This is a genomic window from Ammoniphilus resinae (assembly GCF_017873965.1).
In the GTDB taxonomy this organism is placed as follows: Bacteria; Bacillota; Bacilli; order Aneurinibacillales; family RAOX-1; genus Ammoniphilus_A; species Ammoniphilus_A resinae.
The window spans coordinates 57672-173014 of the sequence record NZ_JAGGKT010000008.1 but is presented as its reverse complement, the minus strand read 5'-3'; the positions used below and the strand labels follow the sequence as shown (position 1 = coordinate 173014).

At 42.4% G+C, this 115343-nt stretch carries 120 protein-coding genes, 2 pseudogenes, 1 riboswitch and 1 other annotated feature (1 of these 124 only partly in view); of the genes and pseudogenes, 80 read left to right on the top strand and 42 right to left on the bottom strand.

Annotation, left to right across the window (positions count from 1 at the left end):
* The first annotated feature begins 91 nt into the window (after window positions 1-91).
* Window positions 92-270 (top strand) — a binding site (T-box leader).
* Between the two features lie 61 nt (window positions 271-331).
* Together tyrS and J2Z37_RS14285 are read left to right on the top strand one after the other, a co-directional pair.
* Window positions 332-1588 (top strand): tyrosine--tRNA ligase, encoded by a 1257-nt coding sequence (gene tyrS / locus J2Z37_RS14290; RefSeq protein ID WP_209810949.1) that lies wholly within the window; start codon window positions 332-334, stop codon window positions 1586-1588.
* Window positions 1589-1743: 155 nt separating this feature from the next.
* Window positions 1744-3867: a sensor histidine kinase gene (locus J2Z37_RS14285; protein WP_209810948.1), complete on the top strand. Its 2124-nt coding sequence runs from the start codon at window positions 1744-1746 to the stop codon at window positions 3865-3867.
* 94 nt (window positions 3868-3961) lie between these two features.
* Here J2Z37_RS14285 and rpsD read toward each other — a convergent pair whose 3' ends face one another.
* Window positions 3962-4561, bottom strand: coding sequence for a 30S ribosomal protein S4 (rpsD, locus tag J2Z37_RS14280; RefSeq protein WP_209810947.1), 600 nt, complete (start codon window positions 4559-4561; stop codon window positions 3962-3964).
* Window positions 4562-4837: 276 nt separating this feature from the next.
* On the opposite strand from rpsD, the gene J2Z37_RS14275 reads away from it, so the two are divergent.
* Complete coding sequence (locus J2Z37_RS14275) at window positions 4838-5437, top strand: histidine phosphatase family protein (protein WP_209810946.1); 600 nt, start codon at window positions 4838-4840, stop codon at window positions 5435-5437.
* 23 nt (window positions 5438-5460) lie between these two features.
* On the opposite strand, the gene J2Z37_RS14270 is transcribed toward J2Z37_RS14275, so the two are convergent.
* The gene (locus J2Z37_RS14270; RefSeq protein WP_209810945.1) at window positions 5461-6273 is read right to left on the bottom strand and encodes an endonuclease/exonuclease/phosphatase family protein; all 813 of its coding nucleotides are present in this window, start codon (window positions 6271-6273) and stop codon (window positions 5461-5463) included.
* A 256-nt stretch (window positions 6274-6529) separates the two neighbouring features.
* Here J2Z37_RS14270 and J2Z37_RS14265 point away from each other — a divergent pair, with 256 nt between their 5' ends.
* From J2Z37_RS14265 to J2Z37_RS14220, 10 genes are all read left to right on the top strand, one after another.
* Window positions 6530-6886, top strand: a complete 357-nt coding sequence (locus tag J2Z37_RS14265) for a DUF4260 family protein (protein ID WP_209810944.1) — start codon at window positions 6530-6532, stop codon at window positions 6884-6886.
* Between the two features lie 59 nt (window positions 6887-6945).
* The gene (refZ, locus tag J2Z37_RS14260; RefSeq protein WP_209810943.1) at window positions 6946-7575 is read left to right on the top strand and encodes a forespore capture DNA-binding protein RefZ; all 630 of its coding nucleotides are present in this window, start codon (window positions 6946-6948) and stop codon (window positions 7573-7575) included.
* A gap of 135 nt (window positions 7576-7710) precedes the next feature.
* A complete protein-coding gene (locus tag J2Z37_RS14255) occupies window positions 7711-9924 on the top strand; it encodes a septation ring formation regulator EzrA (protein ID WP_209810942.1) in 2214 nt (737 codons plus the stop codon).
* A gap of 704 nt (window positions 9925-10628) precedes the next feature.
* Window positions 10629-10811, top strand: a complete 183-nt coding sequence (locus J2Z37_RS14250) for an H-type small acid-soluble spore protein (RefSeq protein ID WP_209810941.1) — start codon at window positions 10629-10631, stop codon at window positions 10809-10811.
* A gap of 50 nt (window positions 10812-10861) precedes the next feature.
* A complete protein-coding gene (locus J2Z37_RS14245) occupies window positions 10862-11071 on the top strand; it encodes a DUF1540 domain-containing protein (protein ID WP_209810940.1) in 210 nt (69 codons plus the stop codon).
* 118 nt (window positions 11072-11189) lie between these two features.
* Window positions 11190-11546, top strand: coding sequence for a DUF4190 domain-containing protein (locus tag J2Z37_RS14240; protein WP_425340323.1), 357 nt, complete (start codon window positions 11190-11192; stop codon window positions 11544-11546).
* 127 nt (window positions 11547-11673) lie between these two features.
* Window positions 11674-12435 carry an AzlC family ABC transporter permease gene (locus J2Z37_RS14235; RefSeq protein ID WP_209810939.1) on the top strand — a complete coding sequence of 254 codons (762 nt, stop codon included), beginning with the start codon at window positions 11674-11676 and terminating at the stop codon, window positions 12433-12435.
* Window positions 12428-12730, top strand: coding sequence for an AzlD domain-containing protein (locus tag J2Z37_RS14230; protein ID WP_209810938.1), 303 nt, complete (start codon window positions 12428-12430; stop codon window positions 12728-12730). The genes J2Z37_RS14235 and J2Z37_RS14230 overlap by 8 nt, the downstream gene beginning before the upstream one ends.
* A gap of 23 nt (window positions 12731-12753) precedes the next feature.
* Window positions 12754-13860, top strand: a complete 1107-nt coding sequence (locus tag J2Z37_RS14225; protein ID WP_209810937.1) for a site-2 protease family protein — start codon at window positions 12754-12756, stop codon at window positions 13858-13860.
* Between the two features lie 15 nt (window positions 13861-13875).
* On the top strand, window positions 13876-14034 hold the full coding sequence (locus J2Z37_RS14220) for a hypothetical protein (protein WP_209810936.1): 159 nt from the start codon (window positions 13876-13878) through the stop codon (window positions 14032-14034).
* Window positions 14035-14079: 45 nt separating this feature from the next.
* Here the strand turns inward: J2Z37_RS14220 and J2Z37_RS14215 are convergent, their stop codons facing one another.
* The gene (locus J2Z37_RS14215; protein WP_209810935.1) at window positions 14080-15210 is read right to left on the bottom strand and encodes a CapA family protein; all 1131 of its coding nucleotides are present in this window, start codon (window positions 15208-15210) and stop codon (window positions 14080-14082) included.
* Window positions 15207-15386: a hypothetical protein gene (locus J2Z37_RS14210; RefSeq protein WP_209810934.1), complete on the bottom strand. Its 180-nt coding sequence runs from the start codon at window positions 15384-15386 to the stop codon at window positions 15207-15209. The genes J2Z37_RS14215 and J2Z37_RS14210 overlap by 4 nt, the downstream gene beginning before the upstream one ends.
* Window positions 15387-15528: 142 nt before the next feature.
* Between J2Z37_RS14210 and J2Z37_RS14205 the strand changes: the two genes are divergently transcribed.
* Complete coding sequence (locus tag J2Z37_RS14205) at window positions 15529-16245, top strand: FadR/GntR family transcriptional regulator (protein ID WP_209810933.1); 717 nt, start codon at window positions 15529-15531, stop codon at window positions 16243-16245.
* A 159-nt stretch (window positions 16246-16404) separates the two neighbouring features.
* Here the strand turns inward: J2Z37_RS14205 and J2Z37_RS14200 are convergent, their stop codons facing one another.
* Window positions 16405-17436 (bottom strand): LysM peptidoglycan-binding domain-containing protein, encoded by a 1032-nt coding sequence (locus J2Z37_RS14200; protein WP_209810932.1) that lies wholly within the window; start codon window positions 17434-17436, stop codon window positions 16405-16407.
* Window positions 17437-17670: 234 nt separating this feature from the next.
* On the opposite strand from J2Z37_RS14200, the gene J2Z37_RS14195 reads away from it, so the two are divergent.
* A complete protein-coding gene (locus J2Z37_RS14195) occupies window positions 17671-18819 on the top strand; it encodes a cysteine desulfurase family protein (RefSeq protein ID WP_209810931.1) in 1149 nt (382 codons plus the stop codon).
* Between the two features lie 6 nt (window positions 18820-18825).
* Complete coding sequence (thiI, locus tag J2Z37_RS14190; protein WP_209810930.1) at window positions 18826-20037, top strand: tRNA uracil 4-sulfurtransferase ThiI; 1212 nt, start codon at window positions 18826-18828, stop codon at window positions 20035-20037.
* Between the two features lie 83 nt (window positions 20038-20120).
* Here the strand turns inward: thiI and J2Z37_RS14185 are convergent, their stop codons facing one another.
* The 5 genes from J2Z37_RS14185 to J2Z37_RS14165 form a co-directional block, all read right to left on the bottom strand.
* Window positions 20121-21443 (bottom strand): ferrous iron transporter B, encoded by a 1323-nt coding sequence (locus J2Z37_RS14185; RefSeq protein WP_209810982.1) that lies wholly within the window; start codon window positions 21441-21443, stop codon window positions 20121-20123.
* 59 nt (window positions 21444-21502) lie between these two features.
* A complete protein-coding gene (locus tag J2Z37_RS14180; RefSeq protein WP_209810929.1) occupies window positions 21503-22291 on the bottom strand; it encodes a FeoB small GTPase domain-containing protein in 789 nt (262 codons plus the stop codon).
* A gap of 25 nt (window positions 22292-22316) precedes the next feature.
* Window positions 22317-22559 carry a FeoA family protein gene (locus J2Z37_RS14175; protein WP_209810928.1) on the bottom strand — a complete coding sequence of 81 codons (243 nt, stop codon included), beginning with the start codon at window positions 22557-22559 and terminating at the stop codon, window positions 22317-22319.
* A 361-nt stretch (window positions 22560-22920) separates the two neighbouring features.
* Complete coding sequence (locus J2Z37_RS14170) at window positions 22921-23745, bottom strand: metal ABC transporter permease (RefSeq protein WP_209810927.1); 825 nt, start codon at window positions 23743-23745, stop codon at window positions 22921-22923.
* Window positions 23746-23766: 21 nt separating this feature from the next.
* Window positions 23767-24507, bottom strand: coding sequence for a metal ABC transporter ATP-binding protein (locus J2Z37_RS14165; protein ID WP_209810926.1), 741 nt, complete (start codon window positions 24505-24507; stop codon window positions 23767-23769).
* Window positions 24508-24735: 228 nt separating this feature from the next.
* Here J2Z37_RS14165 and J2Z37_RS14160 point away from each other — a divergent pair, with 228 nt between their 5' ends.
* Window positions 24736-25863 carry a two-component system sensor histidine kinase NtrB gene (locus J2Z37_RS14160; RefSeq protein WP_209810925.1) on the top strand — a complete coding sequence of 376 codons (1128 nt, stop codon included), beginning with the start codon at window positions 24736-24738 and terminating at the stop codon, window positions 25861-25863.
* Here J2Z37_RS14160 and J2Z37_RS14155 read toward each other — a convergent pair.
* Complete coding sequence (locus J2Z37_RS14155) at window positions 25860-27092, bottom strand: hypothetical protein (protein WP_209810924.1); 1233 nt, start codon at window positions 27090-27092, stop codon at window positions 25860-25862. The two genes, J2Z37_RS14160 and J2Z37_RS14155, sit on opposite strands and share 4 nt — an antisense overlap.
* A 104-nt stretch (window positions 27093-27196) precedes the next feature.
* Between J2Z37_RS14155 and J2Z37_RS14150 the strand changes: the two genes are divergently transcribed.
* The gene (locus J2Z37_RS14150; protein WP_209810923.1) at window positions 27197-27772 is read left to right on the top strand and encodes a TVP38/TMEM64 family protein; all 576 of its coding nucleotides are present in this window, start codon (window positions 27197-27199) and stop codon (window positions 27770-27772) included.
* Window positions 27773-27838: 66 nt separating this feature from the next.
* Window positions 27839-28192: a DUF3905 domain-containing protein gene (locus J2Z37_RS14145; protein WP_209810922.1), complete on the top strand. Its 354-nt coding sequence runs from the start codon at window positions 27839-27841 to the stop codon at window positions 28190-28192.
* Here J2Z37_RS14145 and J2Z37_RS14140 read toward each other — a convergent pair.
* Window positions 28152-29012, bottom strand: coding sequence for an SGNH/GDSL hydrolase family protein (locus J2Z37_RS14140; RefSeq protein ID WP_209810921.1), 861 nt, complete (start codon window positions 29010-29012; stop codon window positions 28152-28154). The two genes, J2Z37_RS14145 and J2Z37_RS14140, sit on opposite strands and share 41 nt — an antisense overlap.
* Window positions 29013-29123: 111 nt before the next feature.
* Here J2Z37_RS14140 and J2Z37_RS14135 point away from each other — a divergent pair, with 111 nt between their 5' ends.
* Entirely contained in the window at window positions 29124-30449 is a 1326-nt protein-coding gene (locus J2Z37_RS14135) for a pyrimidine-nucleoside phosphorylase (RefSeq protein WP_209810920.1), read from the top strand.
* Between the two features lie 94 nt (window positions 30450-30543).
* Here J2Z37_RS14135 and J2Z37_RS14130 read toward each other — a convergent pair whose 3' ends face one another.
* Window positions 30544-30948 carry a GNAT family N-acetyltransferase gene (locus J2Z37_RS14130; RefSeq protein ID WP_209810919.1) on the bottom strand — a complete coding sequence of 135 codons (405 nt, stop codon included), beginning with the start codon at window positions 30946-30948 and terminating at the stop codon, window positions 30544-30546.
* A 253-nt stretch (window positions 30949-31201) separates the two neighbouring features.
* On the opposite strand from J2Z37_RS14130, the gene J2Z37_RS14125 reads away from it, so the two are divergent.
* Complete coding sequence (locus J2Z37_RS14125) at window positions 31202-31372, top strand: XapX domain-containing protein (RefSeq protein WP_209810918.1); 171 nt, start codon at window positions 31202-31204, stop codon at window positions 31370-31372.
* A gap of 94 nt (window positions 31373-31466) precedes the next feature.
* Window positions 31467-32618, top strand: a complete 1152-nt coding sequence (locus tag J2Z37_RS14120; RefSeq protein ID WP_209810917.1) for a THUMP domain-containing class I SAM-dependent RNA methyltransferase — start codon at window positions 31467-31469, stop codon at window positions 32616-32618.
* Between the two features lie 189 nt (window positions 32619-32807).
* On the opposite strand, the gene J2Z37_RS14115 is transcribed toward J2Z37_RS14120, so the two are convergent.
* The 3 genes from J2Z37_RS14115 to J2Z37_RS14105 form a co-directional block, all read right to left on the bottom strand.
* Window positions 32808-33305, bottom strand: a complete 498-nt coding sequence (locus J2Z37_RS14115) for a DUF2165 family protein (protein ID WP_209810916.1) — start codon at window positions 33303-33305, stop codon at window positions 32808-32810.
* Between the two features lie 147 nt (window positions 33306-33452).
* Window positions 33453-34991, bottom strand: a complete 1539-nt coding sequence (gene zwf, locus J2Z37_RS14110) for a glucose-6-phosphate dehydrogenase (protein ID WP_209810915.1) — start codon at window positions 34989-34991, stop codon at window positions 33453-33455.
* Between the two features lie 28 nt (window positions 34992-35019).
* Window positions 35020-36318 (bottom strand): bifunctional folylpolyglutamate synthase/dihydrofolate synthase, encoded by a 1299-nt coding sequence (locus J2Z37_RS14105; RefSeq protein ID WP_209810914.1) that lies wholly within the window; start codon window positions 36316-36318, stop codon window positions 35020-35022.
* A 118-nt stretch (window positions 36319-36436) separates the two neighbouring features.
* Between J2Z37_RS14105 and thrS the strand changes: the two genes are divergently transcribed.
* The gene (thrS, locus tag J2Z37_RS14100; protein WP_209810913.1) at window positions 36437-38365 is read left to right on the top strand and encodes a threonine--tRNA ligase; all 1929 of its coding nucleotides are present in this window, start codon (window positions 36437-36439) and stop codon (window positions 38363-38365) included.
* 40 nt (window positions 38366-38405) lie between these two features.
* Here thrS and J2Z37_RS14095 read toward each other — a convergent pair whose 3' ends face one another.
* From J2Z37_RS14095 to J2Z37_RS14075, 5 genes are all read right to left on the bottom strand, one after another.
* Window positions 38406-38987, bottom strand: a complete 582-nt coding sequence (locus J2Z37_RS14095) for a manganese catalase family protein (protein WP_209810912.1) — start codon at window positions 38985-38987, stop codon at window positions 38406-38408.
* A gap of 30 nt (window positions 38988-39017) precedes the next feature.
* Window positions 39018-39371 carry a spore coat protein CotJB gene (locus J2Z37_RS14090; protein ID WP_209810911.1) on the bottom strand — a complete coding sequence of 118 codons (354 nt, stop codon included), beginning with the start codon at window positions 39369-39371 and terminating at the stop codon, window positions 39018-39020.
* A 201-nt stretch (window positions 39372-39572) separates the two neighbouring features.
* Window positions 39573-40295, bottom strand: coding sequence for a demethylmenaquinone methyltransferase (locus J2Z37_RS14085; RefSeq protein ID WP_245203810.1), 723 nt, complete (start codon window positions 40293-40295; stop codon window positions 39573-39575).
* A gap of 182 nt (window positions 40296-40477) precedes the next feature.
* Window positions 40478-40906, bottom strand: coding sequence for a protein-tyrosine phosphatase family protein (locus J2Z37_RS14080; protein WP_209810909.1), 429 nt, complete (start codon window positions 40904-40906; stop codon window positions 40478-40480).
* A gap of 221 nt (window positions 40907-41127) precedes the next feature.
* Window positions 41128-42171 (bottom strand): ABC transporter substrate-binding protein, encoded by a 1044-nt coding sequence (locus J2Z37_RS14075; RefSeq protein ID WP_209810908.1) that lies wholly within the window; start codon window positions 42169-42171, stop codon window positions 41128-41130.
* 271 nt (window positions 42172-42442) lie between these two features.
* On the opposite strand from J2Z37_RS14075, the gene J2Z37_RS14070 reads away from it, so the two are divergent.
* From J2Z37_RS14070 to J2Z37_RS14060, 3 genes are all read left to right on the top strand, one after another.
* Complete coding sequence (locus tag J2Z37_RS14070; RefSeq protein WP_245203809.1) at window positions 42443-43132, top strand: TerC family protein; 690 nt, start codon at window positions 42443-42445, stop codon at window positions 43130-43132.
* Between the two features lie 80 nt (window positions 43133-43212).
* Window positions 43213-44340: an MGDG synthase family glycosyltransferase gene (locus J2Z37_RS26030; protein WP_209810907.1), complete on the top strand. Its 1128-nt coding sequence runs from the start codon at window positions 43213-43215 to the stop codon at window positions 44338-44340.
* A gap of 71 nt (window positions 44341-44411) precedes the next feature.
* A complete protein-coding gene (locus J2Z37_RS14060; RefSeq protein WP_209810906.1) occupies window positions 44412-44609 on the top strand; it encodes an alpha/beta-type small acid-soluble spore protein in 198 nt (65 codons plus the stop codon).
* A gap of 61 nt (window positions 44610-44670) precedes the next feature.
* On the opposite strand, the gene J2Z37_RS14055 is transcribed toward J2Z37_RS14060, so the two are convergent.
* Window positions 44671-44808 carry a hypothetical protein gene (locus J2Z37_RS14055; protein WP_209810905.1) on the bottom strand — a complete coding sequence of 46 codons (138 nt, stop codon included), beginning with the start codon at window positions 44806-44808 and terminating at the stop codon, window positions 44671-44673.
* A gap of 115 nt (window positions 44809-44923) precedes the next feature.
* On the opposite strand from J2Z37_RS14055, the gene J2Z37_RS14050 reads away from it, so the two are divergent.
* Both J2Z37_RS14050 and ytfJ read left to right on the top strand, forming a co-directional pair.
* Window positions 44924-45589 carry a DUF2953 domain-containing protein gene (locus J2Z37_RS14050; protein ID WP_209810904.1) on the top strand — a complete coding sequence of 222 codons (666 nt, stop codon included), beginning with the start codon at window positions 44924-44926 and terminating at the stop codon, window positions 45587-45589.
* On the top strand, window positions 45562-46011 hold the full coding sequence (ytfJ, locus tag J2Z37_RS14045; RefSeq protein WP_209810903.1) for a GerW family sporulation protein: 450 nt from the start codon (window positions 45562-45564) through the stop codon (window positions 46009-46011). Before J2Z37_RS14050 ends, ytfJ begins: the two co-directional genes overlap by 28 nt.
* Before the next feature lie 57 nt (window positions 46012-46068).
* Here ytfJ and pyc read toward each other — a convergent pair whose 3' ends face one another.
* Complete coding sequence (gene pyc, locus J2Z37_RS14040) at window positions 46069-49524, bottom strand: pyruvate carboxylase (RefSeq protein ID WP_209810902.1); 3456 nt, start codon at window positions 49522-49524, stop codon at window positions 46069-46071.
* Window positions 49525-49691: 167 nt separating this feature from the next.
* Here pyc and J2Z37_RS14035 point away from each other — a divergent pair, with 167 nt between their 5' ends.
* From J2Z37_RS14035 to J2Z37_RS14025, 3 genes are all read left to right on the top strand, one after another.
* Window positions 49692-50231: a hypothetical protein gene (locus tag J2Z37_RS14035; protein WP_209810901.1), complete on the top strand. Its 540-nt coding sequence runs from the start codon at window positions 49692-49694 to the stop codon at window positions 50229-50231.
* Window positions 50232-50346: 115 nt separating this feature from the next.
* Window positions 50347-51045, top strand: a complete 699-nt coding sequence (locus J2Z37_RS14030) for a response regulator transcription factor (RefSeq protein WP_209810900.1) — start codon at window positions 50347-50349, stop codon at window positions 51043-51045.
* The gene (locus J2Z37_RS14025) at window positions 51035-52399 is read left to right on the top strand and encodes a sensor histidine kinase (RefSeq protein WP_209810899.1); all 1365 of its coding nucleotides are present in this window, start codon (window positions 51035-51037) and stop codon (window positions 52397-52399) included. Before J2Z37_RS14030 ends, J2Z37_RS14025 begins: the two co-directional genes overlap by 11 nt.
* A gap of 61 nt (window positions 52400-52460) precedes the next feature.
* Here J2Z37_RS14025 and J2Z37_RS14020 read toward each other — a convergent pair whose 3' ends face one another.
* Complete coding sequence (locus J2Z37_RS14020; protein ID WP_209810898.1) at window positions 52461-52925, bottom strand: C40 family peptidase; 465 nt, start codon at window positions 52923-52925, stop codon at window positions 52461-52463.
* A gap of 186 nt (window positions 52926-53111) precedes the next feature.
* Between J2Z37_RS14020 and J2Z37_RS14015 the strand changes: the two genes are divergently transcribed.
* The 5 genes from J2Z37_RS14015 to J2Z37_RS13995 all read left to right on the top strand — a co-directional run bounded on the left by J2Z37_RS14015 (window position 53112) and on the right by J2Z37_RS13995 (window position 57847).
* Window positions 53112-54008 carry an RluA family pseudouridine synthase gene (locus J2Z37_RS14015; RefSeq protein WP_245203808.1) on the top strand — a complete coding sequence of 299 codons (897 nt, stop codon included), beginning with the start codon at window positions 53112-53114 and terminating at the stop codon, window positions 54006-54008.
* Window positions 54009-54132: 124 nt separating this feature from the next.
* Window positions 54133-55212 carry an ABC transporter substrate-binding protein gene (locus J2Z37_RS14010; protein WP_209810897.1) on the top strand — a complete coding sequence of 360 codons (1080 nt, stop codon included), beginning with the start codon at window positions 54133-54135 and terminating at the stop codon, window positions 55210-55212.
* A gap of 287 nt (window positions 55213-55499) precedes the next feature.
* Entirely contained in the window at window positions 55500-56459 is a 960-nt protein-coding gene (locus J2Z37_RS14005; protein ID WP_209810896.1) for an ABC transporter permease, read from the top strand.
* Window positions 56452-57246, top strand: a complete 795-nt coding sequence (locus J2Z37_RS14000; RefSeq protein WP_209810895.1) for an ABC transporter ATP-binding protein — start codon at window positions 56452-56454, stop codon at window positions 57244-57246. Before J2Z37_RS14005 ends, J2Z37_RS14000 begins: the two co-directional genes overlap by 8 nt.
* Before the next feature lie 37 nt (window positions 57247-57283).
* Window positions 57284-57847: a YkvA family protein gene (locus tag J2Z37_RS13995; protein WP_209810894.1), complete on the top strand. Its 564-nt coding sequence runs from the start codon at window positions 57284-57286 to the stop codon at window positions 57845-57847.
* Window positions 57848-57871: 24 nt separating this feature from the next.
* Here the strand turns inward: J2Z37_RS13995 and J2Z37_RS13990 are convergent, their stop codons facing one another.
* A complete protein-coding gene (locus J2Z37_RS13990; protein ID WP_209810893.1) occupies window positions 57872-58330 on the bottom strand; it encodes an N-acetyltransferase in 459 nt (152 codons plus the stop codon).
* Window positions 58331-58657: 327 nt separating this feature from the next.
* Here J2Z37_RS13990 and J2Z37_RS13985 point away from each other — a divergent pair, with 327 nt between their 5' ends.
* The gene (locus J2Z37_RS13985; RefSeq protein WP_209810892.1) at window positions 58658-58831 is read left to right on the top strand and encodes a hypothetical protein; all 174 of its coding nucleotides are present in this window, start codon (window positions 58658-58660) and stop codon (window positions 58829-58831) included.
* A gap of 65 nt (window positions 58832-58896) precedes the next feature.
* On the opposite strand, the gene J2Z37_RS13980 is transcribed toward J2Z37_RS13985, so the two are convergent.
* Window positions 58897-59343: a GNAT family N-acetyltransferase gene (locus J2Z37_RS13980; RefSeq protein ID WP_209810891.1), complete on the bottom strand. Its 447-nt coding sequence runs from the start codon at window positions 59341-59343 to the stop codon at window positions 58897-58899.
* 71 nt (window positions 59344-59414) lie between these two features.
* Window positions 59415-59612: a twin-arginine translocase TatA/TatE family subunit gene (gene tatA / locus J2Z37_RS13975; protein WP_209810890.1), complete on the bottom strand. Its 198-nt coding sequence runs from the start codon at window positions 59610-59612 to the stop codon at window positions 59415-59417.
* A gap of 159 nt (window positions 59613-59771) precedes the next feature.
* Between tatA and J2Z37_RS13970 the strand changes: the two genes are divergently transcribed.
* The 4 genes from J2Z37_RS13970 (at window position 59772) to J2Z37_RS13955 (ending at window position 62015) form a co-directional block, all read left to right on the top strand.
* Window positions 59772-60701, top strand: coding sequence for a hypothetical protein (locus J2Z37_RS13970; RefSeq protein WP_209810889.1), 930 nt, complete (start codon window positions 59772-59774; stop codon window positions 60699-60701).
* A gap of 84 nt (window positions 60702-60785) precedes the next feature.
* Window positions 60786-60974 (top strand): hypothetical protein, encoded by a 189-nt coding sequence (locus J2Z37_RS13965; protein WP_209810888.1) that lies wholly within the window; start codon window positions 60786-60788, stop codon window positions 60972-60974.
* A 131-nt stretch (window positions 60975-61105) separates the two neighbouring features.
* Window positions 61106-61405, top strand: a complete 300-nt coding sequence (locus tag J2Z37_RS13960; protein ID WP_245203807.1) for a 4a-hydroxytetrahydrobiopterin dehydratase — start codon at window positions 61106-61108, stop codon at window positions 61403-61405.
* A gap of 94 nt (window positions 61406-61499) precedes the next feature.
* Complete coding sequence (locus tag J2Z37_RS13955) at window positions 61500-62015, top strand: DUF3907 family protein (RefSeq protein ID WP_209810887.1); 516 nt, start codon at window positions 61500-61502, stop codon at window positions 62013-62015.
* Window positions 62016-62048: 33 nt separating this feature from the next.
* Here the strand turns inward: J2Z37_RS13955 and J2Z37_RS13950 are convergent, their stop codons facing one another.
* Together J2Z37_RS13950 and J2Z37_RS13945 are read right to left on the bottom strand one after the other, a co-directional pair.
* Window positions 62049-63467, bottom strand: a complete 1419-nt coding sequence (locus J2Z37_RS13950) for a S8 family peptidase (RefSeq protein ID WP_209810886.1) — start codon at window positions 63465-63467, stop codon at window positions 62049-62051.
* Between the two features lie 65 nt (window positions 63468-63532).
* Window positions 63533-64354, bottom strand: coding sequence for a metallophosphoesterase (locus tag J2Z37_RS13945; protein ID WP_209810885.1), 822 nt, complete (start codon window positions 64352-64354; stop codon window positions 63533-63535).
* A 191-nt stretch (window positions 64355-64545) separates the two neighbouring features.
* Between J2Z37_RS13945 and J2Z37_RS13940 the strand changes: the two genes are divergently transcribed.
* Window positions 64546-65079, top strand: coding sequence for a MarR family transcriptional regulator (locus J2Z37_RS13940; protein WP_209810884.1), 534 nt, complete (start codon window positions 64546-64548; stop codon window positions 65077-65079).
* A gap of 12 nt (window positions 65080-65091) precedes the next feature.
* Here the strand turns inward: J2Z37_RS13940 and J2Z37_RS13935 are convergent, their stop codons facing one another.
* Window positions 65092-65952: a hypothetical protein gene (locus J2Z37_RS13935; protein ID WP_209810883.1), complete on the bottom strand. Its 861-nt coding sequence runs from the start codon at window positions 65950-65952 to the stop codon at window positions 65092-65094.
* Between the two features lie 167 nt (window positions 65953-66119).
* Between J2Z37_RS13935 and J2Z37_RS13930 the strand changes: the two genes are divergently transcribed.
* From J2Z37_RS13930 to J2Z37_RS13920, 3 genes are all read left to right on the top strand, one after another.
* Window positions 66120-67649 (top strand): fumarate hydratase, encoded by a 1530-nt coding sequence (locus J2Z37_RS13930; protein ID WP_209810882.1) that lies wholly within the window; start codon window positions 66120-66122, stop codon window positions 67647-67649.
* Between the two features lie 141 nt (window positions 67650-67790).
* Window positions 67791-68864, top strand: a complete 1074-nt coding sequence (locus J2Z37_RS13925; RefSeq protein ID WP_209810881.1) for a M42 family metallopeptidase — start codon at window positions 67791-67793, stop codon at window positions 68862-68864.
* Between the two features lie 17 nt (window positions 68865-68881).
* Window positions 68882-69397 carry a hypothetical protein gene (locus J2Z37_RS13920; RefSeq protein ID WP_209810880.1) on the top strand — a complete coding sequence of 172 codons (516 nt, stop codon included), beginning with the start codon at window positions 68882-68884 and terminating at the stop codon, window positions 69395-69397.
* A 436-nt stretch (window positions 69398-69833) separates the two neighbouring features.
* On the opposite strand, the gene J2Z37_RS13915 is transcribed toward J2Z37_RS13920, so the two are convergent.
* A complete protein-coding gene (locus J2Z37_RS13915) occupies window positions 69834-70328 on the bottom strand; it encodes a peptidyl-prolyl cis-trans isomerase (protein ID WP_209810879.1) in 495 nt (164 codons plus the stop codon).
* Between the two features lie 243 nt (window positions 70329-70571).
* On the opposite strand from J2Z37_RS13915, the gene J2Z37_RS13910 reads away from it, so the two are divergent.
* Together J2Z37_RS13910 and J2Z37_RS13905 are read left to right on the top strand one after the other, a co-directional pair.
* Entirely contained in the window at window positions 70572-70865 is a 294-nt protein-coding gene (locus tag J2Z37_RS13910; RefSeq protein WP_209810878.1) for an Fpa/YlaN family protein, read from the top strand.
* A gap of 180 nt (window positions 70866-71045) precedes the next feature.
* A complete protein-coding gene (locus J2Z37_RS13905) occupies window positions 71046-71303 on the top strand; it encodes a DNA alkylation repair protein (protein WP_209810877.1) in 258 nt (85 codons plus the stop codon).
* Between the two features lie 45 nt (window positions 71304-71348).
* Here J2Z37_RS13905 and sleB read toward each other — a convergent pair whose 3' ends face one another.
* The gene (sleB, locus tag J2Z37_RS13900; RefSeq protein WP_209810876.1) at window positions 71349-72080 is read right to left on the bottom strand and encodes a spore cortex-lytic enzyme; all 732 of its coding nucleotides are present in this window, start codon (window positions 72078-72080) and stop codon (window positions 71349-71351) included.
* Between the two features lie 245 nt (window positions 72081-72325).
* On the opposite strand from sleB, the gene J2Z37_RS13895 reads away from it, so the two are divergent.
* Window positions 72326-72715, top strand: a complete 390-nt coding sequence (locus J2Z37_RS13895; protein WP_425340322.1) for an Asp23/Gls24 family envelope stress response protein — start codon at window positions 72326-72328, stop codon at window positions 72713-72715.
* 46 nt (window positions 72716-72761) lie between these two features.
* On the opposite strand, the gene ftsW is transcribed toward J2Z37_RS13895, so the two are convergent.
* Window positions 72762-73916 carry a putative lipid II flippase FtsW gene (ftsW, locus tag J2Z37_RS13890; protein ID WP_209810875.1) on the bottom strand — a complete coding sequence of 385 codons (1155 nt, stop codon included), beginning with the start codon at window positions 73914-73916 and terminating at the stop codon, window positions 72762-72764.
* A 187-nt stretch (window positions 73917-74103) separates the two neighbouring features.
* On the opposite strand from ftsW, the gene J2Z37_RS13885 reads away from it, so the two are divergent.
* Entirely contained in the window at window positions 74104-74526 is a 423-nt protein-coding gene (locus J2Z37_RS13885; protein ID WP_209810977.1) for a CBS domain-containing protein, read from the top strand.
* Window positions 74527-74894: 368 nt separating this feature from the next.
* Window positions 74895-75497, top strand: coding sequence for a hypothetical protein (locus J2Z37_RS13880; protein ID WP_209810874.1), 603 nt, complete (start codon window positions 74895-74897; stop codon window positions 75495-75497).
* Between the two features lie 87 nt (window positions 75498-75584).
* On the opposite strand, the gene J2Z37_RS13875 is transcribed toward J2Z37_RS13880, so the two are convergent.
* Both J2Z37_RS13875 and J2Z37_RS13870 read right to left on the bottom strand, forming a co-directional pair.
* Window positions 75585-76970: a hypothetical protein gene (locus tag J2Z37_RS13875; RefSeq protein WP_209810873.1), complete on the bottom strand. Its 1386-nt coding sequence runs from the start codon at window positions 76968-76970 to the stop codon at window positions 75585-75587.
* Between the two features lie 102 nt (window positions 76971-77072).
* Window positions 77073-77507, bottom strand: coding sequence for a protease complex subunit PrcB family protein (locus J2Z37_RS13870; RefSeq protein WP_209810872.1), 435 nt, complete (start codon window positions 77505-77507; stop codon window positions 77073-77075).
* 123 nt (window positions 77508-77630) lie between these two features.
* Here J2Z37_RS13870 and J2Z37_RS13865 point away from each other — a divergent pair, with 123 nt between their 5' ends.
* The 13 genes from J2Z37_RS13865 to J2Z37_RS13805 all read left to right on the top strand — a co-directional run bounded on the left by J2Z37_RS13865 (window position 77631) and on the right by J2Z37_RS13805 (window position 86693).
* On the top strand, window positions 77631-79454 hold the full coding sequence (locus J2Z37_RS13865) for a helicase-associated domain-containing protein (protein WP_209810871.1): 1824 nt from the start codon (window positions 77631-77633) through the stop codon (window positions 79452-79454).
* Between the two features lie 71 nt (window positions 79455-79525).
* The gene (locus tag J2Z37_RS13860) at window positions 79526-79981 is read left to right on the top strand and encodes a YlbF/YmcA family competence regulator (protein WP_209810870.1); all 456 of its coding nucleotides are present in this window, start codon (window positions 79526-79528) and stop codon (window positions 79979-79981) included.
* Between the two features lie 124 nt (window positions 79982-80105).
* Complete coding sequence (locus J2Z37_RS13855) at window positions 80106-80441, top strand: YlbG family protein (RefSeq protein ID WP_209810869.1); 336 nt, start codon at window positions 80106-80108, stop codon at window positions 80439-80441.
* 66 nt (window positions 80442-80507) lie between these two features.
* The gene (locus J2Z37_RS13850; RefSeq protein WP_209810868.1) at window positions 80508-81683 is read left to right on the top strand and encodes an LL-diaminopimelate aminotransferase; all 1176 of its coding nucleotides are present in this window, start codon (window positions 80508-80510) and stop codon (window positions 81681-81683) included.
* A 93-nt stretch (window positions 81684-81776) separates the two neighbouring features.
* Complete coding sequence (locus tag J2Z37_RS13845) at window positions 81777-82865, top strand: GspE/PulE family protein (protein WP_209810867.1); 1089 nt, start codon at window positions 81777-81779, stop codon at window positions 82863-82865.
* Window positions 82855-83886, top strand: a complete 1032-nt coding sequence (locus J2Z37_RS13840) for a type II secretion system F family protein (protein ID WP_209810866.1) — start codon at window positions 82855-82857, stop codon at window positions 83884-83886. The genes J2Z37_RS13845 and J2Z37_RS13840 overlap by 11 nt, the downstream gene beginning before the upstream one ends.
* A 19-nt stretch (window positions 83887-83905) precedes the next feature.
* Window positions 83906-84292 carry a competence type IV pilus major pilin ComGC gene (locus J2Z37_RS25850; protein ID WP_280922214.1) on the top strand — a complete coding sequence of 129 codons (387 nt, stop codon included), beginning with the start codon at window positions 83906-83908 and terminating at the stop codon, window positions 84290-84292.
* The gene (locus tag J2Z37_RS13830; protein ID WP_209810865.1) at window positions 84289-84720 is read left to right on the top strand and encodes a hypothetical protein; all 432 of its coding nucleotides are present in this window, start codon (window positions 84289-84291) and stop codon (window positions 84718-84720) included. The genes J2Z37_RS25850 and J2Z37_RS13830 overlap by 4 nt, the downstream gene beginning before the upstream one ends.
* Window positions 84707-85051: a hypothetical protein gene (locus J2Z37_RS13825; RefSeq protein WP_209810864.1), complete on the top strand. Its 345-nt coding sequence runs from the start codon at window positions 84707-84709 to the stop codon at window positions 85049-85051. The genes J2Z37_RS13830 and J2Z37_RS13825 overlap by 14 nt, the downstream gene beginning before the upstream one ends.
* A complete protein-coding gene (locus J2Z37_RS13820; protein ID WP_209810863.1) occupies window positions 84988-85455 on the top strand; it encodes a competence type IV pilus minor pilin ComGF in 468 nt (155 codons plus the stop codon). The genes J2Z37_RS13825 and J2Z37_RS13820 overlap by 64 nt, the downstream gene beginning before the upstream one ends.
* Before the next feature lie 9 nt (window positions 85456-85464).
* Window positions 85465-85851: a hypothetical protein gene (locus tag J2Z37_RS13815; RefSeq protein ID WP_209810862.1), complete on the top strand. Its 387-nt coding sequence runs from the start codon at window positions 85465-85467 to the stop codon at window positions 85849-85851.
* A 101-nt stretch (window positions 85852-85952) separates the two neighbouring features.
* Window positions 85953-86471, top strand: a complete 519-nt coding sequence (locus J2Z37_RS13810) for a shikimate kinase (RefSeq protein WP_209810861.1) — start codon at window positions 85953-85955, stop codon at window positions 86469-86471.
* A gap of 45 nt (window positions 86472-86516) precedes the next feature.
* On the top strand, window positions 86517-86693 hold the full coding sequence (locus J2Z37_RS13805) for a YqzE family protein (RefSeq protein ID WP_209810860.1): 177 nt from the start codon (window positions 86517-86519) through the stop codon (window positions 86691-86693).
* A 187-nt stretch (window positions 86694-86880) separates the two neighbouring features.
* Here J2Z37_RS13805 and J2Z37_RS13800 read toward each other — a convergent pair whose 3' ends face one another.
* The 3 genes from J2Z37_RS13800 to J2Z37_RS13790 form a co-directional block, all read right to left on the bottom strand.
* A complete protein-coding gene (locus J2Z37_RS13800; protein WP_209810859.1) occupies window positions 86881-87642 on the bottom strand; it encodes a hypothetical protein in 762 nt (253 codons plus the stop codon).
* Window positions 87643-87765: 123 nt separating this feature from the next.
* Window positions 87766-88626 (bottom strand): YqhG family protein, encoded by an 861-nt coding sequence (locus tag J2Z37_RS13795; RefSeq protein ID WP_209810858.1) that lies wholly within the window; start codon window positions 88624-88626, stop codon window positions 87766-87768.
* A complete protein-coding gene (locus tag J2Z37_RS13790) occupies window positions 88623-90311 on the bottom strand; it encodes a DEAD/DEAH box helicase (protein WP_209810857.1) in 1689 nt (562 codons plus the stop codon). Before J2Z37_RS13790 ends, J2Z37_RS13795 begins: the two co-directional genes overlap by 4 nt.
* 297 nt (window positions 90312-90608) lie before the next feature.
* Window positions 90609-90697: riboswitch (glycine riboswitch) on the top strand.
* 142 nt (window positions 90698-90839) lie between these two features.
* On the opposite strand from J2Z37_RS13790, the gene gcvT reads away from it, so the two are divergent.
* From gcvT to J2Z37_RS13760, 6 genes are all read left to right on the top strand, one after another.
* A complete protein-coding gene (gene gcvT, locus J2Z37_RS13785) occupies window positions 90840-91937 on the top strand; it encodes a glycine cleavage system aminomethyltransferase GcvT (protein WP_209810856.1) in 1098 nt (365 codons plus the stop codon).
* A complete protein-coding gene (locus J2Z37_RS13780; RefSeq protein ID WP_209810855.1) occupies window positions 91938-92312 on the top strand; it encodes a glycine cleavage system protein H in 375 nt (124 codons plus the stop codon).
* Window positions 92309-93658 carry an aminomethyl-transferring glycine dehydrogenase subunit GcvPA gene (gene gcvPA / locus J2Z37_RS13775; RefSeq protein ID WP_209810854.1) on the top strand — a complete coding sequence of 450 codons (1350 nt, stop codon included), beginning with the start codon at window positions 92309-92311 and terminating at the stop codon, window positions 93656-93658. Before J2Z37_RS13780 ends, gcvPA begins: the two co-directional genes overlap by 4 nt.
* A gap of 4 nt (window positions 93659-93662) precedes the next feature.
* Window positions 93663-95108: an aminomethyl-transferring glycine dehydrogenase subunit GcvPB gene (gene gcvPB, locus J2Z37_RS13770; protein ID WP_209810975.1), complete on the top strand. Its 1446-nt coding sequence runs from the start codon at window positions 93663-93665 to the stop codon at window positions 95106-95108.
* A gap of 507 nt (window positions 95109-95615) precedes the next feature.
* A complete protein-coding gene (locus J2Z37_RS13765) occupies window positions 95616-96455 on the top strand; it encodes a lipoate--protein ligase family protein (protein ID WP_209810853.1) in 840 nt (279 codons plus the stop codon).
* A 138-nt stretch (window positions 96456-96593) separates the two neighbouring features.
* Window positions 96594-99272, top strand: a complete 2679-nt coding sequence (locus J2Z37_RS13760) for an S-layer homology domain-containing protein (RefSeq protein ID WP_209810852.1) — start codon at window positions 96594-96596, stop codon at window positions 99270-99272.
* A gap of 22 nt (window positions 99273-99294) precedes the next feature.
* Here the strand turns inward: J2Z37_RS13760 and J2Z37_RS13755 are convergent, their stop codons facing one another.
* From J2Z37_RS13755 to dat, 3 genes are all read right to left on the bottom strand, one after another.
* Window positions 99295-99738, bottom strand: a complete 444-nt coding sequence (locus tag J2Z37_RS13755; RefSeq protein WP_209810851.1) for a RidA family protein — start codon at window positions 99736-99738, stop codon at window positions 99295-99297.
* Window positions 99735-100949, bottom strand: coding sequence for a pyridoxal phosphate-dependent aminotransferase (locus J2Z37_RS13750; RefSeq protein WP_209810850.1), 1215 nt, complete (start codon window positions 100947-100949; stop codon window positions 99735-99737). Before J2Z37_RS13750 ends, J2Z37_RS13755 begins: the two co-directional genes overlap by 4 nt.
* A gap of 160 nt (window positions 100950-101109) precedes the next feature.
* Window positions 101110-101958 carry a D-amino-acid transaminase gene (gene dat / locus J2Z37_RS13745; RefSeq protein ID WP_209810849.1) on the bottom strand — a complete coding sequence of 283 codons (849 nt, stop codon included), beginning with the start codon at window positions 101956-101958 and terminating at the stop codon, window positions 101110-101112.
* 203 nt (window positions 101959-102161) lie between these two features.
* On the opposite strand from dat, the pseudogene J2Z37_RS13740 reads away from it, so the two are divergent.
* The 4 genes and pseudogenes from J2Z37_RS13740 to J2Z37_RS13725 form a co-directional block, all read left to right on the top strand.
* Window positions 102162-102824, top strand: a pseudogene (locus J2Z37_RS13740) (adenosylcobalamin-dependent ribonucleoside-diphosphate reductase); the annotation flags it as partial.
* Between the two features lie 230 nt (window positions 102825-103054).
* Window positions 103055-103918: an LAGLIDADG family homing endonuclease gene (locus J2Z37_RS13735; RefSeq protein ID WP_245203816.1), complete on the top strand. Its 864-nt coding sequence runs from the start codon at window positions 103055-103057 to the stop codon at window positions 103916-103918.
* A gap of 69 nt (window positions 103919-103987) precedes the next feature.
* Window positions 103988-105865, top strand: a pseudogene (locus tag J2Z37_RS13730) (adenosylcobalamin-dependent ribonucleoside-diphosphate reductase); the annotation flags it as partial.
* 414 nt (window positions 105866-106279) lie between these two features.
* A complete protein-coding gene (locus J2Z37_RS13725; RefSeq protein ID WP_209810846.1) occupies window positions 106280-107569 on the top strand; it encodes a metallophosphoesterase family protein in 1290 nt (429 codons plus the stop codon).
* 44 nt (window positions 107570-107613) lie between these two features.
* Here J2Z37_RS13725 and J2Z37_RS13720 read toward each other — a convergent pair whose 3' ends face one another.
* Window positions 107614-107766, bottom strand: a complete 153-nt coding sequence (locus tag J2Z37_RS13720; protein ID WP_209810845.1) for a hypothetical protein — start codon at window positions 107764-107766, stop codon at window positions 107614-107616.
* 357 nt (window positions 107767-108123) lie between these two features.
* On the opposite strand from J2Z37_RS13720, the gene J2Z37_RS13715 reads away from it, so the two are divergent.
* From J2Z37_RS13715 to J2Z37_RS13685, 7 genes are all read left to right on the top strand, one after another.
* Window positions 108124-109836, top strand: a complete 1713-nt coding sequence (locus J2Z37_RS13715; RefSeq protein ID WP_209810844.1) for a LytS/YhcK type 5TM receptor domain-containing protein — start codon at window positions 108124-108126, stop codon at window positions 109834-109836.
* The gene (locus J2Z37_RS13710) at window positions 109833-110591 is read left to right on the top strand and encodes a LytR/AlgR family response regulator transcription factor (protein ID WP_209810843.1); all 759 of its coding nucleotides are present in this window, start codon (window positions 109833-109835) and stop codon (window positions 110589-110591) included. The genes J2Z37_RS13715 and J2Z37_RS13710 overlap by 4 nt, the downstream gene beginning before the upstream one ends.
* A gap of 138 nt (window positions 110592-110729) precedes the next feature.
* Window positions 110730-111281, top strand: a complete 552-nt coding sequence (locus J2Z37_RS13705; protein WP_209810842.1) for a DUF8052 family protein — start codon at window positions 110730-110732, stop codon at window positions 111279-111281.
* On the top strand, window positions 111278-112927 hold the full coding sequence (locus J2Z37_RS13700; protein WP_209810841.1) for a carbon starvation CstA family protein: 1650 nt from the start codon (window positions 111278-111280) through the stop codon (window positions 112925-112927). Before J2Z37_RS13705 ends, J2Z37_RS13700 begins: the two co-directional genes overlap by 4 nt.
* Before the next feature lie 31 nt (window positions 112928-112958).
* Window positions 112959-113318: a hypothetical protein gene (locus J2Z37_RS13695; protein ID WP_209810840.1), complete on the top strand. Its 360-nt coding sequence runs from the start codon at window positions 112959-112961 to the stop codon at window positions 113316-113318.
* Window positions 113319-113698: 380 nt separating this feature from the next.
* Window positions 113699-114838, top strand: a complete 1140-nt coding sequence (locus J2Z37_RS13690) for an MBL fold metallo-hydrolase (RefSeq protein WP_209810839.1) — start codon at window positions 113699-113701, stop codon at window positions 114836-114838.
* 23 nt (window positions 114839-114861) lie between these two features.
* Window positions 114862-115343 carry the 5' portion of a DsrE/DsrF/DrsH-like family protein gene (locus J2Z37_RS13685; RefSeq protein WP_209810838.1) on the top strand. The gene runs 1 nt beyond the window's last position, so only the first 482 of its 483 coding nucleotides appear in the window; it begins with the start codon at window positions 114862-114864; its stop codon straddles the right edge of the window (only 2 of its three bases are visible, at window positions 115342-115343).

The window sequence follows — 115343 nt, the reverse complement described above, 5'->3', positions numbered from 1 at the left end:
ATTCTCATATTATAGCATAAGACGTCATAATAGGTGAGAAAGTTGCATTTTTCGATGCTTTATGGTAAAGATAATGTAATGTCATTGTTTATATGTAACGATGAAGGGTCTTCAGTATTTTCTATATCTTGTGTTGCAGAGAAGCGGTGGTTGGTGCAAACCGTTCAGAGTATAGAAGAGAAATACACCCCTGAGTTATACTTGTTAAGTGGAAGAATAGGATTCTATTCTTCAATTAGGGTGGTACCGCGAGAGCCTCTCGTCCCTATGTGGATGAGTGGCTTTTTTTGTTTTTTCAATAACAAAAATAAGAAGGGTGATTCAATAAGACATGGAAAAGAAAAGGGAGCTAACCGTAGAGCAGCAAAAAGAAGTGGAGCGGCAGCTGGAGATCATTCGCAGAGGGGCAGCGGAGATTGTTCCGGAAAAAGAATTGGTGGAAAAACTGGAGAAATCGGTTTTGGAAGGAATTCCTTTAAAGGTGAAACTAGGCTTGGACCCTTCTGCACCTGATTTGCATGTGGGACATACCGTAGTGCTCCACAAGCTTCGTCAATTTCAGGAATTGGGCCATCAGGTTCAACTGTTAATTGGAGATTTCACCGGGAGGATTGGTGATCCAACTGGTAAATCAGAAACCCGCAAGCAATTAACTGAAGAGGATGTAAAACGGAATGCCAAAACCTATGTAGAACAATTTGCAAAGGTGATGGATGTGGATAAAATTGAAATTTATTATAACAGCAGCTGGTTAGGAAAAATGGATTTTGCTGATGTTGTTCGCCTAGCATCAAATGTAACAGTGGCTCGGATGTTGGAACGAGATGATTTTACAAAACGTTACCAGTCTGGGCAGCCCATTAGTGTTCATGAATTTTTCTATCCGCTTATGCAGGGCTATGATTCGGTTGCGCTGAAGAGTGATATTGAATTGGGAGGAACCGATCAAAAATTCAATTTACTGATGGGACGACAGCTGCAAAAGGAATATGGTGAAGATCAGCAGATTGCGATTATGATGCCGATTCTGGAAGGACTCGACGGCGTTCAGAAAATGAGTAAAAGTCTAGGGAATTACATTGGAATCAATGAACCGGCTAACGAGATATATGGAAAAACGATGTCTGTTCCAGATGACTTGATGTTGAAGTACTATGAATTAGTGACGGACCTTAGCAATGATGAGATAGCTGCATTGAAAAGCGGATTAGCCGATGGCAGCATTCATCCAAGGGATGCGAAAATGAATCTGGGAAAAACCTTTGTTACGATGTTTCACGGGCAGGAGCAGGCGGAGGAGGCTGAAGAGCATTTTAAAACGGTTTTCCAACAGCGTACATTGCCTTCCGATCTCCCTGAAGTCGAAATCTCTTCCGAATCTCTGATAGATGGACAGTTGTGGGTTGCGAAGTTACTTGTGGAACTCGGGTTGACTTCCTCCACTGGAGAAGGACGACGGATGGTTCAGCAAGGGGGAGTACGAATTAACGAAGAAAAGGTAGAGGACGTAAATGCGCAGATTGCTGTGCAAGAAGGCATGGTTGTACAAGTAGGAAAAAGAAAGTTTGCTAAGGTTTTAGTAAAATAAGTAAAATGGAAAGCACGGGCGGTCAGCCTGTGCTTTTTTTGTAAAATTTTCACAGAAGATTGAAAAGGATTTGATTGTCTTTAAAAGAATTAATTTTATAAGTATAAATAAAAAAAAGTGAATGAAAAATAGTATTATTTTAGGAGTTTACAATCATGTCGAGATTAGGTAACTTGCTTTCGATTGTTTTTCTCATCGCGGTGTTTGTTGAGTGCAGTCAAGCCACTCTAATAGCTAAGGAAAAGAACGTTTCTGAAGCGATGATAGATTTATCTGGGTGGGAAGTCTCAGAAGGGATCGTGAATCTGAATGGGGTTTGGGATCTTTATTGGAATCAACTCGTTGCTCCAGAACAAATAAACGGTTTGCAAGAAAAGCCGTTGAAAGTGCATGTCCCATCCGTCTGGAGAAGCGCAAATACGGAGAAACAGCCACTTTCTAACATGGGTTATGGCACCTACCGACTCCGCATGATTCTTCCCGCTGATGAGCCCTCTCAGCCGCTTGCTCTCTACGTGGGAGGGGTAGCCACCTCCTATCGTTTGTGGATCAATGGAGAACTTCATGCCGTAAATGGGGCAGTGGGTACCTCGCTGCAAACCATGGTACCCTACAACTTGCCTAAGGTCATTACCTTTGTCCCACAGCCTGGTAGCAATGAGCTCGTCATGCAGGTATCGAATTTTGTTCAGCGAAAAGGGGGGATATGGGAACCAGTCCGTCTTGGAAGTACTGAACAAATCAGAGCGGAACAACTGTTTAGCTTTGCTTCTGAAGTTTTTATTATCGGTTGTTTAATTGTTATGGGACTCTATCATTTAGGATTATATGTCGGAAGAAGAAAGGAATTGTCTGCACTTTATTTCGGGGGCCTATGTCTTGCTGTTGCAGTTAGAACCTCCGTATTAGGGGAAGCCGTCCTGCTCAATCTTTTTCCTAGCCTTTCCTGGGAATGGGCCGTGAAGTTAGAATATGGATCGATTTTCGTGGGGATGCACATGCTGACCATATTTGTCTATAAAGAGTACTTGGATATGAAAGGTCTGATGGTTAAAATATCCGCTGTCATTCATTCCAGTTTGATCCTTCTTATCCTGTTAGCACCTGCGAGAATCTATACTCATTTGATGCTTCCTTATCAATTATTGGTGATTGCCCCAGTCTTGACTGTTTTGCTTATTATTTTCCTGAGGACTGCCCTAAAAAGGAAAATAGATTCCATTATTAATATGGTTGGGTTTATTTTCTTTTCCACAGCAATCATTGCAGATATTTTATTTTATAATCATCTCATTCCATATGGGGATTTTGCTCCATATGGGCTACTCATTCTATTGTTCTCGCAATCTATCCATTTATCCTTAAAATTCTCCCATACAGCAGAAAAGGCCGAGCGTCTGTCAGTTGAATTAATTGTTGCCAATGAAACACTGGAACAAAAAATTAAGGAGAGAACGATTGAGCTTCGTCGTTCTAATGAGGAACTGTCAAGGATAAATGATCAGTTGTTCCGAAACGAGCAGTTTCGCCGTCAACTTTTATCGAGTATTTCTCATGAATTAGGAACCCCTCTCACCGCAATACGGGCGCTTTCGAGCGCTGTGGCTGATGGGTTGGTTGAACAGGACTACAAGAAATACGCAAAGCGCATTTATGAGCGGACAGAATTGTTGGAACGATTAATCAATGATTTAGTGGAGCTTACTAAACTTGAAACGGAACTGACTTCTTTCCAATTTCAGAAGGTTGATATTACTTCCTTTTTTCATCACCTATACAGCTGTTATGAGATGGACATGCTAGAACGTGCCGCCCAATTCACTTGGGAGTCGCCTACATATAAGGAGCTAAAAGAAAAAGGCACAGCTTTTGCATCAATGGACATCCATCGAATGGAGCAAGTCATTGTAAATATTTTGTCAAATGCTAAAAAGTTTATACCCGATGAGGGAATAATTGAAATGAAAGTGGAGCTTTGTGAGCATGATTTAGGAACAGCGGAGGCTGTTGTAAGCATTACGAATAATGGCCCACTAGTTCCGGAAAACGAACTGGAAGCAATTTTTGAACGGTTTTACCGTTCAAAAGAAAGTAAGCATGCGATAAAAGGCTCTGGTCTGGGACTTTCCATATGCAAAGAAATCGTACGATCACATCAGGGAAGCATAGCTGCAAAAAATATACCCTGCATAGGGTTTTGCATCTACTTTACGATTCCGGTGTGGTTTGAACGGGAGGAGGGTATGGAGAATGATGAACATTTTGCTGGTGGAAGATGACATGCATATGAGGAACTATGGGGATGGGACAAAGTAGGGAATCCGCGAACCGATAAAAAAATCGGCCGCCCACAGGGCCGACCGATTCTTCATCTTAACGAGAGTAGTACTCAACGATTAGAGTTTCATTAATTTCTGCATTCATTTCTTCACGTTCTGGAAGACGAACATAAGTACCTTCCAAAGTTGAATCATTGAAGCTTAGATAGTTTGGAAGATAAGTGCGTGCAGCAAGAGCATCCTTGATGATTTCAAGGTTTTGGCTCTTCTCGCGAACACCAATCACATCGCCTGGTTGTACACGATAGGAAGGAACATTTACTTTCTTTCCATTAACGGTCACATGACCATGAACGACTAATTGACGAGCTGCAGGGCGGCTAGCAGCTAAACCTAAACGATACACAAGGTTGTCCAAACGGGATTCAAGCAATTTCATAAAGTTCGCACCAGCTACCCCAGGCATCTTAGTTGCTTGAGTAAATAGCTTTCGGAATGGCTTTTCGTTCATTCCATACATATGGCGAAGCTTTTGCTTTTCTTGTAATTGAATTCCATATTCGCTTAACTTACGACGATTGTTTTGTCCGTGCTGTCCTGGAGGATAGTTACGCTTAAGATCCTTACCAGTTCCATCAAGGGAAATACCTAAACGACGAGCTAATTTGTGACGAGGTCCTGTATAACGAGACATGAATCATTTCTCCTTTTAGTTAGATTTTTAGGTGTTAACTTCCAGTGAATTAGTTTGCTCTTCCAGCATGCAATTCGAACGGTAGCGTTTTCGCAGCATGTACCATGGGGAAAGTCAGCCGCGTCCCGATGGGAACAAACTATAGAGGGTGTTTCACTGTTTTTACCTAAAATCGTTGCTACCCTAAAACACACATAAGTTATATTATATTATTTTAATAATCGATGTCAAGATGTTAAGATAAAGAGATAAATAGCAGATTAAAGGAGCTTTGATATGATTACCCATTTTTATTTAGTACGGCATGGTGAAACGGATTGGAACAGATCGCAAAGGTTGCAAGGACATACTGATATTCCGTTGAACGAGATAGGTAGGAAGCAAGCGGAGAAGATTGGTAAAAGGATGGCAAGTCTTCCACTGCAAGTGATCTGTTCTAGCGATTTGGAGAGGGCAAGAAAAACGGCGGAAGAAATCTATAAATATCATACCTCAAGTGTATTTACCATCTCTAAAGAGCTTCGGGAGCGTTGTTACGGCGAGTGGGAGGGTATGACCTTTGATCAGATTCAAGCCAAGTTTCCGGACCACCAAAAAGGGAAGGTTCTAGATGCAAACTATGGGATTGAAACGCTAGAGGAGCTGAAAGCCAGAGGAAACAGAGAGCTGCAGCGGTTAGCCGAAAAATACAGAGGACAGCACATAGCTGTGGTTAGTCATGGAGGCTTCATTAATGCGGTGCTGCATTTGTATAGCAACGGTGTACATGGAACAGGGATAACAAAGATGGGGAATACAGCGTTTAATCATCTGATCTTTGAGAAAGAGGCCTGGATGATTCATACGGTGAATGATACGACACATCTGAGCGAATAAAAAAACACAAGAGCGGAAGAACGCTATTGTGTGGAAAGAATTAGGGAATACATAAGCGGATTATGATCAGAGATGGTGGATGAATCCGATAAAGCGCTTTCAAAAGTGAAGCCGTTTGTATATAAGATGTAGTCCAATTGCGTTTCTTTATTTTTATGTTTATAAGTCGTTAGGTTAAAATGGCTCTCGCGTACAGGATCGATAAAAACAGAACGTAAAGATTGGATGGGAATTTCCGTAGGTTTAGTGTTGAAATCTCCCAATAGAAGTTTTGGCATGGGGCCGTTTGCAATCAGTGTGTTCAGCGATGCTACTTGGTCTACTCTTTCTGTATAAGGAAGGCCTAAGTGTGTGGCGTAAACATCAATGTTTTGGGTTCCGGTATTGATCTGGGCGCGAACCAGCCCTCTCGATTCACTCTCACTTGGCAATTGGTAATATTCATATTCAATGATCGGAAATTTGCTCAGAATGGCATTGCCGTAGGAACCAATAACAAAATTCAGATTAGGAACAAACAAATAGTTCATTTCTAATTGCTTGCCAATGACCTCAACTTGATTTTCAAAGTGGGAACGTGGGAGATGGTAGTCAACTTCTTGGAGAGCTAGGATATCAGGGTCCAGCTTTTTTATCTCCTGAATGATTGTATCCAACTCTATTTTCCCATCATCTGTTCGGGCACCTCGAATGTTGTATGTCATCACCTTGAGGTTCTTAACAGAATTAAATCCATGGGCATATTCATTGTTTAGAATACACTGATCTGAGGAGATATAAAGGGGAATTGCCAAATATACCAATAACCCAACCAATTGAGCAAGAAATTTTTTCATGACATCCCTCCCTCAGCAATTTCCTTTTAAAGTCACCTATTCGGAATCTTTTAATATAGTCCAATGGTACCAAATTTACTGAAAAATTAAAAGAGGTATTAATTACCATATTATTTTTAAAATATAAAAAATAGTATGTACTCTTTGGGGTAAAATGGAATAAAATAGAAGAGAGCCCTAAAGAACAACTAAATGGTTTGTGAAAGAGGGTTATCTCAACGTAGTTCACAAGCCACAGAAGAAGGAGGGGATGAACATGGAAAGAGTGTTATATCGTTTGGAAAACGCTTTCATTGGTATTGTGGCACTATACGTGTTTTTGATCTATGGGACGACGTGGACTACCTTTCTATGCTTTCTGGTCTTGCCCAAGGTAATTTCGTTACTTCCGATTTCTAGTTTCGGGAATGAAAAGGGTTCCAAGGCTTTTTATGTTCTTCAGTCCATGCTCCACTCCTATTCTACCGTTGCGATCGTAGCAATGATCAGCTTTTTGTTTCTGAATATTCTGTTCTGGTCTATTGCTGGCTGGGTTATTCACATTGCTATCGATCGGGTGATAAAATATAAAGAAAAAACAATACCCCATCCCCTGTTTGAAGTTAGGGGATAAAGAACCCTCCCAGCGGCTTGTCCATTGGTGAGTGATTAGAATTAAGGGGGGAGATCATCATGAGTAAATCTGTTAACCAAACAAAAGCATCTATTGTTAAAGCCGCAATATCCCTTTTTGCTGTCCAAGGTTTCGGAAGCACCTCGATTCGCGAGATTGCTGATACAGCCAAAGTCAATTCAGCTCTAGTAAGCTATCATTTTAAAAACAAACAGGGAATATTGGAATGGATGATGATAGATTATTTTGAGAAGCTGTTTACTAAATTGCAGCCTGTTACACAAGGTGGAGAAGAACAAGAAGAAAGCTGTTTTCAACAGTTGATCGACTCTCTCGATACATTAATTGGGTATCAAGCCGAAAATATGGAGGTTTCCGCAATTATTCTTCGTGAACTAAGTGTTGATTCCATGCTTGTGCGCGAAGTTATGAGTACATATATGGCGAGGTTAAAAGCTCATTTTGCCACCCTCCTTGAGACAGGTATGGAGCGCGGGGAATTTGATTGTGACCTGGACGTCGAAATGCAGCTCATCCACATGATGGGGGGAATGTTTTTCCCTTATTCTAATCCACAAATCATGCGGGAACTTTTTTACGTTGAACCCATGTCACCTGAGTATCGACAAAGATATATCGGTTTTTTGTCGAAGGTTTGGGGATATAAGTTGAAAAATGATGAATTCTGATGAAAAAAGTTTCTGGTCAAGCAGGAACTTTTTTTGCATTAAAAGAATATATGTAGATGGCTTAATGAGAGCTACCATTGAAATTGATAAAAGTGGTCGCTCTTCACATGCAAAAAGATGAAGGAGAATCACCCGATGTTAAAGAGATCGTTAATCATATTTTGTACAAGTTTTTTTGTTTGGACAAGTACGATCATGGCAGAGGAATTTCCACCTCAGAGCAATGCCGTGGTTCAGGACAGCCAAAATATAATAGATTCCTCTCAAGTGGAGCAATTAAATGAAATTGTAAGTAAACTTCCTGAAAAATATAAAGTCGTAATTATTCCTGCAACCGAAGAAGTTACCACACAGGAGTACGCGGACCAATTATTTACGCATTATAATATGTCGGATCATGAAATGCTACTTGTCTTGAATATGGACAAAGATGAACTTGCGGTTCATGCTGGGGGATACTTTTCAGAAAAGGGCTTAACCGGTCAAATCGTGAAGGATCAAGTAGATCATATTTTTGTCCCCTATGCCAAACAAAAGTCTTATATGACTGGTCTTTCAACGTTGCTTCAGCAGTTCAGTAGCACCGTGAAAAACGGGGGACAAGCTCAAACTTCGAGTTCTAACACAGAGGCACAAGGGAAGGAAACCGAAGAACAAGCCTCTTTACCAGCCTGGCTTTATTACCTAGTTGGTGTCATTTTGCTTATTTTGTCGATAGGTTTGTACAGTTTTTTCCAAAGAAGAAGACTCTTCAAAGAAATGGATGAGATTGAAGATTGGTTAGATACAATCGAGGATAAAGTGAAAAAGCTGGATGGGGATATTCCTGAAAATCCAAAGGGACAAGCCAATCAAGCCTCAGCCATCATTGAGCGAGTTCGCAGGGATGCACTCCCAACTGCTGAATTTAACCTTCTAGAGGCTGAAGCGTTATGTGATCGTTTCCGTTATAGAAGGGCAGCACAAATCCTGCAAAAAACCAAAGACCAATTAGCTCAAGCAGAAAATGATATTAGTCAATTTCATAGCAAGATGTTCCAATCCATGGTAATGTTGGAAGAATGTGAGCGACTAGTGGATGAAATTAAGAAAACCCTGACTGTGGTAGGACGGAAGCTGGATGAAGCAAAATTCCAATTTGGTGTTACTTTCCCAGGGCTATCGGAAAAACATCAGCAAGTGGAACAGTGGATCAAAACAGAAGATTCACAGTTGGAAGAGGATGTTGCCCAATGGCTTGAGCAACTGAAGGAAAGAAAACTTATTCTGATTGAAATTTTGAAGGAAGTAGACGAATTCCCACAATTGAAAAATGAAGTGGCTGTTACTATTGAGAAGGACTTGCGAGAATTAAGGGCGGGCCTTCTAGAGATGGTAGACAACGGGTACCGCATTCCTTTGGAACATTTTACAGGACAATTGGACGAGCTGATGAAACAGTCCGATTTGTTAAACACAAAAATTAAGGAAGGAAAGCTGGAAGGACTTGCCGGGGAAATTGTGCAATTAAAAGAAAAGATTGACCTGCAGTATGACCAGATGGAAGAAATCGTTACGAAAAAAGCGCTTGTTCAGCATTATCTCGAAGAAATGCCTGCATTCCTTGCTTCTCTTGATGAAGAACGTGAAAGCTTGAAAGAGGAGTTGGAGGAATTGTCGCTTCGTTACAGTATAAGTGAAGGAACTGTGTTTAATTATTATGTGGACCTTGAGCGGGTTTGTAAAAGTGTAGCTGATCAATTGTTCTTAGTCGAACAAATGAAGAATGGCGATGATATGGAATTTATTCAGGCTGCTGACTTGCTTGATACAACCAATCAGGAAATCGAAACGCTCTTACAAAAAAGGGAAGAGGCCTACCAAGAACTGGATGAGCTGCGCAAAGGGGAGTACGATGCCCAGGACACTGTGATGATGCTGCACACAGAGATCGTGCGGATTGAACAACAGGTTAGAAGGGAAAATTTACCTGGCACCCCTCCAAAGCTAATGGAATTGATCTATGAAGGGAAAAAGGCTCTCTTCGAGATTGAGATGGCTCTTAATCAAGTACCGTTAGAATTGCATCGCGTGAATGGATTGGTACGGGATGCCAAGGAATTTAATAAAATGTTGGTTGAATTTGCTAATAAGCTGTTTGAATATTGCCGTCAAGCAGAAGAAAAAATACAGCAAACGAATCGTTTTCGAAGCCAATGGAAAGATGTTAACCAATTGCTCCAGGAAGCAGAGCAGGCATTTCGTGAACTGGATTTCGAAGCGGCGTACTCATTAGCATCAGAGGCTGAACAATTAGCTGCAGAATACGATGAAGGGATTCATCGAATCGCTTTTCGTAGAAAAAAATAGGCCGTAACAAAAAAGAGAATCCCCATGGATTCTCTTTTTTAGCTTTATCTCTAATCTGAAAGCATTCCAATTAAAATTGCTCCAAGAATAATAACTCCAAATGAACCTAGCAAAAAATTAATAAAATGATTCCTTACAGACTCTTTAATCAACTGAACGGGAGAATGGAAAGAGGCCCCGCAATGGGAGCAGCCATTATTTTTAACGGATGCACTTAAACATACTTTGCAAACCATATTGTTCACCTTATCTATACAAATTTTCAACTCCCCTATTTTATTGCAAATGAACAGTAACTGCAATACCTTTTATCCCACCATCTATTGGGACAATGGAACCCGATTGGATAAAGGGGAGTTACAGAATCTCTAGGAAAAATAATGCTTAAGGGTATTCATAAAGATATCTGCACGGTCCTTATATTTTTGATCCCCCAAAACTTTGTAAAGTTGCATGTAATGATTGTATGAATCAAGCAAAGAATCAATAAGTTGACTCTTTTTTACGTTGGATAATTTAATAGCCCCCAATTAAATCAACCTCACTTTTACAAAAGTTCTACTATTTGTATTTTGGGCAAAATGGGTAGGATATATACCAAATGTTGGGGACTTTGAAGCGTATAAATTGGAAAAAACGGTAAAAAATAACCCTATCATTCTAAGAATGAAAATGCACCGCGTGAGAATAAGGAGGAGATTACTGTGGATGTAACACGTGCGCAGCAAATTATTGATTCCGAACAAAGGATCGATGTCCAATATGAAGGAGCTTCAGTATGGATCGACAGGGTGGATGCGCAAAATCAAACTGCACAGGTCCATATGGAAAGTGATCCAAGTGATAAAATAACTGTCGAAGTTCAGCAATTAAGGGAAGTTCACTAGTCGAATAAAATGTCTGCCTAGGGAAATTCTAAGTGTGGAGGTGATGGCAAATGCCACAAGTAGAAGTCAAATGCTCCGTTTCTAACTGCACTTTCTGGGCAAATGGAAATAATTGTGCTGCACCTGAGATCATGGTCGAAGTAGACCGTCATGCAAATTTCAATTCCGAATTTGCAGGTGAATTGGGTGTTCAGACTGAGCATCAGGATAAGGCCTCAAACTCCGCAGAAACATGTTGTCGTACCTTTAGAGCGAAATAGTTAGTTAAAAGGTTAAAAACACCTGGAAACCCAGGTGTTTTTTCCTTTATTTTCACAGGATATGCGGTGCAATGAAAACAAACCCTATAAGTACCCTAAACAGAAAAGAGGGATCTGGTTGAATATGGATCATCGAGAGCCTAATGACGACAGGAATTTCCAAGAGGAAACTGCCGCCGAGTTAGCCCCTCGTGTTCTTCCTGCAACGCGAGAGGAACGAGATGTCGATGATTATACAAGACCGATTGAAGTAATTGAGGAAAATGAAGGAGGGGGAACCACACTAGGTGTTGTAGGCTTGGTGTTGGCCATTGCTTCCCTATTTTTTCTTCCCTTTTTACTGTCCTTGATAGGGATTGGTGCTGGCTATTTCGCCTATAAACGCGGAGCTACGGGCTTGGGAAAATGGGCGATGGGGATTGGGATTGTCTCCCTAATCGGTTCGATGCTATTTGCACCATTCATAGGGTATTAAGGAGTTAAGGAAGCCTTAGGCTTCCTTTTCTTTTTTCCCTCGATACAATTTCAAATTCCCACATCAAATTGGTTTCTCATGTATAATAAAATAATATTAAAAAGGAGCCATCTTGGAGGAGTTACACATGCAAGTGAATAAAGATGTCTTAGTACCATCGACAGCCCCGATCGCAAATAATAAAAAAGCGGAGTTGCTTGCCGGGCTAAAGGCGGGCCTTCCTATTGCCCTTGGGTATATTCCGATTGCAATTGCCTTTGGGTTGCTGGCCAAAGCAACAGGCATCCCCAATCATATAAGCCTTATGATGTCATTTTTTGTTTATGCCGGGGCAAGTCAATTTGTCGCGGTGAATCTACTGGGCCTTGCAGCCGGTTATTCGGAAATTATCCTAACGACATTCATTCTGAATTTGCGGCATATTTTAATGAGTGCATCCCTTAATCAACGCATTCTTCAGCCAGCAGAAAAGGGAATACTGGCTGTCTTGTCGTATGGTATAACGGATGAGACATTTTCTGTTGCATCCCTTCAGAAGAAGCAGAAGCTGTCCGTCTATTTCTTGTTGGCTTTAAATCTTGCAGCCTTTTTAGCTTGGAACATTGGTACCGCGATGGGGATTTTTTTGGCTGAAGGGCTTCCCGAAGAATTAAAAAGCAGCATGGGAATTGCCTTGTATGCCATGTTTGTTGGTTTGCTCGTGCCGTCCTTGGGTAAATCCAGACCGATCCTTATTGTATCTTTGCTCGCAGCTGTGCTTCATAGTATTTTGCATTGGATCCCATTCTTTTCGAATCTTTCAACAGGGTGGGCCATTGTTCTATCCACAGTGCTTGCCGCTTTAGCGGGAAGTTTGTTGTTTCCGGAAGGGGGTGAAAAGGGTGAATAATTTATGGTTGCTTGTTTTAGGGATGGGGGCAGTAACTTTTTTACCGAGACTTCTGCCCATGATTCTGCTGCAGAATGTTTCACTCAGCCCTTTTCTCAATCGATTTCTGCAGTTTATCCCTTTTGCCGCATTGGGTGCCTTAATTTTCCCGGGGATCCTGGAGTCGACGGGCAATCCGTATTCTGCTGTTGCTGGAACTGTAGTGTCTGTGATATTAGCGCTTTTCCGTGTTAATATAATGTTTGTAGTCGTCGGTGGTATTCTTGGTGTGTTTTTGTGGGAGCATTTCATGTAACTAAAAGATGGATGGTGGGATCAATGAACCGTTCCAATAAGAAGATGGGATGGAAGTCTCTCGGTGGAATTCTAGCATTTTTAGCCTTCTTTGGTGGGAAGCTAAAATTTTTACTGCCCTTATTAAAATTGGGGAAATTCGGCGGAACGATTTGGAGTATGGCTTTAATGGTTGGTGCGTATGCGCTAATTTATCCGTGGTCGTTTGCCATTGGTGTTGTCGTCATGATTTTCATTCATGAAATGGGGCATGTGATTGCAGCAAAACGTAAAGGAATCCCCGTTTCAGCACCTGCTTTTATCCCTTTTCTAGGCGCTTTGATAACGATGAAAAAACAGCCAGTTGACGCGGCAACTGAGGCTTACTTGGCATTTGGTGGACCGCTGATTGGAACTGTTGGGGCTGTGGCCGCGTTTTTTCTTGGTGTCGGCTTAGAATCACCCGTTCTATTATCGATTGCGCAAATTGGCTTTTTTCTAAATTTGATTAATCTAATTCCCATTCATCCTTTGGATGGAGGAAGAATTGTTACCGCGATTTCCCGCTGGCTGTGGGTGGTTGGTTTGATCGGTGGTTTGGTTGTGATTATTTACCTGAAGGCGCTCATTTTCCTTCTTTTCTGGGCGATGTTCGCATGGGAGCTTTACAAGAAATATGTTCGGAAAAATAGAGCAGAACCGGAAGAATTACGACAAAGTAGGACAAAGGTAACCATTTCTGTACCAAAGAATTACTTTATGGAAAGCGGATTACCCTTCCCAGCCGAAGCCCATGAACGCGATCTTGGTTTCGTTCAGTTATGCACTATTAATACAAAGGAAGAGATCTGCTACCTGTTCTATCCAGGAATCGGAAAAATTGCAGAGCTGCCATTTCCTCAGGGCATCGTTGTGCAGGCCAGGCTGCATGGGACAGTGGAGGAGTCAGATGAACTTAAAATGACCATCCTACTTACCTTTGTGATTTATCCAGAACTACAAACAGGCCTCATCCAATCTGAAGAATATTACGAGGTTCCGGTGAAAGTACGGTGGGGATATGGAATTGCCTATTTCGGACTCGCTTTATTTTTAGGTTGGATGATGCTCCAAACCTATTCTGCGATCCTCCCTCCTCCTATTGTGGGGTAGGGAGGGAGGAAGGTTATGAAGGACAAAACTGGGTCGAGATCTGACCGGAAAGTCCTTCATCGGGTTATGAAGGACAAATCCTGGTCGGGATCCGGTCGGAAAGTCCTTCATCGAGCTTATGAAGGACAAATCCTGGTCGGGATCCAGTCGAAAAGTCCTTCATCGAGCTTATGAAGGACAAATCTTGGTCGGAACTTGATCGAAAAGTCCTTCATCCCGTTACCTAGATTTCTCAAAAACCCCTTCCTTCCAATTTCCCTCTTTAGAAAGCCTCTCCAGCCTTTGCATGATCTCCTCTTTCTGGACACCAGTCGCCAAATGAACAGCCCCACCCTCAATAAACATCGGAATAAATTCTGGGGTGATCACATCATCTAGTAATGAGACTTTTAAAATCCCTGATTGACGTCCCTCCGCAACCCGACTCGTGGTGAAAATAAAGTTTCCGAGACTGTACGCAATGAGTTTGTCTTTATACCATTCAAGCCCTTGTAAAACATGCGGGTGGCTGCCGATCACAAGATCAACACCACGATCAATTAAACCATGGGCTAGCTCTACTTGATATGGCAGGGGCTCTTCCGCGAGTTCTTTTCCCCAGTGAAGCAAGACAATGGTGTAATCACTTTTCCCGATAATGGGTTCTACTGCTTGATAGACCAACTCCGGATCGTAGGCACTTGCCATCCCAGGTGTATCTTTTCCAGCATGCCAATTTGCCTCGGCAAGTACGCGGCTAAATCCAAAAACGCTAACTTTTTTACCCTTCACTTCAACCGTGACGGGGGAATAGGCTTCCTGCGTATTTTTCCCCCCTCCCACAAAAGAGACCCCAGCCTGATTTAAAAAATCGAATGTATCAAGGAAAGCATCTATCCCATAATCCAAGGCATGGTTGTTTGCCACGGTAACAATATCCACTCCGGCTTTTTTCAATGCTTCGGCCATCCTCGGATCGCTTCGATAAGTATATTCCTTATCTTTTGCCGATCCCCGCTTGCTCAAAGGTGTTTCCAAATTTACCATGGTTAGGTCACTGTCTTGAAAAATGGGAGCAGCATCTGTAAAGGGGTAATCCATTCCTTTCCGCTCGACAATTCCTGCCACTCTCCCTGCCATCATCGTGTCACCTGCAAAAGTTAAAGTGATCGGGTCAGGTTTCTCGAATATAACAGTGGGCTCTGCCTGTTCTGTTTTCTGAGGTTCTGCCGGTTTTTCGACGTTTTCTATAGAAGGTTTTTCTTCGTTGAGGGAAGCACTAGTAGCAACAGGTGGTTTGCTAGCTATCTCCTGGGTTGATGAACAGGCAGTCAATAGTGTCATGAAAAACAAAAGTAGTACTTTTTTCATTGAGTTTCTCCTTCTCCTGTGGTTTGTGTACGATGATGCACAGGATGTGCAAACTTCTGCGACTTACACTTCTGTCCTACGGCGATTTGGCTTGTAACCGTTGTCCCCGAAGGGGGCGTTGCGACAGGACGTTGCGGTTTTAGCAGAAGTTCCTCCCTCACATTCACAAACCACATAGTTGGCCTTTAGGGCTTTTCATATATGTTCTTCTCCCATTATGCTTAAAAAAGTGTGGATTGTACACAATGGATCTGGATGTGGTAAACTATAGATAGTCATCAGATGATCTGTTCCTTATGGGGAAACATGGAGGTAAGGATGAAGCCATCATTTAAAGTTAGAAAAACCTATGAGGAAGTAGCTGATTTTGTACGTGAACAGATTATTTCCGGAGTGTATAAACCTGGGCAGAGACTTCCCTCGTTGCGCGAATTGGGGGAAATGCTCGGTGTAGGACAGTCTACTATTCGGGAAGCCATTGGTTCCTTAAAAACGATGGGTCTTGTTTCTATTCGACAAGGAGAAGGGACCTTTGTTACAAAGTTAGAAACCAACGAATTGTTAGCTTCTTTAGAAACAACACGCCCACTAACCAAACAGGATCTGTTATCTTTGTTAGAAGTGAGAAAAATTCTAGAGACGGATATCGCTCGCTTAGCCTCACAAAGAAGAAGCCATGAAGATTTGACGCAGCTCAGGGCTGCTTTGGCGGAATTAGAGGCCTTTGATCCGTTGAATGATGAAGGTAATTTTGGCGGAGATGCGGATAAGAATTTCCATGATGCTATTGCTAAGTCTGCTCATAACGAGATCCTGCAGTCGCTCATGAACTCCATCTCGGAGATGATGGAACGTTCCATTAAAGTGAACAGAGAACAAATGTTTAAACTTGCTGGGATTCATGATCGGCTTTTGGAAGAACACCAAAACATTTTTCGAGCGATTGAGGAGCAAAATCCAAATGAGGCAGAGAAATGGATGCTGGAGCATCTCAATGGAGTAGAGGACTTTTATATGAAGAAGTTGTTGGAATAAGGGAGCGGATAACGAAGAAAAAATCCCCGAGAATCTACTCAAGGACAAATCCGAAGCTATTTCGAAGCGGAAAGTCCTTGAGAGGCTTGCTCAAGGACAAATCCAAAGCTTTTATGAAGTGAAAAGTCCTTGATCCCCCTAAAAAAAGGGTTATCCCCCTTACCACCTCACCGCAGCTGCTACACGAATCGCCTGTTGATGGCTTACATCTAACTTTCCATCGTTATGTCTCGTGCTGTTTAAGAAGTGGATATCAAAGTGTCCGGCAAAATCATTATCCATAATGTATTCAATAGTAGAATGTGGCATGGAACTTGCGGAAGCTGCTAGTGTTCGCTCACCAACCTGAAGGAGAACGGGACGAACATTCCATGAATATTCACCATTCCAAACCTCTTTCATGATCGCGGCATCTTCTTTGGTGAGTGGTTCGGAATCGGCGTGGTTGGCACCAATTGTCCGTTTTACGTACCACGATTTTTTCGTTGCGACATCTGTCATTTTGGTTACGGTTCCAATCGGGAAGACATATTGGGCTTCTGTCCACCAATCCAACCATTCAACAGATGAGGAAGCGCTTACTTTGACAGGTACGTGATGGATCGCCACTTTTACTTTTTGTCCAATATTAAGAATGCTTGATTCAGTCATGTTATTGAGCTGCAAAAATTCCTGAAAGGGGATTCCGAATTTGAGGGCAATCGTCCAACCGGTTTCCCCTTTTTGTACGGTATAGGTTTGATATTCCACCCACGGTTTTGCTGCTGAACTTGAGGAAGTAGCAGGTACTACGGAGTCCACAGAAACACTCTGTTGAGGGATCTTCAACTCTTGCCCGATCAATAGGTTATTAAAATCAGTGATTTGGTTCAGCGCAACGATCTTATCGATGGTTGTCCCATATTTCTCGGCAATCTTCCACAGCACGTCCCCTTTTTGGATTTTGTAGGAAATTGTTTTTTCGGGAATAACTAAGGCTTGTCCAATCCTGATTTCATCCGACGTAAGATGGTTTGCTGCTTTAATCTGATCAACGGTTGTTTCATATTTCTCAGCAATTTTCCATAACATATCCCCTTTTTGCACTGTATACGAGTTGTTCTCGGCGCCAGCCACTGCGGTGCCAGACCAAAGTAAAGCAGTACAGAGAAAACCTGAACGAATCCATTTCTTCCACGGTTGTTTCATCATGTTGTGCAAATCCTTTCTACATGGTTTCCTTTTCCTTTCCTCATTGTACTATCAGGAAAGGTTTGGTTTCATTGTATAAATATTGGAAACCCAAACACTCCATTGCTATCTCTTTAGAACAAATTATGGTAACATAAATTTTAGGCTTTTTTTGTGGATCTAGGGAATTCTATACATAATCCTCTGTACGTTCTCCACAAATTATACCCGTCTTTTTTTCAGGAGGTGGTTTGGGTGGTTTACTTAGATAATGGGGCTACAACAGCGCCCTATCCTGAAGTAGTGGAAACTATGAAGGAAGTTCTTCAAACTTATTATGGGAATCCATCTTCCCTTCATCATTTGGGCGTTCAATCAGAAAAGGTATTAAAACAGTCCCGGGAATTGACTGCTAAGTTTCTTGAAGTGAGCCCTGGGGAGATTGTATTTACCTCTGGAGCGACCGAAAGTAATAATACGGCGATTAAAGGGATTGCCTTTCAATATCAAAATCGCGGAAAGCATATCATCACATCGGCTGTCGAGCACCCGGCTGTGCTCGATGTTTGTAAGCAGTTGCAAGATATCTTTGGTGTTCGCCTAACTGTGCTGCCGGTTGATAGCAAAGGAATGGTGAGGCTTGATGACCTAAAGCAAGCAATTACCGATGAGACGATTTTAGTTTCCATTATGTTTGTAAATAATGAAGTAGGAAGCATCCAGCCGATTCAAGAGATTGGAAACTATTTAAAAAGCTTTCCGAAGATCTTTTTTCATGTGGATGCGGTTCAAGCTTTCGGGAAAATTCCAGTGAAACCGGAAACATTGGGAATTGACCTGCTTTCCCTATCCGCTCATAAATTCCACGGGCCTAAGGGCACAGGAATCCTCTATGTTCGGAAAGGGACCCAATTAACCCCCTTGCTTGTTGGTGGGGGACAGGAAGCTAAATTCAGGCCAGGTACGGAAAATCTGGCGGGCATAGTAGGAATGGTGAAGGCGATGCGGCTCACCCAGCAGAAGCTGAAAGATCAACCAGATGCGTTAAAAAGAATGCGAAATCGATTGGTTGAAGGCTTGCAGGGATTAGAAGGATGCTATATCAATTCGCCTGAGGAAGGGGCACCACATATTCTCAACTTGTCTGTTCCTGGAGTGAAATCGGAAGTGTTGCTTCATTCCCTCGAGGACAAAGGCATCTATGTCTCTACGAAATCAGCCTGTTCATCAAAGCTGGACCGGCCTAGCCGTGTCCTCATGGAAATGGGCCTTGGCGAAGAACGCGCACGAAGTGCCCTGCGAATCAGCTTATCCTATGAAAATACAATCGATGAAATGGATTATTTTATTACTACGATGAAACAGGTTGTACCCCAGTTAAAACAAATGTTGAATGTGAGATGAGTTTAGATGGTCCAATACGATGACATATTGATACGATACGGTGAAATGGCCCTGAAGGGAAAAAATCGGGGAATGTTTGAAAAACAGTTGGCAGATAATATTCGACGAGGGATCCACGATTTCCCAAAGGCAAAAGTGGAAACAGCCTATGGAAGAATGTACGTGGCGTTAAACGGCGAACCTTATGATGGAGTAGCGGAAAGAATAAAAAAGATTTTCGGAATTACCTCTCTTAGTCCAACCAAAAGAGTCGAGAATTTTACACTGGAATCCATTCAGGAAGCTTCCCTTTCTTTGATGAAAGATATTGATCCAGCACCTAAAACGTTTAAAGTAGAAGTAAAACGCACGAATAAACGTTTTCCGCATCGTTCCATGGAAATGAATCATCTGGTGGGAGGATTCATTCTGAAAAATATGGACGGGATCAAAGTTGATGTCCATCAACCGGAAGTCCTGTTGAAAGTAGAAATTAGAAATGAAGGTGCTTTTCTTACCTGTGTGAATGTTCCAGGATTCGGTGGATTACCCGTAGGAACAGGCGGAAAAGCGATGCTTCTGTTATCGGGGGGAATTGACAGTCCAGTTGCTGGATGGTTAACGATGAAAAGGGGCATGCGGATCGAGGGAATTCACTTTGAAAGCCCGCCCTTTACAAGTGAACGAGCTAGGCAAAAGGTGTTAGACCTTGCTGGGATTATCAGTGAGTACGGAACAGGGGAAATGAGAGTTCATATGGTTCCCTTCACAGAGATTCAAACGGAAATCCGTCAGAAATGTCCCGAACATTATTTAATCACTATTATGCGGAGATTTATGATGAGGATCGCTGAGGCTATTGCAAAAAAGCAAAAGGCGTTGGCCTTATCTACCGGTGAAAGTCTTGGACAAGTGGCCAGCCAGACCATTGAAAGTATGCATACGATCAACAATGTGACCAACTACCCCATTCTTCGCCCGCTCGTGACGATGGATAAATCAGAGATTATGCAGATCGCCCATAAAATAGGGACATATGAAACATCTATTTTACCGTTTGAGGATTGCTGTACGATTTTTGTACCGAAGTCACCTGTGACCCGACCGACAGTGGAGAAAGCCAGTGAATTCGAACGTGTGTTAGATATCGAAAGGCTTGTACAGGATGCCGTGGAACGGACGGAAGTCGTTAAAGCTTCATCCAAAAAGGAGGAACAGGAGCAATTCGATTTATTCTGATCAAAAATAAGGAAAGAGAAATAATGAAAGCCTGCAAACGCAGGCTTAAAGTTTGTTCTTCTGTATATGGCCCATAAAGAATTTTATACCCAGCCGAAAAATCGTACAATTTGGGCGACTAGGAAGGTAACTCCAACAGCAATACTCGTGGGGATTAATACGGCCAACAGCGTCCATTTTTTACTTTTTGTTTCTTTAGCAATGGTATAGATCGTTGTTCCACATGGATAATGCAGCAAAGAGAACAACATCATATTCAAAGCTGTTAACCATGTCCAGCCATGATTAACCAAAAGATCTCTAAAGGAATTTAGGCTATCAAATTCCATCATGCCACCCGAAGCCATGTAGCCCATGATAAGAATGGGGAGGACAATTTCATTGGCAGGAAGTCCTAATATAAATGCCATAAGGATATAGCCATCCAGACCCATCGCATAGCCAATGGGTTGGAGAAAATTCGCGATGTGGGCGAGAATGCTGAGTTCACCTAACTGAATGTTTCCCAGTAACCAGGTAATAACGCCTGCCGGAGCGGCCACAATCACGGCCCGGCGCAATACAAACCAGGTCTTATCCATCATGGAGCGAAGGATTGTTCTCCCAAATTGGGGTCTTCGATAAGGCGGAAGCTCTAAAGTGAAATTAGACGGAATTCCCTTTAAGGCTGTTTTGGATAATCCCCAAGCCACTGCAAGGGTAACAGATATCCCAATCAATACGAGCACAACAACCATGGCCGCAGCCACGATGGTACTGTATGCAGACCCTACTGCTCCGCCCATAAAGATGGCAGCCATCACAATCAGGGTAGGCCACCTGCCATTGCATGGCACAAAGTTGTTCGTGAGGATCGCAATCAATCTTTCGCGCGGGGATTCAATAATGCGGCAAGCAATGATTCCAGCTGCATTACAGCCAAAACCCATGGCCATTGTTAAGGATTGTTTTCCGTGTGCTCCCACACGTTTGAAAAATCGATCCATATTGAAGGCTACCCGCGGTAAGTATCCATAATCCTCAAGAATAGCAAAAATGGGGAAAAAGATCGCCATGGGGGGAAGCATAACGGCTATAACCCAACCCACCCCGCGAAAAAGCCCAACGGTTAGTAAATCGTGCAGCCAAAGTGGTGTTCCTAACCAAGAGAGAATGAAGGACAATTGAAGTTCAGCCCATCCGAAGAACTCTCCAAGAAGCCCGGAGGGCACATTGGCACCAGCAATGGTAACCCAAATGACTACGCCGAGCATAATGAGCATGATCGGATATCCAAAAATTCTTGATGTCAGAATATGATCTATTCGGTCATCACGATCAAACTTTTTATCATTATGACCTTTCGTTACTTTTTTCGCGATTTGCTCCGAACGGGAATAAATTTCTCCAACAATTTGATCCCGCATAGGTGAGGCCTGACTGATCAGTTGAGACTGCCTTCGCTGGACTTGGCTTTTGATATCTTTCAACCGAGAATAGCTGACTTCGGACACGGTTCATTCACCCCCATCTTATGATTCTCTTGAATTTCCATCAGATACTTTTCAATAGATTTTAGAATAGTTTCATCGTCATCAATCAATCGAAGAGAAACCCATCTGCTGTTAATCGTACTGCCCTGAAGCAGATGTTTTACTTCCGGTTCAATTTCGGCAATGGCTCGCTCTATTTCTTCGCTATAGGGTTGACGAACAGGGTTACAGATTATTTTTCCCTCTAGGACATCTTCGATCGTTGTTTTTAGCTTTTCCGTTCCTCTGTTGGATCGTGCAGACATGCCAACTGCGGGTACACCCAGCAGTTTAGACAACTGCTTTAGATCAATATCAATCCTTTTCCGTTCCGCTTCATCCATCAAATTCACACATACTATTACTCGGTCTGTCATTTCAAGAACTTGCAAGGCCAAATTCAAATTTCTCTCCAATGAGGTTGCATCCACCACAACCAAGGTGAGATCAGGTTCCCCAAAGCAGATAAAGTCGCGAGCCACCTCTTCATCAGCAGAATTAGACAACAGGGAATAGGTTCCTGGCAAATCCACAATCGTGTAAGATCGGTTATTGTAGTCAAATGAACCATGTGCTTGGGATACTGTTTTTCCCGGCCAATTTCCTGTGTGCTGATGCATCCCTGTTAATGCGTTAAACAGCGTGCTCTTTCCTACATTGGGGTTTCCCGCAAGGGCAATGATATACTGGTCATTAGACACAATATTATATTTTTCAAGTCGATCAGTTTTACAGCATGACATGGATAACGACTCCTTTCATTCTCATCTATAAGCGATTAATCAGGATTTTTGAGGCCTCTTCCATTCGCAAACCGATTGTTGTCCCTCTTACACGATAAGCTGTGGGGTCACCCGCTGGACTTCTTCTAACGGCTTTAATGAGGCTATTGGGTACCAACCCTAGATCTAATAATCTTCTTCTCATCACGCCTGACACTTCAAGCGAAACAACTCTTCCTTCAGCTCCTATAGGCAAATCATAAAGTGAGATCATTTCTTTATGGTCCATTTTACCTTCACCTTCTTTGTCACGCCCACAACTGTTTCCTGAGGGCAAAATTTAAACGAAAAAAATTTCCCCATCCTTGTTTCCTATTCATATTTTACCATGAAACTTGCAATAAGGACAATAAGTTGTATTAGGGAAACTGTTTTTGTGATTTATATTATGTTCATGAAGTTATTTTGTGACTATGGTTATGCCTACGATCTGGGTCTTGTCTTGGACAATTCAGTCTGGATCAGTCAAAAGTAAAAAAATCATTAACTTACCTTTTAGGTATGTCAATGATCTTAATTTTCATGTCTATATATGGTTGATAGGGTAAATTCGTTGTAATTTGGTATGGGGTACTGTTTTGGGCAAAGGGCTATTTTTTCTTTAGGACAAGTACGCAGAGTAAAATGATGACGGCGAAAAGGACAATAGTCCCGCCTGGAGCCCAATTCAGGTAAAATGATAGAGACATACCGCCTAAAACCGCCAATTGGGCAAATAGAATAGAAATCCAGAAGGTCTGAAAAAAGCTTCGGGAAATTCTTAAAGCTGCAGCAACTGGGAGCGTAATCAGGGCTGAAACAAGCAAAATTCCGACGATTCTCATGGAAATAGCGATCGTCAGTGCTACCAGGAGGCTAAACACCAAATTGACAAATCTCTTTTTAATCCCCGAAATCTCTGCATACTCTTCATCAAAAGATAAGGCGAACAGCTCCTTATAGAAAACAACAATGGTTAAAAGGACAATAATCCCGACAATTGAAACCGTCCACAGGTCACCGCGGCTGATGGCCACTACGCTGCCAAAAAGATAGGAGAATAGATCCACATTAAACCCGTTGGCTATGCTGATTAGCACGACCCCAAGGCCAATTCCCGCAGATAGAATAATGGGAATGGCCAATTCCTGATAAAATCGGTAGGCTTTGCGCAGTTTTTCAATAAAAAGAGAGCCTAAAACAGAAAAAAGCATACCCATATACATCGGGTTAATCGGTTGAAAGAAGCTTAGGTTTTTCTGCAAGAGGATCCCCGCCGCTAGGCCTGATAGCGTGATATGGGATAGGGCATCTGCCATTAAAGACAATCGGCGGACGACCAAAAAAACACCTATTGCTGGACAGACAATCCCAACCACCATGCCTGCCAGTAAGGCATTGCGTAAAAATTCATATTGTATAAGAAGCTGAAACATGGATTAAGCCATCCCCTACCTTTAGTCCTTTTGTTCTACAGGATGCATGTGTGATCCGTAGATGTTCTTCTGGGAAGCCCCGAAATCTCTTGAGCTTCCATGGAAATGAATTTTTTTATTTAAGTAGGCAACCTTGGTAACATGATCGGTCATCATTCCAATATCATGTGTCACCATCAATAAGGTCATATTTTGTTCTTGGTGTAACTTGCCAAGAAGCTCGTAAAAACGTTCCACAGACTCTGTGTCGACACCGACCGTAGGTTCATCGAGGATCAATAGGGAGGGATCAGAAACAAGAGCCCGCGCGATAAATGACCGCTGCTGTTGGCCCCCTGACAACTGCCCAATATTCCTTTGGGTAAATTCGCTCAACCCTACTTGCTCAATGGCATCAAAGATTTTCTCTTTATCCGCACGGGAAAGTTTGGTGAAGAGCCCCAATTTCCCATACAAACCCATCGAAACAACTTCGTATACAGTGGCAGGAAATCCACTGTTGAAGCTATTTGCTTTCTGTGATACATAGCCGATTTTATACCGTTCCTTAAAGCTAGAGATTGGCTGGTTAAACAGTTTTACCTGACCGGAATCAGGTTTCAGCAATCCTAAAATTATTTTTAACAGGGTGGATTTTCCAGATCCGTTTGGTCCGACTAATCCAACAAAATCTCCTTTTTCTACAACAAAATTAATATTTTCCAAGACGACATTTCCTTCATAATGAAAGTTCACATTCTTGCATTCAATAACCATTTCCATCGGGGTGCACCGTATCAGGTGTTTCCCTCCCGTCTGTTAAATTATGAAATAAAGGGGTCAGGCCCCGGTTTATTTTATCACACGTGACCAGCTTTTTTAAGTCTAGAAATCAACTAGGAATTTAGCACTATCATTTCTTGTTGTGAAGGGATTTCATCTTTTATGTCGAAGATTAGTTTTATGTCAAAGATTAAGTTAAATTATCGGATGGAATGAAGGTGCCGAGTTATGCTTTCTACAGATCGGTCTTGTCGGGAACAGCTTTGTTCATTTGCCAATAAATATGTATGTGAAGTGTTAGGTTCATCTCAAAATTTGCAGCACATGATAGAAGAGCGAAAGGATGAACTGGTTGAAGGATTGCAACAAGCCTTTTTGTTTTTATTAGAAGCGATTGAAGATGAGCAGATTTCAATGGAAACCATTGCTTCCTTTGCACAGCGTTACGCAGAACACTGGATTATTTATGTGCATGATGCCGAAAGATTAATTCGTGATAGTACTGAGCTGGGGAACCGCTTCCGCCATGAGATTATTTACCCTTTTTTTCAGGGAGAGAAACAGGAAAGAGCTTTAGAAATTACCAATCTATTTGTTGATGAATTCACGATTCGGTTGTTCAGGGAAAAACAATGGGAATTGGAACGGTTGGAAGTTGAAAAGTTTAATGCGATTGGAAACATGGCTGCAGGGATGGCACATGAGCTACGAAATCCAATTACAAGTATTAAAGGATTCCTGCAATTAATATACGAGATGCACCCGCATCCTGAACAAATCCGTTCCTATTACAATATTATTGAAGATGAAGTCAAACGGCTTGATTATATTCTCGATCGTTTTCTTTCTTTATCTAGACGAAAGAACCTCTCAATGATTAGAAAGTTCGAAGAAGTGAATATCAGGAATGTCCTTGAAAAGTCTATTTCTCTGTTTGAATTTGAATTTATTCGGCTTGGAATTGAGCCCATCATAACGTTGACACCTGACGCCAACATGCTTGGAAACAGCAAGGAATTGGAACAAACTTTCATTAATATTATAAAAAACGCTTGCGAGGAATTCCAGCAGGTGCCTGATCAAAAAGAAAAGGTACTCAAGATAACCTGTCAAATGGTCGATGGGAAGATTTCGATCATCTTCTTTAACAACGGGAACCCCATTGAGCATAAGGACTTAAAGAAAATATTCAACCCTTTTTATTCCACGAAAGAAAATGGAACAGGGTTAGGCTTGGCCATTTGCAAACAAATCATCGAAGCCCATGGCGGTAAGATTAATATATTTCCAGAGCCAAACGGCACTGTCGTGGAAGTGAAGCTCCCCAAACATACAAAAGAAAGGTCAGCTACTTAAAGCTGACCTTTCTTTTGTGTTTTCGTTTCCGAGGAGAAAAAGGAGGATAGGGTCATACCGGATAACCCGATGAAAATCAAAAGGCTTGTGATTAACAGCAGGATCCAAATCCAACTTTGTAAGGGATAGGCCAGCCATTCGAGCAGGCCGGCAAAAAATAAAAACAGGATCATCCCAATTGACCCGCCAAGCATGAGGATAATTGAGCTATTGCAATAAGCAGATATTTGTCTCTGGTCTTTGCCAAGATAATACATGAGAAAGAGACTGACAAAGCCGATTAGAGTCAGATGTAAGTATCCTAAGATAACTTGTCTGCTTCCATAAATCATAGTGGCCATCTCTGGGTAGGCTCCCACCGATTCCATTACTGCTTTAACCCCCAAGCTTAACAGGGATATATGCAGGAAGATCGCTGCTGGTTTGCCTTTGGCAAGCTGTCCTAGTGGTTTCCATACGAGAGATAGGAATAATCCCCCACCTATCAGCTGAAACAAGGCTCCGGCGATTCCTAACCACTCCAATAATGGGGGAAGATTAAACCATAGAATGGAAGCGAAAAAAGAAGGCAAAACACTGCTTGTCTGGGCGAGATATTGCCAACGGACAATCTTGGCAGGGACCTGGATCTGGGCACGATCGAGCATATGATAACAGGTTCCCATGATGATAAACGTAAACCAACCGTTGTATTGTAAATGAAGATAAAGATAAATAAAGGTATCGAATAATTTCGTATGCGCTAGTCCAAGCGAGCTGACAACGGCTAATCCCCAGGGTCCTACGGACGAAAAGGCCATAAAGAAAACCCCAGTCCCGAAAAACAACTGTAAGTGGGGAGGAAGATCTTTTCTTCTGAATTTGATATACAGTGATACGAAGTAATAAGACAGCAAAATATGCAAGGTTGAAAAGGCAATGGAGAACGGTGCATATCCCTGCAAACTAAAGGAAATCAACATACCGATAACAGCGACATGGGTAAGGTAATAAAAGACCCGGATCCGCTTTGTTTCCACCAATTCTTTCGGCAAGACATACCTGAACAACAGTGAAATCAGCGAAAAATATACCCAACCTAAAAAGGCGACATGGGAATGGGCATGAACAAGGTGTGTAAATTGCCATTGAGGGAAGATTGGGGCAACCATTTTCCAGCGTAAGACAATGCCGATGATAAGGATTATGAAGAAATACATAATGGCTGAGCGAATCATTTTATTTATCATGATATTTTACCTACTTTTCAGGATGGAATTGGAATTTTAATGATAATACAGTTAAAATACATGATGTACATGGTTTGGTCAACTAGGATAGGGGGGAAATGACATTGGATTGGTCGGTTAAGGATATTCAGACTGTATTAGATACATATGAGGGAATGGGTCCTATCGTTGCCATTTCATTGCCTTTCCTGGAAGCCTTTTTCCCTATTCTCCCTTTATTCGCCATTGTTGCGGGAAATGCCGCAGCCTTTGGCTTATGGCCAGGTTTCATCTACACTTGGATAGGGGCTTGCAGTGGGTCCATAGCGACCTTTTGGCTGGTGAGGAAGTTAGGGAAAAAGTGGACAGCCAAACTGTTTAAATATAAGAGTATCGAAAAAACATCCCATTGGTTTGAGAAGCATGGTTTTTCCGTTTTGTTTTTTTTGCGCTGTCTTCCTTTTTCTCCTTCAAGCTTGATTAATATCATGGCGGGCATATCATCGCTTCCTTTTCATACCTATTTTTGGGCCACTGTGTTAGGAAAGTCAGTCATGATATTTATACTTTCTTTCATAGGATATGATCTGCCTAAACTAATTCACGAGCCATGGAAGCTCGTTTTCATTACAGCATTTGTTGTTGCCTTATGGTTTATTGGAAAAAAGGTCGAACGGCATTATTTGGTTCATCCGAAATAAAGTGTATATTTAACGGCATCTTGCAGTAAACTAAACCTACTCTTTCGAAGAGAGGGGGGTTTTTCTATGGGCAAGAAGAAAAAGAAAATGAAGCTGAATTCACCGGTTATGGAAGACACCATCCCACATCAAGTTAACTCTCCAGCCTATCAGGATGCAGATCCGGAGATGAGGGAACCTTTTGTCAACGAACATGGTGTGGTTATCGGGGACAGTCATTATAATTCACCAAACTCTCCCCTTAACAATTGGAGTATAGATACGGATCCCGAAATCATGGCTGGGGACCAATGGGTACATCCCACCAATGATATTGGCTGGAATTCGACGGAAAATACTGAAATGGCTGATGATGGGATTAATCCCCAAGGGGTGCCTTTTACACACCCGACCAGAGATGTAAGCTATTTAAAAGATTAGCAAGTGCAGACCAAAGAACTGATACCCATATCATCGGGGTCGGTTCTTTTTCTTCTTGTGTGGCGATTTTCTCTGCAACTAGGATGGAAATTAGTTTCTGACCATAATCAGATGGATGGAAATCCTGATTAGGCAAATCCAGTGGAAACATCGAATAATCCCCAGTCAGAAAAGAAAGGGACATCGCCGCAGAAAATACAGTTGCCAAATCAGCCACAACAAATCCCTGTTTTTTGGATAGCTCTACAAGCTTTTTATTGCTTTCGATTACCGCCGTGTTAATAAATTCTCCCGCCATTCCCGGGATGGGGATATAATAGTGATTAAGAACAATAATTTGAGCCTTGCTCTGCTGTTGAATATAATCAATTACCCACTTTAGATTCTTTATGTACTGATTCATAATTTTTTTACTTTCGTTTTTTAAGAAGTCCAACTCATCTTCATGGAATGGTTTCCCCTCAAAGATATAGGGGAAGATTACCGGGTTACGGATAAAATCATTAGCCCCGATTTCCAAGGTGATCCAATTTGCTTTTCGGATGTGTTCTTGCCAATCGGGGTGCTCGTTTAAAAAGAGGATAAATTCGTCAGAGGTCAAATTCGTGATCCCTAAGTTCACGACCTCCCAGTTTTTTTGCTTAGCAAGACGGTTGGCAAAGGAAAAGTCATAGTCAAATAAATGTTCCTCTGTCCCGTCACGGTGATATCCAGCAGTAATAGAATCCCCTAGGGCAACATACAATGGATTCGTATTTGCAAGACAAACTTGTTGACCGACTATAAACCAGATCATTAATCCAAGGAAGATCGTACGCATGGAAACACCTCCAGTCCATTTATGAAGAGGGGAAATTTTGCATTTGGGAGGAATTGTACTTTATTCCATCCTTACCTATTTGTGTTTAAATTAATCAAGGGAGGCAGCAAAATGAGAATGGTTGATCTGATTCGGAAAAAAAGATATGGAAAACAATTGTTGAAGGAAGAAATCGATTTTATTATTAAAGGTTTTACAAACGGTGAGATTCCAGATTACCAAATGTCCTCCCTTGCAATGGCTATTGTTTTAAATGGAATGAGCGAAGAAGAAACGACAAATTTAACCATGGCGATGGTTGATTCGGGAGAAATATTAGCTTATCCAGATATTAAAGGGGTTAGAGTTGACAAGCATTCTACAGGCGGTGTGGGGGATAAAACGACCTTGATTGTAACCCCGCTGGTCGCAGCTATGGGGGTGCCAGTAGCTAAGATGTCTGGTCGCGGGTTGGGACACACTGGTGGAACAGTTGACAAGCTAGAGTCTATTCCAGGATTTCGAATTGACCTTACACCTGAACAATTTGTTCGCCAGGTCAATCAATCAAAAATCGCACTCACTGGACAAACGGGTAATCTTGTCCCCGCTGACAAAAAATTTTATGCTTTAAGAGATGTTACCGGGACGGTCGAATCCATCCCCTTGATTGCCAGCTCGATCATGAGCAAAAAAATCGCTTCTGGTTCAGATGCCATTGTCTTGGATGTGAAAGTAGGCTCAGGCGCTTTTATGAAGGATCTGAATTCGGCGCGTGAATTGGCAGAAATCATGGTTCACATTGGAAATAATCTAGGTAGAAGAACCATTGCTGTGCTCAGTAACATGGAGCAGCCTTTAGGCTTTGAAGTAGGAAATGCAAACGAGATTAAAGAGGTTGTAGAAATTCTACGAGGTAAGGCAGTTGCCGATCTGAAGGAATTATCGTTGACGATCGCCTCACACATGGTTGTTGCAGGGGGAAGATGCGGGAATTTTGCAGAAGCCTATCAAGCGGTTAAAGAAGCACTCGAGTCTGGAAAGGCACTGGATAAATTCCGGGAGTTTGTCAAAGCTCAAGGCGGAGACCCGGCGATCATAGATGATTTAGGAATACTTCCGCAAGCTAAGCACCATCTTGAGGTGAGGGCGACCCGGGCCGGTTATGTTCAGTCCATTGATGCAGAACAGGTGGGAGTTTCTGCCATGATGCTGGGTGCCGGCAGACAGAGAAAAGAAGATTCGATTGATTACGCCGCTGGAATAACCTTGCATAAAAAGGTGGGAGATCAAGTGGTGGTTGGTGAAATAGTATTCACCATGCATACCAACCGAGAGAGTTGGGAAGATGCTGAAGGGTTGTTGAAACAAAGCTTTACAATTTCGGAGCATCCAGTAGAGGGCATTCCCGTGATTTTAGATGTTGTGGGAGTGGGGCTTCCCGCGAGTGAGGGTTGAAGACCGATGCCCTTTGGAAAATGTGGGAATGGTCTCATCGGGTTATGAAGACCAAAATACCCTTTGAAAAATGTGGGGATGATGTCCAGCGAAGTTAGAGCCTTTTCTCAATCAAATAAGTGGTCAAATATGGACGCTTAATGGCGAAACCCCAATGTTTAAATACAGCAAACGCTTGTTTATTGCTTCGGTGGACCATGCCGCGCATTGCGATAGCGCCTTTTTGCCTAGCATGTTCAATGATAGCGGGGAAAAATTTGCCGGCAATCCCCTTGCCGATATGTTTCGGGTCAAGGATCGCAAGATCAACAAAAAAAATCTGGTCTCTCAGTCTGTAACATAAGTATCCTACTAAGTCATGATTATCCTCGCATAAAACCAAAACCTCTGTTGCAAGATTTAATCTTCTCCTAATTAAAACAGGTTCAACCTGGAATTTATGCAAGGCTAAGGCGATTAAATAGGGGCCATCACTGTCCATCCATTTCCGTAAATACATGTGCCACACTCCTTTCTTTCCCGCATAGCGAAAGTATTGAATTTGCATCCTTATCGAAGCTTTTCTTAATGCATTCTATTAATTTAAAAATCATTTTGCTTGGATCAAAGTGGAATTTAGAATTAGAATACTTCTAAACTAGTAATTGCCGCTTTTCGGAAGAGGATCAGCAAATAAGAATTTGTTGCTATTTTTTCGCGCGTCGGGAAAAACTAGATATAGAGGTTCTTTTGCAAAGGATGTGTCAAAAAGAATGAAGGAAGTACTGTTATCTTTATTGGCTGGAATTATTGTAGGAGTGATTTTTAAGTTGATCAAGCTGCCGATTCCGGCTCCGCCCGTGTTATCTGGGGTAATGGGTATCGTTGGTATTTATTTTGGAGGGGTGCTTGTTGGATGGATAAAGGATTGGTTCGCAAGGTGATGGATTGGGTTTGGCATCGAAAGATGCAAATAGTATAATGTTTGGCAGGAATTGAAAAGCAGATGATAAACAACGAGGAGAGAGAAATTAAAACATGTCTAATGGAAATCAGGTTGAACTGATCGCCACCGCTACCTTTGGTTTAGAATCAGTTGTTGCAGAAGAAGTGAAAGAATTAGGGTATCACAATCTCACGGTTGAAAATGGAAAAGTCACTTACCAGGCAGATCTCATGGCTATTCCAAGATCCAATTTGTGGTTAAGAACAGCAGACCGTGTTCGTCTTAAAATAGGTGAATTTGAAGCAAAAACCTTTGATGAACTTTTTGAAAAAACAAAGGCTTTACCTTGGTCAACATGGCTGCCTGTAGATGCAGAGTTTCCGGTTGAAGGGAAATCGGTGAAGTCCACATTATTTAGTATTTCCGATTGTCAAGCGATTGTAAAAAAGGCGATCGTGGAGCATATGAAGGGGAAATATAAAAAAGAATGGTTTGAGGAAAACGGTCCTTTGTTTCGTATTGAGGTCAGCATATTAAAGGACATCGCAACCCTTACCATCGATACAAGTGGCGTAGCTTTACATAAAAGAGGTTACCGGACCTTGATTGGCGGGGCTCCATTGAAGGAAACCATGGCTGCCGCATTAATCCGTCTTTCCCGTTGGAATCCGGATACGACCCTTATTGATCCTTTTTGCGGATCAGGAACGATTCCAATTGAAGCAGCGTTGATCGGCCAAAACATCGCACCTGGGATGAATCGAGAGTTTGCTTCAGAGGGGTGGCCGAGCATTCCCAAGGAATTATGGCGAGAAGCGAGAAAAGAGACCCATGATCTGGCCCGTTACGACCAACCACTGGATATTATCGGGACCGACATCGATGAAGAAGCTCTAAAGCTCGCCCGGGAAAACGCCGAAGATGCGATGGTTCACGATAATATTCATTTTCAACGATTACCTGTTGCTGAACTTCGGACGAAAAAGAAATATGGGAAGATTATATGCAATCCGCCCTATGGTGAGCGGTTAGGAGAGCAAAAAGAGGTAGAAAGGCTTTATCGGGATATGGGGAAGGTCTTTGCTACTTTGGATACCTGGTCCTTTTATGTGATCACGTCAAACGAAAATTTTGAGGAATTGTTTGGCAAGCAGGCCAGCAAAAAGCGCAAACTCTATAATGGGAATTTAAAAGTCGATTATTATCAGTTTTTTGGTCCGCGACCACCTCGTAGGGAGAAATAGGGGGGCTCATAACCCGATGAAGTTCAATCACCTGGATTCCAAGGAACGGATTGAACTTCATACCCCCGATGAAGATCAATCACTGGGATTCCAAAGAACGAATTGAACTTCATACCCCTGATGAAGTTCAATCATCGGGATTTCAAGGGTCGAATTGATCTTCATAATACCCCGATGAAGTCCTTCCTATCAACCTTCTTTTAACATTAAAGCGAGCAGAGCGATACCAATATAAGTCGTTAAACGAAAGGCTGAATCTAGCCCATTCCAAATTTGACTCTGCCACATGGCAAACCACTCGCCGCCGATCACTTGAAAACCGAAAAACCATAGTGAGATTCCGACGAGAAGACCAATAATTCCCCATTTTTTTTCTTGATGGAAAGTCGTATTGGATGATTTCAGATGACGTGCCATTCGATAGGATCCATATAAGCAGGCAAATGCTATAAACCATTCAGTCAGGATAATCAAATAATAGGCGGTGAACTGTAACGTGGGGGAGGTGATGGCACGATACATCAGTGAGTTACCTTCAAAGGTCGTGTCCATACTGAGAACGTGTTGTATAAACATGAGATTGGAATTAAAATCTGTTAGATTTCCAAATGCAACCAATAAAGCATAGAATCCGAAAAATAAAACGAGAGCCGTTTTTGTTAGGCGAATTACTACATTCGTATCCATAATATATCCTCCCCACCCACTCTTTTAATTATCTAGCAAATCTATCTTTCTTAAAACCATTCGTGTTGGAAAATTCTAGGTGGGGTATATATATTATTTTATAGAGAGGGATGGTTCCATATGACCACCCCTTCTATGGCTATAAGGTTAATAAACCATCACTTTATTCGCTTCTTCTTCTTTCGTTCCATGAACTGGCCACCACTTGGTATCATCCTGTTGCAGCATTAGGTTGGACTGCTGTGGTCCCCAGGTTCCAGCAGGATATGGCTGTAATTCGGAAATTTCATCTGCCCATGCTTTTGAAATGGGGTCTACAAACTTCCAAGCCAGTGATACTTCATCCCACCGGGTAAAGAAAGTGGAATCGCCTTCAAGGCAATCTTGAATCAACCGTTCATAGGCTTCCGGGGAATTGAAGCCTGCCTCACAGTTCTGGCAAAAATCCATCGCGATTGGAGCTAAAATGCCGTCTGTTCCGGGTTTTTTGGCGTTAAGTTGGAAGCAAATTCCCTCCTGGGGATAAATTCGAATACTTAGTAAATTGGGTTCTAGGTTTCCATGTTTATTAAAGTAAAGAATGTTAGGCAAACTTTTAAACTGTACAAGAATTTCTGTTGCCTTGACCGGCATTCTTTTTCCGGTACGAATATAAAAGGGAACTCCTGCCCACCGGAAATTATCAATAAACAGCTTGGCTGACACAAATGTCTCAGTCATGGATGCCGGGCTGACTGATGGTTCTTCCCGGTAGCCAACTACTTGCTCACCTTTGATTGAGCCAGCCACGTACTGACCCCTTACAACATGGGCCGCTACTTCTTCCTGTTTATACCTTCTCAGGGAACGCAACACCTTCACTTTTTCATCGCGAATAGCTTCTGTTTCCAAACGGCTGGGCGGTTCCATCGCCATCATCATTACCATTTGCAGCATATGATTCTGCACCATATCGCGAAGGGCACCCGATTTTTCATAATAGCCCGCCCGTTCCTCCACCCCAACAGTTTCACTAGAGGTAATTTGCACATTGGAAATATAACGATTATTCCACAAAGGTTCAAAGAAGGCATTGGCAAATCGAATGACTTCAATATTTTGCACCATTTCTTTTCCTAAATAATGGTCGATCCGGTAAATCTCTTCCTCGCGAAACACTTGTGAAATCGTGTCATTTAATTCTTGGGCAGAGTGAAAATCACGGCCAAATGGCTTTTCGATGACAAGGCGGTTCCAGCCTTTAGCGCTTCGCAGCTCGCCATCCTTAATGTGTATCGTGACTGGACCAAACAACCCAGGGGCAATCGATAAATAAAAGATGCGATTTCCTTGAAGGCCGAACTTACTTTCCATTTGCTCTGCTCGTTCTTTAATATTTTGATAGGTTGAACCTTGGGTTAAATCGGCACTAGCGTAATCGAGGTGTCCCGCAAATTTGTCCCACTCCGTTTGCTCGGACCCTGAAAGGTGGCCAAATTCCTTTAAGGAATCGAGAACCAATTGTTGAAAGGCGGAGGTGGATAGATCTTTTCTAGCCACGCCAAGAACAGCAAATTTTTCCCCTAAAATCCCTCGCTTAAAAAGTCGAAAAAGAGCAGGGAATAATTTGCGCCTTGCCAGGTCTCCGGTAGCCCCAAATAAAATAATCGTTGATGATTCGGTTGCATTTAAAGATTGCGTATTCATAAGTCCCTCCATTAACCGATACTAACATTTAGCTTTCCACAAGTGGATTTATTCTATCACGAACAAGTTCCGTGGCTTCTGCCAGTAAAAACATTGAACCGGTAAAAAAGATTCCTTCCTCGGGGGACGCTTTTTCCTGTGCAAATGCATAGGCAGAAGATAAATTGGAAAAAGAAAGAGCAGTAATCCCCATACTTATAGCAAGTTCAACCGTTTCCTGAAGCTGTGCAGGGGACTGCAGTCTTTGCTGGTTCGAATGGGGGGCCAGCAGACAGATCCCGTTAAAAGGCACAAAGTAGTGGAGGATCTTTGGTAATTTTTTGTTACTTGAAAAGCTTAATATAAAGTAGTGGTAAGAACAACCCAGTTCTTTAACCGTCTCACAGTAACGTCTAATCTCCTCCTCATTATGAGCGCCGTCAATAACAATGAAGGGTTGCCGTGAAACGATTTGAAATCTTCCAGGAAGTTCGGCACACTGCAAACCATTAATAATGCTCTGGGAGGGGATCGTTAAGCCCAGATCTTTAAGCAGGAGTGCGGCCTTAATGGCAAGAGCGGCATTTTCATATTGAAAATCTCCATTCACCTGCAGACGGAAAGGAAGCTTAATTTGATCCTCGACATAACGCATTGAACCATGCTCTTGCCGTAGGCTAAATTCTTCTTCCATGGTGAAAAGGGGTGCCTGTTTTTGAACTGCTTCCTGCTTTATAATTTGTAGTGCCTGCGGGTCTTTTGATCCGGTAATGATTGGTTTGCCTGTGCGGATCACCCCTGATTTGTCATAAGCAATCTCTTCAATGGTTTCTCCCAGCAAGAATTCATGATCCTTATGTACATTTGTTATAATGGACAGGGAGGAGGGTAGGATGGAGCAGGGGTCTGCATATCCTCCGATTCCGGACTCAACCAAAATGATATCGACTTTCTCCTCTAGAAAAAGGACAAGCCCGGTGATAAGAAAAACATGGTTGTATTTTGGAAGCTCCGATGATGCTAAAAAGTGGGGCAAAAGCTCATTCATCTTCAACAGGATTTGATTTTCAGAAAGGCTCTTTCGATTGATCTGAATTCGTTCGCTGAAGCTGTGAAGATGTGGGCTCTGGATCAAGCCGACGCGATAACCGGAGTTCTCCAGTATTGAGGATAGGAATTGGCTCGTTGATCCTTTTCCACAGGTGCCCGTGATAACGACGAGGGGAACGGGAAGGTCTAATAGATCTAATTCTTTTAAGTACTTTTTCACCTGTTCATGGCTTGTATCTTTTTTTTGCTGAACGGGTCTATTGGCTATTTTGTTTAGAAATTCGATTGGATTCATCATGATTCATTCCCTTTAGTCATTTGTTTAACAAAATTATAGCATCAAACGCGGGTAGCTTTTCTCTCATTTTTTCGGTATGATGAGGAAATGATGAAAGAATTAGAAGAGGTGTCGAAGCATGTCAATGGTAAAGGTTGAATTACAAGACGGCAGTATACGTGAAGTAGAAGCCGGTATTAATTTGCGCGATTTAGCTGGACAAATTTCTTCCAAGTTAAAGAAAGAGGCCGTTGTAGGAAGTATAGATGGGAAGCTGGTTGAAGTTACAACACCTATAACGGATTCCTGTAAAATACAGTTGTTCACCAGTGAGGACTCTGAGGGCCTCGAAGTTTTACGTCACTCTACGGCGCACCTAATGGCTCAGGCGATCCAAAGATTATGGCCGGAGGTTAAGCTGGCTATTGGACCCGTGATCGAGGATGGCTTCTATTATGATATGACAGGCCGTACCTTTTCCTCTGATGAATTCCCGTTAATCGAGAAGGAAATGCAAAAGATCGTAAAAGAAAACTTGAAAATTGAGCGGAAAGAAACCAGCCGAGAAGATGCCTTAGAATATTTTAAACAAAGAGATGATAAATACAAAGTTGAAATAATCCAGGACCTTCCGGAAGGCACAACGCTTACTTTTTATACCCAGGGTGAATTTACCGACCTTTGTCGTGGACCGCATGTTCCTTCAACAGGGTATATCAAAGTTTTTAAACTCATGAACCTGTCAGCTGCTTACTGGCGCGGGGATGCCAAAAACGATTCCCTTACCCGTATTTACGGAACGGCTTGGCCGAAAAAAGAGCAATTGGCTGAATACTTGGAGCGTCTTGAGGCTGCAAAACGACGCGACCATCGAAGAATTGGGAAAGAACTGAAAATATTCGCCACCACTCCTGAGATTGGGCCCGGTTTGCCGCTTTGGCTGCCAAATGGCGCAAAAATTCGCCGCACGTTAGAGAGATACATTGTCGATCTTGAAGAAAGACTGGGTTATTCACATGTTTACACTCCGGTTTTGGCTAATGTTGAATTATACAAAACCTCAGGACACTGGGATCACTATCATGAAGATATGTTCCCGCCAATGGAGATGGAAGGGGAAAGTTTCGTCCTCCGTCCGATGAACTGTCCACATCATATGATGGTGTATAAGCAGGAAAAACGAAGCTATCGTGATCTCCCAGTTCGCATTGCCGAGCTTGGCATGATGCATCGTTATGAAGCATCTGGTGCGGTATCCGGTTTACAACGGGTTCGTGCAATGACCTTGAACGATGCCCATATTTTCTGCCGTCCAGATCAAATCCAAGAGGAATTCAGCCGGACGGTTCAATTGATTGAACAAGCTTATAAAGACTTAAACATTACGGATTATTGGTTCCGTCTTTCTTATCGTGACCCAGAAGATAAAGAAAAATATGTGCAGAACGATGAACTGTGGGAAATGGCCCAGAGCATGCTGAAACAAGCGATGGACAACCTTGGTTTGCCGTATAAGGAAGTAGAAGGGGAGGCCGCTTTCTATGGTCCTAAGCTCGATGTACAGGTAAAAACAGCGATCGGAAAAGACGAAACATTGTCTACCGTCCAATTGGATTTCTTGTTGCCTGAGCGTTTCCAATTAGAATACATCGGTGTTGACGATAAGCCGCATCGTCCTGTCGTTATCCACCGTGGAATTCTTTCGACGATGGAAAGACTAACCGCTTACCTCATTGAGGTGTACGAAGGTGCTTTCCCGCTTTGGTTAGCACCAAACCAGGTGAAAGTCTTGACAATCTCGAATGAATTGGATGAGTATACCAATGACGTCGTAGAAAAACTTCAACGGGCTGGAATTCGTGTGGAATTGGATAATCGTAATGAAAAGATCGGATATAAAATTCGCCAGGCGCAGTTGGAAAAAGTTCCATACATGGCTGTCATCGGAAGAAATGAAGCGGCAAATGGACAAATTGCAGTCCGCAAAAGAGGCGAAGGCGATCTTGGACCAATGGATCTTGCTGACTTTATTACCCGGTTGGTTGAGGAGAATGCGGAGAAGAAATAGGAAAGAAAAAACCGGGCTGTGCCCGGTTTTTTCTTGTCCGTTAATATTGATAGAAATTCTTTCTCGTATTCATTTCTTCTTTAATGATATACAGAGCTTCTTTAAACCTAGCGGCATGGACTAGTTCACGTTCTCGTAAAAAGCGGAGTGTATCTTGAACCAAAGGATCATCTGTAAGGGAAATAAGATGTTCGTAGACAGCACGGGCTCTTTCTTCTGCAGCTATATTGGATGTCATATCGGCAACCGGATCACCGACATGTTTTAAATAATCTGCTGTCCAGGAATTCCCCGATGGATTCACGTAAAACAAACCATTTTCATGCTCTACATAATGCGAGGCAATGCCTAGTTCCCGTGCTTGCATGGGTTTAATGCCCTTCAATAGTTTTCGAATGGTTACACCAATGATTTCAAGATGCGCCAATTCTTCGGTCCCTACATCGACCAAGAGCTGGCGTGCTCGTTTGTTCTCCATGTCAAATCGTTGGTTTAAATATTGCATGGCAGCAGCTAATTCTCCGTTCGGCCCACCATATTGGGCAATTAGAAGCTGTGCCATACGAGGATCTGCATAGGACACTTTGGCGTCGTATTCCAAATTTGCTTCATAGATCCACATACTCGTTGCTTTCGCTCCTTTTTCTTTTCTTTATCTTTTATCTCTCGTTACATAGGCCACAGGCTCTTGTTCAAAACATTCATCAAGGGGATCGTACCCGAATCCCATGGCTTTTTGCCACCAGTTTGGACCGTACCACTGAAGGGGACCACAAGCCTGCTGATATTGGTGCTTTAACATATGGTAATGATTTGTCCATAGCATGTATTGTTGCCGTGCTCGAAAATCCATTGGATGTGTGTCAAGGTACAGCATCAAATCAACGAGCGCATGTGTTGCATGTTGCAAATCTTGAATGAGCCGATTGCATAAACTTTCAAGGTCCGCCCTTTTATCTTCAATAGATGAAGAACTAGAACTATCCGAATCCCTTCTAAAACTCATGGGCAAACAACTCCTCCTTTCCTTCCTCCTCTCAATTTATTCATGGGCAAGGGCCCTTGTTCATCGTCTTGCGCCCATTTTGGGGGAGGAGGACAGAGGAGTCGATCGGAAAAAGGGGACTTTGACGTCAAATAACGGACGTACGTCCGCCAAAACCAAAAAAAGAAGGGCTTCTCGCCACTTGGGGAAAAGCCCTTCTTCTTATTCTTTTTTTCCCTCCACAATCGCTAACGTTCCGCCCATCACATTTTTGTATCGTGTTTCGGTCAGTCCGTTTCTCGCAAAAATTTGGGTAAGTTTTCTTGCATCAGGGAATGCTTTCGCTGATTCACAGAAATAGCGATAAGCCGAACTTTTTCCGGCTCCGAATTTTCCAATCAACGGGACTAGTTTTTCAAAATACAACCAGTACGCTTGCTTAAAAACAGGGGCGGATGGTTTTGACATATCGAGGGAAACCAACATGCCGCCAGGTTTTAATACGCGGATCATTTCTTTTAATGCCACCTCAAGCTCAGGGACATTACGCAAACCCCAGGCCACTGTGACAGCATCAAATTGCTGGTCCTCAAAAGGTAATGCCATGGCATTGCCTTGCATTAATTCAATGATATCTCGGTGTGGAGAAGAGGAGATATTTTCCTTCCCGACTTCAATCATGTTTTCGGAAAAATCTAGCCCGATAACCTTTCCGCCAGGTCCAACAGCTTCGGCTAGCTTCATGGTTAATTTGGCTGTTCCACAGCAAACATCAAGAATGGTCTGACCGGGTTTTACTTGGGCACGTTTTACTACAAGTTCCCGCCATCTTTCGTCTCGGCCGAGGCTCATCATCTTATTCGTACGATCATACCCATTGGAGATCGTGTTAAACAGTTCTCTTACGTAGGTTTCTTTTTTATCTTTGGATGGAAGATAGGACAATGAGGAAACCCCTTTCCAAATAAGTTCAGTACAACTATTATACCAAATAAGGGGGCCAGACCCCAGTCGAAGTTTGTCGAAAATAAAAGGGAGTACTACCCTTTGAACCATTCGAAGGGTTCTTTGTTCTCTTATCGACAGGGATCTGTCCCTGTTTCCGCGTCCATAGCGGCAAAATAGACCTATTTATATAAATTACTTAAGGTGTCTTTTAAATTGGGGTGAAGAGATGTTTGAGTACGACTAATTTCAACATACTGGGTAGCTTCTTTTAGTTTACGACAAACGCCCAATTCAATAAGTACACCAATCGCTACAGCAGCGGTTCGGCAGACACCGGAAGCGCAGTGTATTCCGATCGTTTTATTTTGATTATACTGTTCAACGACAACAGCAACAGCCTTCTGGATCTGGGATTCCTGTCCTGTCACGTGGTCTTTCAATTTGATATGAATCCATTTTGTGTAGTTGCTAAAGAAGGCAGGTTTATCTGCTTCTTCTCGAAGATCTATGATCACATCACAACCGCCATCATCCACCATGCTCTGAGCATCCGTTTCACTGCCGATCAAAATTCGCGGAATCAGCGTATTGTATTTGACACGTGGCACCGTAAATCTCTCCTTTTTTAAATCGCTCTACATTAAGATCTATTTTATATCAAACGAACCATAAAAATGGTGAAAACTTTTAGACAAATAGTGGACATACAGGGAAGGGGAATGAGCATAAAGGCCTTGACAAAAGTTATATGATAAATCTCGGTCGAAAGGCATAAGAAAAGTCCTTCATATCCTTAATTAATGAAGGACTTTTCTCGACTCAGTGGCCGTTATTCAATAATTTCTGCTGCCCCGTCAACGAGTTCCTGTGGTAGGGTTACGCCAAAACGTTCAGCAGCCTTTTTGTTGACAATTAATTGAAGGTCTTTTTGGGTTTCAATTGGCATATCAGCAGGATTTGCTTCGCCTTTTAAGATTTTTACAGCCATCTGTCCAGTTTGCTTTCCAAGTTCATAATAATCAATTCCGTAAGTGATTAAGGCCCCGTTTTTAACTGAATCCCCTTCAGCTGCAATTACAGGAATTTTTTGCTTTTCGGCGACCATCAGCACGGTATCTAAAGCAGACACTACAGCGTTATCTGTTGGTACATAGATTGCGTCGATTCCGCTGAAGGATTCAGCTGCTTGTTTTACTTCAGAGCTGTTTGTGATCGCTCTTTCTTCTAGTTCAAGGCCTAGTTCAGGTGCTGCTTGCTTGGCTATTTCAATTTGCACGACAGAGTTGGCTTCACCTGAATTATATACTACACCCACTTTTTTAGCATCGGGGTTGATCTTCTTTACAAGTTCCAATTGTTCTTTGATTGGATTCATGTCAGATGTACCGGTTACATTGGCACCTGGTTTTTCCATGCTAGATACAATTTTGGTAACGACAGGATCTGTAACAGCTGTAATTAAAATCGGGATATCCTTCGTTGCTTGGGCTGCAGCCTGAGCAGTTGGAGTGGCAATAGCAAGAATCATATCGACTTTATCCCCGACAAACTTTTGCGCGATCGAAGTTGCGGTGTTCATATCCCCTTGGGCACTTTGGAAGTCGTATTTTACTTGCTCCCCTTCCTTATAGCCATTTTCATTTAAATAGTCAATGAATCCCTTTTTAGCAGCATCAAGAGATGCGTGTTCAACAATCTGAGTTATTCCAATAGTCAGTTGTTTTTGTTCTTGTGACGTGTCAGCTGGTTTTGCAGTACTCTCAGGTGTTTCGCTCGTTGTGGGTGAAGAGGAACCTCCGCCACATGCTGTCAAGGAAATTGCTAATGAAGCTGACAATAAACCAACTGCCCATTTCTTTAAATTCTTGTTCATAATATCCCCCTTGAGTTTTCTATGATTTAAAAATAGGATAACAGCAAGTTGTCCGAATTTCAATAATAATTCATTTGATTCATAAAATGATTAGGAGGGTCTGTTCTCCCTTTTCACTTAAACGCTTGTATGTATTAAAGCATATTTTCAAATCTTAATCAATCATTGTTTTTAAATTTTCTTTATGTATAAACAAAAAATAGGAGTTCTAATTTTCAAGGGTCTTAAAATAGGACAAGTGTAATATAAATATTTTTACAGGGAGGAGGGGATGAGTTTGGACTTGGAGTTCTATTTGGCTTTTATAAATATCATTATCATTGATCTGGTGTTGAGCGGAGATAATGCAGTTGTGGTCGGAATGGCCAGCAGGAAACTCCCGCCGAAGCAAAGAAAACAGGCGATTTTATGGGGAACGCTCGGAGCGGTCATATTAAGAATCTTCCTCACGGGAATGGCTACCTGGCTTATGGCTGTTCCGTATATCAAAATAGTGGGCGGAATTTTATTGGTATGGATTTCCATAAAACTACTGATTCAACAAGAGGAACATTCTTCGATTCCCTCGGGGAAAAATATTTGGGAGGCAGTGAAAATTATTATTGTTGCAGACTTTGTGATGAGCCTTGATAATGTCTTGGCGATTGGAGGAGCAGCAAAGGGAAATCTTTTCCTGGTGGTGTTTGGTTTAGCATTAAGTGTGCCGCTTCTCATGTGGGGAAGCAGCATTGTGGCTACATGGATGAACGAATATCCGATTCTTATTTATTTTGGCTCAGGTGTTTTGAGTTTTACAGCCCTCACCATGGTATTAGAAGATTCAATGGTTCAAGGGATGATGCAAAATATTAAAATAGTTCCTTATTGGGATACAATATTGCCTTTGATTATTACCGCAATTATTCTTTTTGCGGGAAAGATCTGGAGAACAAATATGTTTACCATTTACCGGGTGAAATAATAGGGAATTTATGGACATAATGGAATAATAAGACCGCTTTAGGGGGCAACCCCGTTTCATAGTAAGGAAGGTGTCTAGTCGTGCGGATTCTTATTCTTTCCGAATCGATTGCGGGCTCTGGACATACCATAGCCGCAAAAAATGTTGCAAAGGGCATTCATTTATTGTATCCAAAAGCGGAAATCAAGATTGATACATCTTTAACTAGGGTTAGTCCGCTGCTCGAAAAGGTGACAAGTCATCTTTATTTAAGTACGATTCAGCGTGCATCCCCACTATGGGGATGGGCGTATAATCGGGAAAGGCAATGGAGCTTCCTCGGGAAGGATTTGCTGAGGAAATTCACAGGAAGACGACTGGAATCCTATATTAAAGAGGAATCACCGGATGTGGTGATTAGCACACATGCATTTTGCCTGGGAGGATTAGTGGAATTAAAGCAAAAATATCCTCATTCATTTGTTCTAGGTGCAGCCTTTACAGACTTTTTGATTAATCCCTTTTGGATTTTTCCAGAGGTGGATTTTTATTTTGTCGGGGCAGATCAGCTAAAAAAGCAAATGGTTGAGCATTATGGTATTTCTGCGGAGAACATTTTTGTTACAGGAATCCCCATCGATCCTGTTTTTAATCAATCGCTTTCAAGGGAAACGATACGTAATTACTTACAAATCCCTCCGAATCATTTTCATATATTGGTCACGGGTGGAGGTTTAGGAGTTGGCGCTTACGAAGAGATTCTGTCGGCATTGGGAAAAGTGGATGGAAATCTAACGGTTTCTGTTTTTGTGGGGAACAATCAGAAATTACGGCGTGAGATAGAGTCCCTTCTAACTGAGTATCTTCATCCTGTGTTCTTGCATGACTATGTTAGTAATATGAATGAATGGATGCAGGCTGCGGATTTGTTGATAGGAAAACCGGGGGGGTTGACCGTATCGGAGGCTTTAGCTTGTTCTTTGCCGCTTTTAATCTATAAACCAATTCCAGGACAAGAAGAACGGAATACCCGTTTTCTTCTCGCCTCAGAAGCAGCCTGGCAGGCGAAATCTCCAGAAGAAATTATCCGTTTGGTTCAACAATTATTGGTGAATCCACGCGATCTAATCTTACTAAGGCAGAAAGCGCAGCAGATAAGTCGGCCAAATGCGGCTAAACAGGTGGGAGAAATTATCTTAGAGAAGACCAATGCAACTCCCAAAAATTAACATATGTATGAATGAATGATGTATCCCTTTTTGAGAAACTATATGTTTACACCAACAAGGAGGTGATACACATGGCTAACAATAGCAATCAAAAACTTGTTTCCGGAGCTTCTCAAGCTCTTGATCAAATGAAGTTTGAAATCGCTCGTGAGTTCGGTGTTGAACTAGGAGCAGATCAAACTTCTCGAGCTAACGGTTCTGTGGGTGGGGAAATCACTAAGCGTCTTGTTCAGTTTGCTGAACAACAACTTTCTGGTTTCCGTCAATAATTGAATACACTCAATGGAGAAAGGCAGGAACTGAAAAGTTCCTGCCTTTCTTGCTTTTCTTTTAGCTTTTTTCTTTTTGCATCGCTTCCATTGCCTTCTCCGGACCAATCAGTTGAATCATTTCCAGCAACTCCTTATTACTAAGGGTTGTATATTTACCCTTTTCAACTAATTCCTTCAACCGCTTATTGTCATTCAAATGAGCCACCTCCATAAAATTAGTATCCCCTTTTAAGAGATGTTTTTTCGGGAATTAATTTGAGTAATCTTTGCAAGCGGGGTTCATAATAGAAGCGAGAGGTGGTAGTTTACGGATGATATGGTTTTTCGTGGCACTCATAATCCTATTTATTTTTATCTATTTTACTACAGTTCGAATTAAGATCGAATATAAAAGAAAGAAAGAAAATGACATCATCCATATTGAGGTAAAAATTTGGTTTGGGTTAATCACTTTGCGTTATCAAATCCCGATGTTGCAAATTCGTTCCATGTTTGACGGGGTGAAAGTGGACAGAAAGGTAGACACAATGGCAGGAAAGGACGTGTCTGTAGGAAAAAAGAAATTTTGGCTTACACCTGCTCGAATCCGTCGCTATTTCCAAAAAATCCGCCTGCTTAAACTTCGCGTACATGATTTAAATGAAATTGCCAAAAAAACCATGAAGTTTTTTATCTGTGAAAACCTCCAGTGGAATACACAGGTAGGGGTGGGGGACGCAGCAGCAACAGGCGTAGTTACCGGTTTAATATGGGGGATAAAAACCACCTTTTTAGGAATTCTATTTCATTTTATTACGCTAAAAACAATTCCCCAGATTAACGTGGTGCCAGCTTTTCGAAGTGAAACGGTAGACACCCATTTTCATTGCATACTCCGATTTAAAATCGGACATGCTATCATAGCAGGGACCCGAATCATGTTGAATTTAAGAAAAGGGCGTGAAGGAAGATGGCAGAGCACCCTATTCAGGGCTTGATGCAAACGGCAATGGAAAATCTGAAAGAAATGGTAGATGTCAACACCATTGTCGGCGATCCTGTAGAAACCCCGGATGGAAGCGTAATCCTTCCTATCTCAAAAGTGGGTTTTGGGTTTGCTGCAGGAGGTAGTGAATTTGAATACGAGGCAGAAACAAGCGGTAAAGAGAAGGATGGGACAAGTAAGTCCATGCCATTTGGCGGAGGAAGCGGTGGCGGAGTTTCGATCACACCTGTAGCCTTTCTCGTTGTTGGAAAAAATGGAGTCAAGACTGTTCCATTAGAAGGAAGCAATCAATTATATGATAAGATAATGGAATTTGCTCCGCAATTTTTGGATAAGCTGCAGGGCATGGTAAACAGTGGTAAGAATAAAAGTAAAAGCAAAGAAAATGGCGAGGATCCGTTTGACCTGCAATAAAACATAAAAAGAAAAGGCTGATCCCAAGGGAATCAGTCTTTTCTTCTACCTCAGATACTATTTATCTTTTTCCAATTCAATTAACAAGTCACCTGTTTCGATCGTGTCGCCGTTTTTCACATGAAGCGCCCGGACCGTTCCGCTGAACGGAGCTTGAATGGTTGTTTCCATTTTCATCGCTTCAGTCACGAGAAGATGTTCACCTTTCTTCACTTTTTCTCCGGCTTCAACCATCAGTTTTAAAACTTTTCCTGGCATGGTTGCCCCGATCTCATTCGGGTTGGATGGATCTGCCTTGCGGTTAACCTGAATAGAAACTTTTGCCGACAGATCACGAATGGTAATCTCCCTTGGCTGACCGTTTAGTTCAAAGTAAATGGTACGGGTACCATCGAGCGAATTTTCGCCGATGGAAATTAACTTGACGACCAAGGTTTTACCCTGTTCAATGGCTACTGATATTTCTTCTCCTAGGCGCAAGCCATAGAAGAAGGTTGGTGTGTCAAGGACGGAAATTTGCCCATAATCATTGGTGATTTTTTCTTTATCCTGGAATACCTTTGGATACATGATATAGGACATCACATCTTCTTCACTGACAGTGCGGCCCACTTTTTCTTCCAATTCAGCTTGTACCTTGGCAAAGTCAACTGGAGGCAGCAATTCTCCAGGACGGCAGGTGATGGGATCTTTTCCTTTCAAGACAATTTGTTGTAATCGTTCTGGGAAACCGCCTGGTGGTTGGCCAAGATAGCCTTGGAAGAATTGGATCACCGAATCTGGAAAATCAAGTCTTTCCCCTTTTTCATAGACATCCTGTTCAGAAAGATCATTTTGCACCATAAAGAGAGCCATATCTCCCACGACCTTAGATGAAGGGGTAACCTTTACGATATCTCCGAACATGTGGTTCACCACACGGTACATTTGCTTGACTTCATCCCAACGGTCTCCAAGTCCGACAGCCTTCGCTTGCTGATGCAAATTAGAATATTGTCCGCCAGGCATTTCATGAAGGTAAACTTCAGAACTTGGGGATTTCATCCCACCTTCAAAGCCCCCATAATACTCTCTTACATCCTCCCAGTAATCGGCAAGTTTTTGTAAATTGGTTTCACTTAATTTTGGCTCTCTAACTTGCCCTTTCAAGGCGGAAACAAATCCATTTAAACTAGGCTGTGAAGTAAAACCGGACATGGAGCTAATGGCTCCATCAACAATGTCAATTCCTGCTTCATAGGCCTTCATTAGAGTAGCTAGTTGGTTTCCACTTGAATCATGGGTATGAAGGTGAATAGGGATGCCGACTTCTTGCTTTAAGTTGTGGATTAATTCATAAGCCGCATACGGTTTTAATAAACCTGCCATATCTTTGATACACAAAATATGGGCCCCGGCCTTTTCCAATTCTTTGGCCAAATTTATATAATATTTTAGAGAGTATTTGTCCCGGTTTGCATCGAGAATATCTCCGGTATAGCAAATGGCAGCTTCTGCAATTTTTCCATTTTCTAAAACAGAATCAATGGCTGTACGCATTCCTTCGATCCAGTTCAAGCTGTCAAAGATCCGGAAAACATCGATGCCTGCTTCTGACGAAAGTTGGACAAACTTCCGAATGACGTTATCAGGATAGTTTGCATATCCCACCGCATTTGCTCCTCTAAGAAGCATTTGGAAGAGTACATTCGGAATCAACTCGCGAAGTGTGCGCAGTCGATCCCAAGGATCCTCATTGAGAAATCTCATACTGGTATCAAAGGTTGCTCCGCCCCACATCTCCAGGGAGAACAGTCCGGAGGCCAGTTTACCTGTTGCTTCCGCAATTTGCGCCATATCATAGGTACGGAAACGGGTAGCAAACAGGGATTGGTGGGCATCACGGAAAGTTGTATCTGTTAATAACAGCTGATCCTGATTCTTAATCCATTCTACCAAACCGGCCGCGCCTTTTTGCTCTAGGATTTGCTTCGTTCCATCAGGATAGGAAGTTTTGAAAGATACATTCGGAATCCGTGGATCAGCAAAGTTTGGCTTTTTCCCCCTCGGCAGTCCCGGGTGTCCATTTACGATGGTTTCCCCGATATAAGTCAAAAGCTTCGTTCCGCGGTCTTTTCGTTCCGCGAATTCGAATAATTCCTCCGTTGTATCGATGAAAGAGGTATTATAATCTCCCGTTAAAAACTTCGGGTGCTGGACGACGTTTTCAAGGAATGGAATATTCGTTTTGACTCCGCGAATTCGGAATTCAGTTAGGGTACGGTACATTTTATTTGCTGCTTGCCCGTAGTTCATGGCCCACGCCGAAACCTTTACAAGCAAGGAATCATAATGGGGGGTGATGACAGCCCCGGTATATCCATTTCCAGCATCCAAGCGAATACCGAATCCACCACCTGAGCGGTAGGCTAGCAACCTTCCGGTTTCGGGGATAAAATTCCGTGCTGGATCCTCGGTGGTTACCCGGCATTGAATGGCATAACCACGAATCGATATTTGTTCTTGAGATTTAATTCCGATCTCCGGATCCTGCAAAGCATATCCCTCAGCAATGCGAATTTGCGATTGCACAATATCGATCCCTGTAATCATTTCAGTAATCGTATGTTCGACCTGTACACGTGGATTGACTTCGATGAAATAAAATTGGTTATCTGGTGTGACTAGGAACTCTACAGTTCCGGCGTTGATGTAGCCAGCTTTTTGCATAAGCTGGAGTGCGGACTGGTTGATTTGCTCACGAAGCTGAATAGGTAGGGAAACACTTGGTGCGACTTCGACAACTTTTTGGTGCCGGCGCTGAATCGAACAATCGCGTTCAAATAAATGCACGACATGTCCATAACGGTCGGCCAGGATTTGTACCTCAATGTGCTTAGGCTTATCCAGGTATTTTTCCAAGTAAACGGCAGCATTGCCAAATGCCGATTTAGCTTCGGAACGTGCGCGATCAAGGGCTTCCTGGAGTTGCTCTTCTCTCTGCACAATGCGCATGCCTCGTCCGCCACCGCCAGATGCTGCCTTGATAATAATTGGATAACCGTGTTGTTGTCCAAATGAAACAGCTTCCTCGTAGCTGCTGATCGGTTGGGGGGTACCCGGAATGACAGGAATACCTGCTTTAACCGCCATTTCCCTGGCGTCGACCTTGTCCCCAAACATTTGAATATGCTCTGGATTTGGACCAATAAAGACGATTCCTTCTTCCTGGCATCTCACAGCGAACTCGGCATTTTCTGCGAGAAATCCGTAGCCTGGGTGGATGGCATCGACATCATTTCTCTTGGCTACTTCGAGAATGCTTTCGATGTCCAGATAGGCCTCAATAGGACCTTTTCCTTCACCGATTAGATAAGCTTCATCTGCTTTAAATCGATGTAAAGAAATATTATCCTGCTCAGAATAGACGGCTACGGTGCGAATTCCTAGCTCAGTGCAAGCCCGAAAAACGCGGATGGCAATTTCACCGCGATTGGCAACTAAAACTTTCTTGAACGGTTGAACCTTATTCATTCTCTTCCCCCTACCTTTTTGAATTTTTATTTTATTTATTTTAAATAAATATATCACATATTGAAAGGTTTTAAATCTTTATATTTTCCATTTCTGAAAAAACTTTGATCTGAAAGTGGTATAGCTGCTACTTCTTCGGTGAACAATGCTAGCAAGAGGTGAAAGCGATGTTTTTGTTGGATAAATCGGCGGTTGAAATCTGGAAGATGTTGATTCCTTCTAAATATATTTTATTTCCTTTTGAAATGGACAATGAAGAACTGATCTTTCATTATCGAGATTATATTTACTTTGTTCAGGATGATGGAGCTGTTGTTAGGATGGGGAAACCGATCGATCTGCATAAGCAGAAATTAGAGGATTTATGGCAGTTGTTATTTTATGATCGGCAAACCTTTGATTATGATCACCACGGTATCTTCTCTATTGGGGCCATCTTAAAGCATATGGGATATATGGTTCCTTTTACATATCATCCACACCAGACACACCTGGTTGAAATTGTTGATTTGATAAATCCGGATCAAGTCTATCAGATCGAATTGAATTCCCTTTCTTTCCGCTTTGTTCTTTATCAATCTCTACTATATTGCGATGAGTTAAATGAGCAATTTCGTGGGGAAACTGAATTTGAAATCCAGCAAATTCTTCGTACAGATTTATCAAGTGTACCAAATGAACGATCTTCACGGAGGAGGAAGCTATAAAAAACACTCTTTATGGGGCCAGACCTCTGTCGAAAATTATATGGGATACATGTATTCGAACAATTTTCGACAGATGTTTGACCCCGTTGATACGTTTTAAGAGTGCTTTTTTATAATGAATATGAACAAAATTTTCATTATTGAAGATGAAGGAAAGATTGCACGGGTACTGGCCCTTGAATTGCAATATGAAGGATATGAAACGATGGTGGAGGGAGACGGAAAGAAGGGGCTTGAAATCGGAATACAGGAGGAGTGGGATCTGATGATCCTTGACGTGATGCTGCCTAGCATGTCGGGGCTGGAGGTTCTGCGTAAAATCCGTGGAGCAGGGATCCACAAACCGATTATTCTTCTGACAGCCCGCGATTCCATTCCGGACAAAGTCAGTGGCTTGGATTTTGGAGCCAATGATTACATGACCAAACCTTTTGCGATTGAGGAATTGCTTGCTCGCATTCGCTCGTTGTTGCGCTATTCTAGCCAAATCGAGCAAAAGGAAGCGGATACGGTATCGTTTCAGGATCTCTACATCGACACGAAAACGCGAAATGTTAAACGGGGCGACTCCGAGATTGATTTAACCCCAAGGGAATTTGATCTTTTGCTCTATTTAACAAAGAACGCGGGGGAAGTGCTGTCTAGAGAAAAGCTTTTGGCTGAGGTTTGGGGTTATGATTTCATGGGTGACACCAATATCGTTGACGTGTATATTCGCTATCTTCGTCAAAAAATAGATAAGGGTTTTTCACCCAAACTAATTCATACCAAGCGAGGAATAGGCTACGTGCTGAAAGATAAAGATGAAAATTAAATGGAAGCTAACGATATATTCAACTCTTTGGCTTTCCTTGATTCTCATTATATTTAATATCCTTCTTTATTTCTTTTTTTTAAGGGTTTCAACGGAAAGTGAAGTTGCCCTTCTATATAATAAGGCAGATATTATTTTATCTAGTGATGTTACAAATGTTTTCCAGAGTGAAGACGAGCTCTTAGAAAATCTGGTAAATAATGAAATCATTCGTGTGCTTGATGAAGATGGGAATATTAAACAGCAAGTTTCAGCGGACTGGAAGTTGGCAGAAATTGAACCCGTTCCTGTTTTAATTCGAGAAAGTGAATTGATTCATTCGGATGAAGGTAGGATTCTCTTTGTTCGAGTCCCAATTCTTGAACATGGGAATAATATGGGTACTCTTGAAATTGGGCGAGCACTAAAAACGATGGATGCTTATGTGCAAAATTTAAATTCTATTCAGTGGACTTCGACTCTTCTTTCCATCGTTTTTTCGTTGATTGGCGGCTATTTATTTGCGCAATTGGCTCTGTATCCAATTACCGAAATCATTCGTACCATCAAAGATATTCACGGATTAGGGCTTAGCAAAAGGATAGATGTCTCTTCTAACTCAAAGGATGAGATTTATGAGTTATCGATTACTTTCAATGAAATGCTCGATCGGATTGAATCTACCTTTGCGCAGCAGCAGCGTTTTCTGGCCGATGTTTCACATGAGTTACGGACCCCTTTAACCGTTATTGAGAGCTATGCCAATTTGTTGAGAAGATGGGGGAGTAAGGACCCGGAGATTCAAGAGGAAGCGATACGCGAAATTAAGTCAGAGGCCGAGCGGTTACGCCAGTTGACTGAATCCTTGTTGGATATTGCCACGATCGAAAGGGAAAATGTAAATTTGGCCCCGCTGGAGCTCGTTTCGTTTCTAAAGAAAAGTATTAAACCTTTTCGACATGTCTACCAACGGAATATTCGTTTGCAAGTAGAAAAGCGGCAGGTCTTCTATCCAATCAGTGAACAAAGGTTAAAACAATTGTTGGTGATCTTTTTGGATAATGCCATCAAATACAGTGAAAAAGAAGTGTTGGTTTGGCTTAATGAGGATCAGGATTTTGTGGAAATGGGGGTAAAGGATAAAGGGATCGGTATCCCAGAAGAAGATTTGCCGTTTGTCTTGGATCGATTTTATCGCGTAGATAAGGTACGAAATCGTTCAACAGGAGGGAAGGGATTGGGGCTATCCATCGCAAACTCCATTGCGTCAAGATATGGGGGCGAAATGGAGGTGAAAAGCTCTCCAGGTCAAGGAACAGAAGTGATCGTCCGCTTTCCTAAAGAAAACTTAGCTGGCGCCAAGCCTATGGCGTAGAAAGCTAGAATCTTCTACTTTCCGGTACGCAAAAAAATAAATAACAGGGGGATTCCCCCTGTTATCCTACGCGTCTTGCTGTGATATAATGTGATCTCCACCATTTGTTCTTAAGACTAGAATACGTTACACCTTTTGGTTTTCCAAAGGTATGGATAAATCTCCCGTTCCCTGCGTAGATTCCAACATGTGAAATCCCGCGGTCACTTGGTGTGGAGAAAAAGAGGAGATCTCCAATGCGAAGTTTACTTTTCGGAACATAACGTCCCACGCGAGCTTGCTGATGAGATACTCTAGGCAGGCGAATGCCGTTTTTCGCGAAAACATATTTGGTAAATGATGAACAATCAAATACCCGTGTAGTTCCATATGGAGCACCCAATCGGTAAGGAGTTCCAAGATATTTGTTGGCTGTTTTGATCAGATGTTTTCCTTTAGAGATTGTCGCGGCATGTGTAGTGGTCTGAAATCCAGTAAACATAGAAAACATGAGTGCCAGAATTAGAATCCATTTTGTTTTCAACATCTGTTCTTTCCTCCTCGATGAATTTCTGTGTTGTTCTTATATCCAAGTTAACATAAATATAGATTCCAGTATTTACACAGAAATGTTGCAGTCCAGATGAGGTTTACCTTGACGGCCATTTATGAGAAAATGATGAGAATTTTATCCGAAAAAATTTCTTGACTTCGTAATAGGAGGGGGAGCCAATTGGAAGGGACAACAATCACCTATACAGTTTCATCTAATGAATCAGGTTTAACAATGAAAAGCTTTCTTCGGCAAAGAAAAGGGATCTCCCGAAAATTATTAGTTCGGATGAAACAAGAGCAGTCCATTTTTCTGAATGGAATCTTTACCTATTTAGATCACCCAATTACAGTTGGGGATGTAATCACGATGAAGATGCCAGAGGAAGAATCGGAAAACATTGTACCGGAAGCTATGAAACTGGATATTCAATTTGAAGATGAGGATATCATGGTTTTGAATAAACCTGCAAATCAGTGTGTCCACCCAACCTTGCTGCATCCTAACGGCACCTTGGCCAATGGGGTTGTTCATTATTGGATGGAACAGGGGTTTAATCGGAAATTTCGGGCCGTGAATCGATTAGATAAAAACACGACGGGATTATTGATTGTAGCTAAAAACCAATATGCGCATCAACAATTGGCGATCACCCAGCGCGAGCGCCAATTAACTAGGGTATATGAGGCGCTTGTGCACGGTAAACTGAATAAAGAAGAGGGGACGATTCAGGCCCCGATCGCGCGGAAATCCGAATCCTTAGTAGAACGGGAGGTCCGCGAGGATGGACAGGACGCTATTACGCATTTTAAAGTTTTACAAGAATTACAGAACGCCTCCTATGTCCAATTAAAGTTGGAGACTGGAAGAACACATCAGATCCGGGTCCATATGAGTTATATCGGACACCCTCTTTTGGGAGATGATCTTTATGGAGGTACAAAGGAATGGATGGATCGGCAAGCTCTCCATGCAAGATACCTCAGTTTTCCGCATCCCCGATCGAAAAAAATCATGTCCTTTACGTCAGAATTGCCAGCAGATATGGAGAAAACACTAAATGAATTATTATTTTGAGAAATAAGGGATGATTTACATTCCTTATTTTTTTTTGCAATTTAATGCAAAAGTACTTTAAAGGATAAAAGACCTAATGTATAATAATAAAAAAACTTAGAACGATTCTGATAGGGGGATCACGATGAAAAAAATTGGTAAAAAACATTGGACAACTCTTACCTTGCTTTCCTGTTTATTCTTAGCTGCCTGTGGTGGTGGCGGTGGAAAGGCTGTAGATGCACCAAAAGCGGACACGGCACCTTCTACACAGCAAGCTGATGCTGGGAAGACTGAAAAGCCAGCCGAAAAACTGAAGATTGGGATTACGCAGATTGTTGAACATCCTTCTTTGGATGCTTCCCGAGAAGGATTTATCAAGGCGCTTAGTGATAACGGTTATGTGGATGGGGAAACCGTAGAGATTGAATATCAATCCGCACAAGGGGACCAAAGCACAGTTAGCACAATTGCCCAGAAATTTGCCAGCGATAAGAAGGATGCGATTTTAGCGATTTCAACACCGAGCGCGCAAGCGATCGTTAAGACGACGGAAGGGACAGATATTCCGGTGTTCTTCACAGCAATTACAGATCCACTGTCGGCAAAGCTAGTTGACAACCTGGAGAAACCAGGGAAAAACATCACCGGAACCTCCGATACACACCCTGATGCGATTAAGAGTATGATGAAGACTATTACAGAATTATTCCCTGATGCGAAAAAGGTTGGGGTGATCTATAACTCTGGTGAAGCGAACTCTGTCGTTAATGTGGACAACGCTAAAAAAGCCATGGCTGAATTCGGATTAGAACCTGTTGAAGCAAACGCCAGCAATGCGACTGAGGTGAAGCAGGCTGCCGAATCATTGCTTGGACGAGCTGATGTGCTTTATATTCCAAAGGATAATACGGCAGTAGGTGCCCTTCAAGCGATTATTAAGGTTGCTGAGGATAATGATGTGCCGATGTTTGTCGGTGAAATGGATTCTGTGAAGAACGGTGGATTTGCCGGTTTTGGTACAGATTATTTTGAACTAGGGTATTTAACTGGAGAAATGGCTATAAAGGTGTTAAAAGGTGAAGCAAAAGTAGGAGATATTCCTGTACAATTCCCTAAGGAATTGAAATTGGCTGTAAATAAGAAAGCAGCTGCAAACGAAGGGATTGATCTAGAAAAGTTAATGCCAGTACTTAATCCTTACAACCCAGTGATTATTGAATAGACAAAGGAAGAAAAAAGGATTCCTAGAATATGCAGGAATCCTTTTTTCTTGGACAGCATAAAAGCGTTGAAGTCCAAAAACTTGTACTTAAAGAAATCTCAAATATATATTATAATAGTTTCTATCTGTCTTAGATAAATTTGATGTTTTTTGTTTTTCAGTGTCGAAAGAAAGTGCTTCAGGTCGAAAAACGAAATAAGAAGCCCTCGCCAGGACAACTAGATTGTTTTTCAACAGGAAGAATAATCGACGTAGTAGAAAAACAGACATATGAAGGAGGAGAAAAAATGGGAACAGCATTGCTCGGGTCCCTTGAATCAGGTGTTATTTTTGCCATTATGGCCTTGGGCGTTTATCTAACATTTAGAATATTAGATTTCCCTGATTTAACTGTGGATGGTAGTTTTACAACAGGTGGAGCTGTTGCAGCCGTATTAATTGTGAATGGGTATTCCCCCTTCTTTGGAACGATTGCAGCAGTGATTGCCGGAATCATTTTTGGTGCACTTACCGGGATTTTGCATACCAAAGGTAAAATTAATGCACTACTATCTGGTATTCTTTCTATGATTGCTCTTTATTCGATCAACCTGCGGATCATGGGGAAAGCGAATATTGGATTATTAGGAGAAGATACCTTGCTTACACAGGTTCAGACAGCAAGTTCTGGACTGGGTGAGAGCCTATCTAAATATTCCATTGTATTGTTTGTTATTGTTCTTGTCATTCTGATCAAGCTTATTGTTGACCGGTTCCTGGATACAGAGGTTGGATTGGCCTTACGTGCTACAGGGAATAACGCCAGGATGATCCGAAGCTTTTCTACTAATACGGATAATACCATTATTCTTGGGGTGGCCCTTTCCAACGGTCTTGTGGCTTTGTCCGGGGCCTTGATGGCACAATATCAAGGCTTCTCAGATGTATCCATGGGGATTGGGATGATTATTATTGGATTGGCATCCGTTATTATCGGTGAAGCTATCTTCGGTGATCGTTCGATTCGACGCGCAACCTTAGCTGTTATCGGTGGAGCCGTTATCTATCGTCTAGTTGTAGCCCTTGCGTTGCGGGTCGGTCTCAGCCCATCGGATATGAAATTAATGACGGCCTTAATAGTTATTATTGCCTTGATTGCACCAATGATGATCAACAACTGGAAAGATAAGAAGAAAAAAGATGCACGGCGCAAGCAAAGCGCTTCCGAGATGAAGGCTCACTTGGAAGGGGGCAAAAATAATGCTTAAACTAAAGGACATAAATAAAATATTTAATGAGGGTACTGTCGACGAAAAAATTGCTTTAGATGATATACAGTTGGAGCTTAAAAAGGGTGATTTTGTTACGATCATCGGAAGTAATGGAGCCGGAAAATCAACTTTGATGAACATTATATCTGGTGTTTTGATTCCAGATGAAGGAACGGTTGAAATTGACGGACAAGTTGTCAATAATCTAAAAGAATTCCAACGTGCGCCGCTCATTGGCCGCGTCTTCCAGGATCCGATGGCTGGAACGGCACCTGCGATGACGATTGAAGAGAATCTTGCAATGGCTTATTCCAGGGATAAAAAGCGCGGACTTCGTAAAGGGGTCACGAAAGAGCGTCGAATCCTATTTAAGGAGAGCTTGGAGTCTTTACACCTTGGTTTGGAAGACCGTTTGACTGCAAAGGTAGGCCTTCTATCCGGTGGTGAAAGACAGGCATTGAGCTTATTAATGGCAACCTTTACAAAGCCGAAAGTACTTTTGCTTGACGAGCACACTGCAGCATTGGACCCTTCAAGAGCAGCATTGATTACGGATTTAACAAGAGAAATTGTTGACCGTTCGGGGCTTACTACCTTGATGGTTACTCATAATATGCAACAGGCGATCGATCTTGGGAATCGATTAATTATGATGGATAAGGGAAGAATTATTCTTGATGTAGATCCTGAACAGAAAAAGACATTGACGATCGAGAGATTGTTGAAGGAATTTGAACGGATTCGCGGTGAGAAATTCGCAAGTGACAGAGCTGTTTTGGGGTAAGGTTATTGACTAACTTTACGTGGCAGGAGGCGTTACGATGAAAATTTGGGATAAAAAGAAATCAGTAGATGGAGAATGGGAACAAATTGAGAAGATTACGTCTGAGGAGGAGGAACCCGGGAAAGAAGGGGCAGGGGACCTCATTGTTCTCGAAAAGGAGCACCAAAGGTTTTACGACAAGCTGCGAAAAAAGATCGAGGATTTTATAAGCAAACAGTCCAATCATCGTGCTGATGCCGCGACACCTTATATTCTCCTGGCTCCTGATTTTTTTGTTCTCATGGCTCGATTATTAAAGGATAAGCGAGTATCCGCTAAGTCTAAGACGATTGCGGGCATCGTCGTTGCTTATTTTATCTCGCCACTGGACATCATCCCTGAACTCATTTCGGGACCGATTGGATTTTTGGATGATATTATTTTAGCAGCATACGCCGTTAGCCGGATGATGAATGATGTAGACAAACAGGTGCTGCTTGAACATTGGAATGGCAAAGAGGATTTGTTACAGACCGTACAGAACCTTGTTAAAAAGGCGGAAGATCTGGTGGACAAAAAAGTTCTCGGCTTAATCGGGAATGTATTGAATAAGAAAAAGTAAAAGGAGAGTCTGTTGACTCTCCTTTTACAATACCTCTTTCAACACGGCAATCTCATCGCATGCGGGAAACTTTGAACAGTTAACGCAATCCCGCCAGACCTTATGAGGAAGTGTTTCTTTTTCAACGACCCGAAAACCGCAATGGTTGAAAAACTGCTCTTGGTACGTGAGAGCCATGACCTTTTTAATCCCTAGCTCTTGGGCACGTTCAGAGAGGTAATGCACAAGTTTTTTGCCGATACCCTGACCTGCATACTCGGGTGCAATAACCAATGAGCGAATTTCTGCGAGGTCCTCCCAAAGGATATGAAGGCCACCAACGCCGATCACTTTCCCTTCAGAACTTTCGACAACGGAAAAGCAAGTTAGCGTCTCGCAGAGGGATAGCTTCGAGCGATGGAGCATTAGGCCTTTCTCTGCATACATATTGATTAATTCATACATTGTGTCGATATCTTTCATCGTTGCTTGACGAATGTTCATTTCTTTCCCCCCACCCTGAACGGGACAGATGTGCGTATATACTCCCTTTATACCTATGAATATACCTCGTGGAAATTCTTATGTCCATAGGAGAGTATAGGGTACAGGAGAAAAGATTTGCCATAAACCTCGAAATATGTCGACTGAAGTTTCTATTCAGATGGGCCGAGGTATGCTATAGTGTTTTTAAATCCATTTCATTTCCTACTTCCACCTGATGGTTTGCATCAGGTCTTTTTCTTTTTTGGAAGTGTTTTCAAGCATATTCCGGTGCCTATAAGAATAAAGTTAGTGTGGAGTGAAATTGAACACCATGGGGGTTTAGGAATGGATTTACGTGTCTTGGATTTGCAGTATCGGCTGGAGCAAACTCAGCGCCATCTAAAGGGAAACAGGTATTTAAGTCAAATGTATCAGGATGATATTAAAGAAATTGAAAAGATCTTAATGGAGATTCGTGCCATGGTAGATAGTCAGACCAAAAAATCGTTTCTTATGTGAATGTGGTAGCTGGTATCAGCTGCCTTTTTTGGTTTAAGTCATATCCTGAGATTTACCGGAACTTCTTACATTCGCTTCTCCATCAGAATGGTATGTGTAAGCCAATTGATCCGTTTTACGGTATATCCAAACCTTTGATAAAGACGTTGCGCCCGTTCATTATTCCTGTCGACATAGAAGCGGATTGAGGAAAAGCCACCTCGTCTGGCTCTCGACTCGACTTTTTTCATGAAATAAGTGGCGATCCCTTTTCCTTGGTAACGAGGTTCTAGAACACAGAGTTCTAGAAGCATGACCTTCGCTTTTTCGGTCCACGCAAGAAATCCTACCCGGCTACCTGCTTTACTCATCAAAAGAAAAACCTCTGTGTACTTGTTCAAGAGATCTATTATTTTTTCATCGGTAAGTCCATACGAAGATGGATAATGTCCGAGATTTTCCTTAATTAAGGTGAGCAGGTAAAGATCATCTAATTCCGGGATTCTCCTTCGAATCCTCCAATTTTTATTCATCACGGATCACCTCTTGTTAATTTATGAGGCGACAAAAAGAAAAGATCCCATAATGGAATCTTTTCTACAATCTATTTCAGTTGTTTCGTCTCGTTTTTCTGATCTTCCTTCACATCATCGTCATCCATAATTCCTTTGGCGGAATCTTTAAACTCCCTTAATGTTTTCCCAGCGGCTCTTCCTAATTCAGGAAGCTTGCTTGGACCGAAAATAACTAAAGCAATCACCAAGATAATGATTAACCCAGGAATCCCTATATTTGAGAACATAGTATCAGACCTTTCTTAGACGTTTCTCAAGCTCCATAATACAACTCTTAGTTTAGCTTAAATCCGGCATATTAACAATGTTTGTTTCATTTTTTTTCGTGGTTAGGGTTCCCAAAACATGGTATGATGAAATAAAACAGAGGAGAAAGGGGATGAAGTATGAAGGGGAAATTTTTTACAGCCATTAGTTTATTAAAGAAAGTTTTTAAACCAGGGGAACGTTCCCTTTCACGCGGGGAAATTACACATCGCTTGGTCTCTTTCTTTGAAGAAGAACATGAAGAGGGCGAAAAACTCATCCAAGCAGCGCTTAATGCAGAAAAAACCCCATTTCGTGAAGGAAATTCCCGTGCAATTATCGAATATAAACAAGAACCACATGCCATTGCATCACATGTATATAAAATTTTAAACGATGCGAAAGTTCCCTTAACAGAGGAAACCATTCTTCGTCGATTAAGAAGCTTGAGTCTTATTTCGTGGAATTTTTCTTTTGATAGACTGGGACTGATTACCGACAGCAGATTTTCTCAAGTGGAATTGGATAAAAGATGGGTCTTAAGTGATTGGGAGCCTGTAAATGATCAAGTATATCAATACTTTATGAATCAAGGAATTGGGGAACTTCCTATGAGGGAGATTCCATTGCTAATTCAAATGAAATTGAACGTACCAAAGAACAAGTGTCTGTTTTTTCCTGAATTGGACGAACGTTTCTTTGCTGAAGATGAGGTGCTTTATCTTGTGGGACAACCTGGTGAAGAACCCCATTTTACCGATTCTGAGAATAATTCCGCTGCTTTGCAAGAACAAACCAAACAATCGTATCAGGAGGTGGCCTCTGCCGTGGAAACTCGTGTAGTAGAAGAAAGAACAGCCGATAATTCAAAAACTGTAGTAGATCAGGTGTTGGAAGATTTACTTGGAGGGTTAATCAAATTAGAAAAGCGCTCCGGAGAAATGAAGGAAGAGGTACTAACCTACTTTACTTCGAATGATATCGAAGCGATCGGGACTTTGATGAAGGAAAAAGAACGTAATGAAAAAGTCCTTGAGAAACTTAAAGAAATTATTGACGAATTGTCATAAGGCTAGGAAGGATGATCCGTGGGACGGGATGATTTTCTCTCTAATCGTTTTGATCGGCTAAGACACATTGTCTTTCTCAGGAAAATGAAACTGGAAAACCTTGAAAAACAGGCGATTCATTGGTTTGAGAATGGAAATTTGGCGAAAATAGAAGAATTGATGAAAAGGAGAGAAACAATCCTAGCAAGTAACGAACGATTGACTTCTTTTATCGCAAAATGGGAGAAAGAGGATGCCGTTTTAGCAAGCAATCAACTATTTACCACGATCTGATGGAATGGATTTCAGGCTGGCAGGCGATAGCTTGAAGGATAAAAGCTCAACTTCAGAGAAAATTGTCATCTGCAACTTTGGGATTAAATACTTTATATTATCAATACGTTTTTTTAGGAGAGGGGATTAAAATGGCCAGACTTTCTAAGGAACAGATTGAGTATAATATTTCAAAGCTGCCAGGGTGGAAACTGAATGGGAATTGTATCGATCGAACCATTGAGCTAAACAGCTTTAAAGAAGCAATATCGTTTGTCAACCAAGTAGCTGAATTTGCAGAAGAGATGGACCACCATCCAGAAATCAAAATTGATTTTCGTAAAGTGAAACTAAGTTTAACCACTCACACTTCTGGAGGGCTTACCGGGAAAGACTTCGCCCTTGCGCAGAGGATAAACAAATTAGTTCCTTATTCCGGGAAAGCGATGTGATCTGGTTTAATGCTCAGATGACGTATTGGCCACTTCTTTAACCCTATAGAACCTGTTAAAATAGAGACAAATGATTTTGGTTGGGGGTTGCATGATGCCTGAAATTCAACATAGACAATTGTGCGAAGAGTCCTTTCGACTTTTAAAAGAAGCTGCGTTAGATATAGAACGTTTTTTGAATTCGACTACATTGGATGCGCTTGTAGTAAAAAGCGAGAATCCAGAACAATATCAGCCATATTATCGTTCCTATCTTTCTGATTTAAGGTTTTTGCTAGTCCACTGTGAGAAGGTATATGAAAATTTAGGGATGTGTCTGCGCAGAGCACAGTTTCATGAAGAGATGGCAAATGAAGTCTTATATCAGTTGTACCACACTTGTGTAAATAATTTCTATTACCCTAGAGGCGAGGTTTATGAGGAAGATGGCAGACATTCCTACACAGGAAGTAATGCGATTGTGTTCCGACAAGAAGTTGTTCCGGAATTAAAGGAACTAACCTTATCTCTGGCCAGAACTTTTGAATATTTACGTGATGAATTGCAATTTTATGAGGCAGATTATATAACCATGAAAAGAGCACAAGAAAAAAGCAAAGCAACCCTTTAGGGCAGCTTTGCTTTTTTTTTCTAGGATAGATTTCTAAAACCCAAACCATTCTCTAATCGCCCGGAAGGGGAAGAAAGTGATTCGCTCTTGCTCGCTCAACTGTTTTTTATCGGATGGTGTGGCCACTGTACCGATCCCCTCCTTAGCCATAATGAGGGCCTTATCCACATCGATTAATCCGTAGCCATATTGTTGGTCTTTCCCTCGTGACCCAAGGTCTTTTGCTGATTGGCGTATAATTTTTGCGACTTCCCGATTAGACAAATTGGGATTCACAGAAAGAATGAGCCCTGCCAAACCGGAGACATGCGGGCAAGCCATTGAAGTCCCTGATAGAACCGCATATTCACTGTAAATATAGGTGCTGGGTATATCGACACCAGGGGCCGCGACATCAATATGTTTTCCGTAATTCGAAAATTCGGCTCTCCTTTTATGGTTATCCACAGCAGCAATACTTAATACCTCGGGATAAGCTGCTGGATAGCTTGGTTGATCGGTATTATCATTTCCTGAAGCGGCAATTAATACAATTCCTTTGTCGTAGGCATAGCGAACAGCGTCATGTAGAACCTGGGATGGATGATAGTTTCCCACGCTCATGTTGATTACCCTTGCTCCGTGATCTGCCGCCCATTTTATTCCTTTTGCAATATCAAAGGCCGTACCAGTTCCCTCAGCACCGATTGCCTTCACCGGCATGATTCGGTTATTCCAGGAAACACCAGCAATACCAATCGTATTGTTCGTTCCTGCGGAGATAATCCCGGAAACATGAGTTCCATGCCCGTTATCATCCATGGGATTATTATTGTCCAATAAAACGTTATATCCCTTGACAAGCTTTCCTTTAAAATCTTCATGTTTTAAATCAACCCCGGTATCCACAACTGCTACGGTTATATTAGCTCGTCCAGGAGAGATATCCCAGGCTCTATCCGCTTTGATAATGGGGAGATTCCATTGATATTGGGTATATAAAGGGTCATTGGGTTCACGATTGGGTAACAAAATAAAATTCGGTTCAGCAAATAACACATCATCACGGGTTTTAAAATATTGGATCAATTGATCTGTAGTTTTGCTTTTCGATTTAAAAATACTGTAGGAATCCCAATGTTTCTTGATTTTTCCATCAATCAATTGGCTGATCCTGGCAAGTTCCTGGTGATCAGGATGGCTTTTAAATTTAACGGTAACCTCATTTTTAATCGCATGACTCTTATCCTGAGAATTGTGATGGATCGTTAAAATATGTGGGCTGTTATTTAAACTTTTTACTGTTTGATCCACTTGGCTAATAAAATCAATTTTATTAGGGAGATGGATGGGTTTCTTATCTTCGGCAGTATGGATATTTTGCTGCGATGTCCCACCGCAGGCTGATAAAACAATGGACATGAGCATAATACACGCAGTAATTGCTGAAAATAATCTGATCCGGATCTTCATGGCTCACCTCAAAATGTTTTCTTTCGGTTAGCATGAGTTAATCCGGGTCATTTCATAGTAGGGGATTACTGGAAGCTTTGTTCCTTGGCAATAAGCGTATGAAGCGTGATTTCTGGCTTAGAGCGAAGGCGAATATTAAAGCCGGTTTGTCCTAATCCTTCACTAATGTAAAAGGCTTTATCCTCGATAAAATGCAGGCCTTTAATCATATTCATTCGCGGGAGTTTGCCCATCTTGACCAAATGAAAGGCTTTTGGATAGTGGATTTGTCCACCATGGAAATGACCACAAAGCAAATAATCAAAATGATAATCCGTCATCTTCAGCACGATATTTGGGTCATGGGTAAGCACAATATTAATTCCATCTTTTATATCAGCGTAAGCTTTTTGTAAATCGCTGCGCTTTGTGGAATGATCGTCAATACCGATTAAATTAATCACTTGATCCTTCACCTGGATCGTTTTGCTTTCATTAATTAAAACATGGCATCCTAGTTCAAGAAACAGTCTTTGTAGTTTTTCGAAGTTTTTGGGTTTCAATACATAATCATGATTGCCAAACACAACGTAAATTCCATAAAGAGCGTTCATATTTTTCAAAACTTCGAGGTAGGGACGAAGCTTTTCAATACTTTTCACCCGATCCAGGTAATCACCGGTCAAAGCGATTAGGTCAATGGGTTCATCTTTCAGTTGTTCATTCAGTTGTTCTGGTGAAATGGAAAGGTTCTCCATATGCATGTCAGATAAATGAAGAATTCGCAGTCCTGCTTCACCAATATCGTTAATGGGGAGTGTGATCCTTGTAAATTCAGCTTGTTTAGTATTTTGATAAGCGATAAATATAAGTAAAAACAGGATGGCAAGAGACAAAACTAATATCATAATCTATCATTCCTTCTATAAACAGATATATATAAAATTATATATCGAGTAGTTGTTTATTTTCACCGTTTAATATATGGGAAAAATGTGTGGTATTTTATAGCATAAATGTACTTTATTTGTAGGTTAGAGCAGGAATTTGTCGAGGGATGCAGAATTTAATATGAATCACGAAAGTAAGGTGGTCAAAGATGACAGTGGAAAAGACTAAAATTTCAACGGAATTACACATCATGATTAATATTGTTCGTGCTATGTATAAAACATTAGAAGAAGATTGGACAAAACAGGCCAAAAAATACGGGTTGACGTCTCCACAAGAGCATTTGATGTGGGTTCTGTATTTCCGAGATGGAAGTACGATTACAGAGATCGCCAATGTTGGTTTGTGGCATATTTCAACAGCTATGCATTTAATTGATAAATTGGAGGAAAAAGGTTTAGTTCGCAAGGAAAGATTGTGGAATGACAAAAGGGCTTCACGGATTTTCCTGACAAAGGAAGGGCATGACCTGCAATCTAAGCTGTTAGAAGACGATTATTCGAGTTACAAGCTTTATACGATAATGCAAGAGAAAAAGGATGCGTTCGGATTAGAGTGGGAGCAGCTTACCAAGTTTGGAAAAGCAGTGGTTCAGGATTTATATGGCAAAGAATATACGGATTTCCTCGATGCATCTGCTAAGCAGATTAAAGCCCTCGAAGAAAAAGAAAAAGAATCATAAGAGACCTGTCTCTTACGATTCTTTTTCTTTTAGCAAATGGTAATGACCATCGTCCGTTCTGTACATAATCTGAATTTCGAGATCCTTTTTGTCGATCAGGATGAGGGGGATACTGCTCAGATACAACGGATCTTTATTATTAAGATTGGCTGGAGCAACGATATTGGTGTAAACAGCTGAGGAAATACTTTGGGTAAGCTGTAGTAATTTTTCCGAACTTACCCCAGGTAACCAATCGTGAGACGTATGTGAAGCCAGCTGTGTAAGGGGAAACAGGTAATAAGAATAAGGATTGAGCGAAAATTCTTCGAGCGCTTGGCTCCATTCAGCGTCCATCTGCTCTAACCCACGATCGATCGCCTCTTTCCAATTTTGTTGTAGGAGGGTGATGGGCTCGTGAAAGCTTTGCAAACCACCGTATTTTGTTACCGAAACATATAGATAATCACTACTCACTTCTTGGGTGTTATGGGTACCCGTGTACCCGTGGTGAAAGCTGACGGCTTGATATAGGTGATTGTATTTACTGTTTACTTCTAGTTGCTGTACAATGGTATCCACGTTTTCTTTCTGTTGATGTGTGGCACCCACAAGAAGGCCGTCTTGGTACAACAGGGTCATATCTTGTCTTTTGGCAGCAGGAATATTGGTTCTGGAGACTGTTTTTAATTGGACATGATAATTCGGTGTTTCTGAAGTGGCAGGTGGTTCAACAGATAGTTCACTCTTTGCCTGTTGAAAGTGGACTTCTTGATGATTAGGGTAGTTCTGTATAGCTTGCTGACTTTCTGGAAGCAGAAGGGTGAGAACATACATAATGGGAATGACATGGGCAAGAAGAAGAAAAGAAAATGTCGCTATTTTCCATTTCATTGGTAAGGTTTGGAGTCTTTTGTATAACATCATTTCACCTTATGTTTGAGTTTTTCCCATTATATGAAAAGGTGGACAAGAATATGACTATTCAAGGGATACTGTTCCATTCGGAAGGTTTGATATATAATGAATGAGGGAAAAAAATATAGAAACGGGGTAAGAGGATGGAACGTTTAAAAGACAGTATTTATCAATTAATCGTTGAAACTTCTACGAACCTGCCGCCTGATGTCAGACGCGCAATTGTAAAGGCAAGAGAACACGAGGATGCCGGAACACGGGCTGCTTTATCCCTATCAACCATTGCGGTAAACATCGAGGCTGCCGAGGTGAATCAATCTCCCATCTGCCAAGATACAGGGATGCCAACCTTTGAAGTAAAAACTCCGATTGGTGCAAACCAAATTGAAATAAAAAAAGCCATTCATGAAGCTATTGCTCTCGCTACAAAAAACGGAAAGTTACGTCCAAATTCTGTTGACTCGTTAACAGGAGAAAATACGGGAAACAATCTGGGTGAAGGAACCCCTGTCATCCATTTTGAACAATGGGAAAACGAAGAAGTTGAAATTCGCTTAATTCTTAAAGGCGGCGGATGTGAAAATAAAAACATCCAATACAGCCTCCCTTGTGAAATCGATGGTTTAGGTCGTGCCGGCCGAGACCTTGACGGGATCCGCAAATGTATTTTACACAGTGTCTACCAAGCACAAGGACAGGGATGTTCTGCTGGATTTATCGGGGTAGGAATTGGGGGAGACCGCACAACCGGATATGCTTTAGCTAAAGAACAACTATTCCGAAAGGTCAATGATGTAAATCCAAATGCTGATTTGGCAAGACTCGAGAATTACATAATGGAAACAGCCAACCAGTTGGGAATTGGAACCATGGGTTTTGGGGGTCAGGCGACTTTACTCGGTTGTAAAGTTGGTGCTACGAATCGTCTTCCAGCCAGTTTCTTTGTCTCTGTAGCTTACAACTGTTGGGCTTTCCGCCGCCAGGGAGTTACGCTTGATGCTACTACAGGAGAAATTACATCTTGGTTGTATAAGGATGAGCAGGTCCAGGTGACAACAGAAGAAGACAAACAAAAGTCAGGGGAACAGCGGAAAACAGTCGTACTACAACAGCCGATCTCTGAAGAACAAATTAGAGATTTAAAAGTCGGCGACGTTGTAGTCATCGATGGAACCATGCACACAGGGCGCGATGCTCTTCATAAGTATTTAATGGATAACGATTGCCCGGTTGACCTGCAGGGCGGTGTCATTTATCACTGTGGGCCTGTTATGCTGAAAGATGAAGATGGAAAATGGCATGTAAAAGCCGCCGGTCCAACCACTAGTATCCGGGAGGAGCCTTACCAAGCAGATATTATTAAGAAATTTGGTATCCGCGCTGTCATCGGAAAAGGTGGAATGGGTCCCAAAACACTAGCTGGATTAAAAGAGCACGGTGCCGTTTACCTCAATGCCATCGGTGGAGCAGCTCAATACTATGCGGATTGTATTAAAAATGTTGACGGTGTGGACTTTATGGAATTTGGTGTACCAGAAGCAATGTGGCACCTGAATGTGAAAGGCTTTGCCGCTATCGTAACGATGGATGCACATGGAAACAGCTTGCATGCGGATGTGGACAAGAGCTCCTTTGAGAAACTTGCACAATTTAAAGAACCTGTATTCAAATAGGTTTGTGATAAGCCATAGAAATCCAATTCTGGATTACTATGGCTTTTTCAATTGAATACAGGGTAAAATAAAGTATAGTGTAGCAGAAGAGAAGCCCTAAAGGACAAAAGGACAACTAAATTGTTTGCATGAAGGAGGCTCATGATGGACCCACAATTAGATATGTTTAAAAGATTAACAGAAGCCCCGGGGGCATCCGGATTTGAAGGACCTGTTCGGAAAATTATGAAGGAATACCTAGACCCCTATGCGGAGAAGGTTGTGTATGATAACTTAGGCAGTATTTTTGGTGTGAAAACAGGGGATGAAAATGGTCCGAAGATTATGGTTGCGGGTCATATGGATGAAGTAGCATTCATGGTCAAAGGGATTAATGAAAAAGGCTTAATCCAGTTTCAAACGCTTGGTGGATGGTGGAGCCAGGTATTATTGGCCCAGCGGGTGGAGGTGATTACCGATAAGGGACCGGTCATCGGGGTAATCAGTTCCATCCCCCCACATAATTTGACGGAAGAAGCACGAAAGAAGCCAATGGCCGTATCCCATATGTTTGTTGATGTGGGTGCTGATGGTCCGGAGGATGCGAAACAAATGGGAATTAAACCTGGTCAACCGATTGTTCCCGTTTGCCCATTCCAGGTCATGGCGAACCCGCAGAAATTGATGGCAAAGGCATGGGATAATCGTTACGGATGTGCGTTAAGTATCGAATTATTGAAGGAACTGCAGCAGGAAAGTCACCCCAATCAAGTATTTTCCGGGGCTACTGTGCAGGAGGAAGTCGGATTAAGAGGGGCGCAAACCTCTGCGAATATGATTCAGCCGGATCTTTTCATTGCCCTTGATGCAAGTCCAGCTGCTGGTGATACGCCGGGTGTCGACGATGGAATGGGGAAAATTGGCGATGGGGTTTTAATGAGAATTCTCGATCGAACAATGATCACTTTGCCGGGATTGCGTGATTTTGTCATGGATTTATGTGATAAGGAAGAGATTAAATATCAGTTTTTCGTTTCTCCCGGTGGGACAGATGCTGGACGGGTACATACCACAGGAGAAGGGGTACCATCCATTGTCATCGGGATTCCGGCCAGATATATCCACAGTCATGCATCTATTATCCATCGAGCAGACTATGAAGCCGCCAAAAAGCTGTTGGTTTCTTTGATTAAACGCCTGGATCGGGCGACATTGGATGAGATAAAGAAAAGATAGAGGGAAGGTTCGATGACATGGGAGCGGTACATCACCTATTTCTAAGAAGAAAAGAAATCGATCAAAACAGGATAAATTATACATATATCTTCCAAGACCAACCCCTGTCCCCTGCTAACCAAATCGTAACAAGACTATTTCGGCAAATGATTCTTGCCGTAGAAGAGAGTCTAGATGGCCTGGAAGTGGAATATGTTGATGCTTTTATGGCAAAACAAATGGGCGCACGGAGGGCAGCTGAACTGCTGACCCTTCTTGGAGCCAACTCTGAGAACATTACCGAAAACAAGCGTGGGGAAGTCGTCCTCAGTAGAACTTTCTATACAAATCTTAGGGAAGAAGCCCTCACTTACTTTAAGCAAATAAAAGATCTTGAGGACCTATCGGCTTACCGATTTTTTTCTGGGAATACCATGAAAGTAGAAGTCTACTTTGTTAAGACTATGTCTATATGGGTGAATCCAAAGGAAGAAGAGAAGCTGCTTGCCTTACTTGAAGAAGACCGAATTCCCTATAAGGTTTTTGAAATTTAGCAAAAAAATGAGGGTAAAAGGATAAAATTTTGTAAAATCCTATTGTCTAATGTCATATTTTGTTATATGCTTGACTATAGTAACCATTCGGTAAGATCCAAATGGTTGAGAGTTATAGGCCATCCCATCAGTTGTTAGACTGACCGTTGGGAGAGGTCTTTTTTTAGTTGCTAAGAAAATAAGAGATCCTCTGCCCGGTTGGATAAATTGGCGGACATAGGATCCGCTATTACTGACCAAAACCCTGAGTTTTGGAATGAAGCGGACCCACGTTCCACTATTTCTTGTTTTGTTTTTAGGACAATTTCTGGGTGATTTAAAGCAAATAGTGGGAGGAGAGTCCGTTTCCCCCGGAGAAAAGAGAGATTCTAAGTAAATAAGGGATCCTGAATCCGGGTGGTAGCCCCTCATACCAGGTTATCCCTGGAATTACCCTTTACACTATTTCAAAAGCCTTAATTCCTTTAATAGGGGACATCCGATTCCGACCATCTCCATAAAGGAAATAAACGGGGCCATTTTCCCTAATCGGCTTACCATCGACCGCAAACCAAAGGATTCCTTTTAAAGCTTCTTCCCAACTAATTTCGACTGTATTGCCATCCTCAAAGTAACAAACGACCTTTGTGACATTTTCGCCAGGGTTAGAATTATTAAGGAAGGGTGCAAAGGGAATTCCCCAATCCCCAGAAATATCCTTTTTATAGATAAAAGCTTTTTCTGATTTTCCTGTAGGGATAACAGCGCCTTCTTGTAGCTCACGATCCCACTGTTTTCCTACTTGTTTTTGATAGGTCAAGAGTTCATCATCTTCTTCATTCTTCTCGAAGAATTGGTCAATTCTTTTCTTTCGATCATCAAAGATCCATACTCCTGGGTCAAGCGTTATTTGATATTGTACGTTGCCTTTAACTTGAATTATTTCGGACATGATGCTTTTCTCCTATTCTTTTTGTGGATTTTAACAATGAGTCCTTATCCTCATAATAAAGGACAAAACTCGGATAAAAACCGTATTAGAAGCTGTAATACTTCCTTGTATCCTGTCCTATTTTACCATACTTCCTCTCTTTTTCATTTTTTAACAAGGGGTGTAGGATGTTTTTTCTCCCTACGGCGTTGAAAATATGATAAACTGTACGTAAATGAAAGATTGGATAAGGAGGGAACTTCGTTGTCGGTTACATCCGCAATCGAAATCCAGCAAAAAGCGATACAAGTTCTTCAGGCAGATGCTGATAAGATTTTGAAATTGATAGAAGTGCAAATGAAGAATCTTACCATGCCGCAATGCCCCCTTTACGAAGAGGTTTTAGATACACAAATGTTCGGACTGTCAAGGGAGATAGATTTTGCTGTCCGCTTAAAGCTTGTTCAGGAAGACACGGGAAAACGGATCCTGCAGGAATTGGAACGGAAATTAAGCGAGCTTAATCAAATGTATCAGGAACAAACTACTCAAAAATAGCCTTTGTGCATAAACAAAAGGGAAAGAGAGCAGTTCTCTTTCCCAGGAATAGCTGAAGGTATAGAATTAGAAAATTTGAGGTGGTGGGCAATTTCACTTTCTTTATAGCTTATGCAGGATAATTAAAAGAAGTGCATTTGGGACAAAATAACAAAAACATCCTTTAGGAGGTTTATCCCTATGCATGAACCTTATTTTTGTCCCAACTGCAAAACAAATCGTACCCGTTTTAATATCATTCAACAAGTGCCCATTGCCGTGAAAATGGATCCAGCTAGTGGAAATGTGATTGAGCGGTACGATGAAGTGATTACGGATCCTTTTCACAATCCGTATCGTGGCTCGGAATATAAGGTCCAATGTGCCAGCTGCAGTATTATAAATGATGAAGAAGTGTTCATAAAAGCAGCCCAACATAACCCTCGGGGTACCATTTAAAAAAGGAATTCCTCCAAAGCTGGGGGGAATTCCTTTTTGTTATCCCTATCTGCAAAAAATATGCTTGCCGATTCGTTTAATCTGGGGCCGTGACCATATCCATGCAGAGGTAGCTGTGTCTGGATTAAAATAATAGATCGCACCGCCGGTTGGATCCCACCCATTTAGTGCATCTCTTACAGCCTTTTTCGATGTTTCATTTGGAGTCAACCAGATTTGTCCATCGGCAACAGCTGTGAACGCACGCGGCTCAAAAATGACGCCCGAGGGGGTACTCGGAAATGAGGCATGTGTCACGCGATTGAGAATAACAGCAGCGACTGCAACTTGTCCGATGTAAGGCTCACCTCTTGCTTCACCATGAACGGCATTTGCCATTAGTTTTAAATCATTATTAGAAATGCCATGTGCTTTGTATGAATTGGCAGGAGGACTTGTGCTTGTCGGACCGCTTGGTTTCCATTGTTTTGTGGCCTTCCAAAGCTTTAGTTTCGTTTTAGGGCCGAGGACGCCATCTACTTTTAACCCAAATTCGTATTGGAAATTCCGCAGCGCTCGGTAGGTCCGAGTACCAAAGACGCCATCTATATCACCTGTGTAAAAACCTAAAAATTTAAGTCTACCCTGCAGTTCCCAAACATCCCCGCCTTGAGCACCTTTCTTTACAATCTGCTTACTAAAAACATCTTCAGTTGTGAAAGAATGATTGGAAGACGAAATGTAGCAGCCCAAAAGTAAGGTTATAACTAATCCCAATAACCAATAAGGCCTTATCATATTTCCCTCCTATTCCATGCTCACTTTTGTCTTGGTTTAGTCTTATCTTTAACGAAATGCTTGGAGATAATGTAGATAATTGGATTGGAAAACGGTTCCTTTTTGTGAAAATTATTCTGTGAAATTAGGAGGAATAGTGCGTATTTTGGCGAAATACATAAATATTTACTAAGCCCACTAAATTTCCTGAAATTGGTACCTAGAGCCCAGATTCTGAATAGAATAGAGTAAAAGGAGGGATTGCCTTGGCTGAAAGAAAAGATTACGGAATGGTAAAAATTGCTGATGATGTTGTTGCTGTTATTGCTGGAATTGCAGCTGCAGATACAGAAGGTGTTATCAGTATGTCGGGAGGAATTGTCGAAGGATTGGCGCGGCGAGTGAGTGGAAAGAACGTCCATAAAGGAGTTCATGTTGAAGTGGGTGAGCTCGAGGCGGCCATCGATCTTAGAGTTATCGTTTACTACGGTGTAAAAATAGATGAAGTTTGTAAAAATCTGCAATTCCAAGTGAAAGAAGCTGTAGAATCGATGACAGGTTTAAATGTAGTGGAGGTGAACGTCAAGGTCGAAGGGGTCGAATTTAAGCAAGCCGAAACCCCATCTGCCCCAGAGCCTGTTTACCGAGTTAAATAATGATGACAAAAAGAGGGTTCCCATACCACGGGGAGGACCCTCTTTTTTATGCATCAAAGCGATCTGTTTGTTGTGAACGAAGCCCTTGTTTGTGTGTCTCCCGCGAAATACTGAGGATGATGCCCATACTTAACATACAAACGAGCAAGGAGGATCCTCCATAACTAATGAAAGGAAGCGGGACACCTGTAATCGGGATACTTCCGGTTACACCGCCAATATTAATGATAGTCTGGATCGAAACCATACTGACAATGCCAATACCTACCAGATTTCCAAAGGTATCTTTACATTCCGTCGTTATGTAGATAATTCGCCATAGAAAAAGGATAAAGAAAAGCAAAAATAAAGCACATCCAACAAAACCAAGCTCCTCGGCCATGACTGAAAAAATAAAATCAGTTTGTGGGTATGGCAGGTAGAGGTATTTTTGAATACTTTTTCCGAAACCAACCCCGCCAACCCCGCCATTTGCCATCGCGTAGAAAGATTGAATCAAATGGTATCCTTCATCAAGCCCGTTCATTCCATCGTTCCATGGATTAAGAAAAGTGGTTATCCGTCTGATTCGATAAGGGGCAAGCATGATCATTACGGCAAGTGCGGCAACAGCTGGAATGCACAGGGCCATTAAGTGTTTCAAATGCGCTCCTCCGGAGAAAATAACTACCACAGCAGTCATTAACAAAATAACACCGGTTCCAAAGTCAGGCTGACCCGCAATCGCAAGAAAAAAGGTACCAGTAACGACAAGTGCGGGAACTAATCCATTTTTCCAGAGACGAAACCGTTCCCCTTTCTTGGAAATCAATCCGGACAGATAAATGATGAGTCCCACTTTGGAAAATTCCGCGGGCTGCAATGTAAAGGGGCCTAATCCAATCCAGCTTCTTGCGCCATTGAGTTCTTTTCCCAATGGGGTATAAACGAGGAAGAGGATTAGGAAGGAAAAAAAGGCAATCAGCGGGAAGGACTGTTTGTAAAAGGAATAAGGTACATTCATTGCAATTAACATGGCAATTAATCCAAATAATGCCCACAGGGCTTGTCTCTTTACAAAATAAAGGCTGTCATTATTATAGTCTGGATCATAGTAGGCTAAGATGTAACTGGCACTAAAAACCATTACAATCCCAAACCCAACAAGCGCCAAGGTCATAAACAGGAGTAGAAAGTCTGGCATTCCGCGTGATTTCTCCATGTTTTCCCTCCCACAAAAAGTCCTGTTACTTTTTCATGATATTATGTTTCGTTAGGAAGTGCAATCCTAAATAAGTCCCGGATCATTTACAATGTTCCTTGCTAATGAATGAGGTACTGTCTGTTGGGGTATAGTACAATTGATCAATTTTAAAGGAGGTTTTTGAGTGAGCTTACTTCGCGATATTATGACCCAGGAAGTTGAAACCTGTACATTGCAGGATAATGTTTATGAAGTTGCAGTTAAAATGAAAAATCACGATGTAGGGGTTATCCCTGTTGTAGATGAGAGTCAAAACTGTATCGGGGTTATTACCGACAGGGATATTGTCATCCGTGGAATCGCTGAAAAAAGATCAGGTTCCTCTGCTGTAAAAGAGGTTATGAGCAGTGAATTATATACAGGATCTCCTGATATGAGTGTAGACGAGGCATCCAGAATGATGGCCGAAAAACAAATCCGTCGCCTTCCCGTTGTTGAGAACGGAAAACTGGTAGGGATCGTTGCAATGGCTGACATGGCTGTCAGAAGCATTCATGAAGATGAAGCGGGATATGCTCTAAGCCAAATTTCCGAACCTAACGGACACCAATCCAAAGGATTGCAATAATTTATTAAATGACATGGCTGACCCTAATCTAAGGGTCAGTTTTTTTGTTCCTTGCCTGTGAAAATTGGGCGCATCAATCGCTTTCCAAGCTATAGGTATTTACATAAGATATAGTAAGTTACTTGGGGAACGCAGAGGGGGGAAAGTTTTTGGGATTTCATAACTTCTTCGATGATGATAATGCATGGCTTTGGATTGTGGTTGTGTTTATCATACTACTCGTACTTTTTGCAGAAGATTAAGTGAGTCTATGATACTCCTTTTGACCGATTGATTTGGTTAGGGGAGTTTTTTTTCTGCAAACTCCTTGATTTTATAGAAAGGACAGATTAAACTGGTTCCTAAAAAGCAGGAATGGGGCCTCCCTATTGAGTCGGAATGTGAGGAAAGCGAAAAAGGAAAGAAAAAAGAATACCATCTTTACTCGATGGGCTTTAATTATATCGATTTGGACCTTTTTTACTGCGGTTGGAATTAGTTTGATCAGCGACCTCTTGTTACGAGAATCTAGTTTATTAATTGCCTTGGTCATTCTGTTATGTATTGTTATCATTGGTGCGGTTGCAGATATAATCGCCGTGGCAATCACCGCTGCTGAATTAAGCCCGTTTAATTCCATGGCTGCAAAAAAAGTGTACGGTGCCCGCAAAGGCATTCAGATGATCCAAAACGCCGAAAAGTATGCGAACTTTTTTTCAGATGTTGTAGGAGACGTTCTGGGTTATATCGCCGGTTTTGCCGGCGCAACAATAGTTCTAAGAATCATTAGTTTAAATGATCAACTAACACCCTATCAATCCATGATAGCAGTCCTGGTTGCTGGTCTTAGCAGCGCAGGTATCGTCGGGAGTAAGGCGATCGGAAAAAATATTGCTATATATAATAGTACGAAAATTGTGCTATGGTTTGGGAAAGTGGTGGCCTTTCTGTCAGATTGGAAGAAGGTTGACCCTAAAAATAGGAAACGGTAAGTCGAGCGTGGGCTGGTGGATCAAATAGCGGAAGAATTTTACTATAAATTATTTAAATAATAAAAACCGGGCAGTGCCCGGTCCGTATTACAACAAAAACATGGCTACAATCGTCGTCACCAATAGTCCAATCAGAACAGGGACTAGGTTTCTTCTTGCTAGATCAAAGGGATCTACATTACAAATGGCTGCGGCGGGGATAAGTGCCCAGGGAACCAAAGTTCCTCCACCTACCCAAATGGCAGCAATTTGGCCAAGCGCGGTTAGCGTAGCAATCCCGGTACCAATGGCCTGGCTAAATAGGTGGGCAATGGATCCAGCCAAGGCGATCCCAGAAAAACCTGAACCGTCCAGCCCTGTGATTGCGCCGACTGTTGTTAAAGTAATCGCGCCAGTGGGGGCATTGAGTGGAACGTTGGCGGCAAGGGCTGCACCGAGGTCGTTGACAATCCCTTGAGAACCAGCTGGCAGGACCTCACCTATAATTTTTACAAGACCTGAATCACCTAAATAGAAAAAAGCAGCAATCGGAATGACTGGACCAAACACTTTAAACCCAAATTGGAAACCGTGGATAAGATATTCAGTAATCTTCTCCATCCGAAGTTGTTTATGATGGAGCAAGGTAGTCAAGGTAAGGATGATGATGGCTGTTCCTCCTACGAGAGCGGTTGCATCTCCCCCCTGGAGATCAAACAGAACCATGGCTAATACGTCCAGTAGAAATAAAACAGGAATGATAAAGGCCATCCAGGCAATCCAAGGCTGACGTTTTACTTTCTTTTCAACCCTGAGATCCATTAGCTGACTCTGATCAACTTTCAATATCCCCCTCTTCATATCACGGCGTAAAAACCAGAAGGCCGTAATCGTTGTAACCGCTCCCATGATGAAAACCAAAGGAACACTAGCGCTAACGACATCTCCAACAGGAATCCCTGCTGCACCAGCAGTGATTGCGGGCGCACCCTGAATAATAAAGTCCCCGGAAAGCGCAATTCCATGGCCAAATAAGTTCATTGCCATAGCCACGCCTAAAGCCGGAAGCCCTACGCGTAAGGCGACAGGAAGTAAAACAGCACCAACCAGTGCAACGGCAGGAGAAGGCCAAAAAAACCAGGAAATAACCATCATCGCTATACCGATAATCCAGTAGGCAAAGCCCGGGCTTTTGATCATTTTTGCAACGGGGCCAATCATGACCTCATTGACTCCTGAGTCGGTTAGAACCTTGCTCATCGCGACAATGATACTAATGACAAGGATCGTGCCAAGCAGTTCGGAGATTGCAAAGACGAAACTATTGAAGATTGTTCCGACTGACATGGTTAAGGATCCAGTCGTAAGAATTCCAATCGCAAAAATACCAAGAATGCTGACAAGTGTTGTGTCACGTCTAAAGATCATTACACCTAGTATGAGAAATACGAATAAAAGGTACGTCCAGTGTAGAGGCAACAATTCTATTCCCATAATAACGCCCCCTTTTGATAGGTCCCTTATTGGGTATTATCAAAGTATGCAAAAGGGGAATTGGTTGTGCCCAAGAAAAAAAGAGTGTCGAATGGACACTCTTTAGTTTATAGCTTTTAAAGTGATTGGCAGATCTGACTTTGGCATTTTCAATACAACAGTTGGATAGGTAAGAACAGTTAAGGCCATGCCCGTCGGTTTTTGCTCGGAATAATAAATAACAATTTGGTTCGACTGTTTTTCCACTTTTTCTATATTAATCTTATAACCAGCGGATGGGCGCTGCCCCAATGAAAAAATCACATAGAGGTTATCCTTTAAGGTGACAGTCTTGATTCCACCCTTTTTTTTCACTGATTCCACTTGATTTTCAACAGCAGACTGATAAGGTGGAGCAATGATTTCCGCCTTCAATGGACCTTCCTTCCTTTCTGAATCAGGATTTGCGGCCTGTGCTGTACAACCAATTAGTAAAAGCATACTCATTAGACATAGTAATATGAACTTCCCATTTATTTTTATGCTAAGCTGTTTCATGATTAACACCCTCCAATGCAATTTTTTCTTTCCAATAGGCTTCGATGGAAGCTTTTCTTAGTATGAATTTTTGGGATTCAGTATATCCGTGTTATGATAGGGACAGTGAGGTGTGTTCATTCCATGAAATTTAGCGAAATGTACGAAATGCAATCTTCAAGAGTGAAAGTTCAGATGATTGGGGAACATGGCCAATCAGCTCATGACCTTACATTTCTCCTGGATGAGGAGTATATTCATTCCTTTTGGAACCAACTGACGACGGAAGAAAAAGAGGTTATCCGCTTCTTTTTATTTAATAAATGGACCGACCTGTTAACCTACCGCGAGTTGGAACAAGGCGTTTCTCAGCTTAGTTCAGCTAGCTTTCGGGTAGCGCTAACCAAATTAAGGAGAAAAGGAATCATCTTTACGTTAAGACGCATGTGGGGTGAGTTAGCTTATGTGATGCCTTCTGACTTATTACTCTTATTCGGCAAGGCATCTCTGGAATTCTCTTTGGCCAAGTCTAAATGGACGTGTCAAAGACGAATCCCGATTACCACATCATATCACATCTTAGATAGGTTGTTTCAAGCGGTAAATCATGTAAGAATCAATCCTTTGGAGTTGACAAAGAAAGGAACGATTCCCAAAAAGCATCTTCGAAAGCTACTGGAGATTGTGGGAATTCCCTGGGATTCCGCAGGTTTTCAATGTCCTTCACCGCCCATTTATCCATACGAAAAACAAGAGGCCATCTTGCTCGATCTGATGGCACGTTGTTCGTTTTTAAAGCAAAAGGATGGAAGAATCGAATCTGTTGACCTTCAGCAATGGACAAACTTATCCTTCGAACAACAGGAAGACTTGTTTTGTAGCCAACTGTTAAATTACCTGGATCTCGATCCGACTACTCGGTTTCTTTTTGAGTTAATGAAAGAGCTTCCGCGCGGTTCGGTTTATTCCTTGAATCAGGTACGAAAGAGCTTAGGTTCAGCTAGCCCACCTTCGGATGTACTTAGGGAAAAGTTGTTTTCTCCCTTAGGCTGCCTTGGCATCATCCACTTTATGGAGGAAGACGGGGATGTTTTTTGGTCCTGGAACAGTAGACAGGAATCCGATCAACTTCCAATTACGTATGTTCAACCTGATTTTGAAATCCTTGTTCCAGTATTTGCGGGTTATAAAACCAAATGGCTTGTGGCATCATTTACAGAACTACAGAATCTGGGGGAAATGTGGCGTTTTAAGCTAACGAAAACATCGGTACAGGGATTTCTTGAAAAGGGAAATTCTGCGGAAGACCTATGTAACCTGCTGACATCCATAAGTGTAACTCCAGTCCCGGAAAATATTACCGTTACCATTCGGCAATGGCACGGAGAAATCCAGCGGATTCGCTATTTTGATGTACGCCTTGTGGAGGTCAGTGATCCGGCTTTAGCTAGCCAATTAGAAAGCATTCCCGCTATTCAAGACATATTGGTTCGGAAATTGGGGGATCTGCATTTCATCGTGGATGTGAAGAAGTGGGATCAATTTGTTGCAGAACTAGAAAAGTGGGATCTTTCCATGATTGCGGAGAGAGGTTTCCCTGCGAATACCGAGGAACGTGACACGCCGATTCATATTTTGAAGGAGACTACTTCGAACAAGGATTATAAAGTCGAAAGTATTTTTCCTGAACTTGAAGATGCTCTGCCCGGATTACGACAAATCCCTAAAATGTGGATGGCCAATTATCAAAAGTATCATCATTCCACTTTGCGGGATCTACTTCAACAAGCCATTCAATTAAATCTAGAAATTCGCCTGGAACGTGAAAAACAGGAAGTGGTTCTGCATCCAGAAGCACTAGGAAATGATCATGGTTTCTGGATTTTGGAAGGAAAGCATAAAGGATTCGAGCCTTTAAGAGTTCCATTAGAGGAAATAGGCAGGGTGCAATTGGTGATCCCAAAATAACTCTGGCAATAAAAGGGATATTTTGTACACCCTTTATTTAAGGTATAATAGAAAGTAAGGGGGGAAAAGGAATGACCACAGCTGTTCAAGAGTTAAACATGGTGGAGATTCTCTCCACATCCTATGAAATTGCTGATTTGATCCTAGCATCTGAAGAGATGAAAACATATATTGAAACAAAAAAGGCGATGGATAATGATCCAGAAGCCCAGAAAATGATTTCCCAATTCCAAAAAATAAAAATGATGAACGAAGAAGTGCAACGGTTTGGGAAATACCATCCGGATTATTCACGAATCAATAAAGAGGTTCGTGAAGCGAAGAAAAACTTGTGGACACATCCAACGGTGAAGGCCTTTAAGAAGGCGGAGAACGTAATGGATGAATTGCTTTATCTCGTTTGTCGAACGGTCGCAGACAGTGTTTCAGAAGGGATTAAGGTTCCAAGTGATAACCCTCTCTATCAAGTGGGAGGAAGCTGCAGTACGGGTGGATGTGGATCAGGAGGGGCCTGCGGGTGTCATTAACTTGAATCCATGCTATTTTCTTTCTTGCATAAACAGGGTTTGACATGATACGATTTTTAGTGAAATATATGTCAATTTAGGGATTGCAAGGGGTAATGCTATGCAAGAATGTAGGGGGATAAGCATGAGGGAAAGGCGTTTAGGTCTTGCCGTATGGGTGAAAAATCTAAAGGCTGCCAAGAATCTTCGACGCTTTGGGAACATCCATTATATTTCCCGGCGTCTTCACTATGTCAGTATGTATGTTCCTGCCGATGATTTGGATGACATCATCAAAAGGTTGGAACGTCTAGATTTTGTTACCCGGGTTGAACGTTCACACCGCCATGAAATACCTAAGGAATTTAAAAACTCAAAGCCCGATAAGGCTAAAGAGTATGATTATAAAATGGAAGAGGTTAATGTGAAGGGGATTGTCCCTGTGCCTTCAGAACAAAAGGAAATCATTGAAGCCAAATGATGAAGAAAAGCTTCTCTTTGTAAGAGAAGCTTTTCTTCTGGAAATAAACAAGGGGAGGAATGAAGGATGAAACCATCTAAAAGACTTCAAAGCTTGTCTTCAGCGATTTTTACCGAAATGGCCCAAAGAAGGCGAGTTGTCGAAAACCGCGGTACGAAGGTTATTGATTTGGGAATCGGTAGCCCTGATCACCCACCTGCTCCACATATCATGGAGGCGCTCGTGATGGCTGTGCAAAATCCAGCTAATTATCGCTATCCAACGACGGAAGGATCGAATCCTTTTCGTCAAGCTGTAGCTGATTGGTATGAACATCGGTTTTCTGTAAAGCTTAACCCTGAACAAGAGGTCCATGCCTTAATGGGGTCGCAGGATGGACTTGCCCATATGGCACAGGCCTGGATCGATCCAGGTGACCTTGTCCTTGTTCCCGACCCAGGGTATCCCATCTATGCTGCCGGAGTGGTGATCGCCGGTGGTGACATGTACCCGATGCCGCTCTTAAATGAGAATGATTTCCTTCCCGATTTTTCTCAGATTCCGGACGATGTTGCCAGGCGGGCGAAATTTATGATTTTGAACTACCCGAATAACCCTTTGGCTGCTACCGCTGACCGCGATTTCTTTGAAAAGGCTGTACGTTTTGCTAAGGACAATGACATTCTTATTGTTCATGATCTAGCTTATTCCGAACTAGCCTTTGACGGATACCGTCCGCCAAGTATTCTTGAGATTGATGGGGCGAAGGAGGTTGCGATTGAATTCAATTCCTTATCCAAAAGCTTTAATATGGCAGGATGCCGGATTGCTTATGTGGTTGGGCGTACGGAATTGATCAAGCCACTGTCGATTATAAAATCGAATATTGATTATGGTGTTTTTCTCGCCGTTCAAGAGGCAGCGATAAGTGCCTTGCGCATGGATATTAGCGGTGATTATCCCAATCGCGTAGCAGAACTCTATCAGAAAAGACGTGATGTCTTGCTTGATGGTCTGACTGAGATTGGCTGGGAGATCGATAAACCGAAGGCAACGATGTTTGTCTGGGCACGAATTCCTAAGGGGTACTCTTCGGCGGAATTTGCGTATACACTGTTGGAGAAAGCGGGTGTAGTTGTCATTCCGGGTAATGCCTTTGGGGAAAAAGGCGAAGGTTTTGTACGGATTGCCCTTGTTGAGGAAGAAGAAGTGTTAAAAGAAGTAGTTTCCCGGATTGCTTCCTCAGGTTTAATAAAAAAATAAAAAATTTTTTCGAAAAAAGTCGATTCTTGCAGGAATCTATTTTGTGATTGTCGAAAGATAGAGAAGAAACTGAAAAAAGAGGAGTGAACTTTGATGAATGATGTTTCTTCCTATCTTTCTTTTGTATTGGAAGAGGCAGTTACCCGAAGGGCCAGTGATATTCATCTTGAACCCGTTCCGGATGGTCTACAGATTAGGCTTCGTATTGATGGAATGCTGATCCATTTTGACCAGAAGGAAGAAGCCTGGGGGCTGCCTATGGTATCGAAACTAAAGTTGCTTGCTGGTTTAGACATTGGCGAACGGCGACTTCCCCAAGATGGAGGATTTGTCTACGCAACAGAGACTCAAGAGACAGATATCCGGCTTTCAACCCTCCCCACTATCCACGGTGAAAAAATAGTCCTCCGACTGCTTTCCAAACGACTTCCCTATCAATCTTTACCACTACTCGGACTTGATGAAGGGCAATGCCAAGAAATACGTAAATTGATTCACCAATCCCAAGGAATGATTCTCGTTACAGGACCAACTGGTTCGGGGAAAACCACGACACTTTATGCGATGCTGCAAGAAATTCATCGACACGAACGCAATGTGATAGCCCTGGAGGATCCTGTGGAATACCATGTTCAAGGGGTGAACCAGGTACAAGTTAACCCAAGATCAGGTCTTTCTTTTTCTACTGGTCTACGTGCCTCCCTGCGGCAGGATCCTGATGTGATCCTTGTAGGTGAGATTCGTGATCAGGAGACAGCAGAAATTGCTTTTCGTGCTGCTCTGACAGGACATCTCGTGTTGTCGACCTTGCATTCTAAAGACTCGGCTAGTGCGATTACCCGCTTACTCGATATGGGGGTCGAACCTTATTTAATTACTTCGGCCCTAACCGGCCTTATTGCTCAGCGATTGATACGCAAATTATGTACATGTGCAACGCCCGGGAATTGCTTGAAATGCAAAAACACTGGTTATTTTGGAAGACAAGCTGTTTTTGAAGTTCTTCCCATCCAGGATGATCTGCATCCATATATCATCCAGAAAACCGCAGCCTCACAAATTAGAGCCTATCTTCGAACCAAAGGATTTTGTACGTTGAACATGAAGTTAAAAGAGAAGGTTAGACAAGGCATTACCACGATAAGCGAATTTCAAAGGGTACTTGTTGCCGATGTGGAATAAAAATTGGACAGATCAGCATCTGGCGGAATTTAGCTTCAATCTTCAGCAGCTTGTCGAAGCGGGAATCCCTTTATTGAAAGCTGTTCAACTGCTCGAAAAGTCAACGACCAATAGACGAAGAAAAGAGGACTATCGCTTATTAGAAAAGTTACTTACAGAAGGGAGACCACTTTCCGTTTCCCTGAAAACCGTTGGTTGTCCAGCCTTTTATTGTTTAGTCATCTCCTCCTCAGAATTACATGGGCAACTAACTCCAACCTTGCATTCCATCAGCCGTTTTTATCAGAAGAAGCATAAACGGCTGCAGCAGTACCAAAAAGCATCGACTTACCCCGTAATTGTGTTGTTGACCTCGGTTTTAACCTTCTACCTGCTTTTTCGGTATTTGTTCCCCCAATTTACTGCGTTGTATCAAACCTTTCAGATTCAGCTTCCCTGGTTTACTGTACATATGATTCAATGGATTACTTGGTGGAACGAATATTTTGCCTGGTTTCTATTAGCTTTCCTATTTCTAGTCGTTTTTTGGGTTAGCTTTAAGCGAAGAAATCCGCTTCTGTTTGAAAAATTCCGTTTGAAACTGCCTTTTTTTTCAACCTATTTTACGTTATCGTTATCCTCCTTTCTTACCGTGCAAATGGGATTGCTTCTGGAGAGCGGGATTACGATTTTACAGATATGCAAGCTTTTTTCCGTAGAATCCCGTTCAGCCCTAGTAAAACATGCGTTTCTTACAATTGAGAAGGAATTGTTAAAAGGGTCGTCACTGGCAAGTGCCTGTAAAAAAGTTCAATGGCTTCCTGAATTTGTTTATGAAGTCTTACGAATTTCCGAAGAAACAGGAACGCTGGGCGTGTCTCTAAAACAGATAGGGACCCAACTGGAAGAAGAATTGGATCAATGGATTGAAAAAACCGCTTCAAGAACTGAATTGTTTATGATTGTTGGCAATGGAATTGTTATTTTGGTGATGATGTTAACGATGTTTCTTCCTTTATTCGGGATTATTGGCCAGATTTAAAAAATGAGGAGGTTTGCAGATGAAGAAGAAAATAATGAATGAGAACGGTTTTACCTTTTTGGAAATGTGTATTGTGATTGCGATCATCGGGATTTTAATGATGATTGCCCTTCCGGATTATCGCAGTGCCGCGGAAAAAGCCCAGAAAAACAGCTGTGATGCGAATCGAAAGATGATTGAGGCACAGGTGGAGAGTTATTATATTGATAATTTTGAGTATCCTGGGACAGATATTGATCCGGAGAAAGACGATGTCATTGAAGGGTTAGTTGAGGTGAATTATCTTAAGTCATTCCCTGAGTGTCCTATCGATGGGAAATATACCGTTAACATTAATGAGACTTCGGGGAAGATTGAAGTAGAATGTAGTGAGCATACCAAAGCCGAAGAAAATGTAAGTGGATGAATCAAACTGGCTACTCTTATCTAGAACTGTCTGTTGTAATAGCGATGGTCACCCTTCTTTTTCTTGTGTCGGGACCGATCTATGCCATTCAACTTCAGAAACAGCAAACCCAATTGATCACCCGACAGATTTCTAATGATCTTTATCTTGCCGCAAATGAGGCGCGGACAAAACAAATCATCTACTATTTTAATATCGTTCAACCGGGGCTTTACATGCTCTCTTCTTCACAGCAAAGTCAAAAAAAAGCAAGAACACTTCCAAAGGGATATTCCCTTAAAAGCAACTTTTTCAACAATCGGATTGTATTTAACGCCTACGGTCGACCAACATCAGGCGGGACTCTGACTCTCACGGATCCAAAGGGTTCGATCCAACGTTTTGTGATTCAAATTGTCAGTGGGAGGTTTCGAGTTGCTGATGGATGAACGAGGATTCGGTTATGTTGAGGTATTGTTTGCCATTTTCTTTGTCTCTGTTTTTTTGCTTTTGGCTTTTACCCATTATGAGCAGATATTGATCATAGAAAGGCGGATTCAGGAAAAATGGGATGTGTTTTGGCTTGTTAAAAATGAGGTTGCACTGTGGAAAAAGGACCTGCCTCGTGAGGATGGGAATTTCAATGATTACTATACAGTACATGTGCAGGAATCTTGGTTGTCAACAAATATTAAAGAAGGAGAATTTACGGTGTCTTGGACCGAAGAAAACTCATTAAAAACGATATCGATCACGGCCTACAAGCTGGTATCACATTAATCGAGCTGGTGATTTCCACCGGTTTACTAATGCTGATTCTTGGCGTGGTCCTACATGGAACTTTATTGATGAAACAGCGAACGGTTAGTATTCAGAGTAAATCGGAACTTCAGCATGAGGCGATGGCCTTTTTTCAATACCTTGAGGATGAAGCAAGCTGTGCAGAAATCATCTACCCTAGTGGACAAGGACTGTATTTTTCTGTTGATGGAAGCGGGTTTGGTTATCGGTGGAGAAATCAAACGATTGTACGGGAAAAGGATGGCAAAGGGTATGTTACGGTTTGTTATTTTGTTAAAGGTTTTTCCGTTCAGTCGGAAGAACAGGGAGTTTGGATCAACCTTACATTGGGGAATCAAAAAGAGGAACGAGAGTTTCGAAGATTTATTGGATACCAAAAATAGGTGGAACGTATGATACGTGAAGAAAAGGGATCCGCAGCGATACTTCTTATTTTTCTTGCTGCAGTCATTTGGATGACCGTGCTTTGGCTTTATCCTTATCTTTCAGCTAGTCATCAGATGACACAGAATGAATGGGGAAAACTACAGGCGAGAATGAATGCAGAGGCTGGGTTGCTCTTAGCGGTTGAGAAATGGAAAGAGAACCCGGAAATTCCCAGGGAAATGATTTTTGAACTTTCTGACGGGAGTGTGAAGGTTCAATGTACAGAGAATGGGGTTGATGGATTAGAGTTTGTTTCGGAAGGAACCTCTGCACCATCCTATAAGGATACTATCTTTGCGTCGTATGACTCTATAGCAGAACAGTGGGTTCATTGGCATCGCGGGGGGAATTGAGGGAGAGTACATCCCTCCTTTTGTTTGTTTACGAAAACAGATGAAAAATAGGTGGAATTTCGATATAATGAATGAAAATTCACCGGGATGGAGTTTCAAAAATGAAGAAAAATTTAATCTTAATTGGATTAATGGGGACAGGAAAGACCACTGTGGGACAAGCACTTGCAAACCTGACCAATTGGCACCAGGTTGATTGTGACCAATGGCTCGTAAACCATTACGGTATGACGATCCCATTTATTTTTAAAGAATACGGTGAGGAAAAATTTCGCCAAATGGAAACAGAGTCACTAACAACCATTCTCCAAGGTGACTGCCAGATCGTAATGACCGGTGGAGGGGCACCTTTACGGGAGGATAATCGAAGAATTATGGTTGAAAACGGGCTTGTGATCGCTTTGCAAGCAACTGCAGAAACCATCATTGAGCGGGTGAAAATGGATCAAAACCGTCCTTTACTCGAAGGAAACCTAGTGGAACGGGTAAATACCCTAGTGGATGAACGGAAGGGTGTATATGATTTTGCCCAAATTCAAATCCAAACAGATGGCAAAACCATAGAGGAAATTGTTGCGGAATTAAAAGGAGAAATAAACAAAAGGATTGACTGGATTTAATTTGGGTTAAACTAAGGCTATAAGTACTGAAAGAAGGGGAGCTCTATGTCCTCCAATGATATTGTCAAATATATAACCCAAGAATTCGTCAAGTACATCGATACGCCAAAAAACGAACGTAAAAAAAGGATGAAACGCAGAGGCAGCACCCACTGGTTCGGAATGATCCCATTGGCCCTTCGCATGGTCTTTCGGAAGAAGAAGGCGAAGGATATGGAGTGAATGGTGAGGTCGCTGAACGTTAGGAAGGATATTTCGCGGGGAAACCTCCTGAGATTTGTCCTTCTTTATGCCAAAGCAGACACAGAATCCTCTATTTGCCATTAAAACCCTCTTTTTTACCTTTTAGGAAAGTTGTAGTTTACTAAAGTGGGACCTGACCACCAGATGCGATCAAGTCCCCCTCCCCCTAAAAGATATCCCCAATTTCCATTGCATATCTATAGGAAACATAACGGCTTCCGTAATCGTCAAGTTCTAAAAAAAGGTCTTTATCCCATAAATGGTAGCCGACAATCGGAAATGGCGCTCTGACTGTTTCTTCAAATAAATAAGCGAGCAGGGTGAGGTTGGAATCCTCAATTTCTTTCATTACCATTTCTTTTCCTTCAACGCTCTCGGAGGGATAGACCCAGGAAAATTCAGCACCGTTTCCCACATTCTCCAAATGAAAGGATTTCTCCAAAGAAGCCCCTTTTTCCACATCAGATGGAATCTCTTTAGCTAACACGCGGGATTCTGCAGGGTATTGTTCCCCCGATTTTGCGTCAAATAGACGATCATTTATATCCCACACGGACTCCAATCCTGCATAGATTGTCTTATTTGGATCTACCCGAAGTGATTCGAGCAACGGCTGTTCAAATAAGGTGTATTCTCCTAGACCGTATTCTAATAAAGCAAATCCTTGACCGCCATCCTCTATGATCATATATCCCAACTTTTTATTCTGAGATAGGAAGGTTACCAACCATTGTCGGGAGTTAGGACCTAATGCTTGTTGCTCCCATTCGGCATCGGCAAATGCTGTGAAACGTTGATCATGGGCAGCCAATTCTTGTGTCCACTGTTTTATTTGCTTCTCAAAGCTATCTTCCCAGGTCTCAGCTTGTCCCATTAATGGAAAAGCTAGCACACCCAAAAGACAACATAGGATCAACCATCTGTTCATATTTTCCCCCCTAAAAATAGCATAAGTCCACTATACGAGAATATTCTTACAATTTTTGTTGCTCTATGTCGCCAAACCCTGTTTTTTTTTCCTTCAAATATGATCTGAAACGACAAGGATTGACTAGGAGGGAAGGGGTGTCCGCAAATAAAACAAACCAATATTTAACGCTGAGACCTGAATGCGTGGTTCGAATTGCCAGGCTAATTCCTGTAATCGTGTATTTTTTTCAACTAACAGCTTCCGCTGTTTTTCCAAACGCTCGCTTTCCTGTTCTTCCGTCGACTCTTGGCGATTGGCTTCTTCACCATAGTAGGATTCGACAAGTGCTTTTTCTTCCTCAAGTCGTTTTAGTGCGTATTCGGCCCATTTTGTATCATGCTGCTCCAATTCACGCGAAATATAGGCCTCTATCCTTTCCACCGCTGAATCAATACCAAAGATCGGCTGCATCGTAAAGGTGTAGTCCGGAAGCTTCGGGGTTAGGGCAAGGGATTGAACCGTTTGGTAAAAATCAGCTACTACGGATCCTGAAATAAGGTTGATGCCAAGCGAGAGAAGCATGTCTTTTTTTTGGTCACAAATAAATTCAGCTTTATAATTCACTCCAAGCCATGGAACGAGAGGAAAGGAGGAGCGAGGGCGTCCGACAGGGTTTTCTGTGTCTTCGTAGAGGCGGACGAATTTCCCATGCTTTTTTGCCGAATCAAAAATCTGATGCAGTCTTCGCGAGCCATATGGAAGCTCTTCTCCTCTCAAACCTTCCGGAAGGGAATCAGGCTCAAAGACAAAAGTCAGCTGGAGCGGATTGGGCTCAATGCCGATTTTCTCCACATAGGACCAGTAAAAAGGTCGGTTCCCAAGATCCTTATCCACTTCAACTGGGAGTTGCACCGTAAAATAGGATGGAGTTTCGGTAATAAAAGGACTGTCAAAAGCTCTGAAATAGGTTTCGATATAGTTACGAATTTCCTGTTGATTCATAGCTGTTCCATTCCTTCGGCAAGATTATTTTCGTTCATCTGCATACGAATGACTTCTCCGATATTATTGATTTTGATCTGTACTTCTCGTTCCGTTTCTGATTCCAATACAATATCGATTAGGTTGCTTTCAATTGATTTATTTAACCTTAGGCGTTCTACAATGGTATCTAGTTCGCCGATGACCATCTCAAACATATTGATTTTTTCATATAGTAAATTAAGGATATGCTCCTCAATGGTTCCGGAGGTTGATAAATTGTAGATATATACATCACGCTTCTGACCTAGGCGATGAACACGGCCGATTCGCTGTTCCACACGCATGGGATTCCATGGCATATCAAAATTAATAATGCGATTGCAAAATTGCAGATTAATTCCTTCACCGCCAGCTTCCGTGGCAATCAGAACTTGCGCTCGATTCTCGAATAACTCAGTCATCCAATCCTTTTTATTCCGTTTGAAGCCGCCGCGAAACATCACCGAACTGATTCCGTTCTCAGCCAAATAATGGTGTAAATATTCCTGTGTCTTGCGGTATTCGGTAAAGATGATCGCTTTATCATTAAATGATTGGATCAGTTCAAGCGTTTTTTCGGCTTTGGCATTTTTTTTGATCGCCCGTATTAATTCTGCTAATTCAACAACCTTCATTCTCGCAGGAGAATCTTCAGGTAAGCGATTATGCATATTCACCAAGGTATCAAAAGCAGCAAAACGGCTGCTGCAAACCTCACGCTGCAGGGTGATTAAAGCCAAGGGATTTTTAAAGAATGTGTTTTGGTATTGTTCCTTGACGAAATTCGTGACACCATGGTAAAGTTCCCACTCCATTTCGGAAAGTTCAACCGGAACGGTTTCCACAAAACGCTTAGTAAAAAAGAGCCCGCCTTCAGATCTTGTGTTGCGAACCATAATATCTTTCAATTCTTCTTGAAGAACTTCGTGGTTTCTAGCTTGCCTTTTACTTTCCACATAATTCTTTTGAAAATCTGCAGATTGGCCAAGATATCCAGGCTTTAGCAGAGTAATCAGGTTATATAGTTCATCTAAATCATTTTGGATCGGTGTTGCGGTGAGAAGAAGGCAGTATTTCTTTTTGATTTCCTTGATAAATTGATAGTTCACAGTGTTTTTATTCTTTAATTTATGGGCCTCATCAATAATGAGAATATCGTAATCCTGATCTAATACATGCCCGCGGTGCGGCTCCCTCTTCGCTGTATCGATCGAGGCAATCACAACATCATATTGCCTCCACATATATTCTTTTTTCTGGGCTACAGCGGGGATGCCAAACTTTTGATTCAATTCTCTTGACCATTGGACAACGAGAGAAGCTGGAACTAGTATAAGAATTTTTTTTGCTAATCCCCTTACCATATATTCCTTAATAATGAGCCCAGCCTCGATGGTTTTTCCCAACCCTACTTCATCTGCCAAAATCGCCCTGCCATGCATTTCCGAGATGACCCGTTTTGCAGTCTCCAATTGGTGAGGAAAGGGATCCAATGCAGGAAGATGTTTAAGGCATTGAAGTTCGCCAAAATCGGAGACGATGGAGGTTTCCTCGGCTTGGTAGGCCAATTGAAATAGTTCCCACTTATTCCAAGGACCATCTTCTTTCATGCGTTTTTTTAATTCCGGGACCCATTCCCGGTCAAAATGTATAGGGACTTTCATTTCGCCTAACTCCCTTCCAGTTCAAGAGGGAAGCTTATCCGCATAGGAAAGTTTAAGTTCACTAAAGTGTTGAAAAGAACAAACTTTCCTATCGGCATGTAAAGCTTCCTCTAAAGAGGGATACCTCTTCTTCGAGTGGGCTTCAATAGAAGCTTTTCTTATATTCCCATTTTTAAAAAAATGTGGTAAGATATCTTAGAAAAGTAAATTATTTTGCGGAATAGGGTAAAATACATAAAGAAAAAAAGAGTTTATGAAATAGCATTCTACAATTTACAAGAAATCATACATTAGCGAATGAAGATAGAGGGAGAGACTGTGACGCAGCGCCGAAGGAGCAAGCCGTGAAAGGTGAATCTCTCAGGCAAAAGAACTTCTATCAGACGCAACTCTGGAGAGCGCCAGAAGGCCACCCAAGGGGTAAATCTCTCAGGTAACAAGGACAGAGTGTAGGGGAAACATACTCTACGTCTGTCCTTTTTTGGTGTATTTTTTAGTGTGAAAATTTAAAAAAATGGAGGTAGCTGGATGTCTGACCTGAAAAGAACTCCGTTATTCCCGGTATATCAAGCTTATGGTGCGAAAACGATTGATTTCGGAGGATGGGAATTACCTGTTCAATTTTCAAGCATTAAGGAGGAGCACGAAGCCGTTCGGAACAGAACGGGATTATTTGATGTATCCCATATGGGAGAAATTGAAGTGCAAGGTCCTGAGGCGTTAGCCTTTGTCCAGAAGATCACCACAAATGATGCTTCTAAACTGCAAACCGGCGCCATTCAATATTCCATAATGTGTTATGAAAATGGAGGAACGGTCGATGATCTTTTAGTTTATAAAAAAGCAGACGATTGTTTTCTTCTCGTTGTCAATGCTGCCAACCTAGATACTGATTTCGCCTGGATGAAGCGGCATCTTCAGGAAAATGCGGAACTGGTAAATGTTTCAGAGCAAACAGCCCTGCTTGCCATACAAGGGCCGCGATCGGAAGAGATCTTAGGAAAATTAACCGATATGGATCTATCCCAATTAAAGTTCTTCCAATTTTCCGAAGTTCGATTAGCGGGTTTCCAGGTTCTGTTATCTCGTTCAGGTTATACAGGAGAGGATGGATTTGAGATTTACTGCAACCCTGAGGATGCTGTCCAGCTGTGGAATAAGATTCTTGAAGCGGGCAAAGCAGAAGGAATCCTTCCCTGCGGCTTAGGCGCACGCGATACGCTTCGGTTCGAGGCTAGGTTACCGTTATATGGGCAAGAGTTATCTGAACAGATCTCCCCTTTGGAAGCGGGGGTAGGATTTGCTGTCAAACTGGATAAAGAGGTTGATTTTATAGGGAAATCTGCCTTATTGAAGCAAAAATCGGAAGGCGTATCAAGAAAGCTTGTTGGGATCGAAATGATTGAACGGGGGATTCCGAGGACTCACTATCCTGTTTATGTAAATGATAAAAAGATAGGCGAAGTCACAACGGGTACACAGTCCCCAACACTGAAGAAAAATATTGGATTGGTTTTAGTTGAGGTCGAATTTGCGGGGATAGGGACTGAATTGGAAGTAGAGATTCGCGGAAAAAGACTGAAGGCGGTTGTGGTGAAGACCCCTTTTTACAAGCGAGGCAAGTAAATGACAGAAAAAAGATTTTCTAGGGAACATATATGGATAGAGAAAATCGGGTCTCGAACCTACCGTATAGGTCTTACTCCTTTTGCCATCGAGCGCTTGGGGGAAGTGATTGCGGTTGAACTGCCTGTGAAAGGGGAGAGGGTTCAAGCGGGTCAAGCGATTGGAACAGTTGAAACAGCAAAGACCGTTACAGATCTATATGCCCCCTTAAATGGTTTAGTCAGTGAGATTAACCTCCGGCTTATGGAGGAACCAGATTTGCTAAACCGTAATCCACTTGATCAGGGCTGGGTGGCTGTGCTTGAATCAAGCGACTCTGCCGCACTTTGGAGTAATGAAGAATACGATACTTTTGTTAAGGGGGAGTCAAAGTGAAATACCGTTACCTTCCAATGACTTGGGAAGATAAAAAGGAAATGTTAACATTCCTCGGGATTGAAAGTGTAGAAGAGTTGTTTTCAGATATTCCCGAGAATGTTCGTTTTAAAGGGGAATTGAACATTCCTGAAGCGTTGTCGGAACCCGAGATTGTTCGTTATTTTAATAGCTTAACAAACCAAAATGTAAACAGTCAGGAATATGCTTATTTTTTGGGGGCAGGGATTTACGACCATTATATTCCGAGCACCGTTAATCATGTGATCTCCCGTTCGGAGTTTTATACAGCTTATACACCTTATCAACCGGAAATCAGTCAGGGGGAACTCCAAGCTATTTTTGAGTTCCAGACGATGATTTGTGAATTAACCGGAATGGAAGTGGCCAATTCCTCCATGTATGATGGACCAACGGCAGTATCAGAGGCAGCAAACTTGGCGGTCGGCGGGGCAGCCGGAAAAAAAGTACTGGTATCTAAAGCAGTCCATCCAGAAGCCCGATCGATTCTGAAAGTAAACGGAAAAGGGCAAGGGTATGAGGTGGTGGAGATTGACATCGTGAATGGGGTCACAGATCTCCAGGCGCTTGATGCGGCAAGTGATGAACATACTGCGGCTGTCATTGTGCAATATCCCAATTTTTTCGGTTCGATTGAGGATTTGCGTGCGATTGAAGAGATTGCTCATAAACACAAAGGGTTATTGGTTGTTTCTTCGAATCCATTGGCATTAGGGGTACTTGAGCCTCCAGGAAAATTTGGTGCAGATATTGTCGTCGGAGATGCACAGCCGTTTGGCATTCCGATGCAGCTTGGTGGACCGACTTGTGGCTACTTTTCTGTCAGAGAAAAGCTGATGAGAAAAATCCCCGGTAGAATTGTCGGGCAAACGACAGATCAAAATGGCAAGCGGGGGTATGTATTGACCCTGCAAGCTCGTGAACAACATATTCGCCGGGAAAAGGCGACATCAAATATTTGTTCAAATCAGGCATTGAATGCCCTGGCTGCATCTGTTGCGATGACCGCCTTGGGTAGGCACGGTGTACAGGAAATGGCCCTCCTAAATATACAGAAAACGCAATACGCGAAAAAGAGAGTTGCTGAGCTTGGGGTAGAGATCCCCTTTTCCGTTCCTGTGTTTAATGAATTTGTCGTTAAATTGCCGAGGCCCGTTGGTGAAGTAAATCGGCTTTTGTTGAAGGAAAAGATTGTGGGTGGTTATGATCTAGGCAGAGATTTTCCGGAATTAGCGGGACATATGCTGATTGCGGTGACGGAAAGCCGGACAAAAGAAGAGATTGATTCGTTGGTAAAGGGATTGGAGGGGATCATCCGTGGTTAAAAACATGGAAAAAGCGCTAATTTTTGAAATGAGTAGACCGGGGAGGTTTGCCTACAGTTTGCCAGAATGCGATGTTCCCGAAGTGGATCTGACCGATGTGTTCCCGACAGAGTTCATCCGAGAGGCACCGGCAGCGCTTCCCGAGGTCTCTGAGCTCCAGTTGATTCGGCATTATACGGAACTATCTAATCGAAATCACGGAATTGATTCAGGGTTCTATCCGCTTGGCTCTTGTACAATGAAGTACAATCCGAAAATAAATGAGGATGTTGCCAGATATCCGGGCTTTGCAAAGATCCACCCGTATCAAGCGGAAGAAACGATTCAAGGCGCTTTGCAGTTAATGTATGGTTTGCAATCTGAATTAGAAGAAATCACAGGCATGGATTATGTAACCTTGCAACCGGCCGCAGGAGCACAAGGGGAATGGACGGCCCTCATGATGATCCGCGCTTATCATGAGAGCCGGGGGGAAAAACGGACGAAGGTGATTGTCCCAGATACCGCGCATGGCACTAATCCCGCAAGTGCATCAGTTGCCGGGTTAGAAACGATCACGATTTCCTCTAATAAGAGGGGTGGGGTCGACCTGGATGAGCTGCGCCAGGTTGTCGGACCGGATACTGCCGCTTTTATGATGACAAACCCAAGTACCCTTGGTTTGTTTGAACAGCAAATCATAGAAATCGCCGAGATCGTTCATGCGGCGGGAGGACTTCTCTATTATGATGGAGCCAATGCGAATGCCATTCTTGGGATTGCCCGTCCAGGAGATATGGGATTTGATGTGGTTCATTTGAATCTCCACAAAACCTTTACAGGGCCACACGGCGGCGGCGGCCCAGGCTCTGGACCTGTTGGGTGTAAGAAGGAATTGGCTTCTTTTCTTCCAGCTCCGTTGGTCGTGAAAGCTGGTGATTCGTACTGCTTGGATGATGAAAGACCTGATTCCATTGGGCGGGTTAAGGCGTATTATGGGAATTTCGGAATCAATGTTCGCGCTTATGTCTATATTCGTTCCATGGGACCGCAAGGATTGCGGCGAGTCTCCGAGGAAGCTGTTTTGAACGCCAATTACATGATGCGAAGACTCGCTCCTTACTACGATCTTCCATATGATCAGGTCTGCAAGCATGAGTTCGTTTTGTCTGGCCGCCGCCAGAAAAAGCTAGGAGTTCGCACATTGGATATCGCCAAACGGCTACTTGATTTCGGTTACCACCCGCCGACGATCTACTTCCCGTTGATCGTAGAGGAGTGCATGATGATTGAACCGACGGAAACCGAATCGAAAGAAACCCTCGATGAATTTATTGAGGTCATGATCCAAATCGCCCGTGAGGCAGAGGAAAATCCTGAGATCGTCCAGGAAGCGCCGCACCACACCGTAGTCACACGTTTAGATGAGGTAACGGCGGCACGGAAACCGATTTTGCGGTATAAGCGGTAGGCACTGGATCAGGCTAGTGAAGGGCTTCTCCCATGGGAGGAGCCTTTTTATGGTGGAGGATGGCTCAGGGAAAGTTATCCTCGCCCTCCTATTTGATTCGTGCTGGTTTGCGCGAATGGGCGAATTACGGTACATTGGGGTTATAATGGAAAAAAGGGTTGTCGATGAATAGAAAAGGTGAAATAACGGAAAAGTTTTCCGCTATTGGGTCAGAACAGTCCCATCGTGGTCTGAGAAACCAAGAATAGCGGAAAAAATTTCCGTTATCATAGGAAATCCAATGGGAAAAGGTGAAATAACGGAAAAGTTTTCCGTTATTGGGTCAGAACGGTCCCATCATGGTCGGACAAACCAAGAATAGCGGAAAAAATTTCCGTTATCATGGAGAATCCAAGGGGAAAAGATGAAATAACGGAAAAGTTTTCCGCTATTGGGTCTGAGCTGCCGAGCTAAGGAAAGACCTACCCCCCAGCTATTCAATCGACACCCCACCAAGGGGATGTATATATGAGCGAACGTCTAAAGTGGCGGTTTATAGACTCGGGTGCGCTGTCACCTGCAATGAATATGGCAATAGATGAGGCAATCTTGAATGTCCACAGCCAAGGGGGAACCCCTCCCACCTTGCGTTTTTACACATGGGATCCGGCAACGCTTTCTATTGGGTATTTTCAAAAAGCCGAGAAGGAAGTGATCATCGAAAAGGTGGAGGAGTATGGACTCGGTTTTGTGCGTAGGCCAACAGGTGGTAGGGCGGTACTCCATGATCAGGAGTTGACCTATAGTGTTGTGGTTTCGGAGAATTATCCGGGGATGCCTTCTCAGGTTAATGAGGCTTATCGTGTGATTAGCAATGGGTTGTTAAAAGGGTTTCAGCAACTGGGACTGCAAGCGGAGATGGTTTCACTGGCTTCAGAGGAAGAGAAGGAAAAGTATGCCTCTATGGGCTCCGCAGCTTGCTTTGATTCCCCTTCCTGGTACGAACTTGTTGTGGAAGGGAAAAAGGTAGCGGGCAGCGCGCAAACGAGGCAAAGAGGGACAATTCTGCAGCATGGGTCGATTCTTCTTAATATGGATGTGGATAAGTTGTTCAACCTGCTCCATTTTTCATCGGATCGCCTTCGGCAAAGAATGAAAGACTCGTTCCTGCAAAAGGCTGTGGCCATTAACCATGTGAGTGATCGGAAAGTTTCTCTCCAGGAAGCAACAGAGGCCTTCTTTAAAGGTTTTGAAGAGGGGCTCTCGATCGAATTAGTCCCGGGTACACTGACCATAGAAGAAGAAGAGCTTGCTAACCAACTGGTCGTTGAACGTTATGGAAAGCATGAATGGAACTTTAAACGTTAAAATCCGAGCTTTTTTTCATTTTTAACAGGAAAACTGTATAACGGTGTCGAAGGGTAAGAAGAGGGATAATTTCCCTCTTTTTCTTTTTTTGTTCATGATTAAATTTAAAATTTATATATAAGGAGAGGAGCATTCATCATGAGAAAGAAAGTGACGAAATGTGTTTCAAGCCTCCTGGCAATTTCCATGGCATGCGGGGTGAACGGAATTGGGACTAGTGCCGTATATGCTGACAATGCCGACGGAGCAGGCCTGAATTTTAAGGATTTACAGGCGATCCAGAATTGGGCTTTGAAAGATGTAGCCAAAATGTCCATGCGGGGGATTGTTGAGGGGGATGATCAAGGGTATTTCAAGCCAAATATGTCTGTTTCCCAGCAAGAGGCCCTTGTTATGGTACTTCGTTCTCTTGGCCTGCAAGCGGAAGTAGACAGCTATAATATGGCTAACTATCAATTAGATTATCGTGCTGTAGCAGAATGGGCTAAGCCCTATGTAGCTGTTGCGGATAAATATCGTTTACTGCGAATTGAAGAGGAGAGCCGCTTTATGGGCAGTGCCGCTGCGACACGCGAATGGATTGCTCAATTGCTCGTAAGAATGATTGGCAAAGAAGACGAGATCACTCGTTATACTGCGCTGACTAGTAATTTTGCAGATAAAGATCGAATTGATGCGTGGGCAGAAGATTATGTCAAACTGGCTGCATCTGATACATACGGTTTGATTAATGGAGTGCCTAATAAGGACGGAAGCTATAATTTTAACCCAAATCAACCGGTGACTCGTGTCCAATTGGCTGCGCTTTTAAGTCGTTCCGATCAGTATCTTCCGCAAACTGCCGGGGAACAATGGAGTGGCCAGATAGCTTCCTTTAATGGCGATGAATTGACGCTGCAAACCAAAACTGGCTTGAAATCCTTCCAGCTTAATGCACGTACAATGGTATTTAAAAATAATGAAAGAGTAGAACAAGCAGATCTTCGAAATCAACAGTCTGTTGTTATTATGGGAAGTCCGGTGGCCACCTACATCGAGATCCAGGATAGTACCACAGCGGCAACGGAGACAATCAATGGAACCTTGATTAAAAATTATCCTGAATTAAATTCGCTCATCGTTCGGGTCGATGATGTAGATACCACGTACACCTTTAGTGACCAGGTAGCCGTTCGTTCTAGCGATGGAGCCTTTATTACTTTAAAAGACTTAACCGAAAATGATCAAATCGAATTATCGATGCTAAATGGAAAGGTCGTTTCTATCACTCGTTCCTTGGGAGCTATGGCACCTTCCAATTCTGGTACAATCTATGAAATCGATCTGAAGAATGGCCAGCTCACCCTGCTAACGGAAAACAAGATTCCACAACTTTATCCGATCAGCTCTCTTGTTTCGGTAGTTTACCCTGATCAACGGAAATCAGGTCTCAATGATCTGCGCAAGGGGATGGAAATTGAAGTAGAAGTTTATGATAATTTAATAGAAACGATCAAGGTCAAAACGATTGTTGAGGAAGGTACGGTTGCACAGGTTTCTCCGGATGGGTCCCTCCTTACTTTTAAAACAACGGATGGCGGGTACAAAGCCTATCCGATCGGGGATGATGTGGACATTCAACTTTCGGGCATGACTAGAGCTTCTATACTTGATCTTGACGCAGGAGATAAGATCGTAGCTCAAGTGAAAAAAGGCGAGATAACCTCTATTGAAGTGACGAACCGAACGGCTTCAGATCGGACAGATGACCCATTCTTTGATAATTACATCGAAGGAACAGTTGATGGGTTATCGGCTGATGAAGAAAAACTCTTTATTAAAACAAAGGATGGATTGGTATCTTACAAGTTCGACGATAGCTATGAACTCTATATTAACGATGTAAGTAAGCCAAGTTTGAGTCAGATCAAGCGGGGAATGAGTGCAAAGGTTCAATTATATAATGACAAGATTTTCTTCCTTGAACTGGATAACCGGATTGAAGGAACGGTTCTGTCGATTGATCCGGATCGTCGTTTGTTACGATTGGCCACCGCTTTCAATGAACAGAAAAACTATATCATTGACGAAGACTATGATGTGAATATCGAAGATGAAAGACGTGCAGATCTAGATGATATTCGCCGCAATGATTATGTTCGGGTCGAAGTGGACAACGAGAATTATGTTTTGGAAATCGATGTACGGAAGGAATTTGATTTTAAAGTAGACAGTGTATCGACAAGCAGTGATAAGATTCGTGTGGAAGATGAAGACGGGGATGAAAGCAACCTGTATTTGGATTCCAAGGTGAGATTGATTGTACCAGGGTTAACCAGAGCGGATATTGAAGATATTCAAGAAGATGATTTACTTCGTGTCACTTATTTGGGGAATGATTTAAAGAGCATTGAAGTTATTCCACAGGTGAAGGGGATTATCACTGCAATCAACGCGACTAAAAACGAGATCACTGTAGAAAACTTTAAGGGAGACTCTTCTACCATTTCTTTCGGGAGAAATGATCAAATATTAGTGAACTCCAAAAAATACAATAGCTTAAGCAACCTTGCAGTAGGTGATCGCGTAGAACTTCAGAATAAGGTTGATGGGGAGAAAACCTTTAACGTAATGACGAAGGAAAGCGGTACTTTTGATTATATTAGTAACAGCAACTATTTATATCTCGTGAAAGGGCTATATAATTACAAGCTGGCTGATACGGTCTATGTACACAAGGGGAATACAGCTCTTACCCTACGCAGTCTATATAAAAATGATAAAATTACATTCTATACGATCAACGATACGATTTATGAAATTGAGAAAACGAACTAAAAAAGGGCCTCTGTGGCCCTTTTTATTTTTCGGATGAAAAAGCAGCAATCAATTGAACCTCCACCGGCGCATTTCCCGGCAGGGAGGCAACGCCGATTGCGGCACGGCTCCCGATCCCTTTGTCTCCTAATTCTTCATATAAATATTCAGAAGCATAGTCTGCAAGACTAGCATGTGCTTGGAAGGTTTCCTCTGCATTGATGTAAACGGTGAGTGAGAGGATCTGCTCCATCCGGTCTTGTTCCGATAGGGTATTTTTTGCTGCAACCAGTGCATTTTCCACCGCTTGTCGGACTGCGGCTTTATAGCTTGCAAGTGGTTCAGCGGTCATCACTTTACCGGTTTGAATCAGTACACCGTTATTTCTCGGAGTCATCCCGGCGGTATAGATCAGATTACCGAACCGGCTGGCAGGAACATATCTCCCCTGCGGAATGGGATTGCCTTTTTCACCTAATGTGCTCATTTGCGGTACCCCTCTACAACTTTAATAATCCGTTCTATCGCCTCAACAGCTGCTCGATGATCCTGGGAAAAATTGATGCGGAAGCTGTCAGTATACTGTGGTCCAAATTCAGTTCCAGGTGTGACCGTAACCGCTGCCTGGAGGCGTAGAATCTTTACGAAATCATTAACCGTCACATCTAATTGTGGAAGTCTAGGGAAGAGGTAACTTCCGGCCTCTGTTGCTCTCACCTTAAAACCTTCAGCAGCATGAAGCTTTGCCATCAGATCGTCACGAATGGCTTGGTGCTGAGCAATTCGCTCTGCCATCCAGCCTTCGGGCTCAGAAAACCAAGATTTTAGTACGGCTTGGCTATAACCTCCTGCCCGTAGAGAAACAATGGCTTGCAGCTTTTCCATACGCTCAATAATTTTTGCGGATCCGAAAGCTACCCCCAATCGGTACCCACTCAATGACTCTGTTTTTGATGGGCCTATGATGGTAATCACATTTTCGGGATCTACGATATGTTGTGCACATAGGTGCGTGTAAATCCTTTCATCAAAAATTTGTCGGGAGTATAGCTCATCGACGATGACGGTAGCACCATACTTTTGCGCCAGTTCCGCGATTACTCGGATTTCCGCCGGGGAATAAATGACACCCGTCGGATTATTGGGGTTGGAGAACAAAAAGAGTTTCACTCCTGCTTTGAAGGCATCTTCCAGCTGGGTTAAGTCTATTCCCGCACAGGTGTCCGTGCTATAATAGTCCATCTGAATCGGAACGATTTCCCCGTCAAAGAATTCAACCAGTTTGCGGTTGGCGAAATAGTCTGGCACTACAATGGCTACTTTATCGCCTCTGGCCACCGTTGAACCCATGGCTAGAAAGAGGGCACCTTGTGTCCCGGGAGTAATAATCAAATTGCGCTCTGCATGAACCGTTGAGTCCGTGAAGGTAGCAAGCTTGTGTGCGATATTCTCCCGGATGCTATGGCTTCCGCGATACTCCGTATAGGCTTGTTTGCCGCCGATATGTACTCCTTCGATGAACTGATCTAAACTGCCTGGAATGGGCTCAAACGCGTCTACGTCACCGTGCGAAAAGTCCACTGGCGTCCCCGCAATGATTTCTCCCCGCAGCTGCACTTCATTTGTGTCTTGACGTACCTCTTGTCCCGGTGCATATTCCGCACCAAGTTTTAAAAACTTTTCATCTAGTAACCCCATGAACATTCTCCCCTCGAATTTTTATATGGAAAAAGCCCATCGGCATGAAAGTCAACGGGCTCATCATAGGTTAAAAACTTACGTTTGTGCATCCCGTTAGGCTATACTTTTTCCGCATATAGGAAAGCTTCCTCGACAGAGGGATACATCTTCTTCTAATTTATTGCACCTTTTCCTGATGGGCAAAAAGCATTTCTTCCATCAGCTCTTGCAGCTTTCTGGTAAGGGGACCAACAGAACCATTTCCGACTGGATTGCCGTCGATGGTGATGATCGGCATCACTTCAGAAGTTGTACTACATACAAAAACCTCATCCGCTGCATACAACTCCTTTAGGGAAAAGGGTTCTTCGATGACTGGAATGTTCTTTTGCCCTGCTAGCTCCAGAATCACGATTCGCGTAATCCCGCCCAAGATGAGATTTCCCAAGGGATGGGTCTGAATCTTACCGTCCTTAATCATAAAGAGATTCGTTGAGCTTCCTTCCGTAACCTTTCCGTTTCGATGCAGTAGGGCTTCAAAAGCCCCTTGTTCGATTGCCTTTTGTTTGGCAAGAACACTGCCCAGGAGATTTAGACTCTTAATATCACAGCGAAGCCAACGGATATCGTCCAAAGTAATCGCTTTCACACCGGTTTTCATTAACTCTAGCGGACGAGGTTTTCGTGTGACATATCCGGTCAGTACAGGCTTGGGTTGGGCAGGAAATGGATGGTTTCGCGGCGCATACCCACGAGTGACTTGAAAATAGATTTGTCCATTAACAAGTTGATTTACCTCTATTAATTTATAAAGATTCGTGATTAAAACCTCCAGGCTGGTTGGCAGCTCGATACCAATTTCTCCAGCACAGTAGCTCAAACGTTGCAGATGTTCTTCCAAACGAAAAATCTTTCCTTCATAAACACTGACGACTTCATAAATGCCATCGCCAAATTGGTAGCCCCGATCCTCGATGTCTACTCTTGCTTCTTCCCGCCGGATCAATTGATCATTGAATAGAATCATGATTCATCACATCTCCCGCACATTTTCCAAAAAACAAGTCTTGACTTTTTAAAAAAATACAACATGTAGTGTAAGGGTAAATATACCGCATCAATATATTGATAGAGATCGAAGGGTATGATATCTTTATCTAGTACCTACCTTTCTAATGTAACAAACAACCAGATAAGGGTCAATTTATTTGATTATATGGAGGCTATGCAATGACCGTTTCTAATACTACATATCGCCTTGAGGGCTTAAGCGAAAAGATCTTTCTTGATCGCTATGCAAGGAAGGATCTAGACCCTGACCATGTACAAGTAGGTGATACTGTAATAGTCCTTACGAAAGACGATCCTAAGTTTCCAATGAAGGAAGTAGGGGTTGTCGTGAAACGCGAAGGAAACGACGTTACTGTAAAATTACGCAGTAATGAAGAGATTGTGACTTCCCCAGAAAAAATGATCAAGTCACTAGAAGAAACACCAGATAAAATGTGGGGTCGTCTTGCCAAAACGATTTCCAGATGTGAACAAACCGAAGAAAAACAAGCCGAGTGGGAAGAAAAATTCCGCTATGTTCTTGAAGATTGGAAACTAGTTCCCGGTGGTAGAATTGCCGCAGGAGCAGGAACCAACGACGAACTAACGCTCTTTAATTGTTACGTCATCCCATCCCCGAAAGACAGCCGTGGGGGCATTATGGAAACCCTAAGCGAGATGACAGAAATTATGTCACGCGGCGGCGGAGTTGGAATCAACCTATCATCACTGCGGCCAAGAAGAGCCTTGGTGAAAGGCGTGAATGGTTCTTCCAGCGGTTCTGTAAGCTGGGGAGGATTGTTTAGTTATACGACAGGATTGATTGAGCAAGGGGGAAGTCGTTAACACCATGGCGACTTAACCACGTGAATTGCTGGAACACCCTTAAAGCCCCGCACCCTACAACGTAGTCGGCAACGGCAAGCGTGAATGGTTGAAAAGTGCAGGGATTGGGCAATCAGCAGCGAAGCAGCTTCGGAAACGAAGTTGAACGTTCAACGACTATTGAAACTTCCTAAAGTTTCCAGGTATAATTTGGGTAAACGAGCAAGGTGGGTGTTTCCTTGGAAGCAATGGAAGGAGTAAACCAAAATGTTCGGAGACGGCATTATGGGGCGCGTGGCAGGGAAGAACTACTGCAAGAAGTTTGTAAGCTTTATGAACAAGGACATTCACAACATGAAATAGCCAATATGCTAAGTGTTCCTAGGGGAACACTATCACGCTGGATGATGGAAAATAATATCAAAGGTCGAGATCCTGGTGAAGCTGGAAAGGAAAAGTCAAGAATATATCACTACGATGAAAATTACTTTTCAGTGATTGAAACATATAACAAAGCGTACCTTGTGGGATTTATACTAGGCGACGGTTGTATCCATGACAGAGTAAAGTCTAAACGCTTAGTAATTACTCTGGCTAAAGAAGATATGCAACTTGTAAAAGATATTGCGCATGAATTGAATATGGTTGAAGCAGTAAAAATTGATAAAAACAGACGTCGGACTAACGAACAAGAAAAAGTTAGATTATCCATCAATTCAACTAAAATGTGCGATGACTTAATTAAGCTAGGTATAACTCCTAAAAAGACTAAAAAAGAGCAGTGGATTGAATTTAACGATGATAAGCTTCAGTGGGCCTTTTTGCGGGGGATATTTGACGCTGACGGACATATTCGCGTTTATCCTAGGAATGGGTATATAAAAGCTCGATTCGGTCTTACTGGAACTTATGAGCTACTGAATGGCACACTGCAATTTCTTAAAAGACAAGGTTTTGCAAAAAGAGTAAATTCCATCACTCCAAAAGAAGGATGTTATGACCTATATTTATCCAGTGTGGACGAGTTGAAAGCAATTTATGAACACTTATATGCATTTGGTGATTTAAAGCTTACAAGAAAGCATGAAAAGTTTTATTCTCTGATGATATAGTCTGAGCTCATGTGAAAGCATGAGAGTTAGGCAGAAATGACCTAACCCTCCATTGTGGAGAGTAACAATTTGCGTGGCGCATTAATGCTAATGCTTTGGGACTGGCATCCTGATTTGTTAGAGTTTATTACGATTAAGCAAACAGCTGGTCTCGTTACCAACGCCAATCTTTCTGTTTGTGTCAGCAATGACTTTATGAAGGCTGTGAAGGAAGATCTTGATTGGGAGTTCGTTTTCCCAGATACTCAAGATCCAGAGTACGATCAAATTTGGGATGGAAACCTGGCAAAGTGGAAAGAGCTTGGAAAGCCAGTTAAAGTCTATAAGAAAATGAAGGCAAGAGAAATCTGGCATACGATTATTGAATCGGCCTGGAAGTCTGCAGAACCAGGCATTGTATTCATGGAATACTATAATCAAATGTCAAATTCCTGGTATTTCAACCCTATTATTTGTACGAATCCATGCGGAGAACAAGGCCTTCCGGGTTGGGGAGTCTGTAACTTATCAGCCCTTAACCTATCGAAGTTTTATGATGAGGAAAATCATGATGTAGCTTGGGATGAACTAGCAAAATGTGTGAACTACTCTGTTCGTTTCCTAGATAACGTCATCGATACGACGCCTTACCATTTCGAAGAAAATAAAGAAAACCAGATGAATGAGCGCCGTGTTGGACTAGGCTCCATGGGTCTTGCAGAACTGTTGATTAAACTCAACATTCGTTACGGAAGCGCGGAATCTATCAAGTTCCTGGATAAAATCTATTCCTTCATCGCCAAAGAAGCCTATTTGGCTTCAGCTGAAATTGCTGCGGAAAAGGGTTCTTTCAAGGCGTTTGATACGGACAAGTTTTTGATGAGCGGGTTTATGAAAACGATGGTAAGTGAGTACCCTGAAGTAGGTGAGTCCATTCGCGAAAATGGTATGCGCAATGTGACCGTGATCACTCAAGCACCTACCGGAAGTACAGGAACCATGGTAGGAACAAGCACAGGGATCGAACCTTACTTTGCATTTGAATATTTCCGTCAAAGCCGTTTGGGGTTTGATAAGCAGTATGTACCAATCGCTCAAAACTGGCTCAATGAACATCCAGGGCAAGATCTACCTGAATATTTTGTTACTGCACAAGATTTATCCGCGGAAGACCATGTACGTGTACAAGCGGCGATCCAAAAGTGGGTGGACAGCTCGATTTCGAAGACCGCCAATGCACCGAATGATTTTACCGTTGAAGATACGAAAAACTTGTACGAGCTTGCCTTTGAACTAGGTTGTAAAGGGGTTACCATTTATCGCGACGGCAGCCGCGACGTGCAAGTATTGTCCACCGAAAAGAAGGACAAGCCAGAAGAAAAGAAACAATCCGCAGCTACACAAGCTGTGATTGAGCCTGAAAAGGAAAAAGAATATCAGCGCCGTCCACAGATTTTACACGGTGCAACCTACAAAATGAATACACCTTTAGGTAAAGCTTATATCACCATCAATGATGTAAATAACGCACCATTTGAGGTTATTGTAAACGTAGGAAAAGCAGGTTCAGACGTCTTCGCCATGTCCGAAGCACTTGGCCGCGTCGCCACCTTATTCTTACGATTTGGTGATCTGCCAGATGGAAACAAAGCCCGCTTGTTGATTAAACACTTGAAGGGCATTGGTGGTACAGGAGCCGTTGGGTTTGGACCAAATCGCGTGGAATCCGTTGCAGATGCCATGGCCAAAGCGATGGAACTGCACCTCGATGGTCCCGACGTCAATGGTTTGATCGCAGCAACAGAAGCAGCTGCTCTGCCAGAGGCAAAAGCGGTAGAACATGATTTTCATGATGATGGATTTGATTTAGGGACGAAGGACATCTGTCCATCCTGTGGAACAGCATCGCTTATTAATACTGAGGGATGTAAGAGTTGTACCAATTGTGGATATAGCAGGTGTGGATAGGATTCACTACGTAATATCTGGGGCTAGCATACGAATGCTAGTCCCTTTCTTTATATCAGCATTGTCGGGTGGAGCATTGGCCATAACCTAATCAAGGCTCAGGGTGGCCTTCTAGCCATGGTTATAATTAACTTCTAACGTCATAAATATTACTGACTAGTCTTTATAAGTAAATGATTGGAAAAGAACGTATGTATCTTTCAGGCGGAATATGATGATTCGTATTTCTGTTTTGAAAAGAGGGATCACCTCAACATAGGATTTTATTCAATTCCATTAGTATTGTCACAGGCAACGAAAATGTCTCCCACTTGAAAGTTCCTCACCTCATTTTGTAAATCCCTTTCCGACTAGTTCCACGTAAAAGAAAAGGTTTGACCGTAGAGTACTACTTTGATTTGAAAAGGAGGACACATGACATATCCGACATTTCGGAACCCCATATTATCCCTTTGGCAATCGGCTATTTCAAAAGCGGGGAAAAATGGCGCTTTCTCCAAATCTGACATTTACAGGATGAACCATTTTGTGCAAGTGGCAAATGCTTTTTTGGAAGGAAGAATGGTCCCATTTATAGATTACAATAGGAACGTAATTGATGAGTGCACGAAAATAGTTGCAGCTTTAGCCAAGGCTGAAATTCAAGGGGATAGGGAACGGTATCAGGAACTTATGAACCGATTTAAAATGTCAACCTGTGATCCCGGATGGCATGAGGCTTTAAAAACCTATTTGGCATTTAAAAAAGACAGAGGAGTTATACCCTATGTACGTTACAAGCAACTCAATGATTTTGTGATGGATATCCCAGCAAATATAAAAATTGCTTTTCTTGCGGATTGGGGGACGGGTACGAAAGTAGCTGAGTGGTCATTGAAGGCAGTAAAAATGCATCATCCCGATCTAATCATCCATCTAGGAGACATTTATTACTCGGGAACAATGGATGAGGTTCAAGACTATTTCTTGGCGCCAATAAAAAAAATAGCTGGCAGTACCCCGGTTTATACGCTTGCTGGAAACCACGAAATGTACTCAGGGGGTAAAGGGTATTATTGGCTGCTTCAGCAATTGAATCAACCGGCAAGTTATTTTTGTTTGAGAAATAATTATTGGCAAATATTAGGTTTGGATACTGGCTTGCACTCAAGTAATCCCTTTTTAAGTGCTTCAAATGTAACGTACCTGGACCAAGCAGAAGAGAGGTGGCATTTACATAAATTTAGTACAGCCGGTTCCCGTAAAACCATTCTATTGTCACATCATCCGCTATTTAGTTCATTAGGTGTGGGGAAGGATGGTCAAGGACAAACCATTGCCTATAATCCTTTCCTGAGAGAGACCTTCCGAAGTGTCATGGATCAGGTGTCTTTATGGCTTTGGGGGCACGAGCATAACCAGATCTTATTTGATCCCTACATAAACCTAAAGAAGGGTCGGTGCATAGGTTCAGGAGCAATACCCATGATGGTCGACCAAAAACCATTTATCACTTCACCCCATTTAAACTTACAGGGTAAGAAAGAACCGCCAGTCATGAATCTAAATAAGGCAAAGCTCAGTATAAATCAGGATGGATTTTTATATAATTCATATGCCATTCTTTCACTCACAGGCGACCAAGCACAGATCAGTTATTATGAAGTAAATTCGATTCAGAAAGGTGATTCTCGTTTAATATTCAGTGAGTCGGTGGAGAAATAAAATTAAATATAATTAAGTACTAACAAAAGGCACAACTGTGCCTTTTATGTTTTATCCCTTGTTTCACTATTCATCGTTTGATTCGACATTTCTTCGGCGACTCCCGCAGCATCCATCATTTCTTCGATGCGTTCCTCGAGATTGTTTTCTCCACGAATTCGTTTTGGAGCGATTTCTTTCCTGTTTCTTGTTGGCATTATATCGCCGTCCTTTACTATGAAATGTGTTCATCTATCCCTCTCATTATTTTCCTGTAAGCCAACTTTTATGTAACGAAAATTATTATAGTGAAGGGCTGACCTTTTTTGTTCCAAACGATACAACAAATGTTTACGTTCTTAATAAAGAGTATCCTTTAAGTTTTACCCAAGGATTGGTTTTGGTCATTCTTTGTTTAATGATTCTGAAACCTAATTTTCCTTTAGCCTACCTATTACTAGCTAATAGATGAGATAGAGTAAGAAAAACAACATTTCTAAATATTTACAAAGTAATGAACGGCCTATACAATGAATGTGAGTATTCACCTAATTGTAAAAAAGGAGCCGTGAAGGATGCTTGACAGCACCTTATTTATTAAATTAATTCAGGGGATGTGCGTTGTTGCTACGATTGCTTTTGTATTAACACGGATAGATCTGTTTAAAAGGATTTTTCAAGACAACCTATCTTCAAAAGACAAATGTTTTCTGATTATAATTTTTGGAATTATGGGAATCATTGGTACCTACACAGGTTATTGGCTGGATGAAGGGGTGCTAGCCAATTCACGAGTAATTGGGGTAATGGTTGGGGGCTTGCTCGGTGGTCCAGTAGTAGGGGCAGGGGCTGGTCTGATCGCTGGCTTGCACCGGTTATCGCTTGGCGGATTGACTGCGGAAGCTTGTGCGGTTGCAACGATCCTTGAAGGGCTGTTAGGGGGATTTCTGGCGAAAAAGTGGCGACGTGAGAAGATGAGCTGGTTTATTGGGTTAAGGTATGGGGTGCTTGCAGAAACGTTGCAGATGAGCCTCATCTTGTTACTCGTAAGACCCTTTGAAGTCGGCTATGGGGTCGTGTCCGTGATTGGGATTCCCATGATCACGACGAATTCATTAGGCATCGCCATATTCCTGGCAATCCTGCAGAATGTCTTCAAGGAGCGTGACCTGGTGGCGGCAGATTTAGCCAGACAATCCCTTCAAATAGCGGAGGAGACGCTACCATATCTCCGCAAGGGGTTGACAGAAGAAACGGCCGAGAAAGTCGCTGGGATTATTTATCGGCATACATCATTCGATGCGGTCGCAGTGACGAAGAACAATAAACTTTTAAGTTATGTTGGAGTAGGGTGCGATCATCACCAGGATGAGGGATCTTATCCGCTGCAAATTTCTGATGAACAAATTCTCCTAAACCATAATTCAAGTATTATCTTCGTAAAGGAACATTTTTCTTGCCCACATCCATCTTGCAAACTGAAATCAGGGATCATTATCCCTCTGCATGTTCAAGGGGAGCGGATCGGCTCGTTGCGATTATTTCTGGCAAGCAACTACCCTATTGGACTTACACACTTGGAATTTGCCAACGGTCTTGCCCAACTTTTTTCATCGCAGCTGGAATTGGCATTAATTGAACACTTAAATACGCTTCGTCAAAAGGCGGAACTACGGGCTTTGCAAACGCAAATTCAGCCGCACTTTTTGTTTAATTCGTTGAATACCATCGTCTCTTACTGTCGCACAAATCCAGAACAGGCAAGGGAACTGTTGATTCATCTCAGCACCATTTTTCGTCAGAATATAGAGCAGGGCGAGTACATACGAATTGAGCAGGAACATCAATATATCCAAGCATATCTTGCTATTCAAAAAGGGAGATTTGGCAACCGGATCAATTTTACGGCAAACATTGACCCTATGTTGCTCCATCACCGGATCCCTGCGCTTGTTATCCAGCCTATCGTAGAAAATGCGGTCAAACATGGGCTTTTAGCTAAAAAGGAAGGGGGAACCATCTCTTTAAATATCGAGAGACGAGACCAATCCATCTATGTTTCTATCCAAGATGATGGGGAGGGGTTTAGCGAGAAAAATGAGAAGACCTTTCTCCAGCGTCCATATGAATCAGCAGAGGGGTGTGGAATCGGTCTGTATAATATTAATGAACGGCTAAAAGCCATCTATGGAGAGCAGGCATTACTGCAAATATATAGTTCGGAACAGGGAACGATGGTGAGCTTTCTCCTTCCCTTGAATCGCGCTGTGGAGGTGAATGCAGGATGATTCGTGTCCTGATTGTTGATGACGAACTGCCAGCAAGAGAAGAACTGCTTTTTTTATTGGAATCCTTCCCAGAGGTGGAGGTGGTCGGTGAGGCAACACATGGTGAGGAGGCGCTCGAACAGGTACACGAAGCAGCCCCAGACGTGCTGTTTTTGGATATCGATATGTTTGATATGAGCGGTTTAAAAGTAGCAAGCGAACTGAAGAAATTTCCCACACCACCACTTGTTATTTTTTCAACCGCTTATCGGGAATATGCATTAAACGCTTTTGAGTTGGACGCTATCGATTATGTAACCAAGCCCTATCAACAAGAAAGGATTGGCAAGGCACTGGGGAAGGTCGAGCTATTATTAAACAAAAAGGAAAGTAAGATGATTCGCCAGGTTCAGAAGATGATCCAAAAATTAACAAACAATCAAACAAACAGGAAGATCATCGGTGAAAAAGACGGCAAGCTGATCCCGCTCTCGCCAAAGGACATTTTATTTCTTGAAGCGGACGGGAAGAAAACGATGCTTTATACAAAATATGCCGTCTATACAACGAAATACAATTTAAACGAATGGGAAGAAGTCCATGGCGATTACTCCTTTTATCGAACCCATCGATCCTATATCGTAAATATTAATCAGATCGAGGAAGTGATACCCTGGTTTAATTATACAATGAAATTAAAGATTGAAGGATGCCCTCATGAAATCCCGGTTTCCCGAAGTTATGTAAAGGGCTTAAAAGAGATGTTATCCTACTAATAAACATTTAAATAAGTGTCACTTACGCCTGAATTGTGTTGCTTCAAGCCTGTTTTATGCATTTCGGGCGGCAACCCTTTTAAAACCTGGTCAAGAGAAAATATAATATGGATAGCTTTCAAACAAGGGGGTGACAACATGGATGGTTCAGAATATTTGACCTTATTAGAGAAAAGGCTTGGTCATCTTTTCCGCGTTCAACGAGATTATTCAGTTTTAGAGGAATTATTTCATCTTTATGCCCAATGTGAAATACAGAATGAGAGGTACTTCGGTTCCAAAAATGTGAAACTGTGGCGAGCTGACAATTATGAGTACACGCTCGTGCGATGCTATGAAGAGATGACACAGAACAATCTGTTGGAATTGACTGATTTTCTGAAGCAGGCCGTAGATTCGCTTGTCAAACCGCACGAAGAGCATATGACAAGCATAATTTCAGGGGTCATTGTAATAGATAAGGAACCAACGCCAAATATTATCAGAATTGTAGAAAGGTTTAGTTACCAAAAGGCTTTTAAGATGGGGCTGCAGGGGTGGTGTGACATTCGGCTTATACTCGTTGTTCCTCCACTGAATCAGGTATACTGCAATCGTAAAGCCAAAGAGGTCAAGCCATTCTATCATCCGGTGAAATCCCCCAAAAAGAAAAGCTTAATTCGAAAAATAAGGGAGGTTTTAAAATCGTGAGTGGTTTGCTTATTGTAGGCGTCTGTATTGCATTGTTTTTGATTGCTTATGTTACTTATGGGTCCTATATTGTCAAACAGCTAGACTTGGATGACAATCGCAAAACGCCTGCCCATACCGAACAGGATGGGGTGGATTATGTTCCGACGAAGTCTCCTGTATTGCTTGGGCATCATTTTGCTTCTATCGCAGGAGCCTCTCCAATCGTTGGTCCAATTACTGCTGCGGTGTTCGGTTGGATTCCCGCTTTAATATGGATTGTGCTTGGAAATATCTTCATTGGAGCGGTTCATGATATTACGGCACTTGTTGCCTCCGTTCGCCACAAGGGAAAATCAATCGGGATGATTATCCAGGACAGCATCGGAGTCTCCGGTAAAAAACTATTTAACCTTTTTGCCTGGTTGACCCTTGTTTTGATTGTCGCAGCATTCCTTATTATTACTGCGAATACGTTCGTTGCTGAACCAGCAGCTGGAACCGCTTCCTTATTATTTATTATCGTTGCTGTTTTATATGGATTCTTTGTCTATCGCCGCAATGTTCCTACATTACCCGCGACCATTATCGGTATTGTGGCGTTATTTGCTTGTATTGCGGTTGGGCTTGCGTTCCCGATTTCTCTGTCTCAGTCTACATGGGTGTTGCTGATGATGGTTTATATCGTCATCGCATCCATAGCACCTGTCTGGATTTTGCTGCAGCCTCGTGATTATTTAAATTCATTCCTGCTTTATTCTTTGATGATTGGGGCAGTCGTCGGTTTGGTATTAACCAACCCAACCATCCAATTTTCCGGTTTTTCCGGGTTCAAGACAGATCTAGGCTATTTATTCCCGGTTTTATTTGTAACCATCGCATGTGGGGCAGTTTCCGGTTTCCACTCTCTGGTTGCTTCCGGGACGACTTCCAAGCAGTTGAATAAAGAAAGCGATGCCAAATTGCTCGGCTATGGTGCGATGCTAATTGAAGGTCTGTTGGCAGTTATTGCCTTAATTACGGCAGCTATGCTCATCCCAGCTGATTATTCGAATCTGATGAAAAATGGCGGTCCGGTTGCACTGTTTTCGGCTGGTGTGGGGCAATTCATGACTACTCTTGGGATTCCGCTAGCCATCGGAAAGAGCTTTTCCGCACTGGTTGTATCGGCATTCGCCCTGACAACACTGGATACTGCAACTCGTCTAGGACGATTCATCTTCGCTGAGTATTTCGATCAAGAGGCCAAAGAGACCGGAAAGGCTGCTCCATCTGTTCTTACCAACAAGTGGGTGGGAACCGTCGCTACAGCTGGTGCCGGCGGTCTGTTAGCACTGAGCGGACAGTGGGCAGCAATCTGGCCGATCTTCGGGTCTGCAAACCAGCTCCTTGGAGCGATTGCACTGCTTGCAGTATCTGTCTGGCTGGCAAAGATGGGGAAGAGCAACTGGTATACGAAGTATCCGATGTACTTTATGTTTGCGGTGACCTTTACGGCATTGGTGACCTTAGTATGGGGCAATCTAACTAAAGGAAACTATCTGATCTCTATCTTCGGAGTTGCGCTGCTCATACTCTCTGTCCTTCTGGGAAGTTTAGCGAATAAATCTTTGAAGAACATCGCGGTAGGTAGAAACAGTGGCAAAAGCCAAAAAACCACAGCATAGTATTATTATCATCCGTGAAGAAGAGGAGCAGATGACTGGAGGTTCTTGTTGTGGCACTTTTTCTGGGGATTTTCGTGAATTTGATGGAGATGCGGTATTTGCAGAGCGACGGCAGATGATTCTATCTACCGGCTCTATCTATCGTCGATTGATGGAGGAATATAAAGATTACGCTGAGATCGATGTCGTCGATCCGCGTAATCTCCCATACCTCATCCCTCGACTGATTCGCGACACCAGAAAGTACAAAGTGCCCATCTGGGAGTCACTTCGTACGATCTTTGGCTATCGTCTCCCGACGATCATCTGCGATGGTCGTATTATCGCTACGGGCAACCAAATGGATTGGCATTTTATTTACAAACGCCTCCGGGATCAGATTACAGTTTAATGGAGAGAAGTCAGATTCACACCTGGATCTGGCTTTTTTTGTTCGATAAAATTACGAGGGGACTGGGACAAAAGGTGAGGGTGTAAAAGAGGCGTTGTGTAGCCGATATCGCAACAGTGAAGGCGGACATTTAATCAGTTATTTTGGGAACTCCCCTTTTTCCCCTATTGACACATTTTCTTTATCAGTTATAATACATATAGGGGTATAAGTAATAGGAAGATTAGAAGAAAAAATTAAATTCACAACTGGGTATCGCTTTTTATTTTTTGCTTCTAATTATACTTATACAGGTATATGAGTAACTAAAAAGAGAGTGTTCTTATAAGAGAAAATTCAATGATTAATTGTATACATTCAAAAATAAGGAGGATATGAAAATGAATACACTACAAGCTATGTCCGCTGAGAAAGTGGCCCATCTCGTTATGAATCAAGAAGATCTATTTATTTTGGATGTTCGGAACAAAGACGAGTTTGAAAACTGGAGAATTGAAGGCACCAATATTAGTGTTGCCAATATTCCTTATTTCGAATTATTAGAGGGGATTGATCCCGTATTAGAGCTGATCCCTCCAAACAAAAAAATCCTAGTTGTCTGTGCAAAAGAAGGTTCCTCTAAATTTGTTGCTGAACAACTTGTCGAAGCCGGACATCATGAGGTTTACTACCTTGAGGGCGGCATGAAGTCATGGAGTGAATACCTGCAGCCGGTCAAAGTATTTCAAGATGACAAAGTAAGAGTATATCAATTTATTCGTGTTGGAAAAGGGTGTTTATCATACCTGGTGATTTCCGGTTCTGAAGCATTGGTCATTGATCCCTCACGGCTAACCAATATTTATAAAACTTTTGCAGAAAAAGAAGGTGCTGTTATCATGCATGTCGTAGATTCCCATCTTCATGCCGACCATATTTCTGGGGGCAAAAGATTGGCAGACGATACGGGTGCAATCTATTATCTGATGAAAAGTGAAGGCGCGGTATTTGAACACGCCCCATTTGAGAACCATGATGTGATCCAGTTTGCCCAAGTGAAACTTCAAGTCTTGGCAGTGAAAACACCTGGACATACTCCAGGCAGTGTTTCCTTCCTAATCAATGATCAACTTCTCTTCTCTGGGGATACCATTTTTGTAGGTGGACTGGGCCGCCCGGACCTGGGTGGAAAAGCACGTGAATGGGCAAAGGACTTATATCAGACTGTCTATGGAAAAGTTGCCAAAATGACAAATGAAGTGATTGTCCTTCCAGCACATTACGCAGATTTAGACGCTGAAATGAATGAGGATGGTTATATAGGATCTACTTTAGGACAAATTCGTGAAAAGAATGAAATGATGATCGGGAAAACCGAAGAACAGTTTGTTCGAGCTGTGGCAGAATCTGCAAATACGGCAACACCACCGAATTTCGAGGAGATCGTTGAGATTAACCGCGGAGTCAATAAGGTGACAGCTGAACGTGAACAAGAACTGGAAATCGGACCAAATCGTTGTGCAGTACATCATACTGCTTAATGCTTAATAAGGGAGAGATAGAAATGGAAAACCAGAAAGAAAAAACAACGATCATCCTCTTTAGCGGGGATTTGGATAAAGCCATTGCGGCCTTTATTATTGCCAACGGAGCGGCAGCATTCGATCATGAAGTAACCATATTCACGACCTTTTGGGGACTAAATGTACTAAGAAGAGATCAACAGGTTCCTGTCAAAAAAGGGTTGCTCGAGAAAGCCTTTGGCTGGATGATGCCTCGTGGACCGGGTAAATTAGCTCTTTCTAAAATGAATATGGCGGGGATGGGGCCTAAAATGATCAAACATGTGATGAAGAAACACAATGCGTTATCGCTTCCGCAATTAATGGAGATGGCCCAGGAACAAGGGGTGAAATTGGTTGGCTGTACGATGACGATGGAGCTGTTAGGAATCCAAAAGGAAGAATTAATTGACGGGGTGGAGTTAGCTGGTGTTGCTGCCTATTTGGGAGATGCATCGAATGCGAAAGTGAATTTATTTATCTA

Coding starts and splice junctions, on each gene's coding strand:
- J2Z37_RS13920 (WP_209810880.1), top strand. CDS start 68,882: ATGGGAGCGGTACATCACCTATTTCTAAGAAGAAAAGAAATCGATCAA.
- J2Z37_RS13935 (WP_209810883.1), bottom strand. CDS start 65,952: ATGAAATGGAAAATAGCGACATTTTCTTTTCTTCTTCTTGCCCATGTC.
- J2Z37_RS14130 (WP_209810919.1), bottom strand. CDS start 30,948: ATGTATTTACGGAAATGGATGGACAGTGATGGCCCCTATTTAATCGCC.
- J2Z37_RS14105 (WP_209810914.1), bottom strand. CDS start 36,318: ATGATGAATCCAATCGAATTTCTAAACAAAATAGCCAATAGACCCGTT.
- J2Z37_RS13940 (WP_209810884.1), top strand. CDS start 64,546: ATGACAGTGGAAAAGACTAAAATTTCAACGGAATTACACATCATGATT.
- tatA (WP_209810890.1), bottom strand. CDS start 59,612: ATGTTCTCAAATATAGGGATTCCTGGGTTAATCATTATCTTGGTGATT.
- J2Z37_RS14145 (WP_209810922.1), top strand. CDS start 27,839: ATGGGCAAGAAGAAAAAGAAAATGAAGCTGAATTCACCGGTTATGGAA.
- refZ (WP_209810943.1), top strand. CDS start 6,946: ATGAGTAAATCTGTTAACCAAACAAAAGCATCTATTGTTAAAGCCGCA.
- J2Z37_RS13725 (WP_209810846.1), top strand. CDS start 106,280: ATGACATATCCGACATTTCGGAACCCCATATTATCCCTTTGGCAATCG.
- J2Z37_RS13830 (WP_209810865.1), top strand. CDS start 84,289: ATGAATCAAACTGGCTACTCTTATCTAGAACTGTCTGTTGTAATAGCG.
- J2Z37_RS14210 (WP_209810934.1), bottom strand. CDS start 15,386: ATGTGGTTTGTGAATGTGAGGGAGGAACTTCTGCTAAAACCGCAACGT.
- J2Z37_RS14155 (WP_209810924.1), bottom strand. CDS start 27,092: ATGATAAATAAAATGATTCGCTCAGCCATTATGTATTTCTTCATAATC.
- J2Z37_RS14020 (WP_209810898.1), bottom strand. CDS start 52,925: ATGTTGAAAACAAAATGGATTCTAATTCTGGCACTCATGTTTTCTATG.
- J2Z37_RS14140 (WP_209810921.1), bottom strand. CDS start 29,012: ATGCGTACGATCTTCCTTGGATTAATGATCTGGTTTATAGTCGGTCAA.
- J2Z37_RS14255 (WP_209810942.1), top strand. CDS start 7,711: ATGTTAAAGAGATCGTTAATCATATTTTGTACAAGTTTTTTTGTTTGG.
- J2Z37_RS13750 (WP_209810850.1), bottom strand. CDS start 100,949: ATGGGGTTACTAGATGAAAAGTTTTTAAAACTTGGTGCGGAATATGCA.
- J2Z37_RS14030 (WP_209810900.1), top strand. CDS start 50,347: ATGAATATGAACAAAATTTTCATTATTGAAGATGAAGGAAAGATTGCA.
- J2Z37_RS14235 (WP_209810939.1), top strand. CDS start 11,674: ATGCAAGTGAATAAAGATGTCTTAGTACCATCGACAGCCCCGATCGCA.
- rpsD (WP_209810947.1), bottom strand. CDS start 4,561: ATGTCTCGTTATACAGGACCTCGTCACAAATTAGCTCGTCGTTTAGGT.
- J2Z37_RS14070 (WP_245203809.1), top strand. CDS start 42,443: ATGAGTTTGGACTTGGAGTTCTATTTGGCTTTTATAAATATCATTATC.
- J2Z37_RS14205 (WP_209810933.1), top strand. CDS start 15,529: ATGAAGCCATCATTTAAAGTTAGAAAAACCTATGAGGAAGTAGCTGAT.
- tyrS (WP_209810949.1), top strand. CDS start 332: ATGGAAAAGAAAAGGGAGCTAACCGTAGAGCAGCAAAAAGAAGTGGAG.
- J2Z37_RS13850 (WP_209810868.1), top strand. CDS start 80,508: ATGAAACCATCTAAAAGACTTCAAAGCTTGTCTTCAGCGATTTTTACC.
- J2Z37_RS14075 (WP_209810908.1), bottom strand. CDS start 42,171: ATGAACAAGAATTTAAAGAAATGGGCAGTTGGTTTATTGTCAGCTTCA.
- J2Z37_RS13905 (WP_209810877.1), top strand. CDS start 71,046: ATGCATGAACCTTATTTTTGTCCCAACTGCAAAACAAATCGTACCCGT.
- J2Z37_RS13720 (WP_209810845.1), bottom strand. CDS start 107,766: ATGCCAACAAGAAACAGGAAAGAAATCGCTCCAAAACGAATTCGTGGA.
- pyc (WP_209810902.1), bottom strand. CDS start 49,524: ATGAATAAGGTTCAACCGTTCAAGAAAGTTTTAGTTGCCAATCGCGGT.
- J2Z37_RS14215 (WP_209810935.1), bottom strand. CDS start 15,210: ATGAAAAAAGTACTACTTTTGTTTTTCATGACACTATTGACTGCCTGT.
- sleB (WP_209810876.1), bottom strand. CDS start 72,080: ATGATAAGGCCTTATTGGTTATTGGGATTAGTTATAACCTTACTTTTG.
- J2Z37_RS14115 (WP_209810916.1), bottom strand. CDS start 33,305: ATGGATACGAATGTAGTAATTCGCCTAACAAAAACGGCTCTCGTTTTA.
- gcvT (WP_209810856.1), top strand. CDS start 90,840: ATGTCTGACCTGAAAAGAACTCCGTTATTCCCGGTATATCAAGCTTAT.
- J2Z37_RS13780 (WP_209810855.1), top strand. CDS start 91,938: ATGACAGAAAAAAGATTTTCTAGGGAACATATATGGATAGAGAAAATC.
- J2Z37_RS13755 (WP_209810851.1), bottom strand. CDS start 99,738: ATGAGCACATTAGGTGAAAAAGGCAATCCCATTCCGCAGGGGAGATAT.
- J2Z37_RS14035 (WP_209810901.1), top strand. CDS start 49,692: ATGTTTTTGTTGGATAAATCGGCGGTTGAAATCTGGAAGATGTTGATT.
- J2Z37_RS14165 (WP_209810926.1), bottom strand. CDS start 24,507: ATGGAAATGGTTATTGAATGCAAGAATGTGAACTTTCATTATGAAGGA.
- J2Z37_RS14175 (WP_209810928.1), bottom strand. CDS start 22,559: ATGGACCATAAAGAAATGATCTCACTTTATGATTTGCCTATAGGAGCT.
- J2Z37_RS14245 (WP_209810940.1), top strand. CDS start 10,862: ATGCCACAAGTAGAAGTCAAATGCTCCGTTTCTAACTGCACTTTCTGG.
- J2Z37_RS14005 (WP_209810896.1), top strand. CDS start 55,500: ATGGGAACAGCATTGCTCGGGTCCCTTGAATCAGGTGTTATTTTTGCC.
- J2Z37_RS13695 (WP_209810840.1), top strand. CDS start 112,959: ATGACTGGAGGTTCTTGTTGTGGCACTTTTTCTGGGGATTTTCGTGAA.
- J2Z37_RS14225 (WP_209810937.1), top strand. CDS start 12,754: ATGAACCGTTCCAATAAGAAGATGGGATGGAAGTCTCTCGGTGGAATT.
- J2Z37_RS14120 (WP_209810917.1), top strand. CDS start 31,467: ATGTCTAATGGAAATCAGGTTGAACTGATCGCCACCGCTACCTTTGGT.
- J2Z37_RS13945 (WP_209810885.1), bottom strand. CDS start 64,354: ATGATATTAGTTTTGTCTCTTGCCATCCTGTTTTTACTTATATTTATC.
- J2Z37_RS14285 (WP_209810948.1), top strand. CDS start 1,744: ATGTCGAGATTAGGTAACTTGCTTTCGATTGTTTTTCTCATCGCGGTG.
- J2Z37_RS13840 (WP_209810866.1), top strand. CDS start 82,855: ATGTGGAATAAAAATTGGACAGATCAGCATCTGGCGGAATTTAGCTTC.
- J2Z37_RS13950 (WP_209810886.1), bottom strand. CDS start 63,467: ATGAAGATCCGGATCAGATTATTTTCAGCAATTACTGCGTGTATTATG.
- J2Z37_RS14125 (WP_209810918.1), top strand. CDS start 31,202: ATGAAGGAAGTACTGTTATCTTTATTGGCTGGAATTATTGTAGGAGTG.
- J2Z37_RS13885 (WP_209810977.1), top strand. CDS start 74,104: ATGACCCAGGAAGTTGAAACCTGTACATTGCAGGATAATGTTTATGAA.
- J2Z37_RS14095 (WP_209810912.1), bottom strand. CDS start 38,987: ATGTGGATCTATGAAGCAAATTTGGAATACGACGCCAAAGTGTCCTAT.
- J2Z37_RS13875 (WP_209810873.1), bottom strand. CDS start 76,970: ATGGGAATAGAATTGTTGCCTCTACACTGGACGTACCTTTTATTCGTA.
- J2Z37_RS13985 (WP_209810892.1), top strand. CDS start 58,658: ATGGATTTACGTGTCTTGGATTTGCAGTATCGGCTGGAGCAAACTCAG.
- J2Z37_RS13760 (WP_209810852.1), top strand. CDS start 96,594: ATGAGAAAGAAAGTGACGAAATGTGTTTCAAGCCTCCTGGCAATTTCC.
- J2Z37_RS13790 (WP_209810857.1), bottom strand. CDS start 90,311: ATGAAAGTCCCTATACATTTTGACCGGGAATGGGTCCCGGAATTAAAA.
- J2Z37_RS14275 (WP_209810946.1), top strand. CDS start 4,838: ATGATTACCCATTTTTATTTAGTACGGCATGGTGAAACGGATTGGAAC.
- J2Z37_RS13860 (WP_209810870.1), top strand. CDS start 79,526: ATGACCACAGCTGTTCAAGAGTTAAACATGGTGGAGATTCTCTCCACA.
- J2Z37_RS13955 (WP_209810887.1), top strand. CDS start 61,500: ATGCCTGAAATTCAACATAGACAATTGTGCGAAGAGTCCTTTCGACTT.
- J2Z37_RS13995 (WP_209810894.1), top strand. CDS start 57,284: ATGAAAATTTGGGATAAAAAGAAATCAGTAGATGGAGAATGGGAACAA.
- dat (WP_209810849.1), bottom strand. CDS start 101,958: ATGATTCTATTCAATGATCAATTGATCCGGCGGGAAGAAGCAAGAGTA.
- J2Z37_RS13810 (WP_209810861.1), top strand. CDS start 85,953: ATGAAGAAAAATTTAATCTTAATTGGATTAATGGGGACAGGAAAGACC.
- J2Z37_RS13815 (WP_209810862.1), top strand. CDS start 85,465: ATGATACGTGAAGAAAAGGGATCCGCAGCGATACTTCTTATTTTTCTT.
- gcvPB (WP_209810975.1), top strand. CDS start 93,663: ATGGAAAAAGCGCTAATTTTTGAAATGAGTAGACCGGGGAGGTTTGCC.
- J2Z37_RS13805 (WP_209810860.1), top strand. CDS start 86,517: ATGTCCTCCAATGATATTGTCAAATATATAACCCAAGAATTCGTCAAG.
- thiI (WP_209810930.1), top strand. CDS start 18,826: ATGGTCCAATACGATGACATATTGATACGATACGGTGAAATGGCCCTG.
- J2Z37_RS14180 (WP_209810929.1), bottom strand. CDS start 22,291: ATGTCATGCTGTAAAACTGATCGACTTGAAAAATATAATATTGTGTCT.
- J2Z37_RS25850 (WP_280922214.1), top strand. CDS start 83,906: ATGAAGAAGAAAATAATGAATGAGAACGGTTTTACCTTTTTGGAAATG.
- J2Z37_RS14185 (WP_209810982.1), bottom strand. CDS start 21,443: ATGCGGGATCAAATTGTTGGAGAAATTTATTCCCGTTCGGAGCAAATC.
- ytfJ (WP_209810903.1), top strand. CDS start 45,562: ATGGCAGAGCACCCTATTCAGGGCTTGATGCAAACGGCAATGGAAAAT.
- J2Z37_RS14270 (WP_209810945.1), bottom strand. CDS start 6,273: ATGAAAAAATTTCTTGCTCAATTGGTTGGGTTATTGGTATATTTGGCA.
- J2Z37_RS13690 (WP_209810839.1), top strand. CDS start 113,699: ATGAATACACTACAAGCTATGTCCGCTGAGAAAGTGGCCCATCTCGTT.
- J2Z37_RS13930 (WP_209810882.1), top strand. CDS start 66,120: ATGGAACGTTTAAAAGACAGTATTTATCAATTAATCGTTGAAACTTCT.
- J2Z37_RS13855 (WP_209810869.1), top strand. CDS start 80,106: ATGAGGGAAAGGCGTTTAGGTCTTGCCGTATGGGTGAAAAATCTAAAG.
- J2Z37_RS14010 (WP_209810897.1), top strand. CDS start 54,133: ATGAAAAAAATTGGTAAAAAACATTGGACAACTCTTACCTTGCTTTCC.
- J2Z37_RS14160 (WP_209810925.1), top strand. CDS start 24,736: ATGCTTTCTACAGATCGGTCTTGTCGGGAACAGCTTTGTTCATTTGCC.
- J2Z37_RS13710 (WP_209810843.1), top strand. CDS start 109,833: ATGATTCGTGTCCTGATTGTTGATGACGAACTGCCAGCAAGAGAAGAA.
- J2Z37_RS13845 (WP_209810867.1), top strand. CDS start 81,777: ATGAATGATGTTTCTTCCTATCTTTCTTTTGTATTGGAAGAGGCAGTT.
- J2Z37_RS13865 (WP_209810871.1), top strand. CDS start 77,631: ATGAAATTTAGCGAAATGTACGAAATGCAATCTTCAAGAGTGAAAGTT.
- J2Z37_RS13980 (WP_209810891.1), bottom strand. CDS start 59,343: ATGAATAAAAATTGGAGGATTCGAAGGAGAATCCCGGAATTAGATGAT.
- J2Z37_RS14170 (WP_209810927.1), bottom strand. CDS start 23,745: ATGTTTCAGCTTCTTATACAATATGAATTTTTACGCAATGCCTTACTG.
- J2Z37_RS14200 (WP_209810932.1), bottom strand. CDS start 17,436: ATGATGAAACAACCGTGGAAGAAATGGATTCGTTCAGGTTTTCTCTGT.
- J2Z37_RS13960 (WP_245203807.1), top strand. CDS start 61,106: ATGGCCAGACTTTCTAAGGAACAGATTGAGTATAATATTTCAAAGCTG.
- J2Z37_RS13925 (WP_209810881.1), top strand. CDS start 67,791: ATGATGGACCCACAATTAGATATGTTTAAAAGATTAACAGAAGCCCCG.
- J2Z37_RS14220 (WP_209810936.1), top strand. CDS start 13,876: ATGAAGGACAAAACTGGGTCGAGATCTGACCGGAAAGTCCTTCATCGG.
- J2Z37_RS14060 (WP_209810906.1), top strand. CDS start 44,412: ATGGCTAACAATAGCAATCAAAAACTTGTTTCCGGAGCTTCTCAAGCT.
- J2Z37_RS13870 (WP_209810872.1), bottom strand. CDS start 77,507: ATGAAACAGCTTAGCATAAAAATAAATGGGAAGTTCATATTACTATGT.
- J2Z37_RS13965 (WP_209810888.1), top strand. CDS start 60,786: ATGAAACTGGAAAACCTTGAAAAACAGGCGATTCATTGGTTTGAGAAT.
- J2Z37_RS14025 (WP_209810899.1), top strand. CDS start 51,035: ATGAAAATTAAATGGAAGCTAACGATATATTCAACTCTTTGGCTTTCC.
- J2Z37_RS14090 (WP_209810911.1), bottom strand. CDS start 39,371: ATGAGTTTTAGAAGGGATTCGGATAGTTCTAGTTCTTCATCTATTGAA.
- J2Z37_RS14050 (WP_209810904.1), top strand. CDS start 44,924: ATGATATGGTTTTTCGTGGCACTCATAATCCTATTTATTTTTATCTAT.
- J2Z37_RS13915 (WP_209810879.1), bottom strand. CDS start 70,328: ATGTCCGAAATAATTCAAGTTAAAGGCAACGTACAATATCAAATAACG.
- J2Z37_RS13970 (WP_209810889.1), top strand. CDS start 59,772: ATGAAGGGGAAATTTTTTACAGCCATTAGTTTATTAAAGAAAGTTTTT.
- J2Z37_RS13795 (WP_209810858.1), bottom strand. CDS start 88,626: ATGAATCAACAGGAAATTCGTAACTATATCGAAACCTATTTCAGAGCT.
- ftsW (WP_209810875.1), bottom strand. CDS start 73,916: ATGGAGAAATCACGCGGAATGCCAGACTTTCTACTCCTGTTTATGACC.
- J2Z37_RS14265 (WP_209810944.1), top strand. CDS start 6,530: ATGGAAAGAGTGTTATATCGTTTGGAAAACGCTTTCATTGGTATTGTG.
- J2Z37_RS13735 (WP_245203816.1), top strand. CDS start 103,055: ATGGAAGGAGTAAACCAAAATGTTCGGAGACGGCATTATGGGGCGCGT.
- J2Z37_RS13715 (WP_209810844.1), top strand. CDS start 108,124: ATGCTTGACAGCACCTTATTTATTAAATTAATTCAGGGGATGTGCGTT.
- J2Z37_RS13765 (WP_209810853.1), top strand. CDS start 95,616: ATGAGCGAACGTCTAAAGTGGCGGTTTATAGACTCGGGTGCGCTGTCA.
- J2Z37_RS14135 (WP_209810920.1), top strand. CDS start 29,124: ATGAGAATGGTTGATCTGATTCGGAAAAAAAGATATGGAAAACAATTG.
- zwf (WP_209810915.1), bottom strand. CDS start 34,991: ATGAATACGCAATCTTTAAATGCAACCGAATCATCAACGATTATTTTA.
- J2Z37_RS14000 (WP_209810895.1), top strand. CDS start 56,452: ATGCTTAAACTAAAGGACATAAATAAAATATTTAATGAGGGTACTGTC.
- thrS (WP_209810913.1), top strand. CDS start 36,437: ATGTCAATGGTAAAGGTTGAATTACAAGACGGCAGTATACGTGAAGTA.
- J2Z37_RS13990 (WP_209810893.1), bottom strand. CDS start 58,330: ATGAACATTCGTCAAGCAACGATGAAAGATATCGACACAATGTATGAA.
- J2Z37_RS13800 (WP_209810859.1), bottom strand. CDS start 87,642: ATGAACAGATGGTTGATCCTATGTTGTCTTTTGGGTGTGCTAGCTTTT.
- J2Z37_RS13705 (WP_209810842.1), top strand. CDS start 110,730: ATGGATGGTTCAGAATATTTGACCTTATTAGAGAAAAGGCTTGGTCAT.